Source organism: Streptomyces europaeiscabiei, from assembly GCF_036346855.1.
Taxonomy (GTDB): domain Bacteria; phylum Actinomycetota; class Actinomycetes; order Streptomycetales; family Streptomycetaceae; genus Streptomyces; species Streptomyces europaeiscabiei.
Genome location: NZ_CP107841.1, coordinates 4,249,416 through 4,364,758 on the forward strand (window position 1 = coordinate 4,249,416; position 115,343 = coordinate 4,364,758).

General features: G+C 70.0%; 92 protein-coding genes, 2 tRNA genes, 2 pseudogenes and 1 riboswitch (1 of these 97 only partly in view). Of the genes and pseudogenes, 36 read left to right on the top strand and 60 right to left on the bottom strand.

Annotation, left to right across the window (positions count from 1 at the left end; translation table 11 throughout):
• Positions 1 to 150 precede the first annotated feature (150 nt).
• Positions 151 to 1,545 carry a cystathionine beta-synthase gene (locus OG858_RS18315; RefSeq protein ID WP_037692954.1) on the bottom strand — a complete coding sequence of 465 codons (1,395 nt, stop codon included), beginning with the start codon at positions 1,543 to 1,545 and terminating at the stop codon, positions 151 to 153.
• Positions 1,546 to 1,701: 156 nt separating this feature from the next.
• Between OG858_RS18315 and OG858_RS18320 the strand changes: the two genes are divergently transcribed.
• From OG858_RS18320 to OG858_RS18330, 3 genes are all read left to right on the top strand, one after another.
• Positions 1,702 to 2,793 carry an SGNH/GDSL hydrolase family protein gene (locus OG858_RS18320; protein WP_179201371.1) on the top strand — a complete coding sequence of 364 codons (1,092 nt, stop codon included), beginning with the start codon at positions 1,702 to 1,704 and terminating at the stop codon, positions 2,791 to 2,793.
• Positions 2,794 to 3,376: 583 nt separating this feature from the next.
• Positions 3,377 to 4,594, top strand: a complete 1,218-nt coding sequence (locus OG858_RS18325; RefSeq protein ID WP_319067906.1) for an acetyl-CoA C-acetyltransferase — start codon at positions 3,377 to 3,379, stop codon at positions 4,592 to 4,594.
• Positions 4,595 to 4,889: 295 nt separating this feature from the next.
• Entirely contained in the window at positions 4,890 to 5,672 is a 783-nt protein-coding gene (locus OG858_RS18330; RefSeq protein WP_328545322.1) for a hypothetical protein, read from the top strand.
• A 186-nt stretch (positions 5,673 to 5,858) separates the two neighbouring features.
• Here the strand turns inward: OG858_RS18330 and OG858_RS18335 are convergent, their stop codons facing one another.
• Positions 5,859 to 6,170 carry a hypothetical protein gene (locus OG858_RS18335; RefSeq protein WP_179201418.1) on the bottom strand — a complete coding sequence of 104 codons (312 nt, stop codon included), beginning with the start codon at positions 6,168 to 6,170 and terminating at the stop codon, positions 5,859 to 5,861.
• A gap of 103 nt (positions 6,171 to 6,273) precedes the next feature.
• Between OG858_RS18335 and OG858_RS18340 the strand changes: the two genes are divergently transcribed.
• Positions 6,274 to 6,504, top strand: a complete 231-nt coding sequence (locus OG858_RS18340; protein ID WP_033524870.1) for a DUF4287 domain-containing protein — start codon at positions 6,274 to 6,276, stop codon at positions 6,502 to 6,504.
• 81 nt (positions 6,505 to 6,585) lie between these two features.
• Here OG858_RS18340 and OG858_RS18345 read toward each other — a convergent pair whose 3' ends face one another.
• From OG858_RS18345 to OG858_RS18355, 3 genes are all read right to left on the bottom strand, one after another.
• Positions 6,586 to 7,467 carry a Bax inhibitor-1/YccA family protein gene (locus OG858_RS18345; RefSeq protein WP_086753213.1) on the bottom strand — a complete coding sequence of 294 codons (882 nt, stop codon included), beginning with the start codon at positions 7,465 to 7,467 and terminating at the stop codon, positions 6,586 to 6,588.
• 209 nt (positions 7,468 to 7,676) lie between these two features.
• Positions 7,677 to 8,201 (bottom strand): hypothetical protein, encoded by a 525-nt coding sequence (locus tag OG858_RS18350; RefSeq protein WP_143677518.1) that lies wholly within the window; start codon positions 8,199 to 8,201, stop codon positions 7,677 to 7,679.
• Between the two features lie 131 nt (positions 8,202 to 8,332).
• Positions 8,333 to 8,415, bottom strand: a tRNA-Leu gene (locus OG858_RS18355).
• Between the two features lie 522 nt (positions 8,416 to 8,937).
• On the opposite strand from OG858_RS18355, the gene OG858_RS18360 reads away from it, so the two are divergent.
• Positions 8,938 to 9,708, top strand: a complete 771-nt coding sequence (locus OG858_RS18360) for an ABC transporter ATP-binding protein (protein WP_037692942.1) — start codon at positions 8,938 to 8,940, stop codon at positions 9,706 to 9,708.
• Between the two features lie 93 nt (positions 9,709 to 9,801).
• Positions 9,802 to 12,342 (top strand): ABC transporter permease, encoded by a 2,541-nt coding sequence (locus OG858_RS18365; RefSeq protein ID WP_086750738.1) that lies wholly within the window; start codon positions 9,802 to 9,804, stop codon positions 12,340 to 12,342.
• 103 nt (positions 12,343 to 12,445) lie between these two features.
• Here the strand turns inward: OG858_RS18365 and OG858_RS18370 are convergent, their stop codons facing one another.
• The 16 genes from OG858_RS18370 to OG858_RS18445 all read right to left on the bottom strand — a co-directional run bounded on the left by OG858_RS18370 (position 12,446) and on the right by OG858_RS18445 (position 31,735).
• Positions 12,446 to 13,747, bottom strand: coding sequence for a cyclopropane-fatty-acyl-phospholipid synthase family protein (locus OG858_RS18370; protein WP_328544715.1), 1,302 nt, complete (start codon positions 13,745 to 13,747; stop codon positions 12,446 to 12,448).
• Between the two features lie 328 nt (positions 13,748 to 14,075).
• Entirely contained in the window at positions 14,076 to 15,461 is a 1,386-nt protein-coding gene (locus tag OG858_RS18375) for an NAD(P)/FAD-dependent oxidoreductase (RefSeq protein WP_328544714.1), read from the bottom strand.
• Positions 15,462 to 15,955: 494 nt separating this feature from the next.
• Positions 15,956 to 16,897 (bottom strand): Ppx/GppA phosphatase family protein, encoded by a 942-nt coding sequence (locus tag OG858_RS18380; protein ID WP_319321381.1) that lies wholly within the window; start codon positions 16,895 to 16,897, stop codon positions 15,956 to 15,958.
• A complete protein-coding gene (locus tag OG858_RS18385) occupies positions 16,894 to 17,436 on the bottom strand; it encodes a DUF501 domain-containing protein (RefSeq protein ID WP_060891383.1) in 543 nt (180 codons plus the stop codon). The genes OG858_RS18380 and OG858_RS18385 overlap by 4 nt, the downstream gene beginning before the upstream one ends.
• 57 nt (positions 17,437 to 17,493) lie before the next feature.
• Entirely contained in the window at positions 17,494 to 17,976 is a 483-nt protein-coding gene (locus OG858_RS18390; protein ID WP_037692931.1) for an FtsB family cell division protein, read from the bottom strand.
• A gap of 111 nt (positions 17,977 to 18,087) precedes the next feature.
• Positions 18,088 to 19,368 (bottom strand): phosphopyruvate hydratase, encoded by a 1,281-nt coding sequence (gene eno, locus OG858_RS18395; protein ID WP_086750425.1) that lies wholly within the window; start codon positions 19,366 to 19,368, stop codon positions 18,088 to 18,090.
• A 461-nt stretch (positions 19,369 to 19,829) separates the two neighbouring features.
• Positions 19,830 to 20,525: a LysM peptidoglycan-binding domain-containing protein gene (locus OG858_RS18400; protein ID WP_086750420.1), complete on the bottom strand. Its 696-nt coding sequence runs from the start codon at positions 20,523 to 20,525 to the stop codon at positions 19,830 to 19,832.
• A 4-nt stretch (positions 20,526 to 20,529) separates the two neighbouring features.
• Positions 20,530 to 20,729, bottom strand: a riboswitch (cyclic di-AMP (ydaO/yuaA leader).
• 181 nt (positions 20,730 to 20,910) lie between these two features.
• Complete coding sequence (locus OG858_RS18405) at positions 20,911 to 21,957, bottom strand: LysM peptidoglycan-binding domain-containing protein (RefSeq protein ID WP_328544713.1); 1,047 nt, start codon at positions 21,955 to 21,957, stop codon at positions 20,911 to 20,913.
• A gap of 194 nt (positions 21,958 to 22,151) precedes the next feature.
• Positions 22,152 to 23,459 carry a cytochrome P450 family protein gene (locus tag OG858_RS18410; RefSeq protein ID WP_328544712.1) on the bottom strand — a complete coding sequence of 436 codons (1,308 nt, stop codon included), beginning with the start codon at positions 23,457 to 23,459 and terminating at the stop codon, positions 22,152 to 22,154.
• Positions 23,456 to 23,932, bottom strand: coding sequence for a hypothetical protein (locus OG858_RS18415; RefSeq protein ID WP_319320906.1), 477 nt, complete (start codon positions 23,930 to 23,932; stop codon positions 23,456 to 23,458). Before OG858_RS18415 ends, OG858_RS18410 begins: the two co-directional genes overlap by 4 nt.
• 118 nt (positions 23,933 to 24,050) lie before the next feature.
• Positions 24,051 to 25,196 carry a nucleoside triphosphate pyrophosphohydrolase gene (locus tag OG858_RS18420; protein WP_327748811.1) on the bottom strand — a complete coding sequence of 382 codons (1,146 nt, stop codon included), beginning with the start codon at positions 25,194 to 25,196 and terminating at the stop codon, positions 24,051 to 24,053.
• 197 nt (positions 25,197 to 25,393) lie between these two features.
• Positions 25,394 to 26,065, bottom strand: coding sequence for a SurA N-terminal domain-containing protein (locus OG858_RS18425; RefSeq protein WP_086750415.1), 672 nt, complete (start codon positions 26,063 to 26,065; stop codon positions 25,394 to 25,396).
• Positions 26,066 to 26,285: 220 nt separating this feature from the next.
• Positions 26,286 to 27,176 carry a glycoside hydrolase domain-containing protein gene (locus OG858_RS18430; RefSeq protein ID WP_328544711.1) on the bottom strand — a complete coding sequence of 297 codons (891 nt, stop codon included), beginning with the start codon at positions 27,174 to 27,176 and terminating at the stop codon, positions 26,286 to 26,288.
• 131 nt (positions 27,177 to 27,307) lie between these two features.
• Positions 27,308 to 28,801, bottom strand: a complete 1,494-nt coding sequence (locus tag OG858_RS18435; RefSeq protein ID WP_319067958.1) for a serine/threonine-protein kinase — start codon at positions 28,799 to 28,801, stop codon at positions 27,308 to 27,310.
• A gap of 44 nt (positions 28,802 to 28,845) precedes the next feature.
• Complete coding sequence (locus OG858_RS18440) at positions 28,846 to 29,448, bottom strand: hypothetical protein (RefSeq protein WP_319262417.1); 603 nt, start codon at positions 29,446 to 29,448, stop codon at positions 28,846 to 28,848.
• 259 nt (positions 29,449 to 29,707) lie between these two features.
• The gene (locus OG858_RS18445; RefSeq protein ID WP_328544710.1) at positions 29,708 to 31,735 is read right to left on the bottom strand and encodes an N-6 DNA methylase; all 2,028 of its coding nucleotides are present in this window, start codon (positions 31,733 to 31,735) and stop codon (positions 29,708 to 29,710) included.
• Between the two features lie 210 nt (positions 31,736 to 31,945).
• On the opposite strand from OG858_RS18445, the gene OG858_RS18450 reads away from it, so the two are divergent.
• Positions 31,946 to 32,329: a hypothetical protein gene (locus OG858_RS18450; protein WP_327748809.1), complete on the top strand. Its 384-nt coding sequence runs from the start codon at positions 31,946 to 31,948 to the stop codon at positions 32,327 to 32,329.
• A 105-nt stretch (positions 32,330 to 32,434) separates the two neighbouring features.
• A complete protein-coding gene (locus tag OG858_RS18455; protein WP_319320134.1) occupies positions 32,435 to 33,172 on the top strand; it encodes a hypothetical protein in 738 nt (245 codons plus the stop codon).
• A 33-nt stretch (positions 33,173 to 33,205) separates the two neighbouring features.
• Here the strand turns inward: OG858_RS18455 and OG858_RS18460 are convergent.
• Positions 33,206 to 33,691 (bottom strand): annotated as a pseudogene (locus OG858_RS18460) (HNH endonuclease family protein); the annotation flags it as partial.
• 123 nt (positions 33,692 to 33,814) lie between these two features.
• On the opposite strand from OG858_RS18460, the gene OG858_RS18465 reads away from it, so the two are divergent.
• The 4 genes from OG858_RS18465 (at position 33,815) to OG858_RS18480 (ending at position 38,413) form a co-directional block, all read left to right on the top strand.
• Complete coding sequence (locus OG858_RS18465; protein ID WP_086746341.1) at positions 33,815 to 34,936, top strand: tyrosine-type recombinase/integrase; 1,122 nt, start codon at positions 33,815 to 33,817, stop codon at positions 34,934 to 34,936.
• 68 nt (positions 34,937 to 35,004) lie between these two features.
• On the top strand, positions 35,005 to 37,131 hold the full coding sequence (locus tag OG858_RS18470; protein WP_218779559.1) for a tyrosine-type recombinase/integrase: 2,127 nt from the start codon (positions 35,005 to 35,007) through the stop codon (positions 37,129 to 37,131).
• Positions 37,128 to 37,727, top strand: a complete 600-nt coding sequence (locus OG858_RS18475; RefSeq protein WP_086746339.1) for a DUF6262 family protein — start codon at positions 37,128 to 37,130, stop codon at positions 37,725 to 37,727. The genes OG858_RS18470 and OG858_RS18475 overlap by 4 nt, the downstream gene beginning before the upstream one ends.
• A gap of 59 nt (positions 37,728 to 37,786) precedes the next feature.
• Positions 37,787 to 38,413: a nucleotidyltransferase family protein gene (locus OG858_RS18480; protein ID WP_086746338.1), complete on the top strand. Its 627-nt coding sequence runs from the start codon at positions 37,787 to 37,789 to the stop codon at positions 38,411 to 38,413.
• 21 nt (positions 38,414 to 38,434) lie between these two features.
• On the opposite strand, the gene OG858_RS18485 is transcribed toward OG858_RS18480, so the two are convergent.
• From OG858_RS18485 to OG858_RS18495, 3 genes and pseudogenes are all read right to left on the bottom strand, one after another.
• Positions 38,435 to 39,211, bottom strand: coding sequence for an HNH endonuclease family protein (locus OG858_RS18485; RefSeq protein ID WP_086746337.1), 777 nt, complete (start codon positions 39,209 to 39,211; stop codon positions 38,435 to 38,437).
• Positions 39,212 to 39,293: 82 nt separating this feature from the next.
• Positions 39,294 to 39,536: pseudogene (locus OG858_RS18490) on the bottom strand (hypothetical protein); the annotation flags it as partial.
• Between the two features lie 226 nt (positions 39,537 to 39,762).
• The gene (locus OG858_RS18495) at positions 39,763 to 40,599 is read right to left on the bottom strand and encodes an SCO6745 family protein (protein ID WP_408059479.1); all 837 of its coding nucleotides are present in this window, start codon (positions 40,597 to 40,599) and stop codon (positions 39,763 to 39,765) included.
• Between the two features lie 229 nt (positions 40,600 to 40,828).
• On the opposite strand from OG858_RS18495, the gene OG858_RS18500 reads away from it, so the two are divergent.
• The gene (locus OG858_RS18500; protein WP_327748808.1) at positions 40,829 to 41,491 is read left to right on the top strand and encodes a TetR/AcrR family transcriptional regulator; all 663 of its coding nucleotides are present in this window, start codon (positions 40,829 to 40,831) and stop codon (positions 41,489 to 41,491) included.
• Positions 41,492 to 41,551: 60 nt separating this feature from the next.
• Here the strand turns inward: OG858_RS18500 and mfd are convergent, their stop codons facing one another.
• A complete protein-coding gene (gene mfd / locus OG858_RS18505; RefSeq protein ID WP_328544709.1) occupies positions 41,552 to 45,109 on the bottom strand; it encodes a transcription-repair coupling factor in 3,558 nt (1,185 codons plus the stop codon).
• Between the two features lie 431 nt (positions 45,110 to 45,540).
• On the opposite strand from mfd, the gene OG858_RS18510 reads away from it, so the two are divergent.
• Entirely contained in the window at positions 45,541 to 47,010 is a 1,470-nt protein-coding gene (locus OG858_RS18510; protein WP_319262403.1) for a DUF2079 domain-containing protein, read from the top strand.
• A 126-nt stretch (positions 47,011 to 47,136) separates the two neighbouring features.
• On the opposite strand, the gene OG858_RS18515 is transcribed toward OG858_RS18510, so the two are convergent.
• Together OG858_RS18515 and OG858_RS18520 are read right to left on the bottom strand one after the other, a co-directional pair.
• Positions 47,137 to 49,716, bottom strand: a complete 2,580-nt coding sequence (locus OG858_RS18515; protein WP_328544708.1) for an ABC transporter permease — start codon at positions 49,714 to 49,716, stop codon at positions 47,137 to 47,139.
• Positions 49,713 to 50,501: an ABC transporter ATP-binding protein gene (locus OG858_RS18520; RefSeq protein ID WP_319067884.1), complete on the bottom strand. Its 789-nt coding sequence runs from the start codon at positions 50,499 to 50,501 to the stop codon at positions 49,713 to 49,715. The genes OG858_RS18515 and OG858_RS18520 overlap by 4 nt, the downstream gene beginning before the upstream one ends.
• Positions 50,502 to 51,000: 499 nt before the next feature.
• On the opposite strand from OG858_RS18520, the gene OG858_RS18525 reads away from it, so the two are divergent.
• From OG858_RS18525 to OG858_RS18535, 3 genes are all read left to right on the top strand, one after another.
• Positions 51,001 to 52,524: an MFS transporter gene (locus OG858_RS18525; protein ID WP_327726036.1), complete on the top strand. Its 1,524-nt coding sequence runs from the start codon at positions 51,001 to 51,003 to the stop codon at positions 52,522 to 52,524.
• A 170-nt stretch (positions 52,525 to 52,694) separates the two neighbouring features.
• Entirely contained in the window at positions 52,695 to 53,216 is a 522-nt protein-coding gene (locus tag OG858_RS18530; RefSeq protein ID WP_319067883.1) for a DUF485 domain-containing protein, read from the top strand.
• Positions 53,213 to 54,871 (top strand): sodium/solute symporter, encoded by a 1,659-nt coding sequence (locus OG858_RS18535; protein ID WP_319262401.1) that lies wholly within the window; start codon positions 53,213 to 53,215, stop codon positions 54,869 to 54,871. The genes OG858_RS18530 and OG858_RS18535 overlap by 4 nt, the downstream gene beginning before the upstream one ends.
• Positions 54,872 to 55,094: 223 nt before the next feature.
• Here OG858_RS18535 and OG858_RS18540 read toward each other — a convergent pair whose 3' ends face one another.
• From OG858_RS18540 to OG858_RS18550, 3 genes are all read right to left on the bottom strand, one after another.
• A complete protein-coding gene (locus tag OG858_RS18540) occupies positions 55,095 to 55,970 on the bottom strand; it encodes a cellulose-binding protein (RefSeq protein ID WP_086753449.1) in 876 nt (291 codons plus the stop codon).
• Between the two features lie 229 nt (positions 55,971 to 56,199).
• Complete coding sequence (locus OG858_RS18545) at positions 56,200 to 59,073, bottom strand: SUKH-4 family immunity protein (protein ID WP_328544707.1); 2,874 nt, start codon at positions 59,071 to 59,073, stop codon at positions 56,200 to 56,202.
• A gap of 7 nt (positions 59,074 to 59,080) precedes the next feature.
• Complete coding sequence (locus OG858_RS18550) at positions 59,081 to 60,091, bottom strand: SMI1/KNR4 family protein (RefSeq protein ID WP_086750821.1); 1,011 nt, start codon at positions 60,089 to 60,091, stop codon at positions 59,081 to 59,083.
• 324 nt (positions 60,092 to 60,415) lie between these two features.
• Between OG858_RS18550 and OG858_RS18555 the strand changes: the two genes are divergently transcribed.
• Positions 60,416 to 60,916 (top strand): YwqJ-related putative deaminase, encoded by a 501-nt coding sequence (locus tag OG858_RS18555; RefSeq protein ID WP_086750822.1) that lies wholly within the window; start codon positions 60,416 to 60,418, stop codon positions 60,914 to 60,916.
• Between the two features lie 193 nt (positions 60,917 to 61,109).
• Entirely contained in the window at positions 61,110 to 61,604 is a 495-nt protein-coding gene (locus OG858_RS18560) for an SUKH-3 domain-containing protein (RefSeq protein ID WP_086750823.1), read from the top strand.
• Between the two features lie 253 nt (positions 61,605 to 61,857).
• Here the strand turns inward: OG858_RS18560 and OG858_RS18565 are convergent, their stop codons facing one another.
• Positions 61,858 to 63,201: a sensor histidine kinase gene (locus tag OG858_RS18565; protein ID WP_327724191.1), complete on the bottom strand. Its 1,344-nt coding sequence runs from the start codon at positions 63,199 to 63,201 to the stop codon at positions 61,858 to 61,860.
• Positions 63,202 to 63,452: 251 nt separating this feature from the next.
• Between OG858_RS18565 and OG858_RS18570 the strand changes: the two genes are divergently transcribed.
• The 6 genes from OG858_RS18570 to OG858_RS18595 all read left to right on the top strand — a co-directional run bounded on the left by OG858_RS18570 (position 63,453) and on the right by OG858_RS18595 (position 68,284).
• Positions 63,453 to 63,524: transfer RNA gene (locus tag OG858_RS18570), tRNA-Gln, on the top strand.
• A 123-nt stretch (positions 63,525 to 63,647) separates the two neighbouring features.
• Complete coding sequence (glmU, locus tag OG858_RS18575; protein ID WP_327724192.1) at positions 63,648 to 65,096, top strand: bifunctional UDP-N-acetylglucosamine diphosphorylase/glucosamine-1-phosphate N-acetyltransferase GlmU; 1,449 nt, start codon at positions 63,648 to 63,650, stop codon at positions 65,094 to 65,096.
• 110 nt (positions 65,097 to 65,206) lie between these two features.
• Positions 65,207 to 66,181 carry a ribose-phosphate diphosphokinase gene (locus OG858_RS18580; RefSeq protein WP_037705614.1) on the top strand — a complete coding sequence of 325 codons (975 nt, stop codon included), beginning with the start codon at positions 65,207 to 65,209 and terminating at the stop codon, positions 66,179 to 66,181.
• A gap of 225 nt (positions 66,182 to 66,406) precedes the next feature.
• The gene (locus OG858_RS18585) at positions 66,407 to 66,997 is read left to right on the top strand and encodes a 50S ribosomal protein L25/general stress protein Ctc (protein WP_086751593.1); all 591 of its coding nucleotides are present in this window, start codon (positions 66,407 to 66,409) and stop codon (positions 66,995 to 66,997) included.
• 73 nt (positions 66,998 to 67,070) lie between these two features.
• Positions 67,071 to 67,673 carry an aminoacyl-tRNA hydrolase gene (gene pth / locus OG858_RS18590; protein ID WP_086751595.1) on the top strand — a complete coding sequence of 201 codons (603 nt, stop codon included), beginning with the start codon at positions 67,071 to 67,073 and terminating at the stop codon, positions 67,671 to 67,673.
• A gap of 89 nt (positions 67,674 to 67,762) precedes the next feature.
• A complete protein-coding gene (locus tag OG858_RS18595) occupies positions 67,763 to 68,284 on the top strand; it encodes a hypothetical protein (protein ID WP_319067872.1) in 522 nt (173 codons plus the stop codon).
• A 199-nt stretch (positions 68,285 to 68,483) separates the two neighbouring features.
• Here the strand turns inward: OG858_RS18595 and ppc are convergent, their stop codons facing one another.
• Positions 68,484 to 71,216 (bottom strand): phosphoenolpyruvate carboxylase, encoded by a 2,733-nt coding sequence (gene ppc, locus OG858_RS18600; protein WP_319067870.1) that lies wholly within the window; start codon positions 71,214 to 71,216, stop codon positions 68,484 to 68,486.
• 384 nt (positions 71,217 to 71,600) lie between these two features.
• Here ppc and OG858_RS18605 point away from each other — a divergent pair, with 384 nt between their 5' ends.
• Both OG858_RS18605 and OG858_RS18610 read left to right on the top strand, forming a co-directional pair.
• Positions 71,601 to 72,635 carry an acyl-CoA desaturase gene (locus OG858_RS18605; protein WP_319262391.1) on the top strand — a complete coding sequence of 345 codons (1,035 nt, stop codon included), beginning with the start codon at positions 71,601 to 71,603 and terminating at the stop codon, positions 72,633 to 72,635.
• The gene (locus OG858_RS18610) at positions 72,632 to 73,309 is read left to right on the top strand and encodes a TetR/AcrR family transcriptional regulator (protein ID WP_037705608.1); all 678 of its coding nucleotides are present in this window, start codon (positions 72,632 to 72,634) and stop codon (positions 73,307 to 73,309) included. Before OG858_RS18605 ends, OG858_RS18610 begins: the two co-directional genes overlap by 4 nt.
• Positions 73,310 to 73,680: 371 nt before the next feature.
• On the opposite strand, the gene OG858_RS18615 is transcribed toward OG858_RS18610, so the two are convergent.
• The 5 genes from OG858_RS18615 to OG858_RS18635 all read right to left on the bottom strand — a co-directional run bounded on the left by OG858_RS18615 (position 73,681) and on the right by OG858_RS18635 (position 80,337).
• On the bottom strand, positions 73,681 to 75,753 hold the full coding sequence (locus OG858_RS18615; protein WP_319067866.1) for a glycosyltransferase family 4 protein: 2,073 nt from the start codon (positions 75,751 to 75,753) through the stop codon (positions 73,681 to 73,683).
• Positions 75,754 to 76,238: 485 nt separating this feature from the next.
• A complete protein-coding gene (locus OG858_RS18620) occupies positions 76,239 to 77,105 on the bottom strand; it encodes a PaaX family transcriptional regulator (RefSeq protein ID WP_319067863.1) in 867 nt (288 codons plus the stop codon).
• 472 nt (positions 77,106 to 77,577) lie between these two features.
• Positions 77,578 to 78,939, bottom strand: a complete 1,362-nt coding sequence (locus OG858_RS18625; RefSeq protein WP_086754487.1) for an MFS transporter — start codon at positions 78,937 to 78,939, stop codon at positions 77,578 to 77,580.
• 223 nt (positions 78,940 to 79,162) lie between these two features.
• Positions 79,163 to 79,522, bottom strand: a complete 360-nt coding sequence (locus OG858_RS18630) for a VOC family protein (protein WP_319067862.1) — start codon at positions 79,520 to 79,522, stop codon at positions 79,163 to 79,165.
• Positions 79,519 to 80,337 (bottom strand): trans-aconitate 2-methyltransferase, encoded by an 819-nt coding sequence (locus tag OG858_RS18635; RefSeq protein WP_319262388.1) that lies wholly within the window; start codon positions 80,335 to 80,337, stop codon positions 79,519 to 79,521. Before OG858_RS18635 ends, OG858_RS18630 begins: the two co-directional genes overlap by 4 nt.
• Positions 80,338 to 80,512: 175 nt before the next feature.
• On the opposite strand from OG858_RS18635, the gene OG858_RS18640 reads away from it, so the two are divergent.
• Positions 80,513 to 81,010: a MarR family winged helix-turn-helix transcriptional regulator gene (locus OG858_RS18640; RefSeq protein ID WP_037705601.1), complete on the top strand. Its 498-nt coding sequence runs from the start codon at positions 80,513 to 80,515 to the stop codon at positions 81,008 to 81,010.
• Between the two features lie 53 nt (positions 81,011 to 81,063).
• On the opposite strand, the gene OG858_RS18645 is transcribed toward OG858_RS18640, so the two are convergent.
• Positions 81,064 to 81,852, bottom strand: a complete 789-nt coding sequence (locus OG858_RS18645) for a response regulator transcription factor (protein WP_319262386.1) — start codon at positions 81,850 to 81,852, stop codon at positions 81,064 to 81,066.
• A gap of 261 nt (positions 81,853 to 82,113) precedes the next feature.
• Between OG858_RS18645 and OG858_RS18650 the strand changes: the two genes are divergently transcribed.
• Positions 82,114 to 82,557, top strand: coding sequence for a GNAT family N-acetyltransferase (locus tag OG858_RS18650; RefSeq protein WP_256960526.1), 444 nt, complete (start codon positions 82,114 to 82,116; stop codon positions 82,555 to 82,557).
• 34 nt (positions 82,558 to 82,591) lie between these two features.
• On the opposite strand, the gene OG858_RS18655 is transcribed toward OG858_RS18650, so the two are convergent.
• A complete protein-coding gene (locus tag OG858_RS18655; RefSeq protein WP_086749101.1) occupies positions 82,592 to 82,840 on the bottom strand; it encodes a type II toxin-antitoxin system RelE family toxin in 249 nt (82 codons plus the stop codon).
• On the bottom strand, positions 82,837 to 83,088 hold the full coding sequence (locus OG858_RS18660) for a type II toxin-antitoxin system Phd/YefM family antitoxin (RefSeq protein ID WP_086749100.1): 252 nt from the start codon (positions 83,086 to 83,088) through the stop codon (positions 82,837 to 82,839). Before OG858_RS18660 ends, OG858_RS18655 begins: the two co-directional genes overlap by 4 nt.
• A 375-nt stretch (positions 83,089 to 83,463) precedes the next feature.
• Between OG858_RS18660 and OG858_RS48170 the strand changes: the two genes are divergently transcribed.
• A complete protein-coding gene (locus tag OG858_RS48170) occupies positions 83,464 to 83,658 on the top strand; it encodes a DUF397 domain-containing protein (RefSeq protein ID WP_086749099.1) in 195 nt (64 codons plus the stop codon).
• A 92-nt stretch (positions 83,659 to 83,750) separates the two neighbouring features.
• Here the strand turns inward: OG858_RS48170 and OG858_RS18665 are convergent, their stop codons facing one another.
• The 9 genes from OG858_RS18665 to galT all read right to left on the bottom strand — a co-directional run bounded on the left by OG858_RS18665 (position 83,751) and on the right by galT (position 94,325).
• Complete coding sequence (locus OG858_RS18665) at positions 83,751 to 84,389, bottom strand: hypothetical protein (RefSeq protein ID WP_143677239.1); 639 nt, start codon at positions 84,387 to 84,389, stop codon at positions 83,751 to 83,753.
• Positions 84,386 to 86,674 carry a hypothetical protein gene (locus OG858_RS18670; RefSeq protein ID WP_328544706.1) on the bottom strand — a complete coding sequence of 763 codons (2,289 nt, stop codon included), beginning with the start codon at positions 86,672 to 86,674 and terminating at the stop codon, positions 84,386 to 84,388. Before OG858_RS18670 ends, OG858_RS18665 begins: the two co-directional genes overlap by 4 nt.
• 9 nt (positions 86,675 to 86,683) lie before the next feature.
• Entirely contained in the window at positions 86,684 to 87,154 is a 471-nt protein-coding gene (locus tag OG858_RS18675) for a hypothetical protein (protein ID WP_086753445.1), read from the bottom strand.
• Between the two features lie 174 nt (positions 87,155 to 87,328).
• Positions 87,329 to 88,699: a type VII secretion-associated serine protease mycosin gene (gene mycP, locus OG858_RS18680; RefSeq protein WP_328544705.1), complete on the bottom strand. Its 1,371-nt coding sequence runs from the start codon at positions 88,697 to 88,699 to the stop codon at positions 87,329 to 87,331.
• 31 nt (positions 88,700 to 88,730) lie between these two features.
• Positions 88,731 to 90,260: a WXG100 family type VII secretion target gene (locus OG858_RS18685; protein WP_328544704.1), complete on the bottom strand. Its 1,530-nt coding sequence runs from the start codon at positions 90,258 to 90,260 to the stop codon at positions 88,731 to 88,733.
• Complete coding sequence (locus OG858_RS18690; protein ID WP_086751616.1) at positions 90,260 to 90,814, bottom strand: hypothetical protein; 555 nt, start codon at positions 90,812 to 90,814, stop codon at positions 90,260 to 90,262. Before OG858_RS18690 ends, OG858_RS18685 begins: the two co-directional genes overlap by 1 nt.
• Before the next feature lie 203 nt (positions 90,815 to 91,017).
• The gene (galK, locus tag OG858_RS18695; RefSeq protein WP_319316660.1) at positions 91,018 to 92,178 is read right to left on the bottom strand and encodes a galactokinase; all 1,161 of its coding nucleotides are present in this window, start codon (positions 92,176 to 92,178) and stop codon (positions 91,018 to 91,020) included.
• A 126-nt stretch (positions 92,179 to 92,304) separates the two neighbouring features.
• Positions 92,305 to 93,267, bottom strand: a complete 963-nt coding sequence (gene galE / locus OG858_RS18700; RefSeq protein WP_328544703.1) for a UDP-glucose 4-epimerase GalE — start codon at positions 93,265 to 93,267, stop codon at positions 92,305 to 92,307.
• Positions 93,264 to 94,325, bottom strand: a complete 1,062-nt coding sequence (gene galT / locus OG858_RS18705) for a galactose-1-phosphate uridylyltransferase (RefSeq protein ID WP_086751611.1) — start codon at positions 94,323 to 94,325, stop codon at positions 93,264 to 93,266. Before galT ends, galE begins: the two co-directional genes overlap by 4 nt.
• 475 nt (positions 94,326 to 94,800) lie before the next feature.
• Between galT and OG858_RS18710 the strand changes: the two genes are divergently transcribed.
• On the top strand, positions 94,801 to 95,697 hold the full coding sequence (locus tag OG858_RS18710; protein WP_086751609.1) for a universal stress protein: 897 nt from the start codon (positions 94,801 to 94,803) through the stop codon (positions 95,695 to 95,697).
• Positions 95,698 to 95,759: 62 nt separating this feature from the next.
• Here OG858_RS18710 and OG858_RS18715 read toward each other — a convergent pair whose 3' ends face one another.
• Positions 95,760 to 96,173, bottom strand: a complete 414-nt coding sequence (locus tag OG858_RS18715; protein ID WP_319316654.1) for an ATP-binding protein — start codon at positions 96,171 to 96,173, stop codon at positions 95,760 to 95,762.
• A 225-nt stretch (positions 96,174 to 96,398) separates the two neighbouring features.
• Here OG858_RS18715 and OG858_RS18720 point away from each other — a divergent pair, with 225 nt between their 5' ends.
• The 4 genes from OG858_RS18720 (at position 96,399) to OG858_RS18735 (ending at position 100,058) form a co-directional block, all read left to right on the top strand.
• Entirely contained in the window at positions 96,399 to 97,250 is an 852-nt protein-coding gene (locus OG858_RS18720; RefSeq protein WP_328544702.1) for a helix-turn-helix domain-containing protein, read from the top strand.
• A gap of 8 nt (positions 97,251 to 97,258) precedes the next feature.
• A complete protein-coding gene (locus tag OG858_RS18725; RefSeq protein ID WP_328544701.1) occupies positions 97,259 to 97,462 on the top strand; it encodes a DUF397 domain-containing protein in 204 nt (67 codons plus the stop codon).
• Between the two features lie 71 nt (positions 97,463 to 97,533).
• Positions 97,534 to 98,739 carry a serine hydrolase domain-containing protein gene (locus OG858_RS18730; protein ID WP_328544700.1) on the top strand — a complete coding sequence of 402 codons (1,206 nt, stop codon included), beginning with the start codon at positions 97,534 to 97,536 and terminating at the stop codon, positions 98,737 to 98,739.
• 344 nt (positions 98,740 to 99,083) lie between these two features.
• Complete coding sequence (locus OG858_RS18735) at positions 99,084 to 100,058, top strand: SGNH/GDSL hydrolase family protein (protein WP_179201321.1); 975 nt, start codon at positions 99,084 to 99,086, stop codon at positions 100,056 to 100,058.
• Between the two features lie 98 nt (positions 100,059 to 100,156).
• Here the strand turns inward: OG858_RS18735 and OG858_RS18740 are convergent, their stop codons facing one another.
• From OG858_RS18740 to OG858_RS18755, 4 genes are all read right to left on the bottom strand, one after another.
• Positions 100,157 to 100,846: a helix-turn-helix transcriptional regulator gene (locus OG858_RS18740; RefSeq protein WP_086751599.1), complete on the bottom strand. Its 690-nt coding sequence runs from the start codon at positions 100,844 to 100,846 to the stop codon at positions 100,157 to 100,159.
• 273 nt (positions 100,847 to 101,119) lie between these two features.
• Complete coding sequence (locus tag OG858_RS18745; protein ID WP_319273249.1) at positions 101,120 to 103,195, bottom strand: outer membrane protein assembly factor BamB family protein; 2,076 nt, start codon at positions 103,193 to 103,195, stop codon at positions 101,120 to 101,122.
• Between the two features lie 247 nt (positions 103,196 to 103,442).
• The gene (locus tag OG858_RS18750) at positions 103,443 to 105,236 is read right to left on the bottom strand and encodes an outer membrane protein assembly factor BamB family protein (protein ID WP_327724200.1); all 1,794 of its coding nucleotides are present in this window, start codon (positions 105,234 to 105,236) and stop codon (positions 103,443 to 103,445) included.
• 384 nt (positions 105,237 to 105,620) lie between these two features.
• The gene (locus tag OG858_RS18755) at positions 105,621 to 107,429 is read right to left on the bottom strand and encodes an ABC-F family ATP-binding cassette domain-containing protein (protein ID WP_086750611.1); all 1,809 of its coding nucleotides are present in this window, start codon (positions 107,427 to 107,429) and stop codon (positions 105,621 to 105,623) included.
• 347 nt (positions 107,430 to 107,776) lie between these two features.
• Here OG858_RS18755 and OG858_RS18760 point away from each other — a divergent pair, with 347 nt between their 5' ends.
• Positions 107,777 to 109,399 (top strand): S8 family peptidase, encoded by a 1,623-nt coding sequence (locus OG858_RS18760; protein ID WP_319069098.1) that lies wholly within the window; start codon positions 107,777 to 107,779, stop codon positions 109,397 to 109,399.
• A 96-nt stretch (positions 109,400 to 109,495) separates the two neighbouring features.
• Here the strand turns inward: OG858_RS18760 and OG858_RS18765 are convergent, their stop codons facing one another.
• The 5 genes from OG858_RS18765 to rsmA all read right to left on the bottom strand — a co-directional run.
• Positions 109,496 to 111,499: a sensor histidine kinase gene (locus tag OG858_RS18765; protein ID WP_319069100.1), complete on the bottom strand. Its 2,004-nt coding sequence runs from the start codon at positions 111,497 to 111,499 to the stop codon at positions 109,496 to 109,498.
• 112 nt (positions 111,500 to 111,611) lie between these two features.
• Positions 111,612 to 112,391 carry an MHYT domain-containing protein gene (locus OG858_RS18770; RefSeq protein ID WP_086753897.1) on the bottom strand — a complete coding sequence of 260 codons (780 nt, stop codon included), beginning with the start codon at positions 112,389 to 112,391 and terminating at the stop codon, positions 111,612 to 111,614.
• 231 nt (positions 112,392 to 112,622) lie between these two features.
• A complete protein-coding gene (locus OG858_RS18775) occupies positions 112,623 to 114,035 on the bottom strand; it encodes an acyltransferase family protein (protein ID WP_328544699.1) in 1,413 nt (470 codons plus the stop codon).
• A 67-nt stretch (positions 114,036 to 114,102) separates the two neighbouring features.
• Positions 114,103 to 115,017 (bottom strand): 4-(cytidine 5'-diphospho)-2-C-methyl-D-erythritol kinase, encoded by a 915-nt coding sequence (locus tag OG858_RS18780; RefSeq protein ID WP_327724201.1) that lies wholly within the window; start codon positions 115,015 to 115,017, stop codon positions 114,103 to 114,105.
• Positions 115,014 to 115,343, bottom strand: partial view of a 16S rRNA (adenine(1518)-N(6)/adenine(1519)-N(6))-dimethyltransferase RsmA gene (gene rsmA / locus OG858_RS18785; protein WP_327724202.1) — the 3' end only. Its footprint extends 675 nt past the window's final position; only the last 330 of its 1,005 coding nucleotides appear in the window; its start codon lies off the right edge, out of view — the gene reads right to left on this strand; it ends in the stop codon at positions 115,014 to 115,016. The genes OG858_RS18780 and rsmA overlap by 4 nt, the downstream gene beginning before the upstream one ends.

The following is a 115,343-nucleotide window of genomic DNA, read 5'->3' on the forward strand; positions in this document are numbered from 1 at the left end:
GTGCTGCGAGGACGTGACGCGCTCGTACCACTTTTGCGAAGTCAAACGCGCGCCCCAGGCAAACTTTCGACGCGGAGAGCCCTTTGCAGGTATTTCGTCCCCCTGACCGGCGCTCCTGCCGCATCCGGTGCTCCTACCGCATCCGGTCCTCTACTGCTTCACCCCGCCCTTGGCGAGGAACGCGAGCAGGTCCTGCCGGCTGACGACACCCTTCGGTTTGCCCTCGACCAGCACGATCGCCGCGTCCGCCGTACCGAGCACGGACATCAGGTCGCCGACGGGCTCACCGGAGCCGACCTGCGGCAGCGGCGACGACATGTGCTTCTCCAGCGGATCGTCGAGCGAGGCTCGCTGGGTGAACAGGGCGTCCAGCAGCTCCCGTTCGACGACGGACCCGACCACCTCGGCGGCCATGACGTCCGGGTGCCCGGCGCCCGGCTTCACGATCGGCATCTGCGAGACGCCGTACTCCCGCAGCACCTCGATCGCCTGACCGACCGTCTCGTCCGGGTGCATGTGGACGAGGGAGGGGATGGCGCCGTGCTCCTTGTCGTTGAGGACGTCGGCGACGCGCGCGCTCGGCCCCTCGTCCTCCAGGAAGCCGTAGTCGGCCATCCACTCGTCGTTGAAGATCTTGCTGAGGTAGCCGCGCCCGCTGTCGGGCAGCAGGACGACGACCACGTCGTCCGGGCCGAGCCGCTCGGCGACCCTCAGCGCGGCGACGACGGCCATGCCGCAGGAGCCGCCCACGAGCAGGCCCTCCTCCTTGGCGAGGCGCCGGGTCATCTGGAAGGAGTCCTTGTCGGACACGGCGACGATCTCGTCGGCGACGGTCCGGTCGTAGGCGGTCGGCCAGAAGTCCTCACCGACGCCCTCGACAAGGTACGGCCGCCCGGAGCCGCCGGAGTACACGGACCCCTCGGGGTCGGCGCCGACGACCTGGACCCGGCCGTCACTGGCGTCCTTCAGGTAGCGGCCGGTGCCGGAAATGGTCCCGCCGGTCCCCACGCCCGCCACGAAGTGCGTGATCCGCCCGTCCGTCTGCTCCCACAGCTCAGGGCCGGTCGAGTGGTAGTGGGAGAGCGGGTTGTGGGGGTTGGAGTACTGGTCGGGCTTCCAGGCACCGGGCGTCTCGCGGACCAGCCGGTCGGAGACGTTGTAGTACGAGTCGGGGTGCTCGGGGTCGACGGCGGTCGGGCAGACGACGACCTCGGCCCCGTAGGCCCGGAGCACGTTGATCTTGTCGGTGCTCACCTTGTCGGGGCACACGAAGATGCACTTGTACCCCTTCTGCTGGGCCACGATGGCGAGCCCCACCCCCGTGTTTCCACTGGTGGGCTCGACGATCGTGCCGCCGGGCTGCAGTTCACCGCTCTTCTCCGCCGCCTCGATCATGCGCAGCGCGATGCGGTCCTTCACGGAACCGCCGGGATTGAAGTACTCGACCTTGGCAAGGACGGTCGCCCGAATGCCCTCGGTCACGCTGTTGAGCCTCAGCAGCGGGGTGTTGCCGACGAGGCTGATCATCGAGTCGTGGAATTGCACCGTTGTCTCCGGAGCTGCAAAAAGGGATGTCGTATTGTTCCGCCAGCCTAAGCCCCGCTCTCACTCTTCTCCTCCCTGTTCACCCGTCGTCGGGATTGGCCGAGGGCAGGTACGGGGCAAGGAGTGGGTACGGGAACGAGGAGGTGGCGGCGACGTATGACGAGCATGTCGAGAGCACGGGTGGCCCGCCGCATCGCGGCGGGCGCGGCGTACGGCGGGGGCGGCATCGGGCTGCTGGGCGCCGCTGCCGTGGGTGTGCTGCTGGCCGAGGTACGGATGGCCAAGCGGGTCGTGGGCAACGGGCACAGCCCGCACCCGCCGAGCGCGGAGGGTGTGTACGGTCACACGCACGGCAGCCGGTACGGCCGCGCGTACGGCTACGGCTCGTACGGCAGTTCGTACGACGCCCCTGACGATCCCCCGCTCCGCCTCATCATGCTCGGCGACTCCACCGCCGCCGGCCAGGGCGTCCACCGGTCCCGGCAGACCCCGGGCGCGCTGATCGCCTCGGGGCTGGCGGCCGTCGCGGAGCGCCCGGTGCTGCTGCGCAACGTCGCGCTGCCGGGCGCCCAGTCGGACGACCTCGACCGGCAGGTCGCGCTGGTCCTGGAGGATCCGGACCAGGTCCCCGACGTGTGCGTGATCATGATCGGGGCGAACGACGTGACGCACCGGATGCCCCCGACCCGCTCGGTCCGTCACCTCTCGGCGGCCGTGCGGCGGCTGCGGACCGCAGGGGCCGAGGTGGTGGTGGGCACCTGCCCCGACCTCGGCACCATCGAGCTGGTGCAGCAACCGTTGCGCTGGCTCGCCCGCCGCGCCTCCCGTCAACTGGCGGCCGCCCAGACGATCGGAACCGTCGAACAGGGCGGCCGCACCGTGTCGCTGGGCGACCTCCTCGGCCCCGAGTTCGAACAGAACCCCCGCGAGCTGTTCGGCCCTGACAACTACCACCCCTCCGCGGAGGGATACGCGACCGCGGCGATGGCGCTCCTGCCGACGGTCTGCGCTGCGCTCGGCCTCTGGCCGGAGGAGGAGCGGCCGGATGTCAGCCGCCGCGAGGGTTTCCTGCCGGTGGCCCGTGCGGCCGCCGAGGCCGCGTCCGAGGCCGGCACCGAGGTGACGGCCGCGATGCCTACGGGGCCGCGTGGGCCCTGGGCCCTGCTCAAGCGGCGGCGCAGGCGGCGGGTGCCCGTGTCGGACCCGGCCCCGAACGCCGCGGCGGAGGCACAGCCGGGCGCCCAGTAGCTCGGGGTGCCTGTGCGTTGGCGAGTGCGGCTCCGGTGGGGCTTCTCGCGCAGTTCCCCGCGCCCCAAAAAAGACCAGGCCCTGCGGGCCTGGAAGACGACGGACCGGTGTACCCGAAAGACGACGGACCGATGGGCTTGAAAAGCGACGGACCGGTAGACCTGAAAGACCACAGGCCCGTGTACCCGGAAGACGACGGACCGGTGGACCTGGAAGACGACGGACCGATGGGCTTGAAAAGCGACGGACCGGTAGACCTGAAAGACCACAGGCCCGTGTGCCTGGAAGGCGACAGACCAGCGGGCCGACCGGCCGAGAAGGCGACAGACCGGCGGGCCGACCGGCCGAGAAGGAAGGGGCGCAGTCCCTGCTTTCAGGGGCGCGGGGAACTGCGCGACAAGCCCCCACCCACCCGCACCCGCCCTATCACAGCGCGCCCCGAACCACTGGGCGCCCCAAACCAAAAAGCAAGCGCTTAGAAAAGTGCGGTCGGAGTCACACCCGTCCAGCCGTGACCGAGCCCATACGTACGGGTAACTTCCCCCACAGCCCTGCTTTCCGTTCGCATGCCAATGGAGCCGTGATGCCCGAAGCCGTGATCGTCTCAGCCGCCCGCTCCCCCATCGGCCGCGCTTTCAAGGGCTCGCTGAAGGACCTGCGCCCCGACGACCTGACCGCCACGATCGTCGCGGCCGCCCTCGCGAAGGTCCCGGAGCTGGACCCGAAGGACATCGACGACCTGATGCTCGGCTGTGGCCTGCCCGGCGGCGAGCAGGGCCACAACCTGGGCCGTATCGTCGCCGTACAGCTGGGCATGGACCACCTGCCGGGCTGCACGGTCACCCGTTACTGTTCCTCCTCGCTCCAGACGTCCCGCATGGCTCTGCACGCCATCAAGGCCGGCGAGGGCGACGTCTTCATCTCGGCGGGCGTGGAGGTCGTCAGCAGCACCGCGCGCGGCACGAGCGACATCCCCACCGCCCGCAACCCCCTGTTCGCCGAGGCCCAGGCCCGCACGGAAACCGTCTCCAAGTCGGTGGGCGCCTCCTGGCACGACCCGCGCGAGGACGGCCTGCTCCCCGACCCGTACATCGCGATGGGGCAGACCGCCGAGAACCTGGCCCGCCAGTGGGGCGTGACCCGCGAGGACATGGACGAGTTCGGCGTCCGCTCGCAGAACCTCGCCGAGGAAGCCATCAAGAAGGGCTTCTGGGAGCGCGAGATCACCCCGGTGACCCTGCCCGACGGCACGGTCGTCAGCAAGGACGACGGCCCGCGCGCGGGTGTCACCCTGGAGGCCGTGCAGGGCCTGAAGCCGGTCTTCCGCGAGGACGGCCTGGTCACCGCCGGCAACTGCTGCCCGCTCAACGACGGCGCCGCCGCCCTCGTGATCATGTCGGACACGAAGGCCCGCGAACTGGGTCTGACCCCGCTCGCCCGGATCGTCTCGACGGGTGTCTCCGGACTCTCCCCCGAGATCATGGGCTACGGCCCGGTGGAGGCGTCGAAGCAGGCCCTGTCCCGCGCCGGTCTCACCGTCGACGACATCGACCTGTTCGAGATCAACGAGGCCTTCGCCGCCCAGGTGATCCCCTCCTACCGCGACCTGGACATCCCGCTGGACAAGCTGAACGTGAACGGCGGCGCGATCGCCGTCGGACACCCCTTCGGTATGACCGGCGCCCGCATCACCGGCACGCTCATCAATTCCCTCCAGTTCCACGACAAGCAGTTCGGTCTGGAGACGATGTGCGTCGGCGGCGGCCAGGGCATGGCGATGGTCATCGAGCGCCTCAGCTGAGCGACCGCACACGCGCGGAGCCGTAACCGTTCGGATGCGCACCGCGATGCTGTGGCCCGGAGTCCCCCTTCCTGGGGGACTCCGGGCCATTTTGTGATCCAATCTCCCCCAGGATGTGACCTATCTCCCTCCGGAGAGGGATTTACGCAGGTCAGAGTCGTTTCACCACCAAACATCGGGACCAGATTCCTGCCCGTTTCGTGACGTTACGCACTGACAGCTGGTTAGTCCGCCCTTCAAGCTGATGTAGGAAGTCGGGGGTCGACTTTGAACCGGGAGTACGTCAGTGAGCGCTATGCCGATCGCCTTGCTGCTCACCACGGCCGCCACCGCCGCCGTGGGCGTCGCCGTCCTGCGCACCCTCACGGGGCTGCGCCGAGAGGTAGCTGCCTTGCGCACCGAGCTGGCCGCGAGCCGGGCCACCGGGGTGCGCGCCCCGGTACCGGCGGCGCGTCCGGCCGCCGACACGGAGGAGATACGCGCCGCCGTCGCCGAGGCGCTCGCCGAGGAGCGGGAGCGCGAGCTGGCCGAGGCGCGGGCGTTCTGGGCCGCCCAGGAGTCCCGTGACGTCTCCGACGCGCCCTCCCTGCTGGGTCTGCCCGACGGTGACCTGTTCCTGCCCCGGCAGTCCGATTTCGCGGGTCTGGAGCACCTGGAGCCGGTGATCGAGCCGAGCCTCGAGGGCGACGACTACGTCGGGGAGTCCGCCGAGCTGGCCGCGGCCCGCCGTCGGCACCCCTCGCACCCCGATTTCGTGCCGGTGCAGTCTCCTGTCACCAACGACCACGAGCGCACGGTCGCCTGCCTGGAGGACCTCGCCGCGTCCCGCACCGAGCTGGCCGACGTCCGACCGGGGCCCCTCGGCACCCTCGACGTCTACGTCTTCGCCGACGGCACCACGCTCTGCATGACCCCCGGCCACCGCGAAACCGCCGAACGCCTCGCCGTGGCCCTCCAGGCCGGTGACACCCCTGTCCTGCTGGGCGGCTCGGGCATCTCGGGCGCGTACGCCCTCACGTTCGAGTGCGGTGACGACATGGTCTACATCCTGGCGGACCGGGTGATCGCGTCGCTGTGAGGGCGATGCCGATGCCGCAGGGTCGCTTCAGGACGCCATAGCAGTACTTCCGGCGGGCGCCTTCTCGCCGCCGAGAGCGGCCGCGCCCTTCAGAGGCGCGGGAAGGCGCGACCAGCCCCCGTACACCCGCAGCCGCCCGCCCACCAGCTCCTCCGGGCTCCTGGGCGCTGCCGCCAGGCGCTCACCTCACACCCCGGCCCGCCGCTGAGCCTCCTCCACCAGCCCCACGGCCTCCGCCAGCGCCCCCTCGTCACCCAGAACCAGCGCGAGATCGTTCCCGGCGACCATGACCTGATCGGCCGCCGCGAACATCCCCACATCCGGCATCTCGCGAAGAGGCCCCTCGGGTGCCTCCAACCGCTGGGCTCGCAGTGCCATCTCCCTGGCCAGCCCCAGCGCCTCCGCGGCGGCGCCCCGCTGCAGCCGGCTCTGCGGTGCGGCCCGCAACCGGTCGGCGAAATGTTCCACGGCACGGGTCAGCGGCGTCGTATCAAGCACGCCGCGAGAGTACGCGCCCCGACCGGACTGTTGCCAACAGGCCGCCACTCAGGCAACGTGACCTGAAGGACCGGCTTACATTCCCTTTCGTCCGGAGGCGCCGATGTCCCAAGTCTTCTCTGAGGAGACCCATCGCAACCTGCTCGCCCGCATCCCCCATTGCACCGGTCGTGAAGTCTCCGACTGGATCCGCAAAGTCGACGAAGGCCCCGCTCTCTTCAATTTCGAGGAGAAGGTCAGCTGGCTCCGGCACGAGTACGACCTCGCGTACGGCCACGCCAAAGCGATCATTCACGAGTACGACCTGAGGAGGGCCGCGCGGAAGCTCCGCTGAAGCCGCCGAGAACCTACGAAGGGCCCCCGAACCTCACGGTTCGGGGGCCCTTCACAGCGGTACGGGGTCAGCCCCGTGTTCCTAGTCGTCGCCGCTGAAGATGGCGACCAGACGGAGCATCTCGACGTAGATCCACACGAGGGTCATGGTCAGGCCGAACGCGGCCAGCCATGCCTCGTCGCGCGGGGCGCCGTAGGCGATGCCGTCCTCGATCTGCTTGAAGTCGAGGGTCAGGAAGAACGCGCCGAGGAGGATCGCGAGGATCCCGACGATCGCGCCGAGCGGGCCCATGCTGCGCAGTCCGCCGTCCGGGGCGAGCCCGAAGACGACGAGGAGCAGGTTGACCGCCATGACGAGGATGAAGGCGATCGCGATGGTCATACCGATGCGGGCGTACCGCGCGGTGACCCGGATCCAGCCCGCCTTGTAGACCAGGAGGGTGGCACCGGAGACAGCCATGGTGCCGAGCACCGCCTGGAAGGGCGCGCCGCTCCACTGCGAGTTGAACATCTCGCTGAGCACGCCGAGGAAGACACCCTCGAAGGCTGCGTACGTCAGGATCAGCGCGGGCGAGGCCTTGCGCTTGAAGGACTGCACCATCGCCAGGACGAACGCGATGAGCGCGGCACCGATGGCCAGGCCGTAGCTCGTGGGCGACACCGGCAGGAGGGCCCAGGCGAGGATCGCGCCGACGACGACCGTGCCGAGCGTCATGGCCGAGCGCATGACGACGTCGTCCATGGTCATGGCGCCCGTGCGGGCCGGGGCCTGCGGCGGGACACCGTGCTGTACGTCCTGCTGGGCGTACGGGTTCGTCGCGTACGGGTTGCCGGCCTGCTGGGCGTAGGGGCTGCCCTGGGTGCCGACAGCTGCTCCCCCGGCCTGCGGCGCGGTGTTGAAGCCCGCGTGGCCGTTGTCGCGGCTGAACCCCCGTCGCGAGAAGACCGGGTTGCTGCTCCTCATTTCACTCCTCCATGGCCACCCTGCGTGGCCTTGGCTCAAGAGTAATAGGTAGGCAAAGGATTGACTCTACTGCTTGGGGAGGATCTTTCCCTTGCCTTGTCATCGAACACGCTACGCGTCTCCGTGATTCCCCGTCCCACACCCCCCAACCCATGACCAACCCGGTACAAGCCCGCGATCGTCCAGAGATCAACCACCACCCCGCCCCGTCAGCCGACCCGTTTCCACGGCTTGCACCCACTGGTACCGAAGGCCCTGTCACCCTCTTCGACGGTGACGGTGTCCTGCCCCGAGCCGCCATTGGCGGCGATGATGTCCTCCGCGTCCCGCCCGGTGCCGCTCAGCCGCTGCCAGGAGCAGTGGGTGACAACCCCGCCCTGCGGTCCGTCGCTCCGGTACGTACCGGGCTCGATGTCCTCACCGACGATGAACGTGCCGTCTCCGGGGATCTCGTCGGCCGTGGGCTTCTTCGCGGCCCCGGCAGGCGTTCCGCTCGGAGTCGCCGCCGCCTCGGGCATGGCCGTGGCCGTCTCCGTCGCGGTGATCGTCGCCGCGGGCCGGGTGGTGTCGCCGCCCTTCGAGTCGTCTCCGGCTGCGAGAGCGATCCCGCCGCCGATCGCGAGGCCGAGCAGGACCGCGACTCCGTGAGTCAGAAGGCTGCGCCAAGGCGACACGGACCGGATGGGCGGCGTGGTGGGCGAGGAAGTCCGCTGCGGCCCTCGGGAGTCACTCAAGGGACCTCCCGGGGGACCCGAAGGAGTGCCTGGGGTCATGGAGACAGCGTGCGCCCGGGGAGTGCGGGGCGCACGCCGCCCCGGGGCGGTACGTGAGGGTGTGGGAGGAAATGTTCAGGTTTGGTCGGAGGTGCCCGGAACCGGACTTGAACCGGTACGCCCGCGAGGGGCAGCGAGGTTTAAGCTCGCCGTGTCTGCATTCCACCATCCGGGCAGGCCATGGGCTCCGCGCTGAGCTTCCGCGCCTATCGGGACGCTTCCCCCGAACAGTCGGCGAGCGGACCGATGTTGTCTTATTTTATTGACGTCTGAGGGTGCATCAGCCCACGGAACACGCCATCCGCACTTGCCAACAGCCTTGTGGACGGCACGACCGGGCGTATGCGGAATGACGGAATTTCACCGCCCGAACGAGCGCTCCGCCGAGAACACACGCGGTGACGCGCCGACTCGCGTCGGTCATGGCGGCCCGGCGCGTCGGTCATGGCGGCCCGCACCCCCGGTCGGAGCCCGCCGTCATCCCCAGGTATGACGCGCCGCCCTTCCGTCCGTCAGAAGTCTGCCCCCGGAACCAGGACAACGGCTGACTACACGGCGCCCCTCGGTCGGGACGATGGAGACCTCCACGAAACGAACGGCCACCGGCCTGCCCGCGGCACGCCGCGGTACGCCCCGGCGCGCCCCTGCCGTTTCCCGAACACCCCAATCGCCGTCGCCCCGCAAGGAGTTCCCACCCGTGACCACCACTCCTCTCGCCGACCGGGCCACCACCGTGGCCGCCCGCGCCACGGAACTGTCGAAGGTCTACGGACAGGGCGAGACCCGGGTGGTCGCGCTGGACCAGGTCTCCATCGACTTCCGGCAGGCCCAGTTCACCGCGATCATGGGCCCCTCGGGTTCCGGCAAGTCCACGCTCATGCACTGCGTGGCGGGACTGGACACCTTCTCGGCCGGCTCCGTCCGGATCGGCGAGACCGAGCTGGGCTCGCTGAAGGACAAGCAGCTCACCAAGCTCCGCCGGGACAAGATCGGCTTCATCTTCCAGGCGTTCAACCTGCTGCCGACGCTCACGGCACTGGAGAACATCACCCTCCCGATGGACATCGCGGGCCGCAAGCCGGACAAGCAGTGGCTGGACACCGTGATCCGGATGGTGGGCCTCGCCGACCGGTTGAGTCACCGGCCCGCCCAGCTCTCCGGCGGCCAGCAGCAGCGCGTGGCCGTGGCGCGGGCGCTCGCCTCCCGGCCGGACATCATCTTCGGTGACGAGCCGACCGGAAACCTCGACTCCCGGGCCGGCGCCGAGGTGCTGGGCTTCCTGCGCAACTCCGTACGGGAGTTGGGGCAGACCGTGGTGATGGTGACGCACGACCCGGTGGCCGCGGCGTACGCGGACCGGGTCGTCTTCCTCGCCGACGGACGCCTCGTGGACGAGATCCACGAGCCGACGGCGGACTCCGTCCTGGACCGCATGAAGAGGTTCGACACCAAGGGCCGTACGAGCTAGGGGGGTTCGGGGAATCGGCCCGGCAGACAGCGCCCGGCGCCCCACCACCAGCCACCACCGCCACCCCTCCGACCCCTGACAGGGACCCCACTCATGTTCCGTACCGCCCTGCGCAACGTGCTCTCGCACAAGGCCAGGCTTCTCATGACCGTGCTTGCGGTGATGCTCGGCGTCGCCTTCGTGTCGGGCACGCTGGTCTTCACGAACACCATCTCGGAAGCGCTCCAGAAGAGTTCGGCCAAAGGCTTCGACCACGTGGACGTCTCGATCGGGGCGGGGTACCGCCCGGACGAGGGCGACAGCCTCGCGGAGCAACCGAAGCTGACGCCGGAGCTGCTGAAGAAGGTCGAGCGGGCGCCCGGCGCCGAGTCGGCGATCGGTGTGGTGAGCGGGTTCACCGCCCTCGCCGACAAGGACGGCAAGCTGATCGGCGGCGGCTTCCAGTCGCAGGGCGGGAACCTCTGGGGGACGGACGACCCCCGGTATCCGATCCGGGACGGCGGCCGCGCGCCCAAGGGCGGGAACGAGGTCGCCATCGACTCGCAGACCGCGAAGCGCGCCGGGTACGAGGTGGGCGACACGATCCGCCTGTCCGTCGACGGGCCGGTCCTGAAGCCCACCGTCACCGGGATCTTCACGACGGACGACGGCAATGTCGCGGCCGGCGGCAGCCTCGCCCTGTTCGACACGGCGACCGCGCAGAAGCTCTTCCACATGAAGGGCGAGTACGACGAGATCGCCGTGACGGCGGCGGCCGGCACCAGCCAGGCCCAGCTCAAGGCGGCCATCGACAAGATGCTCCCCGAGGACTCCGCCTACACCACCACGGGCAAGCAGCTCGCCGACGACCAGGCCACACAGATCGCCGCCGACATGAGCGGCCTGAAGAACGCGCTGCTGGTCTTCGCCGGGATCGCCCTGTTCGTGGGCACGTTCATCATCGCCAACACCTTCACGATGCTCGTCGCCCAGCGCACCAAGGAGCTGGCGCTGCTGCGGGCGGTGGGCGCCTCCCGCCGCCAGGTGACGCGGTCCGTGCTGATCGAGGCGTTCGTGGTGGGCACGGTCGCCGCGGTCACCGGTCTCGCCGCCGGTGTCGGCATCGGAGCGGGGATGCGGGCCCTGATCGGCTCCCTCGGCGAGACCGTCCCGGACGGCCCGCTGGTGGTCTCCCCCGGCACGGTCGCCACCGCCCTGCTCGTGGGCGTGCTGATCACGATGACGGCCGCCTGGCTGCCGGGCCGCCGCGCGGCGAAGATTCCGCCGGTCGCCGCGATGAGCAGCGTCCACGCACAGGCCACGACCAAGTCGCTCGTCGTGCGGAACACGATCGGCGCGCTGCTCGCGGGCGCGGGCGTGGCCACCGTCCTGTACGCCACCACCATGGACGGCTCGGACGGTCAGGCTCCGATGGGCGTCGGCGCGGTTCTCCTGATCATCGGTGTGTTCGTCCTCACGCCCCTCCTCTCCCGCCCCCTGATCGCGGCCGGGGCGCCCCTCATGCGGGTCTTCGGTATCTCCGGCAAGCTCGCCCGGCAGAACTCCGTGCGCAATCCGCGCCGCACCGCCGCGACCGCCTCGGCGCTGATGATCGGCCTGACGCTGATCACCGGTATGACGGTGATGGCGGGCAGCCTGCAGCAGTCCATCGCCAGGATGGCCGCCGACGCGATCAAGGCGGACTACGTCGTCTCGATGGCCAACGGCAGCTTCCTCTCCCCCGAAGTGGAGAAGGAGCTCTCCGCCACCGAGGGCGTCACGGCCTCCTCGTCGCTGCGCAACGCGGAGTCCCGCATCGGGGGCGAGACCGAGTACCTCACCGGGGTCAACGGCTCGGACATCGGCAAGCTCACCGACCTCCCCGTCGACGACGGGACGTTCAAGGTGGGCGGCGCGGACGTGGTCGTGGACGCGGACACCGCCGAGCGGCGCGGCTGGAAGGCCGGTTCGGAGTTCACCGCGGGCTTCCAGGGCGGCGAGAAGCAGAAGCTGACGGTCGCCGGGGTCTACGAGAGCAACGAACTGATCCGGGGCATCCTCCTGGACAACGCGACGCTGACCGGGCGTCTGCCGGCATCCGCCGACCCGGCCGACATGATGGTCATGGTCAAGACCTCGGCCGGTGCCTCCGACACCACCAAGGACCGGCTGGAGAAGGCCCTCGGCGAGAACCCGGCGATCAAGGTCCAGAGCGGGCAGGACCTCTCCGACGACATCGCGAAGATGTTCACGCTGATGCTGAACATGCTGTACGGCCTGCTGGCCATGGCCGTGATCGTCGCCGTCCTCGGGGTCATCAACACCCTCGCCATGTCGGTCTTCGAGCGTTCCCAGGAGATCGGCATGCTCCGCGCGATCGGTCTCGACCGACGGGGCATCAAGCGGATGGTCCGTCTGGAGTCCCTCGTCATCTCCCTCTTCGGCGGTGTCCTCGGCATCGGCCTCGGCGTCTTCTTCGGCTGGGCCGCCGGCGAACTCATCGCCAGCTCGATGCCGACGTACGAACTGGTCCTCCCCTGGGCCCGGATGGCCCTGTTCCTCCTCCTCGCCGCTACGGTCGGCATCCTGGCCGCGCTGTGGCCGGCCCGCCGCGCGGCGAAGCTCAACATGCTGTCGGCGATCAAGTCGGAGTAGCCGCGCGGGAGACATGACGGCAGCGCGAGTGGGCCCCCGTTCCGGTGCGGAACGGGGGCCCGCTCGCGCGCCGTACATGGCCGCTGACGCCCTCGTACGGACGTCAGGCCCCCCAGGTCCGGGCCCTGAGCGGGAGCCCCGACGCACCCCCTTCCGGGGGCCGTACGGCCAACACCTGGTTGACGCCGAGGCGGTTGCGTTCGAAGCCGAGGGCGGAGGCGGCCATGTAGAGGCGCCAGACGCGGGCGCGGCCGGGGCCGACGAGGGCGGTCGCCTGCGCCCAGCGGGCTTCGAGGTTGGTGACCCAGGCGCGCAGGGTGAGGGCGTAGTGCTCGCGGAGGGATTCCACGTCACGGACCTCGAACCCGGCTCGTTCGAGTCGGCCGACGGTGGTGCCGACGGGGGCGAGTTCGCCGTCCGGGAAGACGTAGGCGTCGATGAAGCCGTCGACGGAGTAGGTGCTCTCGTCGCGCTGCGGCCGCCGTGAGATCTGGTGGTTGAGCAGCCGTCCGCCGGGGGCGAGAAGCCGGTACAGGTCCTCGGCGTACGCCAGGTACCTGTCGGCGCCGACGTGTTCGGCCATGCCGACGGACGAGATCGCGTCGTAGGGCCCGTCGGTGACGTCGCGGTAGTCCTGCACTCGGATCTCGACCCGGTCGGTCAGGCCCTCGTCGGCGACGCGTTTACGGGCGTACGCGGCCTGCTCCTGGGAGAGGGTGACGCCGATGACGTGCACGCCGTACTCGCGGGCCGCGTGCACGGCCATGGAGCCCCAGCCGCAGCCGACGTCGAGGAGCCGTGTGCCCGGGGTCAGGCCGAGTTTGCGGCAGATGAGGTCGAGCTTGTCGTGCTGGGCGGCTTCGAGGGTGGTGGTGCCGTCGGAGGCCGCCCAGTACGCGCAGGAGTACACCATCGACCGGCCGAGGACGATCTCGTAGAAGTCGTTGCCCACGTCGTAGTGGTGGCTGACGGCTCGTCTGTCGGTGCTCCTGGTGTGCCGGTGGCGGGCGCGGACCTCCTCGCGGGGCGGTTCGGGCGGCAGGAGGACGGCGGGGCCGGCCAGCTTCAGCAGGCCCTTGACGGCCGCCCGGAACTCCGGGTCGCGCAGGGCTTCGGTGAGGCTCCGGGCGTCCTCGTCCCGCTCCCACACATGTCCGGCCACCAGGTCCAGTACGGCGTACAGGTCCCCGTCGACGCCGAGGTCACCGGCGACCCAGGCGCGGGCCAGGCCCAGTTCGCCCGGCTTCCACAGCAGCCGGCGCAGGGCCCTGCGGTTCCGTACCACGACCACGGGGGCCTCCGGCGGGCCTGCCGTCGATCCGTCCCAGGCCCGCAGCCGGACCGGGAGCGGAACCCCGGACACCTGCTCGAACAGGGTCTTCAGCCGCGACGCGGCGTCCTGCATGGCGCACACCTCCGTGACAAGAGATCCCGGAATGTCCAGTGCCACGGTAAACACGGGCGGGGCTTCGCTGTAGTCCCTGGTGAGGTGTGTTGTTCGGGTGCGGGTGGGCGGGGGTTGTCCGCGCTCCCGAGGACGACGGCCCTGCGGGCCGAAACGCACGGGCGCATCCCCTGCTTCTCAGGGGCGCGGGAACCCGCGTGACAGGCACCCACCCACCCGCACCCGCCGACGCACCGGACCCCCGAGCTCTCCCGCGAACGCCGAAGGACCTCCCGCACCACGGATGGCGGGAGGTCCTTCGGGTCGGTCGAAAGGGGGACCGGGAGGGTCAGGAGGCCTTGGCCTTCTCCTCGGTCTTGGCCGGGGCCGCGGAGACCGGCGCCGGCTTGGCCGCCTCGTAGAACTCCTCGCGGGGAGTCTCGATGGCGCCCAGGGAGACGACCTCGCGCTTGAGGAACATCGCGAGGGTCCAGTCTGCGAAGACGCGGATCTTGCGGTTCCAGGTCGGCATCGCGAGGCCGTGGTAGCCACGGTGCATGTACCAGGCGAGACGGCCCTTGAGCTTGATCTTCATCTTGCCCATGACGATCATCGCGACACCCTTGTGGAGGCCGAGGCCCGCCACCGCACCCTTGTTGGAGTGCGCGTACTCCTTCTGCGGGAAGCCCCGCATACCGGAGACCACGTTGTCGCCGAGGACCTTCGCCTGACGCAGCGCGTGCTGCGCGTTCGGCGGGCACCAGGCGTTCTCGACACCGGCCTTGCGGGCGGCGACGTCCGGGACCTGGGCGTTGTCGCCCGCGGTCCAGATGTAGTCGGTGCCGGTGACCTGGAGGGTCGGCTGGGCGTCCACGTGACCGCGGGGGCCGAGCGGCAGGCCGTAGCGCGAGAGGACCGGGTTCGGCTTGACGCCGGCGGTCCAGACGATCGTGTTGGAGTCGACCTCGAGTCCGTTCTTCAGCACCACGTGGCCGTCGACGCAGGAGTCCATGGAGGTGTTGAGGTAGACCTCGACCCCACGGCCCTCCAGGTGCTCCTTGCCGTAACTGCCGAGCTTCGGGCCGACCTCGGGGAGGATCTTGTCGGCGGCGTCGACGAGCACGAAGCGCATGTCCTCGCGGGACACGTTCTTGTAGTATTTCGCGGCGTCGCGGGCCATGTCCTCGACCTCGCCGATGGTCTCCGCGCCGGCGAAGCCACCGCCCACGAAGACGAAGGTCAACGCCTTGCGGCGGACGTCCTCGTCGGTCGTGGAGTCGGCCTTGTCGAGCTGCTCGAGGACGTGGTTGCGCAGGCCGATGGCCTCCTCGATGCCCTTCATACCGATGCCCTGTTCGGCCAGGCCGGGGATCGGGAAGGTGCGGGAGACCGCGCCGAGCGCGATCACCAGGTAGTCGAAGGGCAGCTCGTACGCCTCGCCGACCAGCGGGGCGATCGTGGCGACCTTGCGGTCCTGGTCGATGGTGGTGACCCGACCGGTGAGGACCTCCGCCTTCGGCAGCACGCGTCGCAGCGGGACGACGACGTGCCGGGGGGAGATGCTGCCGGCGGCGGCTTCGGGGAGGAAGGGCTGGTAGGTCATGTACGACCGGGGGTCGACGACCGTGACGGTCGCCTCGCCGTAGCGCATCTTCTTGAGGATGCGCCGAGCTGCGTACAGGCCTACGTACCCACCGCCTACTACGAGGATCCTGGGACGCTCCGTGGTGCTCATGCCATCGAGTATGTACCCGCCATCCGGGGGTCGCTCGTGCGCCCCTTCACAAGCTTCTTCACACCCTCTGCTACACTGCGCGGCCCTCATGTCGCAGGTCATGGTGGACCAGGGGAACCGACCTGCGTGAATGACCGATGTCAAGGCCGCGTGAACTGCCGTTCCGGGCCCGCGAACCCTCTGAACCACCCTCTGGTTTCACACGGACGAGACCCCCGGGAAGACCCTTCGGGGAAGCCCCGTTGACCCCCCGGAGCCCTCGAAGGCTCTGCGGAGCCTCAAAACATCGCTCAACAGGGCTGATTCTCTTGTGAAGAACTTCACGAAGTTTCTCGACGGCTGTTCGGCGAGGGGTGCCGAGACACCCCTCGGGTGCGCTCATACGTTATCCGAACAGCTCAAGCGAGACTACCGGCGAGTAGTAAACACTCGCTCACAAGCGCCGCCGGGCGACGGGGAGAGCCCCGGAACCCACCCGGAATCCCACGCCTCGCTCAAGCCACGGACCAGGCGATTCCATCCAGAATGTCGTGTTCGCTCACCACGACCTCCGCCGCGCCGATCCGTTCCATGATCGAGACGAGGACGAGGGCGCCCGCCGCGATCACGTCCACGCGCCCGGGGTGCATCGACGGCACCGCCCCCCGCTCGGCGTGCGTCGACCGCACCAGCCACTCGGTGATCTCCCGGACGCGGTCGCAGGAGACCCGGGAGTGGTGGATGGCCACCGAGTCGTACGCGGGCAGATCCTGGGCGATCGCGGACAGGGTGGTCACCGAACCGGCGAGCCCGACCAGGGTGTGCGCCTCCCGCAGGGGGACGTCCCGCTCGGCGAGGTCCAGCGCGGCTTCGATGTCGGCGCGGATCGCGGCGATCTGCTCCGGCCGCGGCGGATCGGACACGACCCCGTCCCGGACGAGGTGCCGCTCGGTCAGCCGTACGCAGCCGATGTCCACGGAGCGGGCGCCGCGCACGTGGTCGTCGCCGACGACGAACTCGGTGGAGCCGCCGCCGATGTCCACGACCAGGTACGGCCTGGCGAGGTCGGCACGCCCCTTCAGCTCCTTGGTCGCTCCGGTGAAGGAGAACTCGGCCTCCTGGTCACCGGAGATCACCTCGGGCTCGACACCGAGGATGTCGAACACCCCGCGGACGAACTCGTCCCGGTTCTCGGCGTCACGGGAGGCGGAGGTGGCCACGAAGCGGACCCGCTCGGCGCCGAGTTCCTTGATGGCCGCCGCGTACTCCCGGCAGGCCGCGAAGGTCCGCTCCAGCGCCTCGGGGGCCAGCCGGCCCGTACGGTCGACGCCCTGGCCGAGCCGGACGATGGTCATGCGACGGTCCAGCTCGACGAGTTCGCCGGTGGCCGGGTCGGCGTCGGCGACGAGGAGCCGGATGGAGTTCGTACCGCAGTCGACGGCGGCGACCCGGGTCACTGGTCGTCCTCCTTCGCGGGCTCGGTCGCGGACACCACGCACGGGCCCTTCGCCCACCACTCCGGCAGCATCGCGATCGCCTCGTCGCCCAGCGGGTTGACGCCGGGACCGGCGGCCAGCGAGTGCCCGACGAGGACGTGCAGGCACTTCACGCGGTCCGGCATGCCACCCGCGCTCGGGAAGCCCTCCAGGACCTCGATCTCGTCCCGGCGGGCGATGTAGTCCTCGTGCGCGGCCCGGTACGCGGCGGCCAGCTCGGGGTCCGTCGCCAACCGCTGCGTCATCTCCTTCATCACGCCGTTCGCCTCCAGCGTGCCGATCGCGGAGGCCGCGCGCGGGCACGTCAGGTAGTACGTCGTGGGGAAGGGCGTTCCGTCCGGCAGGCGCGGCGCCGTCTCGACGACGTCCGGCTGCCCGCACGGGCAGCGGTGCGCGATCGCGCGCAGCCCACGCGGCGGGCGCCCGAGCTGCTGCTGGAAGGCCTCGACGTCGGCGTCGGTCGGCTCGGTGCGCGGGGTGGTCGGCGGAGGGGTCTGCATAACCTGCTACTCAAGTCCTCGGTGTGGCTCATCGGTTCACGGTCACGGGGCGGCCGTTCAGCTGTCGGCGGCGTCGGCCTTGTCGACCCCGTCCCAGACATTGGTGTACCAGGGGCGGTCGGCCGCCCCCTGCGTCGTACGGGACTGCTTCGCGGCGTCCGGGTCGATCATGGTGTAGCCGGTCTCGCCCGGCATCACATAGTGCAGCCGCTCCCGGATGCGTTGCTCGGCGTACGCGTCGTCCTGCCAGCGCGCCTTGAGGTCGCGCAACTCCTCGACCCGCTCGCGCGCCTCCTGGCGCTGCCGCTGCATGTCGGCGATGTCGGCGCGCTGGGAGACGTACTGCCTTATGGGATAGGCGAGCGCCACGATCATCGAGCAGAGGACGAGGGCGAGCAGCGCGGCCCGGCCGGTCAGCCGGGAGCGGCGGGCCTGACGCTTGGTCTGGGAGCGGTAGACCCGGGCCGCCGTCTGCTCACCGAGCACCTTCAGCCGGGTCGCGGTGGAGAAACGGTCCCGGTCCCGGTCCTTCACGGCCATGTCCCGTTTCCCCTTCTTCTCCTGCGTGCACGTGCGTACGTCCCCGCACACGGTACGGGACCGAGTACGGGGACGTACGTACGACGCTTCCTACTTGCCGTCCTGCTGCTGTCAGCCCTTGAAGCGGGGGAAGGCGGAGCGGCCGGCGTACACCGCGGCGTCGTCGAGGATCTCCTCGATGCGCAGCAGCTGGTTGTACTTCGCGACACGGTCCGAGCGGGCCGGGGCGCCGGTCTTGATCTGACCGCAGTTCACGGCGACGGCGAGGTCGGCGATCGTGACGTCCTCGGTCTCGCCGGAGCGGTGGGACATCATGCACTTGAAGCCGTTGCGCTGGGCCATCTCGACGGCGTCCAGGGTCTCGGTCAGCGAGCCGATCTGGTTGACCTTGACGAGCAGGGCGTTGGCGGAGCCCTCCTCGATGCCGCGGGCGAGGCGCTCCGGGTTGGTGACGAAGAGGTCGTCGCCGACGATCTGGACCTTGTCGCCCAGCTTGGCGGTGATGGTGTTCCAGCCGGCCCAGTCGTCCTCGAACAGCGGGTCCTCGATGGAGACGAGCGGGTACGACGCGACGAGGTCGGCGTAGTACTCCGTCATCTCGGCGGCGGAGCGCTCCTTGCCCTCGAAGGTGTAGACGCCGTCCTTGTAGAACTCGGAGGCGGCGACGTCCAGCGCGAGGGCGATCTGCTCGCCGGGGGTGTAACCGGCCTCCTTGATGGCCTCGAGGATGAGGTCGAGGGCGGCGCGGTTGGACTCCAGGTTCGGGGCGAAGCCGCCCTCGTCGCCGAGACCGGTGGACAGACCCTTGGTCTTCAGCACCTTCTTGAGGGTGTGGTAGACCTCGGCGCCCCAGCGCAGGGCCTCGGAGAAGGACTCCGCGCCGATGGGGGCGATCATGAACTCCTGGATGTCCACGTTGGAGTCGGCGTGCGAGCCGCCGTTCAGGATGTTCATCATCGGAACGGGCAGCAGGTGCGCGTTCGGGCCGCCCAGGTAACGGAAGAGCGGCAGGTCGCTGGCCTCGGAGGCGGCGTGGGCGACGGCGAGGGAGACGCCGAGGATGGCGTTGGCGCCGAGCGAGGCCTTGTTGTCGGTGGCGTCCAGGTCGAACATCGCCTGGTCGATCAGGCGCTGCTCGGTGGCGTCGTAGCCGACGAGCTCCGGGCCGATCTGCTCGATCACGGCGAGGACGGCCTTCTCGACGCCCTTGCCGAGGTAGCGGTTGGGGTCGCCGTCACGGAGCTCGATGGCTTCGAAGGCACCGGTGGAGGCGCCGGACGGAACGGCGGCACGACCCGTGCTGCCGTCGTCGAGGCCGACCTCGACCTCGACGGTGGGGTTGCCTCGCGAGTCGAGGATTTCCCGGGCTACGACGACGTCGATGGACGGCACGAGCATCTCCTTCATGGGATGTGACGCTGGTTGTGCGGGGCCGCTTGGGCCTTGCGACTAGAGCCTAACCGCCCCCGGGCCGTCGGCAGCCGACCGACCGTCCCGTGGACAGACAGACCGTACCCATTGTTTCAGCTCGGAACAAAGGGGGGTGGGCGAGAAAGTGAACAGAAGGAGGGAGTGGCCCGGGCGGACGCGCAGGGCGGCGACTCGGGGACGCGCACGAAAAAGCCCCGCCCCGGTGCGTACGGGGGAATGCGCACCGGGGCGGGGAGCCCGTGGGGACGGGGGGACGGCCCTCACGAGGTCTTCACTATGGAGGACACGGATGTGAGTGGGCTGTGGTTCAGCCGGGGAGCGGCCTTGTTCATTTCGGCCCGGCTGAACCCGCCCCGCCTGCCCGGCCGTTGGGGCGGCCGTGGGGATGGCAGACGTCGAGCGGCCGTCGCGGCAGCCGGGGGTCAGCTCAGGTGGAGCTGCTGGCCCGGGTAGATGAAGTCGGCGTCGTCGATGATGTCCTTGTTCAGCTCGAAGAGCTTCTCCCAGCCACCCTTGACGTTCTTCTTCTCGGCGATACCGCTGAGGGTGTCGCCGCTGACGACCTTGTACTCGCCGTCGCCCTTCTTGACCTTCTTGCCGGTCGGGGTCTCGACGGTGGAGCGCTCGGAGGAGCGGGAGGCGCGGGTGTCCTCGGTGCTCTTCTTGGTGCTCTCCTGGGTGCTCTCCTGCGAGGAGGAGCCGGAGTTCGAGGTGCCACCGGAGGCGGCGGCACCGTCGTACGCGGCGCCGGACAGGCCGACGCCGCAGACCGGCCAGGCACCCTTGCCCTGGCCCGCAAGGACCTTCTCGGCGATCGCGATCTGCTGGGCCTTGCTCGCCTGGTTGGCGGTGGAGGCGTACTGCGTACCGCCGTAGGCGGCCCAGGTGGAGGCCGCGAACTGCAGACCGCCGTAGTAGCCGTTGCCGGTGTTGATGGACCAGTTCCCGCCGGACTCGCACTGGGCGACGGCGTCCCACTCGGAGGCGGTGGCGGCGGAGGCGCTGCCGGCGACCATCAGCGGGGCGGCGATGGCGGCGGCGCCGGTGACACCGGCGACGGCGATGGCGCGAGCGGCCTTGGACGGGCGACGGTGCTTGCCCTTGCTGGAAAACAGCATGGAGAGATCCCCTCACCGACGCCTACGAGGTGAGCTGTCGGGTTCGGGCCGGTTGAGTTGCCCGGCCGCGCACGCTCGCCTCTCGGCTCACGTCGCACGGCTTCACCCCAAGCCGGTTCCGGACGTACGACCCCGAAGGGCCGTAACTGCCGGACCCGGCACTTACCTTGGGTCCCCCGCTCCTGCCTACGGCGCTTGCGCGACGACTGTTCCTCGCGGTCGCTGGCAGGATTCGGCGTGCCGACCGGAAGGGCCCGCTGTGGCGAGCGGTCACGACCGTAAACAGGTGATTGCCCGAATTTCAAAGACGATCAGGGGGTCTGTGATTCATCTCCCACCTAGATCAAAACGGGCATTCAGTGTCGAACCGTGACCTGAACTGTCGCTACTTTTCGCCCGTTTCGACACCGACTTCGAGGGTCTGACCGGGAAGGATAAGGTCCGGGTCAGTTCCGACCGTGCCCTCGTTCTCGGCGTACAGGTCCCGCCACCCGCCACCCAGGCCGAGCGAGTTCACGATGCCCGTCAGACTGTCGCCCACCTGGACGGTGTACGCGCCGTCCGCGACCTCACGCGCCGCGTCGCCGCCACGGGAGGCGTGACGGCCGGAGGAGGCGGAGTCGGTGCGGGAGTCGTCGGTCGCGCCCGCATCGGCGTCGGCGTCCGAGTCGGCGCCCTCGTCGGCGCTGGCGCCGCGGTGACGGCCGGCGCCGCTGTCGCTGTCATCGGCAGCCGAAGAGCCGTCACTCCGGCTTGAATCGTCCGGGTCTTCACCGCCGGAGGCCGTGGAGTCGCCCGAGCCGGTGCCGGTGCCGGTTTCCGCCTTGGTGGAACCTTCGGGGGCATTCACGGACGAGTCCGACGAGTCCGACGATTTGCCCGATCCGTCGGCCCGGCCCGAGTCGGTCGAGTCGACGGAGTCGCCCGCCTTGGCCGAGTCGGTCGAGTCGGTTGACTTGGATGAATCCGACAAACCGGACGAGTCAAGGGAGTCGGAGGAACTGTCGGAGCTCGCCGAGTCGCCCGCGACACCCGTGTCCACGTCGGCGGAACCGGAGTCGCCGCCGAGGTTGTGGAGCAGTCCGCAGGTGGACCAGACGCCGACGCCCTGGTCGGCGAGCACCTTCTCGGCGACCGCTATCTGCTGCGAACGGCTGGCCTGGTCGGCGGTCGTCGCGTAGTCGAGGCCGCCGTACTTCTCCCAGTTCGCCTGGGTCAGCTGGAGGCCGCCGTAGCGCTCGTTCCCGGTGTCCGCGCTCCAGGAGCCACCGCTCTCGCACTCCGCCACCTGGTCCCAGGTGGTTCCGCTGGCCGCACTCGCGCCGGTGGCGCCGAGGAGTGGGATCGCGATGGCCGATCCGGTCACTCCGGCCGCGACGAGGAGAGCAGGAGCCTGACGGGGGCGACGGTGACGACCGTTCCCGGAGAGCATGCGGTTGCCTTTCACACGACAGCAGTGGCCCGTGCGACGGGCACGGTGCCCCCTTCGCACTGACGTGTGAACGTATCGGCAGTCGATCAGTTGTCACAAGTTAATGCAGCGCAGATCACGTGAAGATCACAGAGTTGAGGGAGCGTCATCTTCTGGCGCGGAATGGGGTACTGCTACGGGCCGCCCGGATACCGCTACGTACCGCTCACAGGCGGCTTCTGCGGGGTGAATTCCACCGGAAGCGTGCGCAACCCCCGCATGATGAGACCTCCTCGCCACCTCAAATCGGCTGAATCCCCTGCGAGTCGCAGGTCTGGGAGGCGAGTGAGGAGCGTCGCCAGCGCGGTCTGGCCTTCGAGGCGGGCGAGTGGGGCGCCCAGGCAGTAGTGGATGCCGTGGCCGTACCCGAGGTGCTGGTTGTCACGGCGGGAGAGGTCGAGGGTGTCGGGGTCCTCGAAGCGGGCCGGGTCGCGGTCGGCCGCCGCGAGTACGACGAGGACGGGGTCGCCGGGGGCGATGTCCTGCCCGCCGATCGTCAGGGGCTGGGCCGCGAAGCGCCAGGTGGCCAGTTCGACGGGGCCGTCGTAGCGGAGGAGTTCCTCGACGCCGGTTTCGAGCAGCGCGGTTTCCCGGGCGGCGAGGGAGGCCTGGAGGCGGGCGCGCTGTTCGGGGTGGGTGAGGAGGGCGTACGTGCCGTTGCCGATCAGGTTGACGGTCGTCTCGAACCCGGCGAACAGCAGGATGAACGCCATCGCCGCGGCCTCGTTCTCGGTGAGGTGCTCACCGTGGTCGGAGGCGCGGATGAGCGCGGAGATGAGGTCCTCGCCGGGCGCGGGGTGCTCGGTGAGAGCTTCCCGCTTGCGGTGGATGAGGTCGGCGAGATAGCCGCGCATCTTCTTCACCGACCGCGCGACGCCGCCACGCGGGCCACCGCCGTGCCGGATCATCATCCCCGCCCAGTCCCGGAAGTCGTCCTGGTCCTCCCGGGGGACGCCGAGCATGTCGCAGATCGCGTAGATGGGGAGGGGGAAGGCGAACTCGTGGATGAGGTCGGCCTCGCCCTTGTCCACGAACCGGTCGATGAGCTGATCGGTCAGTTCCTGGACCCGGGGCGCGAACTCGGCGACCCGGCGGGGCGTGAACGCCTTGGAGACGAGACGGCGGAGTCGGGTGTGATCCGGCGGATCGATGTTCAGCAGATGCGTCATCAACTCTGCCTTGCGCTCACCGGGGATACCCGTCTTCCCCTTGGCGTGCGCCGGCTCGTCGTGATGTGCCGGGTTCTTCGACAGGCGCCCGTCGGCGAGCGCCTGCTTCGCGTCGCTGTGGCGGGTGACCAGCCAGGCCTCCACACCACTGGGGAGGCGCGTCCTGTGCACGGGGGCATGCTCTCGGAGCCAGGCGTACGCCGGGTAGGGGTTGGTGGCGAACTCCCAGGTGAAGAGATCGGGCGCGCCGGTTCCCGTGGGGGTGGCGGAGGTGGATGCGGGCTGGTTGGTCACTCGCCGACGGTATCGGGCCTTTCGGGGGCGCCCGGCCCTGTCCCCGGTACCCGGTCGGGCAGGAGCACGACGCGGGCGCTCACGGGGTCGAAGCCCAGTACCGCACAGTCGTCGGCGCCCTCCGGGCACATCAGGACCGGCTTGCCGAGGCGCCGGCCGAGGGAGCGCAGGAAGCCGCAGAACGCGTCGAGCCGGTCCTGGCCCTGGATCTCCCTCAGATCCACGTCGAAGTCGATCACCTCTTCGGAGTGGAAGCGGAAGATCGCCAGCATGTCCGCCACCGGCCAGACCCTCAGCTGGGAGCATTCGGCACCGAGTGGTCGCGCCAGTACGCGCGCGGCGCTCGGCAGCGCCGACGTCGTGGTGCCTTCGATGTACTCGTGCTTCCAGCCGCTCTCCGCGACGAGATCGCCAAGCGCCTGCCAGTCCTCCGCCGAGGCGTCCGGGACGTGCAGGTCCGGCAATGAACCCATCAGCTCCGGGTCGAAGATCTCCTTCACCTCGTCCCACAGCAGGTCTGGCTGCAGGTCTGGCTGCAGCTTTGGCAGCGGGCCCGGCAGCGGATCCGGGGGCGCGTCGTTCGTGGGCATGTCAGCGAGTGAGGTCTCCGGTCCCGTCGCTCTCCTCTCCGCTCCTGTCGCTCTCTTCCTCGGTCTCCTCGGCCTCCTCGGCCGTCTTGTCCTTCGTCCCCGCGCCGACGCCTTCGGCGACGCGGATCGCCTCCCGGTACGCGCGGGCCGCTGCCCGTAGGGCCGCCTCGGGGTCGATGCCCTGGGACTCCGCCTGGGCGGCGAGGGTGAGGAGTTCGTAGCCGATGTCGCCGTCGGGGGGTATCGGGACGGCGAGGCCTGCGGTGCGGGCGCGGGAGGAGAGCTTGGCGGCGAGGGCGAGGCCGGGCTGACCGAGGGGTACGCCGTCGGTGACCGACTCGCGCTGCTTCTCCACGGCCTTGGTGCGGAGCCAGTGCGCCTTGACCTCCTCCGGGGTCGTGGCCGTGGCGTCGCCGAAGACGTGCGGGTGGCGGTGGATGAGCTTGGTGACGATGCCGGCGGCCACGTCGTCGATGGAGAAGGGGGTGTCGGGGTCGTCCTCGGCGATGCGTGCGTGGAAGACGACCTGAAGGAGGACGTCACCCAGTTCCTCGCGGAGTTCGTCGCGGTCGCCCTCCTCGATGGCCTCGACGAGTTCGTACGCTTCCTCGATGCCGTACTTGGCGAGGCCCTTGTGGGTCTGCTGGGAGGACCAGGGGCATTCGGCGCGGATCCGGTCCATCACCTGGATGAGGTCGAGGAGGCGGGCGCCGGGAAGGTCGTAGGAGGCGGGGAGGAGTTCCAGGGACGGCATCTGGACGCGGCCTGAGCCGGCGAGACGGGCCAGGCCGTCGGTGAGGCGGGGTTCGCCCTCGGCCGTGGCCACCACGACCACCGTGCGGTCGCCGGCGCAGATGTCGACCAGTTCGTCCGCCGCCGGGGTCGCCTGCTCCACCGTTATGCCGGCCTCGCGGAGATAGGGGAGCTGGGGGTGCGCCTCGTCCGCGCAGAGGACGCGATCCGCCCCGTGGAGCGCCTGCCAGGCCGGCCAGGAGAGCAGGCCTGGCGCGACACGGTGGCTGGTGGTGAGCAGGACGACTCGGCCGGGGCCAGGGGTGGAGCCCGTGGTCTCGGGGGCCGTGCTCTCGGGGGCCGTGGTGGCGGATGCCGTGGTGGCGGAGGCGCCGTCGGGGCGGTTTGCGTTCACCCCACGAACGTAACCCACGTCACGGACGACCCCCGAAGTTATTCACAGGGCTGGGGGACGGGTTCATCCTCGCCCCCCTGCCGTGTCATGTGGGCCGGTGTCCCGGGCGCCCGCCGAGTCATCCGTCCTGGGCGCCGGTGGCAAGCACCGGCCCCAGGCACGGGCCGTAGGCACCAGCCGTGGCCACCGGCCCGTCGCTACGCCGACTCCCTCGTCCCCGTCCCGGTGACTTCCTTCAGCCACGGTGTCTTGGCTTCCAGCAGGCCGACCCGGCCGGACGTCGGATCGACGCCCCAGCTGCCGTAGCGGGGGTTGAGGTCCACGTCGAGCTTCTTCGAGGCCTCGGAGAGGGCCTTCCAGAAGACGGCGCCGCCCTCCTGGGTGTTGAGGTCGGCACCGACGGAGGCAGCGAGTTTCTGAACCTCGACGTCGCTGCGGAGGCTCTCCTCGAGCTGCTCCGGGGCGACGCTGTAGCGCTGCAGGTAGGCCGTTTCCAGGGCCTCGGCCCCGCCGGCCTCCGTTTCCAGGTCGGAACGGTACTTCTGGACCTCCTTGCGGGTGACGGTCACGTCGGCGTCCGCGAGCGCCCGGTCGAGGACCTTCTCCAGGACCATGCCGTTCAGGGTGTTGCGGGTGAGGGCGCTGGTCTGGGCGACGACCTGCTGGTACTGGTTCTGGTCCGTGCTGGCGGCGCGCTGGGCGGTGCGCACCTCGTTCACCCGGTTCTCCAGCTGCGCGACCGTGATCCGGTCGTCGCCCACGACGGCCGCCGCGCCGGGATGCGCATCGCTTCCGCAGGCGGTGAGGAGCGGGGACGCGGCGGCGATCGCTGCGGAGAAGAGGAGCGCGGTGCGACGGCGGCGGTGCAAGTGGGCCTCCCGAGGAGATTGTGCGGCGGTGCACAAAGTCTTGCGGTGATCGATGTTAGGCAGTGGCCCTGCTCTCGGCCAGCCATTCGACCAACGATTCACGCCGACTTCGGGCACCGTCGCCCCGGGACCGTGCCACCACCGGCCCTCGGGCGCGGCCGCTCCGGCTGCGGCGCGGCCCAGGTACCCGCCCGGCGTCGGACGGCGGTCGTCCCCCGATTCACCCCACGATCGCCACCGGGGCGTCCCACGCGCTGCGGTCGACGGTGATCGTGTGGCCGCCGCGGCTCTCCTTGCTGTTGACCATGTACTGGTGGGCGCGGTGGTGCCCGGTGTACAGCTTCGGGTCGAACGGCCAGTCGGTGGTCGTCGTGTTGACCTTGTCCCACTTGGCGTACCAGAGGTTGCCCGGCAGGTTCGTACGGTCGGTGGCGGTGGCGACGGCCTTGGCGCTGGAGCTGCTGAAGCCGTAGAAGCCGGAGCGGTACTGCTTGGCGCCGAGTGCCTTGTGCCAGGCACGGACGTAGGTGAGCACGGCGTTGTCGCAGGCCGTGTTCGTGGTGTCGTACGCCTCCATGTCGAGGTAGAGCGCGCTGCCCGGCTTCATACCGAGGGCGGCGGCCTTGGCGACGGCGTCCGCTCCGTCGGCGGCGCCCTGCGAGGTGGCGGTCGACGCGGTGATCTTCTCGGGGCTCGAACCGGTCTGGCAGGGCGGCTGGGCGCCGACGTAGAGCGGGACGAGCTTCCAGCCCAGGGTGTTGACGGACTTCACCCAGGAGGCGGTGAGTTCGGGCTGGGCGCAGCCGCGGTTCCTGCCGCCGACGTAGACCGCCGCCGCGCCGTAGAAGCCGGTCTTCCAGGCCTTCATCGCGGACAGGGAGGGAGCCGTGCAGGTGTCGAAGGCGCGGCCCGTGTAGACCTTGGCGGCGGGCCAGGTGGTGGTCGTGGCCTGGGAGCTCTGCGCGGCGAGCCCGGCTCCGGCGAGGACGGCGGCGCCTGCGGCGGTCCAGGCGATGTATCTGCGCTTCCGGGACTGCCGGTGGCCGGGACGGCCCGGGTGCCGTCGGCTCGACCCGTCGGATCGACGGTGGCTGTACTGGTTGTCGGACATGTGTGGCCCCACCCCTTGATCGCTGTGTGCGTCCAGCCAAGCGGTGCCGTCTCCGTGTTCGGGAAACCCCGGCTCTCGACCAAGGCAAGCTTCGGCCAAGGTGGCGCAAAACATGCGGAACGCCGTCCGCGTCAGCCGCGTACCTGCCCCAGCCATTGCAGTGTGCGCCGGACCTCGCCCGCCAGCGGATGGCCCGGCCCGCGCAGCCGCTCCACGTCCAGCAGCAGGCGGCCCAGGGTCTCGTGGGCGGCGCCGCGGTCGCCGAGGGCGAGGAGCAGGTGGCCTATGCGGCGGCGGACATCGAGGGAGAGTTCGGGGTCGCCGCCGACGTACTGGTTCTCGTAGTACGGCAGCAGGGAGCGGTACTCGGCGAGGGCCGCGGCCGGTTCGCCGAGCTGTTCGAGGCACTGGGCGGAGTCGTAGCGGAAGCGCAGTGCCTGGGGGTCGGCCTGGCCGGCCTCGGCGGCGCGCTCGTCGCCGAGGCGGCGCAGCTCGGGCAGGGCCCGGCGGTACTGGCCGTCGTCCATGAGGGTGGCCGCGTACTGCTTGCGCAGGGTGCGGACCACGGGCGAGTGCTCGCCGTGCTGGGCGGCGGCGGCCGGGAGGATCGCGCCGAGGATGTCGACGGCCTGGGTGATGCGGCCCTCGCCGAGGAGCCGCTTGACCTCGTCGACGGCGCCCGCCACGTCGGGTTTGTCGGCCGCGGGCGCCTGGTCGGGCGCGGCCGACGGCTGCGGCGCGGGGATGCGGGCGCGGTCCGGCCAGGGGGCGTGGGGGCGCAGGAAGGGGCGCGTGGGGTCGAGCGGGGAGCCGGTGGGCATACCGCGCGCGGGCAGCAGCGGGAGGAGTTGTTCGTACGTCTCCTGCGCGGAGGAGGGGCGGTGCTGCGGGTCCTTGGAGAGCAGCCGGAGGACCAGGGCCTCCAGGTTCTCCGGCACCTCGGGGCGCAGGCGGCGGACGGGGACCGGCGGCTCGTAGAGGTGGCGGTGCAGGACGCCGAGGGCCGTGGAGCCCGTGAACGGGACGTTCCCGCTGAGCAGTTCGTGTATCAGCACACCGAGGGCGTACAGGTCGGTGTACGGGCCGACCGCGCCGCCCATGGCCTGTTCGGGGGCCATGTAGGCAGGGCTGCCGATGGGCGAACCGGTGTGGGTCAGGCGGGTGGTGTCGGTGTCCATGACGGAGGCGACGCCGAGGTCGAGGACGGTGACCGTGCCGTCCTGCTTGACCATGACGTTCCGCGGCTTGAGGTCGCGGTGGATGATCGGCACCGCGTGCACGGCGGACAGCACCGCGCACAGCTGGGCGGCGACCGAGACGGCCCACTGCCACGGGTACGGGTCGTGCTCGGCGAGATGGTCGGCGAGGTCGGCCCCGTCGACGTACTGCATGACGAGGAACAGCTCCTCGTCCTCGCTGCCCGCGTCGTGCACGGTCACCAGGCCGGGGTGGTCGACCTGGGCCGTGACACGGCACTCACGCACGAAGCGGCGCCTCAGCTCGTCGGCCTCCTGGCCCGCGACCTTGTCCGGGCGCAGCAGTTTCACCGCCACGCGCCGGTCGAGGCGCTGGTCGTACGCCGTCCACACCTGGCCCATGCCGCCCTGTCCGATGAGCGTGGACAGTTCGTAGCGGCCGGTTATCAGGCGTCCCGTCCCCCGCCCCTGTGTCACCGGTCTCCTTCGTGATTGCGGAGATAGTCACTGAGCTCGTCGAGCTCGGCGCGCACCTGGTCTATCCGTGCGGGCCCGGGACGCTGCGGCTCCGGGCCGGGCTGGGGCTGCTGCGGGGGCTGCGGCTGGACGGGCGGCTGCTGGACCGGCGGGGCGGGGGTGTAGGGCTGTGGGACCTGGACCGGCGGGTAGCTGTACCCGGTCTGCTGCGAGTACATCGTGGTCTGGGCGTACGGCGACGACGGGACCGGCCGAGGGCGGCTGAAGTGACGTATGTCCGCGTACAGGTAGTACGCGACGATGGCCGCGAGTCCGCCGAATAGCAGCCCCATGCCGACGTCGCCGCGCCAGGTGGTGAACTCTTCCTCGCCCGGGTCGGTGCCGATGATGTACAGGGTCGCGACGATGTGGACAATCGCCAGGCCGAACAGCCACCAGTCGCGGGGCCTGCGGGTCACCGAGGCGAGCCGTAGCAGACATGCCCAGGCGAGCAGGCCACAGCTCATGACCGCGACCACCACGAAGATCACACGGAGTGTGACCTGGCCCCCCTGGTCGGGGCCGGGGGGCGGTGTCGGCGCATAGCCGTGGCCTTGCATGGCTGCTCCTGATGCCTGGTGAGAGCGGACTTTCGATGTCGTCCCGAGGGTATCGGTCGACCACGACATGAGGTCCAGGGTTGTGGACAACCGTTGTAGTACCGCAGTGCTGGTCACGCCGCCCGAGGCGGAGTGGTTCCGTCCGGTAGGCGTGATCGTAGGGGGAGTTCGCGGTGTCGGGCCGCCGCGACCGCCCGTCCGCGACCGCCCGTCCGCGATCGCCCCGTCCGAGGGCTCCCCGACCGCCCCGTCCGCGTGCTCAGTCCGGGACGACCGTGCCGTCCGTCAGTCCGTCGTACATGCCGCGCACGAGGCGTTCGCCGAGGCGGCCGGCCTGGCGGAGCGCGTCCTCGAAGGCGGCCAGCGCGCGGAACCGTTCGCCGTAGCGGCGCTGCTGGTCCAGGGGGAGCCGGGGCAGTTGGAGGCGGCGTACGTCGAGGCGGGTCGCGGTGGAGGCATAGCTGCTGGCCTGGCGGCTGTTGGCGGTGCCGCGCAGGAAACCGGCGACGAACCACGCGTCGAGCGCGGCCCGGTCGGGGCGCAGCAGCGTGAGGTTGCGGCCGAGGGCGGCGCCCGCGGTCTCCTCGTCGATCACCCGCGCGACCCCGCCGCCGCCGAGGACGGGGACGACGACGTCGCCGGGCTCCACGAGCACGGGGTCCTCACCCGTCTCGGGCAGGGTTCCCGAGGGTGCCGTACCGGCCAGGACGTCGTGATCGGTGAGCACGCGCGGGTGGGGGCCGCTTCCGCCCGTGCGCAGCACCAGGGCTCCCCCGCGCGCGAGTTCGCCGACCGTGGTGAGCGGCCAGCGGGTGGGCTGCGCGTCCCCGGCGAGCGGGGGCGTGAGGTCGGCGGCCAGGCGGAGGGTGTCGCCCAGGCGTTCACGCACGGCGGTCAGTTGCTCGGCGCCGCCGCCCGCGGCCGGGGGCGGCAGATGCCGGGCGGGGGCCAGGTCCACGTCGTCGTCCAGCAGGTCGATGACCGGCACAGGACGGCTGAGTCCCGGCCGCTCCGCCCCTCCGCCCGCCCGCTCGAAGGGCCGCCAGGCGTCGAGCACGACGGCACGCACCGCCGTCCAGTCGAACCCGCTGCGCCCCTCGTGGACGAGCCGCCCGGTGTCGACGAGCAGCAACTCGGGCGGCACGGGCGCCTTGCCGGGCCTGCGCAGCACCCACAGGTGCAGCGGGATGTTGTACGGGGGTGCCGCACCGACCGGGAGGGCGATCACGGCACGCAGGGCGCCCCGGCGCAGCAGGTCGGCGCGGATACGGCGCCCCGAGCGGCGGCTCGCGGCGGCCGGCGGCATCAGCAGGACGGCGGTGCCGCCGTCCTCCAGGCGAGCCAGCGCGTGCTGCACCCAGGCGAGTTCGGATTCCGTACGGGCCGGGAAGCCGTACTCCCAGCGCGGGTCGTAGGCGAGTTCGTCGTGGCCCCAGTTGCGCTCGTTGAACGGCGGGTGACACAGGACGGCCTCGGCCCTGAGGTGCTCGTGGGCGTCCGCGCGGAGGCTGTCCCCCGTGGCGGTGCGGACGGTGCTCTTGGTGCGCAACGCGAGGCGGAGCGCGGTGAGGGCGGCCAGTTCGCGGGAGCTGTCCTGGCCGTACAGCTCCTGGCCGGGGCGGGCGGCGACGGCGCGCAGGAGGGCGCCGGTGCCGCAGGCCGGGTCGAGCACCGAGCGGGCGGGCCCGGCGAGTTCGGCCATCAGCTCGGCGAGCTCGCCCGGAGTGAGCGTGTACTGGCGCGGGTTGGCGTCGAGGTGCCGGGCGAGCAGGAACTCGAAGGTCTGCCGCGCTCCCAGGTCTGCCGCGAGTTCGGTGGCGCCGCGCAGCAGCGGGATCGAGGGCAGCATCTCGGCGGGTGTCGGCTGGAGTACGGCGGGCTCCCCGGCCGGGCTGAAGCGCGGAGCGAGGACGTCCCGGAGCGGCTCGGGGAGGATCCGGGCCAGCTGCTCGTCGTCGGGGCACGCGCTCAACTCGAGCCAGGCCAGGGGCCGGTCGTGGAGATACAGCAGGGCGCAGCCCGCGTGCACGAGGGCGGTGACGGGGCCCTCCGGGTGGCCGGTGACCTGCTGCCAGACGCGCTCCTTCAGGGGCACCTCGGCGAGCTTGCCCTGATCGCGCAGCCACTCCTCGACCTCGCCGAGCGCGAAGGCCGGGCTGGTCTCTGTGCCACCGACCGGTTTGGGGAAGTCGGCGTGCCGTCGGCGCCAGTTGCTGACGGCGGCGCGACCCACGCCGGCGAGCCGCGCGATGTCCGCGGCGGTGACCTCTGTCCCGTTCCCCTGCACGCGCCCGGCTCCCCTCGTACCTGGTGTGTGACGTCGAGCATACCGACGCACGCAAGATCTACCCATACACGCCGTGTACACACTCGACTTTGTGAACCGTGTTGACTCGGTTCACAAGCTCTGCTGTGATTGACCCATCGAACGACGGGCCGCCCGATCCGGGTGGTCACACGTCGGCTGCACTGTCACACACCGGGGAGGAGCACAGCCATGGGGATGAAATCCCAGCTCGCACTGAACGCGACGGTCGGTCTCCTGCTCATCGGTGTGGTCACGACGAACGCCGGTAGCGGTGACACCACCGTGAACGGCCATGATTCAGCCGACCACTTCAAAGCCTTTGTGAACACTCACGGCACCTCCGCCGAGAGAGCCGCAGTCTCACATGTCACCGAGGTTCACAGGCCCGCCCCACCGGCGGGCGACACCGACGCCACCGACGTCCACACCGACTTCGCCGACGGACCACCGGGGGGCGGCACCGGCCCCGCCCGGCTCATCTCCGCGGCGTTCGCCGGCTGGAAGCACGACGAGCGAGGCCGCGTCACGGTCTACGACTCCGCGGACGAAGTGCTCGACACCCGCACGTACTGACGCCACCGCTCGGCACCCGCACGTACTGGTGCCACCGCTCGACGAACAGCGCGACACCACCGCTCGTTTCACGCACCTCACACCGATTCCCAGGGGGGAACTCCCATGCGTCGCACCGCACTCGCCGCTCTCTGCATCACCGCCGTGGCCACCTTCTCGCTCACCGGCTGCCTGTCCGGCGAGGACAAGGCCGACGGCCCGTTCGCCGGGCTGACCGGTGGCGAGATCGCCGACAAGGCCGTGAAGGCCACCTCGGAGGCCGACTCCCTCCGGATGAAGGGCGAGATCCAGGACGAGTCGGCCGGCGGCACGGTCCAGATGGACATGGCCATGAACAAGAAGGGCGACTGCGCCGGCACGATGAGCATGGGCGGCGACGGCGAGGCCGAGCTGATCAAGGTCGGCGACACCCTCTACATGAAGTACGACGAGGCGTTCCTGCGCGCCCAGTCGAAGGACTCCTCCAAGGAGGAGGCCGACATGGTCGTCGACATGCTCGCCGGCAAGTGGACCAAGACGTCAGCGGCCGCCGAGGACTCCAAGGACATCGCGAGCTTCTGCGACCTCGACACGGTCCTCGCCGACTTCGAGGACGTCAACTCCGACGCCACACGCGGCAAGACCGCCGAGGTCGAAGGCACCCCCGCGATCGTCCTCAGCGAGAAGGACGGCAAGGACAGTTACACCCTGTACGTCGCCACCAAGGGCGAGCCGTACCTCCTGCGGGTCGTCAGCAAGTCCGCCAAGGAGCCCGGCGACCTCGTCTTCACCGACTACGACAAGCCGGTGCCGGCCAAGGCACCCAAGGGCAAGGTCATCGACCTGGACAAGGACTTCGGCTGACACCCCTCCCCTCGCGGCGGCACCGCGACGGCCTCAGTCCGCGTGAAAGCGGGCCGGGGCCTTCGTCGGGTTGCCGCCGGTGGGGAGCTTCTGCTCCGGGCAACTGCTCAGGACGCGCTCCATGGCGGCCTGTTCGGCGGAGGTGACCCAGAGGCCGTACTTCGTCTTCACCGCGACCTGCGCGGCCACATAGGTGCAGCGGTACGCCTTGTTGGGCGGGAGCCAGGTGGCCGTGTCACCGTCGCCCTTGCCGCGGTTGGTGCCGGAGTCGACCGCGAGGAGGTTGAGCGGGTCGTTGGCCAGGGCTATGCGCTTGCTGTCGTCCCATTGCTGGGCGCCCTTCTGCCAGGCGTCGGAGAGGGCCACTATGTGGTCCACGTCGATCTTGCTACGGCCCCGGACGTACGGCACGTCCTCGCCGGTGTACGGGTCCGGGTCGAGCACACCGGAGACCACCGTGCAGTCGCCGTCCCGGAACTTCACGTCGTCCAGGTCGCGCTTGAGTATGTCGTCACGGGTTATCTGCATGCCCTTCTTCCCCGCGAGAGACATGAGTGACAGCCGTGTCCTCTCTCTGTCTCTCTCCGTTATCTGCCATACCGAGAGGCACATGGGTGACATACCTGAGAGAGGGATGAATCAATGGGATTACATACGGAGAAGGCTGTCTCACCCACCACAGGAGAGGTCACCTGGCTACTCGTGGACGAGGCGACCTACTGCCCTCATCCCGAGGCACGGGAGTTCTCGCTCTACTTGCGAGGTGCGGGACGCTCACCGCAGACGCAACGCGCCTACATCCCTCGTATCGGGCGCTTCCTCAATTGGTGCGCGGGACGGGACACGGACTGGAGGGCCGTCGGACTCGGCGACATGACCCGGTTCAAGTTCCACGTCGAGCGGACACCGACCCGGCATGGACGATTCCCATCGGCAAAGACCGTCAACGCCGTCCTCACCGCCGTCTGTGAGTTCCTCCGTTTCTGCGCTGTACAGGGTCATGTTGCCCAAGAGGTCGCCGCACGGCTGAGTGAGCCGCGCTTCCTGACCTCGCCGCCAAGCGGCTTCGACCCGGGAGAAGGCGGCCGGCACCTCATGATCAAGGCTCGCGTCCTGAAGGCGCCCGAGATCGAAACAGCACCCGCGATTCTCACCCCGCCCCAGGTCAGGGAGGTGCTGGAGGCAGCCCGTTCGGCCCGGGACCGGCTGCTCCTGACGGTGCTCGTAGAAGGGGGCCTGCGGATCGGCGAGGCTCTCGGACTGCGGCGGGAGGACATGCACCTGCTGCCCGACTCAACGCATCTGGGCTGCTGTACACGCGGCGCCCATCTGCATGTCCGCCCCAGGCAGGACAATGTGAACGGCGCGCGGGTGAAGGCAGGCCGCCATCGGATGGTTCCGCTGACCACGGGAGCGGTGCACCGGTACCGCGACCATCTTTCAGAGCGGGAGAACGTGCCCGAAGCCACCAGTTGCGACTACGTGTTCGTGAACCTCATCGGAGCGTATGCGGGCAGGCCGATGACGTACTCCAACTCCAAGCAGATCGTCGAGAGGATCGGTGAGCGCTGTGGCTTCCGCGCCCGTCCGCACATGATGCGGCACACCGCAGCAACGCAGTGGATTCGCAGCGGCGTCTCACCGGACGTCGTCCAGACGCTGCTGGGCCATGTCTCATCGGCGAGCACCGCTGTCTATCTGCACGCCCAGGACGAGGAGCTCCGAGCCGCTGTCGAGCGTGTCTCGCCGGAGGTCGTCCGATGACGCGAGGTACCGGCTTCGCTATAGCCGCACTGCCTCGTCCGGAGGACCCCGCTTGGGCTACCTGGCTCGTGGAACGTCTCCTCCCCGGCTGGCGCTCGGCCGAGTGGGACGAGAACGCGCTGTTCTTCACCGCGGTTCCAGGGAATCCAGCAACCAGCGTGTTCGTCTGCAAGGTGAACGCATGCTCCACTCACGTGGCCCACAACGGCGGCCGCTGCAGCGCCTGCAGAAGGACCCGGTCGGCTCGTGGCAACCCATCAAACTTCGACGAGACCTACGTACCTGACTCGGCACGTCGCCGACCCAATGTCTCGGACGGGCCCCTGCCTGGAGTTTCCCAGTTCTCGCTCAGCGGTGTCTCCTTGGCCGTGCGGCGGGAAATCCTGTACGGAATTCAGCAGCGCGATGCCGCCGGTATCAACCTCGTGCCCCAGCATGTCCGTCGTGTTGTCGCCGGGTTACCGCCTGGCTTGTCATCTCTCTTGGACCTGGACGAGAGCTTTACCCGTGGCCTCCCTGCCGACGCCGCCGGCTTCTTGAACGGCGTTCTTCTTCATGTCCAGCGCGCTCGCCTGCAGTTCAACGGTGGTGACGCCACATCAGGGGACGTCTGGCAAAGCTCTTTGGTGGGGCTCACCGCCGGGCGGGGGCGCAAGTACGCCGCCGTTCACGGCATCATCGACTTCCGGCCCATTCGGCAACAGTGGCTACGGGAGCTGGTCAAGGAGTACGGACGCACTGTTCGTCCCAACGTGCTGGATCTGAGGCAGACACTGTATGCAGCCTCGATCGCGTCCACGGCCCTGGCCGACCGCCCTCAGAGCGACAAGCCGGAGAACCTGTCGATGTCCGATATGAGTGCAGTAGTGGACGCGTTCCGTGTGGCGAAGCGCTCCGACGGTCGCGACTACTCAACGAGCCACCGCCGGTCACTTCTCCGTCTGTGGCGGACGTTCCTGGAGTACGCACGCCAAGCCGGGATGATGGACCACGTGCCGGGCGGGTTCGCGCTCAATCCCAGATACCACAGCATCGCCGCGGTTGAGGCTTCCGAGGACGACATCGGCCGGGCCATCCCTGAGCATGTCATTGCCCAGCTCAACGCCCATATCTCCCTGCTCGGCACCTCGACCACGTACGAAAGCGGAGGCTGGACAGCTGCTGACTTCACACAGATGTACCAGGTCGTCTACAGGGTGCTCCGGGACACCGGACGACGCCCGGGCGAGGTCACCAGCCTGCACCGCGACTGCCTGGAGTGGATCGACGGCAAGCCGACCTTGATCTACGACAACCACAAGCGGCGCCGTCATGGCCGACGGCTTCCCATCAGCGAGGCGACGGCCCAGGAGATCGAGGCGTGGAAGAAGGAACTGGACCGGCTGCCGCCCGTACCTGCGTGTGAAGAGTGGCTGTTCCCCTCACCGGGACAGCGCAACCGGCCTCGGCGAGGTCATCTGACCTCCGCGCAGTTCTGCAACCGGATCTTCCGAGACTGGGTCGACGAACTGATCTCGGACCTCGTGGACGAACGCCTGGACGAAAGCGGCGCCCCGCTCGCCTACGACCGCACCCAGATCGTCCCGTACGGCTTCCGGCACGCCTACGCCCAGCGGCACGCTGACGCCGGGACTCGACCGGATGTCCTCAAGGAACTCATGGACCACCGATCACTCGACGTCACCATGGGCTACTACAAGGTTTCCCTCAGCCGCAAGCAGGAGGCCGTCAGGACAGTGGCGAAACTCGCCGTCGACCGGCACGGCACCCCACAGGGCTTCGGCGACCCACTGGCCTACGAGGTCGAAAGCGTCGCAGTCCCCTACGGCGGCTGCACCGAACCCAGCAACGTCAAGGCGGGCGGCGGGCACTGCCGCATCCGTTTCCAGTGCGCCGGCTGCGACTTCTACCGTCCCGACCCCTCTTACCTTCCTGCCCTGGAGCAGCAGGTGGCGGAGCTGCGTGCCGACAAAGAAGCCGCGCTGGCCATGGACGCCGCCGACTGGGTCGTACGCAACTTCGACGACCAGATCCGGGCGTACGCGCAGTCGGCCGACGAGATGCGACGCCGACTCGAAGAGTTACCGGAGGACGAGCGGGCGGCGGTCGAGGCCGCCTCCCGTGCACTGCGCAAGGCCCGCTCGGCCGCAGCGTTCATCCCCGTGCAGTCCTTGACCACCCGGAGTGCCCTGTGAGCCCTACCACCAGTTCCGACGCTGCGAGCCTGGATGCGCGAGTCCGGCGGCTGTCTGCCGCCCGCGCCCAAGACAGCGAGGCCAAGACAGCCCGCTCCCTGGACGTCGTGCGCGATCTCCTCGGCTCCGGTCAGCGGGTCACGTTCGCCGGTGTGGCCCGCGAGGCGTCGGTGTCCACGTGGTTCGTCTACAACCAGGCCCAAGTACGAGATGCGGTGCAGGCCGCCATGGACGAGCAACGGAAGCACGGTCGCCACACCTCTCAAGTTTCAGGTGCTCAGCGCGTGAACCCGGCCGGGCTGCACACCGAACTCGCCCTTGCACGGGAGGAGATCAAGGATCTCAAGAAGGAGCGTGACCGGCTCCGAGGGCGTGTGAGGCTTTCCCTGGGCGTGGAGCTGGACGATGTGGACCGCAGCAAGCTGGTCGAACGGCTAGAGCAGTTGGAACGTGAGAAGGTCGAGTTGCAGCATGAGCTCGCGAACACCCGAGACCGACTGATTTCTCTGGAGGGACGCCTGCAGGAGTCGGAGGACGATCTCACCGCTGCCAGAGCCAGCCTCCGCCGGGCGATGCGGGCGGTGCCTTCGCAGTGACCGAACGATGGAGCAAGATTTAGGGCCTGGCGCTGAGCGAGTTGTGGTAGGCAGGGTCGGTGATCGGCCGACTCCCTCTCGACCAGCAACTTGAGCGCCTGCGCGCGACGCTGTCCCGTAACGATGTGTTGATGGAAGTACTGGCGCGGTCTGCGGCATTGGATCTGCCTGGGTGGTATGTCACGGCCGGGTGCCTGTTCCAGACCGTTTGGAACGTCGTCACGGGCAGACCGCCGACCAGCGGCATCAAGGACTACGACGTCTTCTACTTCGACGCCGGCGATCTGTCCTGGGAGGCGGAGGATGCTGTGATCAAGGCCGGGCGGGAGGTCTTTGCGGACTTGCCTGCAGAGGTTGAGATCCGGAACGAGGCACGAGTTCACCTCTGGTACGAGGACAAGTTCGGAGTGCCCTGTCCGCCGTATGAGTCCACCGAGGCGGCGATCGACAGGTTCGCCGCGACAACGTGCTGTCTGGGAGTGCGGATTGCGGCGGACGGCCGCTGGCGGGTATATGCGCCGCATGGGCTGTCGGACATGTTCAACCTCGTCGTCCGCCCGAACCCGGTGCTCGCCCCGCAGTCGGTCTACGAGGCCAAGGCAGCCCGGTGGCGGGAGCAATGGCCCGAGCTGACCGTCCTGGACTGGCCCTCCACGAGCATCACGGCCCCCTCGTCCCGCAGCTGACGCCGGCTACCTCTGCCGACATCATCCGCCGCACTGCTTCAGCATCATCTGCTTGTCGGGCGCCGTAACCGGCATCTCGTACTTGAGGGCGACCTGAGCGAAGCGGACCACATAGGCGCACCTGATCGGCTTGTTGGGCGGAAGCCACGAGGCGGGTCCGGAATCTCCCTTGGCCGAGTTGGCACGCCCTTCGACCGGGATCAGATTGAGCACATCGTTCGCAAACTGCTTGCGCTTGCTCTCCGGCCACCGCGACGAGCCCATCTGCCAGCTGTACGACAGCGGCACCACATGGTCTATCTGCACCTCGGAAGCCGCTTGCTTGCGCCACTCGATGGTCCTGCCGGTGTACGGATCGTGCAACGTCATGGCGACGACCACACAGTCGGAACCACTGCGGAAGCGGAGATCCTGACCATCGCGCTCGATGAGATCGTTTCGGGTGTCACACCCGTTTCTCGCCAACGGCACCCCATCAGCCGTGTCCATCCAGGCATAGCCGAATTCGTCCCGGGCATAGCCGGTTTTCGGGCCCCTCCCCTTCGTCGACAGCTCCTCTATGAGTTTTCGGGCCGTCTCCTCGTCCGCGTCCGCTGTCACGGGCGCCAGCCCCGGCTTCGTACCGGCAGGGTTCTTCAGCGGACTGACCGCCCGTCCATCCGGCGAGGTCGGTCCGGCTCCCGTCGAAGAGTCACCTTCCTCAAGGCCTTCGCATCCCGAGACGAGAACCGCAGCGGTTACCCACACGGCTACGGCCCGGAGGAAACGCGTGCCGGTCCCCGCACTCCCGTGCCCCATGTGCCTCTCAGTAAGCACAGGCCACCCCACCCCGTATGAGCTGGCCGAACGCCTCAGCTATCCGTCGCAGGATAGAGATAACACGGGTGTCGCAGCTGTTGGAGTCCGTGTCGGCCCAGGCGCTGCCGAACTCACCGCGGTCGTAATCGGTCTTCGGCGCCCGCCCCTTGACGGTCAGTGCCTCCGCGGCGGCGAACGCGGCGCCGCCGCCCCCGCCGGGGTTCTCCTGCGGTCCGGCCGAGCCGCCCGTGTCGTCCAGTTCGCAGCCGGTCGCGGCGACCAGCACCAGAGCGACGACAGCGACCCCACCCCTCAAACGCACCACGCGACACCCCTTTCCTCTGCCTGTGCTCTCACGCGGTCCCGCATGGGGTTCCCCGTCCTGCCTGCTCGACACCGTAGCGGCAGCCGGGCACGGCCATACCGGCACCCGGTGGTCATCGACAGTCAGCAGGTGCACGCCGGGCGTATGCCCGGTGGTGAGGGGCCAACACCCCAAGGAGGCGTCAGCGCGTCCGGCCGCCCGGTCAGCCCGGTCCGTCAGGAGGCGTTCACACCTTGCCGATCCCCAGGGTCGTCTCCGACGGAAGCAGGCCCGAGCCGATCACGGCGACCCAGAACTCGCCCAGCAGGTCGGCGAGTCGGGCGGTGTCGGTGGGACCGAGGAACTGCCAGGGGACGGCGGCCAGTCGGTCGGTGTGCAGCTCGACCTGCCGGCGCAGACTCCGGCCGGCCTCCGTGGCCGTACCGTCCGGATGCACCAGCCCGCGTGCCGTGAGGCGGGCGTGGGCGGCGCTCCATTCCTCCTTGCTCCAGCCGCGGCTCTCGAAGCGCTCCACCGAGGCGGCGCCTGTCGCGGCGAAGGAGACGAGGGACTCGGCGGGATCGAGGTCCGCGGTCAGCAGGGCCGCGAGGTGGCCGTCACCACGGTGTTCGCGCAGGATCGTGGCCGCCCGCCAGAGTGCAAGGTGCGCGGGCTCGGGCCAGGGCAGCTCGGCGTTGGCCGCCGCGAGGGGGCGCCCCGCGGTGTTCGCGAACTCCGCGGCGCGGCGGGCCAGGCGGGCGGCCTCGGTGAGTTCGGCGCTGTGCACGCGGTCCGCGAATATGGCTCGGTACGCCCGGTCGATCGCCCGGTCCCGGGCCTCCAGCACGGCTGCCGGTGGCGCGGTCTTCCAGGCCTGTTCGATGTGCTCCGCGACCATGCGGGGGCTGAAGCTGTAGAAGGCGGAGGCCGTCCGCTCGACTCCGACGGAGCCCAGGGGCGCAGCCCGGAACGGGAAGTAGCTGGGCCACCTCTCCCGCACGTCGTACCCCAGCGCGGCCGCTTCCTCGAAGGCCTCCGGCGCGTAGTAGAGGACGGCGTGCAAGGGCTCCAGCAGGTGCCACATACGGCGCACCTCACCCAGGCCCACGGTGCCGCCTTCGGCTTCGCGATGTTCGGCCTCGCCTCGCGCCGCAGTACCGCTCCCGTTGACGTGCTCGGACATGACGCATCCCCCTGCCACTCCCCCGACCGCAGTGACGACCGGATCCGAACTTGACATTGACCAGATTGCCGAATCGCGCCGAACTTGTCAACGACTAGATTGAATGCTCCGAGGGGCCTACGCTGTGCCCATGCCTCGCAACACCACGGCCGACCAGCCCAAACAGCCCGCGCAGCCCGGACCGTCCGCGCAGCCCAAGCAGCCCGGACAGTCAACGCAGCCCGAACGCCCCTACCACCACGGCGACCTCCGCCGTGCGATCCTCCACGCCGCGCTCGACGTCATCGCCGCCGACGGCCCGTCGGCGCTGAGCCTGCGGGATCTGGCCCGGCGCGCGGGTGTCTCGCACGCGGCGCCGGCCCATCACTTCAAGGACCGCACGGGTCTGCTCACGGCGATCGCGGCGGACGGGCACGGGCTGTTGGCGGCCACGCTCGCGGAGGCCGGGGACCTGCGGGACGCGGGCGGGCGGTACGTCCGTTTCGCGCGCGAGCACCCCGCGCACTTCCAGGTGATGTTCCGGCCGGAACTGCTTCGCGAGGACGACCTCGAACTCACCACCGCCCGCGCACTGTCACGCGAGCAGCTGCGCGCTGCCGTCACCGGCGCACGCCCCGAGACCCCCGACGCCGACCCCCGGCTGGCCGGCATCGCCGCCTGGTCCCTCTCCCACGGCTTCGCCACACTGCTGCTCAGCGGCAACCTCGCCGCGGTCGTGGGCGACCAGGACCCCGAGGAGGTCTTCCGCACCGCCACGGAACTGCTGTTCCCGACCGCGTCGCCCTCCCCGTGACCCTGACCGGCCCACACCCGCTGCACCACTCCACCGCTACGCCACTACGCCACTACGCCACTACGACCCCAGAATCGAGGCCAGGAACTCCCCGGTCCATCCCAACAGGTCCCGGCCGAGCAGCGGCTTCCCGCCCACCTTCGCCGTCTTCGGGCGGGGCACCAGCACCTGGTGGGCGGCCGGCTTGATGACCGTCCCCGGATACAGGCGCTTGAGGCGGAGCTCCTGCGACTCCCGCAGCTCCACCGGGGCGAAGCGGATGTTGGTGCCCTGGAGGACGATCTCGCCGACACCGCAGGCTCGGGCGAGCATGCGCAGACCGGCGACGAGCAGCAGGTTCTCCACCGGCTCGGGCAACTTGCCGTAACGGTCGACCAGTTCCTCGCGCACCGCGGCGATGTCGGCCTCGGTGTTGACGGAGGCGATCGCCCGGTACGCCTGCAACCTCAGCCGCTCCCCCGGCGCGTAGTCGTGCGGGACATGCGCGTCGACCGGCAGCTCGATCTTGACGTCGAGCGGCGGCTCCTCCTCGATCTCCCCGGTCTCCAGCTGACGGCGGTAGTCCGCGACGGCCTCGCCGACCATGCGGACGTACAGGTCGAAGCCCACGCCCGCGATGTGACCGGACTGCTCGCCACCCAGCAGATTGCCCGCGCCCCGGATCTCCAGGTCCTTCATCGCCACGTACATGCCCGCGCCCATCTCCGTGTGCTGGGCGATGGTCGCGAGGCGCTCGTGGGCCGTCTCCGTCAGGGGCTTCTCCGGCGGGTACAGGAAGTAGGAGTAACCGCGTTCCCGGCCTCGGCCGACCCGGCCCCTCAGCTGGTGCAGCTGCGACAGGCCGAAGGTGTCTCCCCGCTCCACGATCAGCGTGTTCGCGTTCGAGATGTCGATCCCCGACTCCACGATCGTCGTGGACACGAGGACGTCGAACTTCTTCTCCCAGAAGTCGACGACGACCTGCTCCAGGGCCTGCTCCGACATCTGGCCGTGGGCCGTCGCGATCCGTGCCTCGGGGACGATCTCGCGCAGCCGGGAAGCGGCGCGGTCGATGGACTCCACCCGGTTGTGGATGTAGAAGACCTGGCCCTCGCGGAGCAGTTCGCGGCGGATTGCCGCGCCGATCTGCTTCTCCTCGTACGGGCCGACGAAGGTGAGGACCGGGTGGCGCTCCTCCGGCGGGGTGGTGATCGTCGACATCTCGCGGATGCCGGTCACCGCCATCTCCAGCGTCCTCGGGATCGGTGTCGCGGACATCGTCAGCACGTCCACGTTCGCGCGGAGCTTCTTCAGCTGCTCCTTGTGCTCGACGCCGAACCGCTGCTCCTCGTCGACGATGACGAGGCCGAGATCCTTGAACTTGGTCTCGGAGGAGAAGAGGCGGTGGGTGCCGATGACGATGTCGACCGCGCCCTCGCGCAGGCCCTCCAGCGTGCCCTTGGCCTCGGTGTCCGTCTGGAAGCGGGACAGGGCCCGGACGTTCACCGGGAACTGCGAGTACCGCTCGCTGAACGTGCCGAAGTGCTGCTGCACCAGAAGGGTGGTCGGGACGAGCACGGCCACCTGCTTGCCGTCCTGGACGGCCTTGAAGGCGGCCCGGACCGCGATCTCCGTCTTGCCGTAGCCGACGTCGCCGCAGATCAGGCGGTCCATGGGGACCGTCTTCTCCATGTCCTCCTTGACCTCGGCGATCGTCGTCAGCTGGTCGGGCGTCTCCGCGTACGGGAAGGCGTCCTCCAGCTCACGCTGCCAGGGCGTGTCCGCAGCGAACGCGTGACCGGGCGCCGCCATCCGCGCGCTGTAGAGCTTGATGAGGTCGGCGGCGATCTCCTTGACCGCCTTCTTCGCGCGCGCCTTCGTCTTCGTCCAGTCGGCACCGCCCAGCCGGTGCAGGGTCGGGGCCTCGCCTCCGACGTACTTCGTGATCTGTTCGAGCTGGTCCGTCGGGATGTAGAGGCGGTCGCCGGGCTGGCCGCGCTTGGCGGGGGCGTACTCGACGACCAGGTACTCGCGGGTCGCGCCCTGCACGGTCCGCTGGACCATCTCGATGTAGCGGCCGACACCGTGCTGTTCGTGCACGATGTAGTCGCCCGCCTCAAGGGTCAGCGGGTCGATGGTCTTGCGGCGGCGGGCGGGCATCCGGGCGCCGTCCTTGCCGGCCGCCTTCTGGCCGGTGAGGTCGGTCTCGGTGAGGACGGCCAGCTTCAGGGCGGGGTCGACGAAGCCGTAGTCGATCGAGCCGCACGCCACATGCACGACCGACGGGGAGATCTGCCCCAGCTCTGCCTCCAGACGGGCCGCGATGCCCTCGCCGCCGAGCACCTCGACCGTGCGGGCCGCCGGGCCGTGGGCCTCGGTGACGAACACCGTGCGCCAGCCGTCGGCGAGCCAGCCCTTGGTGTCGGCGAGGGCCTTGGCCGTGTCGCCCCGGTAGGTGTCGGGGGCGTGCATGCCCAGCTTGAGGGTGTCGCCCGCCGCGTCGGCGGCATAGGTCTCCGTCAGCTCCTCGTCGACCGCGAACGGCGACACCGACCACCACATCATGTCCAGCTCACGGGCCCGCTCACGGACGTCCGCGATGGACCACAGGGAGGCCGCGCCGACGTCGATGGGCGCCTCGCCGCCCCCGGCGGTCGCCGCCCAGGACGCGTGCAGGAACTCCTGCGAGGTGGCCACCAGGTCCGCCGCGCGCGTCCGCACCCGCTCCGGGTCGCAGACGATCGTCATGGCGCCCTTCGGCAGGACGTCGATCAGCAGTTCCATGTCGTCGACGAGAACCGGAGCGAGAGATTCCATTCCCTCGACGGCGATGCCCTCGGCGATCTTGTTGAGGAGTTCGCCCAGCTCCGGGTGGCGTTCGGCGAGGGCACGCGCGCGGGCGCGTACGTCGTCGGTGAGGAGGAGTTCGCGGCAGGGCGGCGCCCACAGGCCGTGCTCGGCGACCTCCAGGGAGCGCTGGTCGGCGACCTTGAAGTACCGGATCTCCTCGACGTCGTCGCCCCAGAACTCCACTCGGAGGGGGTGTTCCTCGGTCGGCGGGAAGACATCGAGGATGCCGCCGCGTACGGCGAACTCGCCGCGCTTCTCGACGAGTTCGACGCGGGAGTACGCGGCTGCCGCCAGTGCCTCGACCGTACGGTTCAGGTCGGCCGTCTCGCCCGAGCGCAGGGCGACCGGTTCGAGGTCGCCGAGGCCCTTGACCTGGGGCTGGAGGACCGAGCGGACGGGGGCGACGACGACCGAGACCGGGCCGGTCTCCGGGTCGTCCGGGCGCGGGTGGGTCAGGCGGCGCAGCACGGCGAGGCGGCGGCCGACGGTGTCGCTGCGCGGGCTGAGCCGCTCGTGCGGGAGCGTCTCCCAGGCCGGGTACTCCACGACCCCGTCCGGGGGGAGCAGCGAGCGCAGGGCCGCCGCCAGGTCCTCGGCCTCGCGGCCCGTCGCCGTCACGGCGAGTACGGGGCGGCCGGCGTCGCGGGTGAGGGCGGCCACCGCGAAGGGGCGGGCCGCCGGGGGGCCCACCAGGTCGATGTGGGTGCGGTGGCCGTCGGATGCCGCCCTGATCGCTTCCGCGAGGGGGGCGTCCTTGACTACGGCGTCTAGCAGACCGTGGAGGCTCATTCGGGGCGTTTCCCGTCCGGGTGGGCAAGGTGTGGGGGTGCTGGCTTGGGCAAGGTGTGGGGCTGCTGGGGCAACACGAACGCCCGGACTCGTGTGACGGGCCGGGGGTGTCCAGGGTACGACGAGCGGCGTGGGGGGTGTGGACGACTTCTGTCTCGCCCCCGCCGCCCCTACCCGTCCCTCCCCCGCTCTCGGCTTCGCTCGAGCGGGAGGTGCCCCCACCAGGGGCTGCGCCCCTTCGACCCCGCTCCCCTGTCCGTTTTTGCGTGCGGGAGCGTCGTGGTTGATCGCGCAGTTCCCCGCGCCCCTGAAAAGCAGTTCCCCGCGCCCCTGAAAGCAAGGGGCTTCGCCCCTCGCCTCGCACGCCGCCTAATCTCTTAAGGCACCCCTTGACGCCCTGACCTCCTGCCCCCGGCCGAACGTGAGCATCCATGGCACCGACCGCCCCGTCCACGAACCCGTCGGAGCAGTCGCTCATACCGGGGCCGGTCGCGGCCTCGGCCCCGCCCCGTGACCGGCGTTTTTCCCTGGCGGGCCGCGAGCCGTACGTGCTGGCCGTCGTGCTGTTCGTCGCGTACGCAGCGGTGTCGGTCGGGCGGTACCGGCGGATGGCGACCCGCTCGTACGACCTGGGGATCTTCGAGCAGACGGTGCGGGCGTACGCGCACTTCCAGGCGCCCATCGTCGAGCTGAAGGGGCCGGGGTACAGCGTGCTCGGGGATCACTTCAGCCCGGTCACCATGCTGCTCGCGCCGTTCTACCGGGTGTTTCCCTCGTCCGTGACGCTGTTGGTCGCGCAGGCGGCGCTGTTCGCGCTGTCGGCGGTGCCGGTGACGCGGGCGGCGACGCGGATGCTGGGGCGGGCGCGGGGGCTCGCACTGGGGGTGGCGTACGGGCTGTCGTGGGGGCTGCAGAACGCCGTGGACTTCGATTTCCACGAGATCTGTTTCGCGGTTCCGCTGATCGCGTTCTCCCTGGAGGCGCTGCTCCGGCGGCGGTGGCGCGCGGCGCTGCTCTGGGGACTGCCCTTGGTGCTGGTCAAGGAGGACCAGGGGCTGACGCTGGCGGTCATCGCGCTCGTCGTCGCGCTGCGGGCCCGGCGGCACGGTTCGACCCGGGTGGTGCCGTACGCCCTGGCGGTCGCGGCGTTCGGCGCGGTCGCCACGCTGATCACCTTCACCATGATCATCCCGGCCTTCAACACCGCCGGCACCTCCGACTACCTGTCCAAGGTCGGCGACTCCGGCCCCCTCGACGGCGTGGACACCAAGATCCGCACCGTCCTCTGGCTGCTGATCCCGACCAGCGGACTGCTCGCCCTGCGCTCCCCCATCGTCCTCGCCGTCCTCCCCACCCTGGGCTGGCGGTTCGTCTCCTCCGACCACCACTACTGGGGCACGGACTGGCACTACAGCGCCGTACTGATGCCGATCATCACCCTCGCGCTCGTCGACGCACTGCCCGGCGCACGCCACGACTCCCGCCCGTGGCTGCGGTCGTACGCGCTCCATCTGCCCGCCGCCGTCCTCGCGGCCTCGCTCGCACTGACGACCATGCTGCCGCTGGGCACTCTGACCAAGGCCGACGCCTATCGTGTCCCGGCCGAGGTCCGGGCTGTGGAGAAGCTGCTGCGCACCATCCCCGACGGGGCCACCGTCGAGTCCAACATCGGGCCCATCACCCGGCTGACCTCCCGCTGCCGCGTCTTCTGGATCGGCCGGACCAAGGGCCTCGCCCCGGACTTCATCGCCTTCAACAACTCCTCGCGCTGGGTGAAGGACGTCCCCGCGTTCGCCCGTCAGCTGCATCCGCGCGACACGTACGTGCTGCGGGGTGTCATCCAGGGGTACGTGCTGCTGAAACGTACGTCTCCGAGCACGTCCCCGAGCACGTCCTCCTGAGACGGGTGGAGCCCGGCGCCCGGAAGCCTCCGCTTCCCGACGCCGGGCTCTCCCCCGGTTCCCCCGTGTCCCCCGTTCGTTCCCCCGTGTCCGGCGGCCGATGGCAACTCGGTGGCTACTCGATGGCTACTCGGTGGCGATCGCGTTGAGTACGTTCATGCGGCCCGCCCGGAACGCCGGCACCAGCGCGGCGAACAGGCCCACGAAGGCCGAGCTGATAAAGACCCCGATGATCGTCGGCCACGGGATGTCGAGGACCTTCAGGCCCTCCAGGGCGAGGAGCTGCTGCGCGGTGGCGCCCCAGCCCATGCCCAGACCCAGGCCGAGGAGCGCGCCGAAGAGGGCGATGACGACCGACTCCAGGCGGATCATGCGGCGCAGCTGGCGGCGGGAGAGGCCGATGGCACGCATCAGACCGATCTCGCGCGTCCGCTCGACCACCGACAGCGCCAGCGTGTTCACGACTCCCAGGATCGCGACGATGATCGCGAGGGCGAGCAGGCCGTAGATCATGTTCAGGAGCTGGTCGATCTGGCCCTTGAGCGCTTCCTTGTAGTCGGTCTGGTCGCGGACCTCGTACTGCGGGTAGTCGTGCAGCGCGTCCTTGAGGGACTTGTACGCGGCCGTGTCCTGGCCCTCCTTCGCCGAGGCGAAGAGCATCTGGTCGAGGGGCATCTTGTCGGCGGGGACGTACTTGGCCATCGTGTCGATGGAGGTGTACATGGCCCCGGCGTCGATGACGACGTCGCTGCTGGTGATGGCACGGACGGTCAGGTCGGCCGTGGAGCCGTCCTTGAAGTCGACGGCGATCTTGGAACCGAGCTTGATGTCGTGGTCCTTGGCGAACTTCTCGTGGACGGACATCGAGTCGGGCTGGTAGGCGTCCGGCAGCTTCCCCGCGACGACCTCGGTGGCGAGGTCGGTGGCGTAGCTCGGGTCGGCGGCGGTGATCGCCGTCTCCTTGAGCGTCTTGCCGTCCGGGGTGGTGAAGTCGGCCTGGGTGTACTTGTACTCGGTGACGTTCTTGACACCCTCGGCGGACTTCGCGGCCTCGACGGCCTGCGGGGTGATCAACTGGCCGGTGTCGGACTGGATGATGAAGTCCGTGCCGACCGTCTTGTCGAGCTGATCCGTGGCCGAGGCGACCAGGGAGGAGCCGACGACCGACAGGCAGGCGACCAGGGCGAGGCCGATCATCAGGGCGGCGCCCGTGGCCCCCGTACGACGGGGGTTGCGCAGCGCGTTGCGCTCCGCCATCCGGCCCACGGGGCCGAAGGCCCGCAGGACGACCGCGCCCAGCACCCGCACCACGGCGCCGGCGAGCAGCGGGCCGATGACGACGAAGCCGATGAGGGACAGGACGACCCCGCCGCCCAGCCACATCGAGCCCTCGCTCGCCTTGGCGGCGGCGGAGGCCAGGTACAGGCAGTAGCCGCCGGCGCCGGTCAGGAGCAGGCCGATCACGGCCCGCACCACTCCGGCCTTGGCGTCCAGCGGAGCGCCGGCGTCGCGCAGGGCGGCCATCGGGGAGACCTTGCCGGCGCGCCGGGCAGGCACGTACGCGGCGAGGACGGTGACGACGATGCCGAGGAGCAGACCGACCGCCGGGGTGGTCCAGGCGATGGTGAGGTCGTCGGTGGACAGGTTCATGCCGGTGGCGCTCATCAGCTTCATCAGGCCGATGGCGAGGCCGACACCGCCGACGACACCGAGGACCGAGCCGAACACGCCCAGGAACAGCGCCTCGACGAGGACCGACCGGTTGACCTGGCCGCGGCTGGAGCCGATGGCCCGCATCAGGCCGATCTCGCGGGTCCGCTGGGCGACCAGCATCGAGAAGGTGTTGATGATCAGGAAGATGCCGACGAGGAAGGCGATCCCGGCGAAGCCGAGCATCGCGTACTTCATCACGCCCATGAACTCGCCGACGTCCTTGGCGTTGGCGTCCGCGATCTCCTTGGCGGTCTGCACCTTGTAGGCGCCGCCCAGTTCGGCGGAGACGTTCTTCTTCACCTGCGCGTCCGTGAACCCGGCGGCGGCGGTGATGTTGACGTTGGTGTACACGCCGGTCTCGCCGACCAGGGTCTTCTGGGCGGTGGCGGTGTCGAGGTAGAAGATCGCGGCGCCCGGGTTGGTCACCTGGAAGTCGGCGATGCCGGAGACCTTCGCCTCGTGCGTGCCGACGGCGTTGATCACGCCGATCACGTCGCCGAGCTTCAGGTCGTGCTTGTCGGCGGTGTCCGCGTCGACCACGATCTGGTCGGGTCCGCGCGGCGCGTTGCCGGACGAGATCTTCATGGTGCGGGCGTCGTTGGCGTTCCAGTTGCCGACGATGGTCGGGGCGCCGCTGGTGGGCGAGAGGCTGTCCTTGTCGGCGTCGACGACCGTGACCGACGTCGAGAAGACGGTCCCCTCGGCCGACTTCACGCCGTCCGCGCCGCCCACCTTGTCGACGACCGACGCGGGCATGACCGGCGGCCTGCCGTTGTCGGACTGTGTCTCACCGCTGTCCGAGGCGCCCTTGGCGCTGACCGTGACGTCGGAGGAGGTGGCCGCGAACAGCTTGTCGAACGTCGTGCCCATCGTGTCGGTGAAGACCAGGGTCCCCGTCACGAACGCCACCGACAGCATGACCGCGATGGCCGAGAGCGCCATCCGTCCCTTGTGCGCGAAGAAGTTGCGCAGGGAGGTCTTCATGACACTCATGACGTACGCCCCCGCGCGTCGAAGTCCTTCATCCGGTCCAGCACGGCGTCGGCGGTCGGCTTGAGCATCTCGTCGACGATGCGGCCGTCGGCCAGGTACAGCACCCGGTCCGCGTACGAGGCGGCCACCGGGTCGTGGGTGACCATCACGATGGTCTGACCCAGCTCGTCGACCGACCTGCGCAGGAAGCCCAGCACCTCGGCGCCGGCCCGTGAGTCCAGGTTGCCGGTCGGCTCGTCACCGAAGATGATCTCCGGCCGGGCGGCCAGCGCACGGGCCACGGCGACGCGCTGCTGCTGGCCGCCGGAGAGCTGGGCGGGCCGGTGCTTGAGCCGGTCGCTCAGGCCGACGGTGTCGACGACCCGCCCCAGCCACTCCTTGTTCGGCTTCCGCCCGGCGATGTCCATGGGCAGGGTGATGTTCTCTATCGCGTTCAGCGTGGGCAGCAGGTTGTACGCCTGGAAGATGAACCCGATCCGGTCCCGGCGCAGCTGCGTGAGCTTCTTGTCCTTGAGCCCGGTGATCTCGGTGTCGTCGAGGTAGATCTGACCCGACGTCACGGTGTCGAGCCCGGCGAGGCAGTGCATGAGGGTGGACTTGCCGGACCCCGAGGGGCCCATGATCGCGGTGAACTGTCCCCGCGCGATGTCCACATCCACCTGATCGAGGGCGACGACACGGGTCTCACCGGACCCGTACGCCTTCACGACCTGCCGCGCCCGCGCGGCAACGGCCGTAGTCCCTCCAGTACCCCCGTGCCTGGTGATGGTCACAGCCGATGTCACGGTATGTCTCCTATGTCGGGCAGCGGATGATTCCGCCGCTCAGTGGACGAGCCGTACGAACCGAGTGCCTTACGAAGCAAGTGCCCTACGAACCAAGTGCCGTACGAACCAAGTGCCGTACGAAGCGAGGCGCCGAGTCGTACGAGGTGGTGTGCTGATGAGTCTGGCCCCCGGAGGGGGTGCGGCGCCCTGGTGCCCAGCGCAGTCTTCTGCTGGGGAAAACCCCACCCCCACCGCTCCGGTGCACCGCCCCCCAGCGGCGTAAAGCCAGGTTAAGGACGAGAGGTGCCCCGTCTCGTCCTCCGCCGGTACGAACCCTCCCCGAGCCCTGGTGCGGAGATCCCCCTAGGGGATCTCGCCCTCGGGGAGGAGACGGCCTCGGGGTTCCTTCCTCCTTGCGATGCGACCAGGCTGCACCCTGCCGTGGCGTGAGGGTCAATGGCATGGTGGTCGGCGGCAGATAGATGCAAGGGGAAGGCATTCGGTGGACGACAATCCGGTGGGCGAGATACGACCGGCGATACGCGACTCGGCACAGCACACCGGATCCGGCAGACGAGGAGCCGTCACCGCCGCCCTGATGCTGGCCATGGGCCTGGCCGCGCTGGACTCCACGATCGTCTCGACCGCCGTACCGCAGATCGTCGCCGATCTCGGCGGCTTCTCCGTCTTCTCCTGGCTCTTCTCCGGCTATCTGCTCGCCGTCACCGTCACCCTGCCCGTCTACGGCAAGCTCTCCGACACCTTCGGCCGCAAGCCGGTCCTCGTCGTGGGCGCGGTCCTGTTCCTGCTGGGCTCCCTGCTCTGCGCGCTGGCCTGGAACATGGGCTCGCTGATCGCCTTCCGTATCGTCCAGGGCCTGGGCGGCGGCGCGCTCCAAGGCACGGTTCAGACCCTCGCCGCCGACCTCTACCCCCTGAAGGAGCGCCCCAAGATCCAGTCCAAGCTGTCCACGGTGTGGGCGGTGTCGGCGGTGGCCGGTCCCGGGGTGGGCGGTGTCCTGGCCACGTACGCGGACTGGCGCTGGATCTTCCTCATCAACCTGCCGCTCGGCGCGGCGGCGTTGTGGCTGCTCGTCCGTCATCTGCACGAGCCCCGGCGAACGGTGGCGGACAGACCGCGTGTCGACTGGGCGGGGGCCCTGACCGTCTTCGCCGGTGGCGGAGCCCTGCTGCTGGCGCTGGTGCAGGGCGGGGTGGCCTGGGACTGGCTCTCCCTGCCCTCGATCACCCTGCTGGGCACGGGCGTCGCCCTGATCGCCCTGCTGGTGCTGATCGAACGCCGGGCGGCCGAACCGATCATCCCCGGCTGGGTGTGGCGCCGCCGCACGATCGCGGCGGTGAACCTGGCGCTCGGCGCGCTGGGCCTGCTGATGATCGCGCCGACGGTCTTCCTCGCGACCTACGCCCAGTCGGTGCTGGGCCTGGCGCCGGTGGCCGCCGGGTTCGTGGTCTCCATCTGGACGCTGAGCTGGCCGGTGTCGGCGGCCCTCAGCCAGCACGTCTACCGCCGCATCGGCTTCCGGAACACGGCGATGATCGGCATCGCGGCGGCGGCGGCCCTCCTCTTCGCCTTCCCGCTCCTCCCCTACCCGGGCGAGGCCTGGCAGCCGATGCTGCTGATGCTCCTTCTGGGCGCCGCGCTGGGCCTCTTCCAGCTCCCCCTGATCATCGGCGTCCAGTCCAGCGTCGACTGGTCCGAACGCGGCACCGCCACGGCCTCGATCCTCTTCTGCCGCCAGACCGGCCAGACCCTGGGCGCGGCGGCGTTCGGCGCGGTCGCGAACGGCGTGCTGGCCTCCCGGCTCGGCGGCGCGGGAGACCTCGACGCCGTCACCCACTCCCTCGACGCCGGCGCGGCCACGGAACCGGTCCGCCGCGCGGTCGCGGACGCGGTCCACGCCGTCTACCTGGGCGCGGGGTGCGCGGCGACGGTGGCGTTCCTGGTTCTGCTGGTGGTGGCACCGCGGAGGTTTCCGGTGCTCGTCGACCCCAGGGCTCCTGACCCTCGTTCAAAAATCTGAGTTAATCCGGGTAACACCCGAGGTCAGCGCCAGATCCTCCAAGTAAGCGCATACCGACCGATCAGTTTGTCGAAACCCTCGCGCACCGCCGCACCCACGAGTAGCGTTCACGCCCGCCCCCCGCTCCCTGCGGTCCGCACCGGACCCGAGCCGCGCAAGGAGACAAAGGGATGACCGACGCTTTCTCGTCACCCCCGCACCAACCCCCGCACTCACCACACAGTTCATCTCCCCCGTACCCGCCGCACCGCTCGTACCCCTCCCACCCGCCGCACACCTCGTCCCCCTCGTACCAGACCTACCCCTGGGCACCGCAGGAACCGGTCGCGGTCCCGGCCCCCCGGTCCGCCCGCACCTCCCCCCTCGGCCACCACAGCGACCTGCGGGTGCTGCGGAGCGCCTACCGCTGGCAGCGGCGGGTGGCGACGCTGGCCGCGCTGGGCTACTTCGTGCTCTTCCTCGTCCTGTCGGCGTTCGCCCCGTCGTTCATGACGAGCGAGGTCAGCGGCGGACTGTCCACGGGGCTGCTCCTCGGTCTGCTCCAGGTGCCGGTGACGTGTCTGGCCATCTGGCTGTACGAGCACACCGCACGCCACCGGGTCGACCCGCTGGCCGACCGCATCCGCGAGCTGGCGGCGGTGGACGCGAAACGGGACGCACGGCAGGACAGCGGGCGGGGGACCGTCCGATGACACCCGTCGCTCCCTCGGCCACGGCCGCGGGCGGCCTCGCCGAGTTCAGCGGGTCGGCCCAGGCGATGTCGCTCGTCGGTTTCACGGCGGTCGCAACGATCACACTGCTGCTGTGCGTGATGACGGGCCCGGACCGGGACGACCTCGACGAGTTCTACACCGGCTACAGCTCGCTCTCCCCCATGCGCAACGGCCTCGCCATCGCGGGCGACTACATCTCGGCGGCGACGGTGCTGGGCACCGGCGGAGTGATCGCCCTCTTCGGCTACGACGGCGTGGTCCTCGCCCTCAGCACGGCCCTGTCCCTGATGCTGCTGATGTTCCTGCTGGCCGAACCACTGCGCAACGCGGGCCGGTTCACGATGGGCGACGCGCTGGCCCGGCGGATGCCCGGCAGGTCCGTGCGCGTCGTCGCCTGCGTCGTCACGATCGCCGCGCTGATGCCGATGATGCTGGTCCAACTGGCGGGCACCGGCGACCTGCTGGCGTTCGTCCTCGGCTTCTCCGGCGACAGCCTGAAGACCGGCGTCGTGGTGGTCGTCGGCGCGCTGATGATCGGCTACGCGGCGATCGGCGGCATGAAGGGCACCGCCCTCATCCAGATCATCAAGATCGTGCTGCTGCTCGGCTCCGGCGCACTGATCGCCGTACTGATCCTGAACAAGTTCGACTGGAACCCCGGTCTGCTGCTCGGCACGGCGGCCGACCAGAGCGGCATCGGCACCGCGTACCTCCACTCCGGGCTGCAGTTCGCGGGCGGTCCGCACCCCGAACTCGACATGATCAGTGCCCAGTTGACGGTCGTCCTCGGCGGCGCCTGCCTTCCCCACGTCACCATGCGCATGTACACGGCGAACAACGCCCGCCAGGTCCGTCGCTCGCTGTCCTGGGCGGTCCCCTCCGTCGCCCTCTTCGTCCTGATCATCACGGTGATCGGCTTCGGAGCGACGGCCCTGATCGGCCGCGAGGTGATCGCGGCGGCGGATCCGCAGGGCAACACGGCCTATCTGCTGGGCTCGATGGCGGCGTTCGGCACGGAGGTGTCCACGGCGGAGACCCTGCTCTTCACCACGGTCACGACGGCGGTCTTCCTGACCCTCCTCGCCTCCGTGGCCGGCATGATCCTCGCCTGCGCCAACTCCCTGGCCCACGACGTCTTCGCCGCCCGCGCCACGAAACCCCTCACCCCGCGCCGCGAGATGACCATCGCCAGGCTCTCGGCCTGCGCGGTCGGCGTCACCGCGATCGTCCTGGCCACGATGGTCCAGCACCGCAACCTCCAGCCGCTGGTCACCCTCTCCTTCTGCCTCGGCGCCTCAGCCATCGCCCCCGCCCTGGTCTACGGCCTCTTCTGGCGCCGCTACACCCGTACGGGCCTCATGTGCACGCTCATCGGCGGAAGCCTCTCCGTCCTCGTCCTCATGACCGGCACCAACCTCGTCTCCGGCTCCCCCTACTCCGCCTTCCCCCGCGCCGACTTCAACTGGTTCCCGTTCACCACGACCGGCCTCGTCTCCATCCCCCTGGGCTTCCTCGCGGGCTGGCTCGGCACCCGGCTCTCCGGCGACACCGAGGCAGAGGAACAGCGCAAGCAGTACGAGGCGGTGGAGGGCTGGATCCTGGCGGGAGCGACGCGAAGGGGTATCCAGAGGTGAAGGGCGCGGGTCCGTTTTCGGGTGCGGCTCCGGTGGGGCTTCTCGCGCAGTTCCCCGCGCCCCTGAAAGACCAGGCCCTGCGGGCCTGAAGAGCGACGGCCCTGCTGGCCGAGAAGCACGGGGCGCAGCCCCTGCTTCTCAGGGGCGCGGGGAACTGCGCGACCAGCCCCCACGCACCCGCACCCGTCAACGCACCCGCGCATGCCCTCAAAAACCCCGCACCCTAGTCCGTCAACGCCGACAAACTGTCCCGAATGCAGTCCATCTGCGCACGGACCTCGTCCCACCTCTCCCCATGCTCCCGCAGCACCCGCTCCGTCTCCCGGGCCACCCACTCCTCCCGCCGCCGAGCCTCCGCGAGCGCCTCGGCGGCGCGATCCTCCGCCTCGTCCTGCATCCGCGCCGCGTCGGCCTCCGCATCCGCGAGGGCCCGCTCGGCCGCAAGCAGCTCCGCCTCGGCCCGGGCAGCCCGTTCGGCCTGCCCGGCATCGAACGCGGCCTCCCGTTCGGCCACCTCCCGCTCGATGCCGGCCACCCGCTCGTCGTACTCCTTCTGGAGTTCGACGAGCATCCCCTCGGTCCGTTCCCGCACCTCCCGCAGCGCGGCCAGCGCCTCCCCCCGCCCCTCCTTCACCGCACGCCGGGCCTCGATCCGCAGATCGTCGGCCTCGGCCTGGGCGGCCAGCAACAGATGCCGGGCCCGCTCGTCGGCCTCGCCGCGCACCTCGTCGGCGTACTCCTGCGCGGCACCCCGCAGCCGCAGCCCCGTCTCCTCCGCCTCGGCGACCATCCGCCGGGCCTCGTGGCGCCCGCCCTCGCGGACGGCCGCGGCCTCCTCGACACCGAGTGCGAACAACTGGCGGGCGCCCTCGCCGAGCGCCTCGTACGTCTGCGGGGTCAGCCCGGCGACCGCCTCACGCAGCCGGTCGAGTTCCCCGCCCATCTCCCGGGCCAGCACGGTCAGCCGGGCGGCCCTCTCCCATGCGGCGTCCCGGTCCCGCGAGAGGGCCCCCGTGTGGGCGTCGACCTCGTCGGTTCGGTAGCCACGCCGTACGACGTCGAACTCGAACTCATGGGGTGCCGTCGGTGCGCTGCTCATGCTGGGCCCTCTCCGCCGGACACACACGAAATGATGATTTCGCGCACATCTTGATGTATCGGGCAGAAGTGTTCATAACGCGACACTCCGTGCGAGGGTCACGGGTGGGCGGCGGGAACGGACAGCGGGAACGGACAGCGGGCACACGGAAGGGCCCGGCCCGGTCGTACGAGACCGGGCCGGGCCCTTGTGACGTGCGGGTGACGCGGCGGCCGTCAGCCGCGACGGATCACAGCAACCCGTCCCACATCTGCTCCAGCAGCACCGACCACCAGCTCTCCGGCGAGGCGAGTGCCGCCGGGTCGAGGCCGGCGAGCTGCGCCTGGAAGTCGACGGTCCAACGGCCCGCCTGCTCCTGGTTGAGACCGAACCGCAGCCGCCACATCCGGCCGAGGAGGGCCAGGCAGCGCGCGAACTCCGGCAGGCCGGTGTTCACGAACTGCGGCGGTACGGGCGCACCGCCCGGCCCCGCCTCCACCGGCACGGCCACGATGTTCGCCGTGCCGTACTGCACGCACAGGGCCTTGCCGAAGTCGCTGCCCATCACCAGGTACGAGCCCGCGTCGGCGGCCGGCTGCACACCCCGCTCCTGCGCCAGCTCCGCCAGCGTCGGCACGGGACGGCCGGGCTGGGCCTGCGCCCAGAAGAACGGGCCCATGTCGACGGGCAGCCCGGCCACGACCAGGGTGTGCGCCACGATCGGCGGGACGCCCTGCCGCGACACCGCCTGCTGGTCGAACCGGAACACGCCCGGCCCGAACGCCGCCGCCAGTTCCTGCCCGATCGCCTCCGGCGGGACCGGCGGCGCCGGCTGCACCGGCTGGAACGGCGCCCGCACCGGCGCGAGCCGTGCCGGACCGTCCGCGACCTGGTGCAACTCGCCCTGGTGCGCGATGAGCTGGGCCATGCCCTGCTGCCGGCTCGCGTGATCCTTGCCGTAGGGGGCGATGGACGTGATGCGCGCGTTCGGCCACTGCTCACGGATCATCCGCGCGCAGTACGCCCCCGGCAGCTCGCACGACTCCAGCTCGGTGTGCAGCTCCAGCACGGCCTCCGGCGGGATGTTCAGACCGCGCAGCTCATGGAAGATCTGCCACTCCGGATGCGGCGTACCCGGCGCCGAACGCCGGATCACCTGCTGCTCGGAGCCGTCGGGCGCCCGGAACCGCAGCACGGCCTGGTAGCCGGGGCCGACGGTCGGCTGCCCGGTGGGCTGCTGCGGATAGCCGTACGCCGGCGGGGCACCCATGGGCGGACCGGGCACCGGCCCCGGCTGTCCGGGCATCCCGTGGGAGGCCCCCGGCGGCATACCGGGCGCACCGGGCCCACCGAGCGGCGGCCCGGCCAGCATCGTCTCGGCGTGGTGCACGGGACCACGGGCACCCGGCTGACCGGGAGCGCCGGGGAAACCGGGCTGGCCCGGAGCACCGGGCGCACCGGGGGCGCCAGGGCCACCCGGCTGTCCCGGAGCCCCGGGAGGACCCGGCGGCAGCGGCGCACCCGGACCGCCCACGGCGGGCCCGGCCAGCATCGTCGCCGCGTGGTGCATGCCGCCCGCGGGGGTGCCCCCGGGCGGATTCGGCACGCCGGGCGCGCCAGGGGCGCCGGGTGCGCCGGGTCCACCGGGCTGCCCCGGAGCGCCGGGGAGGCTCTCCGGCCCGTTCGGGCCGAGGGAGGAGACCAGTTGGGTCGGCACGTACCCGCCCGCCGGGGTGCCCGGGGCACCGGGACCGGACTGCGGCGGAGGCGTGGCGCCCGGACGGGCGCCGGGTGTCCCCGGGGTGCCGGGCGGAGCCGGAGGCGGCGGCGCACCCTGCCCACCACCCCGGCGCGGAGGCGGTGCCGCCTTGCTCGTGGCGGCGTCGGCGATGTCACCGGCGTGGGGCGCCAGCGGACGGCCCGGCGGCGTACCAGGGCCCTGCGGCCCACCGGACGCCTGCGGATAGCCGTACGACGACGCGCCCGGCGGCGGAGTCCCCGGCCCGTGCGGACCGCCGGGCGCCTGCGGATAGCCGTAGGACGGCGCACCGGGCGGCGGAGTGCCCGGACCCTGCGGGCCACCGGGTCCCTGCGGGTACCCGTACGACTGCCCGCCCGGCGGCGGAGTGCCCGGACCCGAAGGCGGTTGCTGTCGCGGCTGCGAAGGGGCGCCCGGCGTGCCCGAGTCGGGGCCGGGGCCGCCCATGGCCGGCGACACGGCCGTCCGGGGAAGCCGACTGCCGCCGGAGATCAGAGCGGTCTTGGCGTCCGGCAGCGCGTTGGGCGCCGGAGCGTCGTCCTCGTCGCTCACCTCGGACAGCTGGCGTGCGAACACCGTCTCCGGCAGGGGCACCGAACGGTCGTCCCCGGCGTCGGCGTTGGTGTCCGTGCCGGCCCACGGGGTCGCCCCGTCGGGCGCCCCCGGCACCGCGTCCTGCGGCTCGGTCTCCCGCGGCGGCGGCACCGCGTCCCGCACCTCGTCCGCGGCGGCGGCAGCCGGCCACGGCGTGGCGTCGGCCGGCGCGGCGGGCACCCCACGGCCGGCCGAGGGCGACTGCCCCACCGGCCCCGGCAGCGTCTCGGGCGACGAACCGCCGCCCCCGGAGACCCCGTTGGCGCCCGCGGAGCCGGAACCGGACGTACCGGCGGCGGCAGCCGGCCGGGACCCGGCGCCGTCGGACGCCCCAGCCCCAGCCCCGGTGCCGGCACCCGCACCCGCACCCGCACCCGCACCCGCACGGTGGTCCGGAATCCCCAGCCTGTCCGCCGCGTCCTGCAACCACTCCGGCGGAGTCAGCAGGAACGACGTCTGGTTCAGATCCACCCGGGCAGGAGGGGCGGGCGCGGCGGCCGGGGCCGCGTCCGTACGGCCGTACTCCTCCTCGAACCGGCGGATCACCTCGCCCACCGGCAGCGACGGCCACAGCGTGGCCTCCCCGCTGTCACGGGCGATGACCAGCCGCTGCGCGCCACCGTCGGAGCGCGGGCCGTCCGTCCGGTCCTCGGCCCACACCACGAACCCGAGCTCGAACTCCCGCACCCGCACCTCACGGTGCTGGTAGGCCGGCAGATCCCCGTTGATCCACTCCTCGGCGCGCTCCTGCGCCTGAGCGAACGTCACCATCGAAAACTCACTCCCCCACCGAAGACACGGCGGCACCCGCGGCGACCGGCACGGCACGTGCGAAGCCACCGTCCACCATCAGATTGGCCACCGTCTCCAGTTCCGGCGGATTGCCGGCCAGCCGGGACAGGAACGCGTCGAAGTCCGCACCGGCGGGGAGCAGCAACCGCTCCACCCGCTCGGCCGGCGGCCACGACGGGTCGACGTCGCGGGCGTCGTCGTACGCGCAGAACCAGACCGACCCGATCCGGTCGCCCTTCACCTTCACCGCGAGGATCCCGCCCTGCGCGAACGCGACCGCCAGGTAGTCCTTGGTGAGATGGTCCCGCAGACACTTGTTGACGTACACCAGGTCGTTGACCGCGGCCTCGTCCCGCACCGTGAAGAACGGCTGGTCGAGCAGCAGCCCCAGCTCCGCGTCCAGCGCCGCCCCGACGGGGGCACAGCCGCCCGCCGCCTTCAGGAACGACCGGTACGCGCCCGGCAGCCGGTAGCCGAGGTCCTCCTCGACCCCCTGCACCTGCGTCTCGGTCACCGCCACCGCCGACGACTTCGGCAGCCCGAAGTGCGCCGGCCGGGTCTCCTGCAACGGCCGCGTGCCCCGCTTGTGCTGGTCCACGCGCGCCGTCGCGATGCCCCCGTGATGCCGCAGCAGCGCCTTCACCTCGACCGGCACCAGCTCCAGCCGTCGGCCGCCCGGCGCGTGATGCCACGTCCAACCGTGCGGCGTCGCCACCTGCGGGATCGTGTCCCACAGCTCGTGCCCCGTCGCGGCCAGCGCCGCGTTCGCGGACACGTAGTCCGTCAACCGCAGCTCGTCCACGCCGAACCCCTCCGGAGGATCGGCGATCTCCGCCGCGGCGCGCGCATAGGGCGAGAAGTCCGGATAGCCGTGCGCGTCAACACGGACACCCCTCGGATGACGTGTGGCCCGGACCGGGTCCGGAAACTGCACGACCTGCCCGGCGTAGGCCGCGTTCGGCGGCGCAGCTTGCTGCCCGAGCCGACCTGTCGTCATGGCGGTAGCCCCCTGCGGCGTTCTGAGTGACCTGTTCTGGCTGCGTTGTCGCTCTGTCCTACCGCTCTCCGACAGCAGAGAAGGCCCCGTTACGGCCTGTTCTGTCCGCCCTCGATCGCAAGACCGAACGGATCGCGGTCGTCGACAGCCTATGCGGTACGGCGACACCGGTCACCGGGCCTCCGCTTCCGTGACCAGCCGTCACGCCACCCTCACGGAACGCCGAAGCCCGGGCGTGTCGTACGGTCCCAGCTTCCGCACGGGCCACGCCGTTTGGCAGTCTGTGTCCGCGGGCGGGGGATGCAACAGGAGGGGACCACGATCATGAGTGCGACGCAGGCGGGACCTTCGGGCGACCCTCGCATCGGCTGGAGCACCGCGGAACAGCCGCATGCTCCCGCCCTCCTCCACCGCCGCGACGGCATCCTGCCGACCGTGGCCGCCGCTCTCTCCGTGCGCGGCGAGACCCTCACCGGCACCGCCGCCCGCGGCGACCACGCACCGCCTCTGCACCCTCTGGTCCAGGAGTTCCTCGACTCCCTCGCCACCGCGCAGCGCGACCGCTTCACCGGCCGCTGCGCCGAGGCCATCCTCATCTCCCGGCACATCACCGGCGCCGACGCGGCCCGCAGCAGGCGCGCCGCCCGCAGACCCATGTCCAACGGCGAGGCCCGCAAGGTCCTCAAGCAGGCCAAGCTCACCACCCGCCACATCCGCGAGGACGGCGACCCCCTCCACGGCGCCTTCGCCACCCCCTGCCGCTCCTGCGCGGCGCTCAGCGCCCACTTCGGCGTCCGCGTCGTGGACCCGGCACAGGAGAACTGAGCCGGGGCCCGGGAAGCCGTCTCCGCTCAGGAACCCGTCTCCGCTCAGGAACCCGTCTTTCGGCTCAGGAACCCGTCTCCCGGAGATCGCGTCAGAAAACAGGAAACCTCTCCGGGAACCCGGGACCGGCTGATAGGCCAATGTCCCGGCCACAGTTCAATCCGCCGACGAACCCCCGACGAACAAAGGGCAGATGCACACCGACCGCACCTCCACCACCCGCTTCTCCGTCCCCGTCGACGCCGCCCTGCGCGCCGCCGGGTGGCAGCCGGGCCGCTGGGACATGAAGCAGGCCGAGATCTGGGCCGACGCCCTGCGCGAGCACGTCTCCCCCGCCGGCCACCGCCACGCGGTCTTCCCGGCCGCGGTCGAGGCCTGGGCCGAATTCGGCGGCCTCCACCTCACCGCCCAGGGCCCCGGCCGCCGGCTCGCCCCCGCCGACCTCCACCTCGACCCGTTGCACGGCCTCCACATGGCCCGCACCCTCGGCGACCTCGGCCGCGCCCTCGACACCGAGGTCTGCCCCCTCGGCCACGAGACCGCCACCCGCTCCCTCATCGCCATCGACACCGAGGGCCGCGCCTACGCCCTCGACCACACCGGCGACTGGTACCTCGGCCCCACCATCGACACAGCGCTCACGACTCTGCTCGCGGGCACCGACCCGACCCGCCTGACGGCGGGCTGAGCCCTTCACCACACCCTGCTGCGGACACTGTGCCGTTGGGCACACTCAAGGCCGCACACGGCTGCGGACAGTCGTGCCGCCGGGACGATGGGGGTGCTTCCCTCCCGAGCGAAGCATCCCGGGTGAAGCACCCGAGTGAAGAAGGTGGGCGCGGCGGCACCGCGCGAACGCCGGTGAGTGGGACCGGTGAGCGGGACCCACCCCCGCCCGGCCGAGCCGCCGGGCGCCCGACCGGCGACGTCCCGCCACACGGCTACGCCGCCGGAATCACCGCGGACACCCGGAAGCCCCCGGCGTCCGTGGGCCCGGACACGAAAACGCCCCCCAGCTCGGCCACCCGCTCCTTCATGCCGAGCAACCCGTTCCCCCCGCTCGGCAACCGCGCGGCCCCCGCCGCCCCCGGCTCCGGCGGCGCCCCGTTCTCCACCTGCATCGCGATCTCCGCCGCCCGATGCGCCAGCCGCACATGCGTCTTCGCCCCCGCCGCATGCTTGTGCACGTTCGTCAGCGCCTCCTGCACCACCCGGTACGCCGTCTGCTCCACCTCGGCCGCGTACACCCGCACCTCCCCCTCCACCGACAGCTCGACGACCATCCCCGCGGCCGCCGACTGCCCCACCAGCACCTCCAGCTCGGCCAGGCAGGGCCCCTCACCGACCTCGTCCTCGGCCCGCGAAGCGGCGGCCGCGGCGGCCGCCCCCACCGCCGCCAGAGGCACGGGCACCGGTGCCGGCTCCACCCGCGTCATCGACGAGAACCCCTCCCCCGAACGCAGCACCCCGAGCATCTCCCGCAACTCGGTCAGCGCCTGGCGCCCCATGTCCCCCACGAGCGCCGCGTTCCTGACGGCCTTCTCCGGATCCTTCCGCGCCACGGCCTGGAGGGCGGCCGCGTGCACGACCATCAACGACACCCGGTGCGCGACCACGTCGTGCATCTCGCGGGCGATCCGGGTCCGCTCCTCCCCCCGGGCCCACTCCGCCCGCTCCTCCGCCCGCTCGGCGAGCAGCTGCAACTCCCGCTCCAGTGAATCCGCCCGCTCCCGCAGACTCTCCATCAGCCGTCGCCGCGCCCCGACGTACATCCCCAGCAGCACGGGCGGCGCGGTCAGCCCGATCGCCATCGTCACCGCGAGGAACGGCGCGAACGCGTCCCCGCCCCCGACCGCCCCGTCCCCCTGGAGGTCGCTCTGCGTCGCCTGGACGAACCACACGATGAACACACCGGCGAACGCCATCCCCGACAACGCCCCGATGATCCGCCGCGGGGCCTCCGACGCCGCCAGCGTGTACAGCCCGACGAGCCCCATCAGATACCCCATCTGAGCGGGCGCGACAGCGATGAAGACCAGCACGACGGCAACGGGCCACATCCGCCGCACCAGCAGGACGGAACCCGCGAGCGCCCCGAACGCGACCCCCACGGCCTCCGGCAACGCGGCGTTCCGCGCGAACTCGACACCCTCCACCGCGCACTCGACCGCCGACACCAACGCCAGCCCACCGTCGAGCAACGCCCCCCGCCACCGCTCCCACCACCACGGCCCGGCCCTCTCCCCCGTCCCGGCCCCGGTGCGGTCTTCCCCCGTCGTGGTCATGACCCAAGCCTACGTTCGAGCGCCCCCGCTTTTCCGGCGAGTTTCCCGCACCGGCCCACACCGCCCCGCCCCGCCGAACGGAAGCGAAACCCCCCTCTGTCCCCGAACTGTCGGGAGGCGGAGCGCGGCTGCCACGTCATCTGCGAAGTCGGGTACGCCGACTTGTACCGTCGCATGGAAGGCGTCCGGTGCGGCATAGTAGGAGGCGCCATTCGACAGCCTGGCCAATTGTCCGGTTGAATCGAATTCAGTCCCCCGTGGTGTAATTGGCAGCACCGTGGCTTTTGGTGCCATTTGTCCGGGTTCGAGTCCTGGCGGGGGAGCCCAACAAGGACGAGTCCTCACCCAGGTGAACGGGTCAGGACCGGACTCGCATTTCCCCCTTACAGCGCCCCGGTATCCTGCGGATGTCCACACCCACCCATCCACAGCCGAAGGGCATCCCCGTGAGCGCAACCCGCCCGGCAGCCGTCGTCGTACTCGCAGCGGGTGAGGGCACCCGTATGAAGTCGGCCACACCGAAGGTTCTGCACAGCATCTGTGGCCGCTCCCTGGTGGGCCACGTCCTCGCCGCCGCAGGCGAGTTGGAACCGGAGAACCTGGTCGTCGTCGTCGGGCACGCCCGCGAGAAGGTCACCGCGCATCTCGCCGAGGTCGACCCCGGCGTACGTACGGCGGTCCAGGCGGAGCAGAACGGCACCGGGCACGCTGTACGGATGGGGCTCGAAGAGCTGGGCGGGGTCGTCGACGGGACGGTCGTGGTCGTCTGCGGCGACACCCCCCTGCTCACCGGCGCGACCCTGCGGGCCCTCGCCGCCACCCACTCCACCGACGGCAACGCCGTCACCGTGCTGACCGCCGAGGTCCCGGACGCCACCGGCTACGGCCGTATCGTCCGCGACGGCGCCTCCGGTGCCGTGACCGCCATCGTGGAGCACAAGGACGCCACCGAGTCGCAGCGCGCGATCCGTGAGATCAACTCCGGGGTCTTCGCGTTCGACGGCCAGCTCCTCGCGGACGCGCTCGGCAAGGTCAGGACCGACAACAGCCAGGGCGAGGAGTACCTCACCGACGTCCTCGGGATCCTGCGCGAGGCCGGGCACCGGGTCGGGGCCTGTGTCGCCGGCGACCACCGTGAGATCGCCGGGATCAACAACCGCGTACAGCTCTCCGAGGCCCGGCGCATCCTCAACGACCGGCTCCTCACCGACGCCATGCTCGCCGGCGTGACCGTCATCGACCCCGCCACCACCTGGATCGACGTCACCGTCACGTTCGAGCAGGACGCGCTCGTCCACCCGGGCACCCAGCTGCTCGGCGCCACCCACCTCGCCGAGGGCGCGGAGGTCGGGCCGAACACACGGCTGAAGGACACCAGGGTCGGGGCCGGCGCGCGCGTCGACAACACCGTGGCGGACGGCGCCGAGGTCGGGCCGCAGGCGAGCGTGGGGCCGTACGCGTACCTCCGTCCCGGTACCCGTCTCGGTCTCAAGTCCAAGATCGGCACGTTCGTCGAGACGAAGAACTCGAACATCGGCGAGGGGACGAAGGTCCCGCACCTGTCCTACGTCGGTGACGCCACCATCGGCGACTACTCGAACATCGGCGCGGCGAGCGTCTTCGTGAACTACGACGGGGAGAGCAAGCACCACACCACCGTCGGCTCGCACTGCAAGACGGGTTCGGACAACATGTTTGTGGCGCCTGTCACGGTCGGGGACGGCGCGTACACCGCCGCCGGGTCCGTGATCACCAAGGATGTGCCGCCCGGCTCGCTGGCCGTGGCCCGTGGCCAGCAGCGGAATATCGAGGGTTGGGTGGCTCGCAAACGTCCGGGGAGCGCGGCGGCCAAGGCGGCCGAGACGGCTTCCCGGAAGGGCGAAAGCGAAGGCTGACCGGAAACAGGTGCGCCAAGGACGTCGTACCGTGATAAGTGCACACCCGCACCCCAGCTGAGCCAGCGGCTTCCGCGTGCCCGGCTGAGAACCTCTGAGGAGACAGTGCTGTGACCGGGATCAAGACGACCGGCGAGAAGAAGATGATGTTCTTCTCCGGCCGCGCCCACCCCGAGCTTGCCGAGGAGATCGCCCAGCAGTTGGGTATCGGGGTCGTCCCGACGAAGGCCTTCGACTTCGCGAACGGCGAGATCTACGTCCGCTACGAGGAGTCGGCGCGAGGTGCGGACTGCTTCCTGATCCAGAGCCACACGGCTCCGATCAACAAGTGGGTCATGGAGCAGTTGATCATGATCGACGCGTTGAAGCGTGCGTCGGCCCGCTCGATCACCGTCATCGTGCCGTTCTACGGTTACGCGCGCCAGGACAAGAAGCACCGTGGGCGTGAACCGATCTCGGCGCGCCTGGTCGCGGATCTGATGAAGACGGCGGGTGCGGACCGAATTCTGGCCGTGGACCTGCACACGGACCAGATTCAGGGCTTCTTCGACGGTCCGGTCGACCACCTGTTCGCGCTGCCGCTGCTCGCGGACTACGTGGGCGCGAAGGTGGACCGGAACAAGCTCACGGTGGTCTCGCCGGACGCGGGCCGGGTACGGGTGGCGGACCGTTGGTGCGACCGTCTCGGCGCGCCGCTGGCGATCGTGCACAAGCGGCGTGACAAGGACGTGGCGAACCAGGTGACCGTCCACGAGGTCGTGGGTGAGGTCAAGGGCCGGGTCTGTGTCCTGGTGGACGACATGATCGACACCGGTGGGACCATCTGCGCCGCGGCCGACGCGCTGTTCGCGCACGGTGCGGAGGACGTCATCGTGACCGCGACGCACGGGGTGCTGTCGGGTCCGGCGGCGGACCGGCTGAAGAACTCGAAGGTGAGCGAGTTCGTGTTCACGGACTCGCTGCCGACGCCGGGCGAGCTGGAGCTGGACAAGATCACAGTGCTGTCGATCGCGCCGACGATCGCGAGCGCGGTGCGTGAGGTGTTCGAGGACGGTTCGGTGACGAGCCTGTTCGACGAGCACTGACGGTCCTCGTCCGGATCGACTCCTTCGAACGACTCCTCCGATCGATTTCTCTAGATCGATTTCTTGTACGGCCTCCCCGCTGCGTAAGCTGTCACAGTTGCTCGGCGAGGGAGGCCGTACACGTGTTTACGCGTGTGTACGGCGGTCCGTTATCGACGCGCTCTTCGTAGCAGGCCGATGGTTTGGCCGGGTGACCACCTTTCCCCAGTTCTACGAGGAGTGAACATGGCCGAGGTCAAGCTCGCAGCCGAGACCCGCACCGAGTTCGGCAAGGGCGCCGCCCGCCGTATCCGCCGTGACAGCAAGGTTCCCGCCGTGGTCTACGGCCACGGTGCCGACCCCGTGCACATCACGCTGCCGGGCCACGCGCTCCAGCTCGCGCTGCGCACCCCGAACGTCCTGCTCAGCCTGGACATCGAGGGCAAGACCCACCTCGCGATCCCGAAGGCCGTGCAGCGCGACGCGATCAAGGGCTTCCTGGACCACGTCGACCTCCTCCTCGTGAAGCGCGGCGAGAAGGTCAACGTCGAGGTCTACGTCCACACCGAGGGCGACCTGGCGCCGGGTGCCTACCTGCTCGAGCACGTGCTGAGCACGCTGAACGTCGAGGCCGAGGCCACGCACATCCCCGAGTCGGTCACCGTCTCCATCGAGGGCCTGGAGGCCGGCGCCGCCATCCTCGCCAAGGACATCCCGCTGCCGAAGGGCACCACGCTGGCGACCGACGAGGACGCGGTCGTCCTCCAGGTCCTGGCCGCCCAGGCGGAGGAGCCGTCGGAGGACGCCGCCGCGGGCGACGCCGCCGCCGAGGCCTGATCCTCAGCTCTGTCATCGGTTCGTCAGCCGCTGCTCCCTCCAGGGGGCGGCGGCTGGCGCGTATCAAGGAGACATGGACGTGACGACCGATCCGAGTGCGCCCTGGCTCATCGCCGGCCTCGGCAATCCCGGGCCCGAGTACGCGGCGAACCGGCACAACGTGGGGTTCATGGTGGCCGATCTGCTGGCCGAGCGGATCGGGGGGAGGTTCAAGCGGGCCGGGAAGGCGCAGGCGCAGGTCGTGGAGGGGCGGATCGGCCCCCCGGGGCCGGCGAACCGTCGGGTGATCCTCGCCAAGCCGATGTCGTTCATGAACGTCTCGGGCGGGCCGGTGACCGCCCTGCGGGACTTCTACAAGGTGCCGGTGGCGAACATCGTCGCGATCCACGACGAGCTGGACATCGACTACGGCACGCTGCGGCTGAAGTTCGGCGGCGGTGACAACGGTCACAACGGGCTGAAGTCGATGACGAAGGCGATGGGCCCGGACTACCACCGCGTGCGGTTCGGAATCGGTCGCCCCCCGGGCCGGATGCAGGTCGCCGACTTCGTGCTGAAGGACTTCTCCTCCACGGAGCGCAAGGAGTTGGACTACTTCGTGGACCGGGCGGCGGACGCGGTGGAGTGCCTGGTGATCGACGGGCTGGAGCGTGCGCAGGGGACGTACAACTCCTGAACCGATCCGGACAAGTCCCGATTCACGCGATCCCCGCGCCTGCCTGCGAGGGTTGACCGACCGCCGTGCCATGGCCAATGATCCCCGCCATGCCTGCCACCAAAGCCCCCGCTCACCGCTCACGGCGCCGTCCGCGCCCGGGCGGCGGCGGCGCGTCGGCCGCGCTGCGGTACGGACGGCTGGCGGCCATGGGCGCGATCGCGGTGCTGATCCTGGTCGCCGGGGTGTGGGGTTCCTGGGGCTGCGCCCAACACGTGATGCTGAGCAAGGGGCGCGAGCAGGGAACGCTGACGGTGTCCCGGTGCGCCGACGAGACCTGCTGGGGGCCGTACGAACCGGTGTCGACCGGGTCGCGGGCCCGGGATCGGGTGGACATCGAGCGGTCGGTGGCGGTGGAGACGGGCGCGACGTACACCGTCGTCGTGAAGCCGGGCAGCAGCGATGTCGTCCGGACGGGCCCGGCGGGCCTGTTGCACGCCTGGGTGCCGTTGGGCGGGGCGCTGTTGCTGGCGGCGGTGGTCGTGGCGGGTGGGTTGCGGATGGTGCGGTCGGCGTGGGTGCTGGGCGGGCTGGGCGTCGCGCTGATCACGGCGGCCTGGGTGGCGCTCTGAGGCAGGTTCGCGGCTGACGGTCCGGTGGGGGCTGGTCGCGCAGTTCCCCGCGCCCCTAAAAGCCCAGGCCCTTGCGGGCCTGGGAGACGACGGCCGGGCGGACCTGAAGGGCGGCGGGGCCGCGCCCCTGCTTTCAGGAGCGCGGGGAACTGCGCGAGAAGCCCCACCGGACCGTCAGCCGCGAACGAACCCTCCGGGATCAGCCCGTGTTGCGCAGCCCCGCCGCCACACCGTTGACCGTGAGAAGCAACGCACGCGCGAGCAGCGGATCAGCCGCATCCCCCGCGGCAGCGGTGTCGCGCTGACGCTTGAGGAGGGCGACCTGGAGGTAGGAGATCGGGTCGAGGTAGGCGTCGCGGATGGAGAAGGTCTGCTGGAGGACCGGGTCGGCGTCGAGCAGCTTGTCCTCGCCGGTGATGCGCAGGACCTCGCGGACGGTCAGCTCGTGCTCGGCCCGGATGGTGGCGAAGACGTGCTTGAGCTCGTCGGGGACGAGGGTGTCGACGTAGTGCTGGGCGATCCGCAGGTCCGTCTTGGCCAGCGTCATCTCGACGTTGGAGAGGAAGTTGCGGAAGAAGTGCCACTGTCCGTGCATCTCGTCGAGCACGGTGTCCAGGCCCGCTTCACGCAGCGCCTTCAGACCGGAGCCGACGCCGAACCAGCCGGGCACGATCTGCCGTGACTGGGTCCAGCCGAAGACCCACGGGATGGCCCGCAGGCCGTCGAGTCCGGCGCCCGAGTCCGGGCGGCGCGAGGGCCGGGACCCGAGGTGCAGGTCGGCGAGCTGGTCCACGGGTGTGGCGGCGAAGAAGTACGCGGGAAGGTCGGGGTCCTCGACGAGCCGGCGGTAGGCGGACTCCGCCGCGTCGCTGACCAGGTCCATGGCCGCGTCCCAGCGGGCCAGCGCCTCGACGGACTGGCGGGGTGCGGTGTGCAGGGCGGAGGCCTGGAGGGTGGCGGCGACCGTCAGTTCCAGGTTCTCCCTGGCCAGGGACGGGACGAGGTACTTGTCGGAGATGACCTCGCCCTGCTCGGTCACCTTGATCTCGCCCTCCAGCGTGCCCCACGGCTGCGCGAGGATCGCGTCGTGCGAGGGGCCGCCACCACGGCCGACCGTGCCGCCGCGGCCGTGGAAGAGCCGCAGCCGTACGCCGTACCGGTGGGCGACGTCACGCAGGCGGCGCTGCGCCCGGTGGATCTCCCACTGCGAGGTCGTGATGCCGCCGAACTTCGAGGAGTCGGAGTAACCGAGCATGACCTCCTGGACGTCACCGCGCAGGGCGACGAGCCGCCGGTAGGAGGGGTCGGCAAGCATCTCCTCAAGGATCGTGTCGGCGGCCTTCAGCTCGTCGGTCGTCTCCAGCAGCGGCACGATGCCGATCTTGGCCCAGCCGGCGTGCAGGTCGATGAGCCCGGCCTCGCGCGCCAGGACCGAGGCGGCGAAGACGTCGTCGGCACCCTGACACATGGAAATGATGTACGACTCGATGACCTCGGGGCCGAAGACGGCCAGCGCCTTCTTGACGGTCTCGAACACGCCGAGGGTCTTGGCCCCGGCGGCGTCCAGCGGCGCGGGCGTCGGGGCCAGCGGGCGCCGGGAGCGCAGTTCGCGGGCGAGGAGCTTGTGGCGGTACTCGCGGGGCATGTCCTCGTAGCGCCAGGACTCCTCGCCCAGGCGGTCGAAGAGCTGGCCGAGGGCGTGGTGGTGGGCGTCGGCGTGCTCGCGGACGTCCATCGTGGCGAGCTGGAGGCCGAAGGCGGAGAGCGTGCGGATCGTGCGGTTCATCCGGCCGTCGGCGAAGAGGCCGCCGCGGTGCTCGCGCAGCGAGGTCTGGATGAGGGTGAGGTCGCGGAGCAGTTCGGCGGTGCCGAGGTAGTCGCGGCCGTCCTCGTGCGGGATGCCCTTGGCCAGGCGCAGCTTGGTGTTCTCCAGCTTCTGCCGGATGCAGGTGGCCTTGAGGCGGTACGGCTCCTCGGCGTTGAGGCGCTTGTAGCGGGGGCTGATCTCGGGCAGGGCTTCGAGGTCGGCCTGGAGCGAGGTGAGCAGCTCCTCCGTGGCGCCGGTGTAGCGGATGGAGTTGGAGAGGAAGCCGCGCAGCTCGTCGATGAGTTCGAGGGCGTCGTTGATGCCGTGCTCGTGCTGGAGGATGAGGACGTCCCAGGTCACCTGGGGGGTGACGTTGGGGTTGCCGTCGCGGTCGCCGCCGATCCAGGTACCGAAGGTGAGGGGGCGCGTGGCGTCGGGGATCGTCACGCCGACCCGCTCCAGCTCGGCCGTCAGGTCCTCCAGGACGTCACCGACCGCGCCGGCGTGCAGCTCGTCCAGGTAGTAGATGGCGTTGCGGGCCTCGTCGGCGGGCTCGGGACGCACGACGCGCAGTTCGTCCGTCTGCCAGACGAGGTCGATGTTCTCGGCCAGCCGGGTGTCGTGGCGGCGGCGGTCGGAGTCGATGACGGGGGTTTCCAGAAGCGCGGCGATGCGCCGGAGCTTGTTGAGGACCGACCGGCGCGCGGCCTCGGTGGGGTGGGCGGTGAAGACGGGGCGGACATTGAGGTTCCCGACCGTCTCGCGCAGGTGCTCGGGGTCGGCGTCCTTCAGGCGATCGGCGGTACGGGCGAGAAGGCCGCCCTCGGCGGCACGGCGTGCCCTCAGCTCACGGCCGCGGTGCACCTGTTCGGTGACGTTGGCCAGGTGGAAGTAGGTGGAGAAGGCGCGGACGAGCTTGGCGGCGGTCTCCAGCTCGGTGCCGCGCAGCAGGTCGGCGGCGGCTTCGCCGTCCTCGCGGGTCAGGCGGCGGACGCGCTCGACGAGCTCCAGGAGTTCGGGTCCCTCCTGTCGTACGAGGGTCTCGCCCAGCAGATCGCCCAGGCGCCGGATGTCGGCGCGCAGCTCGCTGCTGACCGTGGTGGTCTGATCGTCGGCACTGCTCACAGGTGCGGCTCCTTGCAGTGTTGAAGCTCGTCCGGAGGGGAACCCGGGCGGGGACCCGGCGGCTCGGGCCGCTGTGCGGGCCCAGGCATCAGGGCAGGATTCAGAGCGGACCGCGCTGTCCGACCGAGTCCAGGATAGGCGTCCACCTGGACGCCTCTGGCGACGGGTGCCACTTTTGCGGCACTGAGTGCCACCTTTCCACCGGGCTCGCCCGTCACACCTGGACGCGCAGACAGGTGGGCTCTTGCCGCCCCGTACCGCGCTGCCATACTTACGATGCCGTAGGTTACGGAACCGTAGGGAAAGCCGACAGGTAGCCCCCGCACGCTGTCACCGCAGGCACTTCCCCCCTCTCTCGACCCTCGACCCCCCAGGGGACGCCCCATGAGCACAAGGTCCGATGTGATTGAAGAAGCCTCGAATGCGAACGGTTCCCCAGGCTCCGCCGCGACCGACTCCGCCACACCGTCGGCCACACTGGGCGGCGAACAGAAGCGTTCGATCGAGCAGATCACACTGCTCCTCTTCATCACCGTCCCGTTCCTCGCGCTCCTCGCGGCGGTGCCGCTGGCCTGGAGCTGGGGGGGCGTGAGCTGGCTGGATCTCGGCCTGCTGGTGTTCTTCTACTACCTGGGCTGCCACGGCATCACGATCGGCTTCCACCGGCACTTCACGCACGGTTCGTTCAAGGCCAAGCGCCCGCTGAAGATCGCGCTGGCGATCGCCGGCTCGATGGCCGTCGAGGGCCCGCTGGTCCGCTGGGTGGCCGACCACCGCAAGCACCACAAGTTCTCCGACGCCGAGGGCGATCCCCACTCGCCGTGGCGCTTCGGCGAGACGCTCCCCGCGCTGATGAAGGGCCTGTGGTGGGCCCACATCGGCTGGATGTTCGACGAGGAGCAGACCTCGCAGGAGAAGTACGCGCCCGACCTGATCAAGGACCCGGCGCTCCGGGCGATCTCGCGTCAGTTCATCTACTGGACCATCCTCTCCCTCGCCCTGCCGCCGCTGATCGGCGGTCTGGTGACGATGTCCTGGTGGGGCGCGTTCACCGCGTTCTTCTGGGGCTCGCTCGTCCGGGTGGCACTGCTGCACCACGTGACCTGGTCGATCAACTCGATCTGCCACGCGGTCGGCAAGCGCCCCTTCCAGTCCCGCGACCGCTCGGGCAACGTGTGGTGGCTGGCGGTCCTCTCCTGCGGCGAGTCCTGGCACAACCTGCACCACGCCGACCCCACCTCCGCCCGGCACGGTGTGGAGCGCGGTCAGCTGGACTCCTCCGCGCGGCTCATCCGCTGGTTCGAAGTGTTCGGCTGGGCGTACGACGTCCGCTGGCCGTCACGCTCGCGTATCGATTCCAGGCGTAAGACGGGTGAGGACGGCTCCAGGCAGCGGAAGGCACCCGCCGAGACGGCATGATTGACGCCGTGGCGACCGACTCCAGCAGCACCCCGAGCAACGAGAAGCCGCGGCGCGTCCGCCGCACCCGGATGACGGGGGCCGAGCGCCGTCAGCAACTGCTGGAAATCGGTCGCACCCTCTTCGCCGCGAAGGGCTTCGAGGGCACGTCGGTGGAGGAGATCGCCGCCAAGGCGGGGGTCTCCAAGCCGGTGGTGTACGAGCACTTCGGCGGCAAGGAGGGCCTCTACGCCGTCGTCGTGGACCGCGAGATGCGCCGCCTTCTGGACATGGTGACCAGCTCCCTCACGGCCGGCCACCCCCGTGAACTCTGCGAACAGGCCACCTTCGCCCTCCTCGACTACATCGAGGAGTACACGGACGGCTTCCGCATCCTGGTCCGGGACTCCCCCATCCCCCAGTCCACGGGTTCCTTCGCCTCGCTCATCTCGGACATCGCCACCCAGGTGCAGGACATCCTCGGCCGCGAGTTCAAGAGCCGCGGCTTCGACCCCAAACTGGCCCCCCTGTACGCCCAGGCCCTGGTCGGCATGGTCGCCTTGACGGGCCAGTGGTGGCTGGACGTCCGGCGCCCGAAGAAAGCCGAGGTGGCCGCGCACCTGGTCAATCTGGCCTGGCACGGCCTGGACGGCCTCAACCAGAAGCCGCGGCTGATCGGACACCGGAAGAGTTAGCGGGCCTGACGGGGCGGTGCGGTCGTCGGGTGGGCGCGAGTGGGTGGGCGCGGGTGGGTGGGCGCGGGTCGGTGGGCGCGGGTCGGTGGGGCTTCTCGCGCAGTTCCCCGCGCCCCTGAAGGACCAGGCCCTGCGGGCCTGAAGGCGACGGCCCCGCTGGCGCCTGAAAGACGACGGCCCTGCGGACGTGAAAGACGATGGCTCCGCGCCCCTGAAGGATGACGGCGCTGCGGACCTGAAGGACGATGGCTCCGCGCCCCTGAAAAGCAGAGGGCGCAGTCTTTGCTTTTCAGGGGCGCGGGGAACTGCGCGAGAAGCCCCACTCACCCGCAGTCCTCACGCACCCGAGCCCCCACGGCGAACCGGTCCCGTCAGTCGGCCGCCATATCCTTCGCGCTGAGCGCCAGCTCGTTGTTCACGGTGAAGTACGGCCGCACCCGAGTCCGCCCCCGTTCGAAGTGATCGAACACTTCCCCGGGCACCAGATCGGTCTTCCGCCGCTCCACCACGTCCCCACCGATCCGCCCCACCGGCACGGTGTCCAGCCGCAGATCCCACAGGTCGTGCTCGACACTGCGCCGGGCCATGATCTCGCCGTACGGAACGGTGAACCGGAACCCCCTCTCCCCCACGGCCCGCGCGGCCACGGAGAAGTCGTACGCGGTGTCGGTCCGGGAGACGACCCGGACCTCGGTTCCCTCCTCCACCGAAGCGGCGTCCCCGTACAGCGTCGCGGTCACGGTCATCGACCCCTCGCCCACCTCGACGGTGTCGATCTCCGCGTGCGCGGGCCGCAGCCACGTCCGCAGTGCGAGGAACCCGTCGGCGGTCGGGTACGGAATCCACGCCCCCACCCCCCGCCGGTCGACACTCGGCACCCGCCCGACCAGCGCGGCCTGCTCGACCAGTCGTGCGCTCAGCCGCACCCGCTTGTTCGTGCCGCGCTGCGCGACGTAGCAGTCCCAGCGGCCCTCGGCGAGGGTGTGCTCGGCCGGGCTGAAGGCCGCCTGCACCACGGTGTCCGGCGTGTCGGCCGTCGGCAGGACCGGTACCCGGATCTGCCGCTTGCCGGGATCGCGGCGCAGCCGGGCGACGAGGTCGAGGGGCCCGGTGGGCAGCTCAGCCTGATCGAGGCGGACGAGGAAGCCGCCGTCGGAGGTGGCGCGGGCGTGCGCCATGGGCGTGGGAGCGCTCCCCTCGGCCTCGGCGGCGGGAGCGGCCTGCGCGGAACGCGGGCGGACGGCACGGGCGGCGAGCTGTCTCAGCCGGGCGGCGCCGTCCCACCGGCGGCGCCGGGAGCGGGACAGCTCCTCGAAGAGGTTCTCGTAGCGGTGGGCGATGACGGAGGGCGCGTACGCGTCGGCCTTGCCGAGCGCCTCCTTGCCGAGCCGTTCGCGCAGCGCCTCGTCGGTGACGACTCGTTTCAGCGCGTCGGCGTAGGCGTCGACGTCCCCGTCGAGCGGGACGAGGATGCCGTCCTGGCCGTCGGTGATGATCTCGCCGGGTCCGTGCGGGCAGTCGGTGGCTACGACGGGGACCCCGCAGTGCATGGCCTCGACGATGGTCATGCCGAAGGACTCCATGTCGGAGGAGACGGCGGCGACGGCGCCCTTGGCCCACTCGGTCTCGATCGGCGAGACCGCCCCCATGAGGAAGACCCGGTCGTGCAGTCCGAGCCGGTCGATCTGCTCCCGCAGGTTCTCCTTCTGCGGGCCGCGCCCGTAGATCCGCAGGGTCCAGCCGGCGTGTTCGGCGGCCACCTTGGCGAAGGCGTTCACCAGCCGGTCGTACCGCTTGATGGGGATGAGTCGGCCGGCGGCGACGATGACCTGGGAGTCCAGGGTGGAGCGTTCGACGGCGGAAGCCCGCACGCCGTTGGGCACGCACACGATGGTGGTGCCGACGCCGGACAGGGCGGCGCGGTACTGGGCGGCGTCGGCCTCGGAGACGGTGACGTAGGCGTCGAGTCCGGCGATGGCCTCGTTCTGGTTGGTGCGCAGCGGTTCGCTGTACTGGTCGAGGCTCAGATGCTCCTGGCCGACGCGCAGATAGCGGCGGCGGCCGTCGCGGGCGAGATAGCCGTTGAGGTCCGGGCGGGTGGCGATGACCACGTCGGCCTCGGTACGGGCGAGGAAGCCGCCGATGCGTTCGTCCTGCAGCGCGGTGTAGGGCAGGTTCCCGGTCGCCCCGCTGTAGGGGAACATCGTGCCGGGCAGCTTGGTGAGCGGGTGGTCGCCCTCGAAGCCGGGGACCCCTTCCCGCAGGTCGATCAGCGAGGTCAGACGAACGCGCGGGTCGAACGGGAGCGCCGGTTCGTCGCGGGAGCGGTGGACGCTGACGACCTCGACGTCGTGCCGGTCGGCGAACGCGGCCGACAGATTCGTCGTCGAGCGGATGGTGCCACCGATGCCGAAGGCATTGTTGATCAAAAAGGCGATCTTCATATGTGTTTCCCCCTGGAAACCGCCCGAGCGCGGGCGTCATCGCGCCCGCGCCCCCCTGGCGGTCAGGTCAGAGGATGCGCGCGCACGGCTGTATACGCGATACGTGGTCGACAATCAAAAAATGAATGAATTGGCGCAGCGGAAATCGACCGACCGGGAAAATCGCAAAGGGATACGCACGGAAGCGCATCGCACGATGAAATCCCGGCCGGGCGGCCGAAAGCCTATGTGGCGCGCGTCACCAACCCCGTCCAACGCGCCGGACGGCTCAACAGATACTCACTGGCCCAGATCCCCCCTGGTCACAGCCCCGCCTCCCACTTCCCCGGTCAACACACGGGAGGCAACAAAAAAGTAAGCCGAGAATATATCCTTCAGAAAGAAAATCCAAAGAACAATATCAGCCACTCCTGCACCAAGGGCGCTCAGGAGCATCGGCGAGACGGAATGCGAAACTCCGCACGGAATAAGAAAATCCGTTTTGGCTACGGCCTTTCGAGCGAAGCGGGGTGCAGCGGAGTCGTTTCCAGAACGTCCGCCGCCATCCGTCCGGCCGGGCCCTCCGTCTGTTCGGCGATGCGCCGGAACGTGTCCTGGGCCTGCCTCGCGGGCCACTCGGCGGGCAGATGCTGCACGGGCAGACGCGGGTCGGTACGGATGATGCGCAGCCACTCGGCGACGAGCCGCAGCCGGGTGGCGATCGGGTCGGCGGCGGCGAGGTCGGCGGCGGTCCACCGTTTGTCGAAGGCGACGTAGCGCGCGGCCAGGATCTCCAGGTCCCAGCTCTCGCGGATCATCAGCCCGATGTCGGTGAACTCGTCGGCCTGCGCGTGGAACACCTTCACATGCGCGTCCAGACCCAACTCGGAGACGATCTCCCGCACGTCCACCCGCCCCGGCGCGATCCACAGCCCGCTGTACAGGGCGCCGAATCCGGACCAGGTGAGCCGGGAGCGCAGATCGTGCCGCTGGCGCTGCCAGGACTCGGGGAGGGAGAAGCCGAGGAGGGTCCAGGTACCGTCCCAGTCCTCGTTCACCGCACCGTCGCGCCAGATGCGCTGTCCGCCGTCGCGCAGGATGTCCCCCGCGTGCGGGGTAAGTCCGAAGAACATTCTCCGGCCCTCGCGTTGGCGCCGCAGCAGCCCCCGGTTCACCATCCGCGTCAGCGTCGACCGTACGGCCTGCTCCCCCGTGCCGACCCGCCCGAGCACATCGATGATGCTCCCCGAATACACCCCGAGGCCGCCCTCCCCCAGGTCCAGCACGTGATTCCCGAAGAAGGACAGCACCAACGACTGCGGCCGCAACTGCGGCGCACCGACGACATCGGCATCCAGGATCTCGTCCTCCACAGCGGTAAGGGTACGGGGGCCACGCGGTGGCGGTCAGGGGATGGGGCCGCACGATTCCGGGGCCTGGCGGGGTGGGTGGGTGCCACTTGACTCCGGGCCTGGCGGGGGGGTGGGTGCCACTTGATTCCGGGCCTGGCGGGGGGTGGGTGCCACTTGATTCCGGGCCTGGCGGGGGGTGGGTGCCACTTGACTCCGGGCCTGGCCCGGGGAGGGAGGGCCTCGTGACTCCGCGCCCGGCCGGGGATGGAGAACCTCATGGTCCATGTTTCGGCCCCTGGCCGGCGACTGAGGCCGCACTGTTCGCGAGCGTGATCAGCGGCTGGGGCCGTGCAGTCCGGGGTGCTGAATCGGGCCGCCGACCGCGCCCCGAAAGGGGCGCGGGGAACTGCGCGAGAAGCCCCACCCGGCCGCAGCCGAGCAACACCCCACCGCCCCCACCCCACCCCGAACGCGACTCACCGAACCGGCCGGCCTACGAGGCCACCCCCTCCTTCGCCGCGCCCTCCCGGAGGGACACCTCGCCCAGGGACTCCCGGTGCGTCTCCCGTACGAACCACACGGTCACGGCGGTGATCGCCGCACCCCCGCAGATCAGCAGCGAGATCGGCGTACTGGAACCCCCGTTGGCCGCCACCAGACTCCCCGCGATCATCGGCGAGAACCCGGCACCGATCAGGGTGGCGAGCTGGTACCCGAGGGACGCCCCGGTGTAGCGCACCTTGGTCCCGAACATCTCGGTGAGCAGCGCCCCCAGCGGCCCGTACATCACGGACTGGGCGAAACCGTGGCCGAGTACGACCGCGAGGATCAGCAGCCCCGGCGACTTGGAGTCCACCAGCGCGAGCACGGGGAAGGCGAGGGCCACGGAGGCGATGGCCCCGGCCAGGACGACGGGACGTCGGCCGACACGGTCGGAGAGCGCCGACGCGCACGGCAGGACGACCAGGGCGACACCGGCGGAGACCGTGAGCGCGGTCAGCACCTGCGGCCGGGGATAGCCGATGCCGGTGGCGTACGCGATGAGATAGCTGGTCAGCAGGGACTGCGCGGTGAACGCGCCGATACCGACACACGCGGCCAGCACCAGCGCACGCGGCCGGCGCAGCACGTCCACGATCGGCAGCCGGGCCTCGCCCCGGTCCTTCTTGACCTTGGCGAAGAGCGGGCTCTCGACCACCTTCAGCCGGACGAAGAGCCCGACACCGAGCAGCACGACGCTGAGCAGGAACGGCACGCGCCAGCCCCACGCGGCGAACTGGTCGCGTGGCATGGCCACCACGAACGTCACGACGACCGACGACAGCAGGGAGCCGAGCGGTGCCCCCATCTGCGTGAAGCTGGACCACAGTCCGCGCCGCTTCTCACCGGCGTGCTCGACGACCATCAGCGTGGCGCCGCCCCATTCACCGCCGATGGCGATGCCCTGCAGCACCCGCAGGGTGATGAGGAGGACGGGCGCCCAGACACCGATGGTGTCGTAGGTGGGCAGCAGCCCGATGAGGAAGCTGGCACCGCCCATCAGACCCATGGTCAGCAGCAGCATGGACTTACGGCCGAGCCGGTCGCCGAAGTGCCCGAAGATGATGCCGCCGAGGGGACGGGCGACGTATCCGGCGGCGAAGGTGCCGAAAGCGGCGATCGTGCCGACGGCCGGGTCGGCGCCCGGGAAGAACAGCTCGCCGAAGACGAGCGCGGCGACCGTTCCGTAGACGAGGAAGTCGTAGAACTCGACGGCCGTACCGAGCAGCCCGGAGAGCGCGACGCGACGCAACTGCCTTGCACGCAAGGCCTCTTCGGCCTGTTCGGCAGGGTTGGGGAGGGGGGACGGGGACATGCGGGTCTCCCTGGAGCTAAGGGGGGAACGAGGGAGGAACGAGGGAGGAACACCGCGAAGGTAGGCGCGCATCTATCTGCCGTCAATATTTTGCACAACATCGACATCGACCCCGCACCCTCGCGACAGACCCGCGCCCCCCTCTCCCCGCACCCTCGCGACAGACCCGCGCGCCCCTCCCCGCGCCTCGGACTCCCTCCGCCCAGGACTCCCTCCCCGCGCCTCAGACCGGCTCCAGGAACTCCAGTCGGTTGCCCACCGGGTCCTCGGAGTAGAACCGCCGATACCCCGGCAGGTCGTCGTCCCAGGCCACCACCGCCCCACGCCCGGCCAGACGGGCGGCGTACGCGTCGATGCCCCGAACCCGCAACCCGGGGTGAGCCTTCTTCGACGCCCGGAAACCCCACTCCGCCCCGAGGTGCAGAATCACCTCCCCCGCCCCGAACCAGCACCCTCCCCGCACCGCGAGCGCGGGCGGCTTCGGGATCTCCGTCATCCCGAGGACCCCGACGTAGTACGCCCGCAACCGGTCCTCCGCACCGGGCGGGGCGGCGAGCAGGACGTGGTCGACGGCGGCGATCACCGGCTCGCCTCCGGCTTGTGGGCTACGACGAAGATGCGGCGGAACGGGAACGGTGTGCCGTGCGCGGTGGGCGGATAGGCCTCGCGCAGCGCGTCCCGGTACTCGGCCACGAACGGCTCGGCGTCCGCGCCCAGTTCGGTGAGGACCGGGCGCAGCCCCGTCCCCGTCACCCAGTCGAGCACCGCGTCCTCGCCCTGGAGGAGATGGACGTACGTCGTCTCCCACGCGTCGACCTCGCAGCCGAGGTCGGCGAGGGCCGCGAGGTAGCCCGCGGGGGCACGGACCGCGTCGTCGTGCCGGAGCGTCTCGCCGAGCCGGTCCTTCCAGCGGGCGGAGTGGGCGAGTTCGCGCATGAGGCGGTGGCTGGGCGAGTCGAAGTTGCCGGGGACCTGGAAGGCGAAGGTGCCGCCCGGGGCGAGGGCGTCGACCCAGACGGGGAAGCGGTCGAGGTGGCCGGGCACCCACTGGAAGGTGGCGTTGCTGACGATCAGGTCGTACGGCTCCGGGGGCGCCCAGGTCCGTACGTCCGCCGCGGCGAAGCCGATACGGCCGCCGCCCGGGGTGGGCCCCTCGTGGTCGACGTGGGCCCTGTCCAGCATCTCGGGCGAGTTGTCGTACCCGGTGATGTGCGCGGTGGGCCAGCGGTCGGCGAGGAGGCGGGTGACGTTGCCTGGGCCACAGCCGAGGTCGGCGATGCGGGGTCGCGCCGCGGGTGGTTCGGGGACGTGGGCGAGCAGGTCGACGAAGGCGCGGGCGCGGTGGCCGGCGTGCCGCAGGTACTGCTGGGGGTCCCAGGTGGGGCTGGTGGCGGGCATGGGGGACTACCTCCTCGTGAATCCGCGCGTTCCTCCGGACCCCGGCGCGGGGTGTCGCCGCCCGGCTCCGGACGCCTCCACTCTCGTAGTCGAATATCTCGATGTCAAGAGACTTGATACTAATCCTCTCGACTTCAAGAGACTTCACATCGACACAACCACTACACTGATCGCCATGGAGGACGAGGTCGATCGGCTGGTCGCAGCGTGGCGCCGGGAGCGCCCCGACCTCGACGTGGAGCCGCTGGAAGTACTCAGCCGGGTGAGCAGACTTGCCCGGCACCTGGATCGCGCACGCCGGCTGGCGTTCGCCGAGCACCAGCTGGAGCCGTGGGAGTTCGACGTGCTGACGGCGCTGAGGCGTGCGGGAAACCCGTATCAGCTCTCGCCCGGTCAGCTGCTCACGCAGACGCTGGTGACGTCGGGCACGATGACGAACCGGATCGACCGGCTGACGAAGAAGGGCCTGGTCGAACGGCTGCCCGACCCCAGTGACCGCCGGGGCGTACTCGTCCGGCTGACGGACGAGGGCCGGGACCGCGCGGACCAGGCGCTCGCCGGACTCCTGGACCAGGAACGGGCGATCCTGGCCGAGTTGTCCCGCGCCCAGCGGGGCGACCTGGCGGGCCTGCTACGCCAGTTGACCGCCCCGTTCGACAACATCCCCGGCTGAGGGCCTGCCGGGCGGACGTCGCCGGAGACGCGGGGTCCGCTCACCGGCGACGGTCAGGCGCTGCTGCTCTCCTCCGGCATGATCCGCCCGGCCGGCCCCAGGTCCACGGGCCCGACCCCGGCCCGGCGCGCGAGCGCGACGGCGGCGAGGGTGGAGTGGACGCCCAGCTTTCCGAGGACGTTCTGCATGTGGGTGCGGACGGTGTGCGGCGAGAGGAACAGGCGCTCGGCCACGGCCTTGCGCCCCAGCCCCGCCACCATGCACCGAAGCACTTCCCGCTCACGCGGGGTGAGGGACTCGACGAGCCGCTCACTCTCCGTGCGGTGCTTGCGGGCGGCGGTCAACTCCCGCAGGACGCCCGTGAGAAGCGCGGGCGGCAGATGTGTCTCGTCGCGCAGCACTCCCCGGATGACGGTGAGCAGCCGGGACAGCGAGCAGTCCTTGGCGACCCACCCGCACGCGCCCGCCTGGAGGGCCAGCGCGGCCCGGCGCGGATCGTCCTTCTCGGCGAGGACGACGATCCGTACGCTCGGCTGGCCCGAACGCACGCCCGCGACGAGCGATATGCCGTCCACGAGCCCGTCCTCGCTGCCGTCCGGGACGGCTGTGGGCACGACCGCCGGACGCGCGCCGGGGGCGTGGACATGGCCCCCCAGGTCGGCGTCGACCAGAAGCACGTCGAACTTGCGCCCTTCCGCCGCCGCGCGGTCCAGACAGCGCAGCGCGGCAGGGCCACTGCCCGCCGCGGACACGTCGACGTCCGGCTCGGCGGCCAGGGCCGCGGCGAGCGACTCGGCGAAGATACGGTGGTCGTCGACGACCAGGACTCGGATGCGAACCACTGAAACCCCCACTGGTCGGGGGACGGCCGGCGCGAGTACGGCGCCCGGAGCGCTCCCCGGTTTACACCTGGGACGGGGCGTCGCAGCCGCACGGCCGCCGCCGTGCTGAACCGCTACCCCCACTCCGGGCGTCGTACCCGACTGTCTCGCCCCCTGATCAGCACCGGCCCCCACCGATGCTGTTCATCAGGGTACGGCCGGGGGGCAGGAGCGGAAGGTAATTTGCAGAACTGGTTGTCCAGCACGTTTATGGTGTGCCACATGTTTCGTATCGAGACAGAAGTCGACAGGGAACGAAGCCAATTACTACTTTCCCGACTGCGCGCCAGCAACACCGCCGCCTCGCCGATCCTCCGCGACCTGCGTGGCACCCCCGGTGAACGCGAAGCCCCGCTCCAGGTGTGGGCCCTGGACGAGGCAGGGGAGCTCGTCGGCGGCCTGGCCGGCCACACCTGGGCCACCTGGCTGCACGTCACCTACCTCTGGGTCGACGAACGCCACCGGGGCGCGGGCCTCGGCTCGCACCTGCTGTCGACGGCCGAACTCACAGCCTCCCGCGACCGCGGCTGCCACTCCGTCCGCCTGGAGACCTGGGACTTCCAGGCCCCGGAGTTCTACAAACGACTCGGCTACGAGGTGGTGTGCGTGATCCCCGACTATCCACCGGGGATCACGGAGTACACGCTGACGAAGAGGCTGGGGTGAGCAGGGGATGACGAAGCCCGGGCCGACGCTGCTTCTACGGGGTGCGCCCCAGGTTCGCGACGAGGATACGAATCAAGTCGTCGTCAATCAGATAGAGAACGCGGTAGCGGCCGACCCGGAGGCGCCGGGCGTCGGGGCCGTAGGCAGTGGAGTTCGCGGGGCGCGGCGCTTTCGCGAGGGTATCCACGGCCTCGTACACAGCGGCGAGTCCCGTGGGGTCGTCCGCGAGGAACCGCACGGCTGCGCTCGTGGCACCCGGCTCCCAGATGATGCGATAGGTCACGGACGCAGCCCCAGCATTCGCCCGACCTCCTCATGCGGGACGCCCTCTTCGAGGGTGCCCTCCGCCTTGCGCCGCTGATAGTCGGCGAGGGCCAGGGCGTCTTCAAGATCCTCTATCACCTGCGGCGAGACAAGAAGCGCGGCCACGTGACCGTGGTCGGTGAGGGCGATGGTCTCGCGGCCGTGGGCGGCGCGACGGACGAGGTCGCCGAGTTGGGAGCGGGCTACGCTGATCGCAATCTCAGTCACATGCCGATCATTCCACAAGATTAACCTTGTGGGCTATTCATGACTCCAAGCTCGCCCTTCTGCGTGACATTAAGCGGAACGCCAGTCATCGGGCAGGCCCTGGTGACGGGGTGGCGAGTTCGGCCCAGACCGTCAGGCCGTCACCCGTCCGCCGCTGTCCCCAGCCTGTGGCGAGAGCCCTGGTGATCAACCGACCGCGTCCGTGCTCCTGTTCGGATTTCGGCGGCCGGGGCGGCACCACGGCCCGGCCCGTACCCGCGTCGGTCACGCTCACGGTGGCCGCTGCGGCGGTGAGCGCCACGGAGACCACGACGACGCGGCTGACGCTGTGCTCCAGAGCATTGGCCGCGCCAGCTCACCGATGATGGTTTCCAGATCGTCCACGGCGTCCGGGGCCGGCCCCCACCACCGAGCCGTGTCGCGCACGTACCGCCGTGCGACACCTGCGGAGGCGTAAGTCCGCTCCAAACCGGGGTCCTCGTGCGGGACTCCAAAGTCCCCCATGGAGAGATCCTCACCGTATCGGCGGACACGTTCGTAGCGTTTCTGGACGGTCTGGGACACGATTGAGTGCCGATGTGTGGTGTAGTCGATCACAGATCGGGGTGACCGGGCACCCCTGCAACGTTCCCTGGACGGCGAGCCAAGCGAACGGGGCCGCCTCACTCGCCGAGCTGCAAGTCATCGGGAATATGCGGCTCGTTGGCGCATGCGAGCTCGTCCGCCAGCGTGCGAGCCAGCTTGACGGCCAACTGCTGGTGGAACCCCTCCGAGACTCCTGGGGAATCCGGCGGGTTGACCCTGGCTTCGAGAAGCACCTGCGCCTGTTGCCCGACCGCGCCCTTGATCTCACAGCGGAAAACGAGGTCGACATCCCCGCCCACGCCGGAGGTGTCGGCTACGTAGACGTCCGCGGCGGCTCGATGCCAGCGCTCCGTGTAGGTCTGCACGTCCTTCAGGGAGTCTGCGGCCCACCCCACCATCGCAGAAAAGCGGCCGTTCCCCGAGAGTCCACAGGCGTCGTAACCCTCAAAACCCTTAATTTCATCGTAGGGCTCGGTCGCTTCTTGCGTCAGGCCCCTCTTGAGCCGGTCGACGGAAAGAGCGTCATTGGAGAACTTGAGGTCATCGGAATCAAGGATGTCCCGCAGAGACTCCATGTTCTTGGCACCGAACAGTGCGTTGCAGGTCTTCCATTGCGTTGGGTACTTCTCACCCAGAGACCGCTCGCCCGAACAACCAGTCGACACTGCCAGCGCTGCTATCGCCCCGCACCAGGCAATCCGGATCGCAGACCTCACGAAGATACCTTTTCATTGTTCGAGATGACCGTTTTGCCAGCCAGGTAGGACTGTTCGACCTCATTGATGAGATCGATGACCTCCTTGTTGCTCATACCGACGGTCTGCGCGTAGTTCAAAATGGGCTGGGTGACAGCCCGCTCGCCGATCTTCTCAACGTCCTGCACGGCAGCAAGTGCCGCTGGGTCGTTCGTGTATTCGTGGTCCTTCAAATACTCCAGTGTATGGTTTCCGTATGCAGTACTTACCGCGGACCCGGCGGACTCCATGACCAGCGGAACGGCGGTGGCGGCCACGACACCCGCCGCCGGGCCAAGCAGCATCGCGGCTCCCGCCGTCACTCCCACCGTAACTCCTCCACTGACAAGCGACTTGCGCCACTCTCCGTTCTGCTCGTGCCGCATCTGCTGAGCCTCTTCCGCACCCTTGAATTCCTCACGGATTCCATGCGATCGTGATTCATCGAGAATTCCGTGCACTTTCGCGGCATTCTGAGCAAACGCAATGCCGTGATCCTTATCGTTCTCAAAAGCCGCGAGGCCACTCGCCATATAGAGCTGCTGGGCCGAGGTCAGTGTCTTGTATCCGTCCTCGTCGCCGGCCATTAGCATCATAAAGTTCCGCGCCTTCTGTTCTTCGAAGGGCGTTCGTGCCGAGCCGTCGCTACTGTGGGCGAAGATCTGGTCACGGCCAAGTTCATCCCCCGAGCCGCCGAAGTCCTTGATGGAGTAGTTGAGGTCGTCGATGTATGCCGCCCCCATCCGGGCCAGGCTGTCCTTCATAGCTTCGGCGGGAGCGTCTTCGGAGGTGACGTTGTAGCGCTCGATGACCTTTTTCATGACCTCGGCGGTGTCCTCGTCGCGGTGCAGTTCCGGAGGGTTCGCGCCATATGGATGGCCTGTTGTCGCCGACTCGAGGGCGTGGCCGAGGGCGTCCGGGCCGAGACTGCGGGCCTTCTCGGCCTCGTCGCTGCCGGGGTGGGAAAGGGTGTCGGCCGGCCACTCGAAGTCTTTGTCCGTCAGCTCATCGAAGTAGTTGTAGTCGAGGGTCGCTTTCTTGTTGACCGTCCCGTCGTCGTTGTAGACCGTGGGTACCTCGTCGTTGAAGAACTTGGTCGAAGCTTGGGGGCTGTGGCCCAGGGCTTCCAGGACACCGGTCAGTGGGTCGTAGCCGGCTCCCGACCGGCCTGACGGGTTGAAACCCAGGTCGAGGTCTCCCGTGTGCGGCTTGTTCGAGACGAACCGGTAGGGGTCCTTGTGGTGCAACTGCACGATGTGCTCTGCGATGGGGTTGATGAATCTGTGGTCGTAGTTGCCGGATCGAAGGAGCCCGCTCAGGATCTGGTAGCCGTAGGGAGGCTGAGGTGCGCCCGGCTGGAGTTGGATCGGCTGAGTCCCCAGGCGGCGGAACTCTGTTGCCCAACTCGACGGCAGGTGCGGCTTGTTGTCGGGGTCCGTTGCCGAGGCCAGTGCCATGCCCATGTTGTGCTGGAACTGTTTGGTGAGATCGAGTCTGGTCTTGTGTTCCCCCGCTGTGCCGTCCAGCGACATGCGGCCGTAGAAGTCCAGAGCTTCCTTCGGACCTCCGAGGGACTTGTAGAAGGGTGTTGAGAAGTCGGGGTCCTTCGCGTTGTGCTTCATGATGGAGTTCAGTTCGGTGAACTGTTTGTCCGTCATCTCCGGACCGAGCTTCGCGAGTTCCGCTGCCCGCTCGGCCTGGGCTTCGTCCAGAGAATCGTACGAGCTGTGGCCTGCGTTGTGTGGGTCGTTGCCGTGGCTCTTGCGCAGAGCGCGGGCAACCGACGCGTCGATCTCCGACGCCCGGGCGATAAGCCGGTTGATCCGGTCCTCCAACTGCTGCTTGGCGTCGAGCTGTTCCTGGGTACGCTCGTCGGTGTCGCCCCGGATGTGCACGAAGAAGCAGCGGACCTGACCGTCGCCGATGTCGTCGACGCGGATGCCGAGGTTCGAGGCATCCACCTGGACCGCCGTCTTGATCTTCTTCTGGAGTGAGTCCAGTTCCGTGTGGGCGTCGTCAAGGACGTGGTAGATGCTGTTCGCCTCCGTACGGAGGTCAGCGATCTCCTTCGTCGTCTTGGAGACGAATCCGCGCGTCACCGTGGCGTTCAGTCCGGCCCAGCGAGCCGCGTCCGACTTGGCCTGCATTCCCTTGCGGGCTTTCTCCGAGAGCGTCTTCAGGCCGTCGACTGTGTTCTTCCAGTCGGAGACAGCCGTGCCGAGCTTTCCCAGATCGACTTCGAGGAGGTCCGTGTAGGTGAGGGACATCGGGCGCTCCTACTTGAAGTACTCGTTGAGTTGTGACACCGGAACGGTCAATCCGTCATAGGACTGGAGGACGGAGGAGATCTTCTCGTCGTCGTTGGCGTGCAACTTCTTGCTGTAGTCGAGATGATTGGAGATGTGCGCACAGGCCTGAAGGACCGACTTCACCTGAGACGTCCAGATCTCGACCGTCGTCTCCAAAGCGCCGCCCATCTCGAAATTGTGGGACTTCAGCGCGGCGGCCGACTGAGCGGTGGATCCGACACCGGTCTTTTCGGAACCGGCGCCCGCGATGTCCGCCTCTTTGTGAAGCTGGTCGTAGAGGATGAACGCCTCATGCCCTACGGCGCCCAAGTCGTCCTGGTGCACCACCAGATCGCCGCCGCTGGCGCTCCCCTGGTCGGCGGCCTGGTTGAGCCGCATGTGCGTTCCAGGTGTCCCGGCCACGTTGGCCTTCGACTGCTCCCACTCGTCCCAGGCCATGCGCCCGCTTCCCCCCGAAGTCCCGTATGCACCAGGCTCGCGCTCACAACTGCTCGCGGCGCTTCTTACCGCCGCTTCAACTTACCAATGCAGCCCTTGACGTGAATCGCCTGCACGGCGTCTCACATGAAGGTTTCACATACGTCCGGGCCGGCAGGGACCTGATGCCTGGCCTCAGGTGGAGCCCGTCCCCCGGTCGGTGGGAGCGTTGTGGCCCGAGGTATTGGGAGGTGAGTACGGAGAAGGCGGATAGTGCGGTGCGGGGTGCTGGAGTTGGCCCAGGGGGTACGTGGTTACCGGGCTTAGCACAGCTTTCAGGGCACGGTGTTTGCGGACGACTACGAAGGCTGTGATCGTCCCGCCGAGAAGTGCTGCGGCGATGCCGCCCAAAACGATCCACACCATGGTGTTGTCCTTGGACGCGGAGGCTGCCTTCTCGGTGCCCTTCTCCTGGGCGGAGGAACCGGCGGCATCGGTTGCCGACGGCCCGGGAGACGGCGACGCGGAGGCCGCCGCTGCGAGGTCCGGGAGCGGGTATTCGTCGGCGGGGCCCGGGTCGCCGGGGTTCTGCAGGGCGATGCGGGGGCGGACGATGCCGTAGCCGATGGAGTCGTTGCGCTTGGCGCCGTCGGTGGGGGCGCCGATGGTGTTGAGCATGACGCGGAGGACCTGGTTGTTGGTCCAGGTGGGGTGCTTGGACCAGATGAGGGCGGCGCTGGCGGAGGCGAGGGCGGTGGCGTCGCTGGTGCCGTGGCTCTTACACAGGCCGGTCTCGGTACCACAGGCGTGCACCATATCCTCACCTGGCGCTGCCATATCCACCTGCGGACCATGCTGGGACTCTTCGGTCCTGTGGAGGTCTCTACCGACGGCGGCCATCGCCACTACACCCGGCGTGGCTGCTGGATACATGACTTCGTTGGCTTTGTCTCCGTCGTTACCCGCGCCGGCGAAGATCAATGAGCCTTTGTCCAAGGCGTACTTCACCGCTGCCGTAAGTTGCGGCGAGCCCTCCGTGGTCGCGAGGGAGATATTGATGACTTGGGCACCCTCGTCCGCTGCGTAACGGATCGCTTTCGGGACAACCTCGTTGAACCGCCTGTTCCCTTCGGCTTTGTTGGCCGCGGTCCCGTCCTTAGGCATCCGGATGGGGAGAATCTTGGCACCGGGGGCCAACCCGAAAGCACCTTGCCCACCGTTCCACGCGCCGGTTCCTGCGATCAGCCCAGCCATGCCCGTACCGTGGTCCCCGTAGTCGGTGCGCTCGTCTCCCGGCTGATCGGGGGCGAGGTCCTTGCCCGGCAGGACGCGGCCCTTCAGATCGGGGTTGGCCGCATTCACCCCCGAATCGATCACGGCGACCGTGATTCCCTCACCAGTGCTGGTCTGCCACATCTGCTCGGCCTTCATGGCGTCGAGGAACCACTGCTGCTCTCGGATCGACTCGGCATAGGCCGGTGCTCCCGCAGAGCCCACCAGCAGCAGGCCGAGTATCGCCGAGGCCATGGCACGGTGGCGTCCGTGTCGAGGGCTGGTGGTGTGCATGCGGTTCGTTCTCTCCGTTCCGGGATAGGCGTCAGTCGGCGGCCGGTGGTGCGGTGCGGCTGTTGCCCTGCCGTCGGGGCTCCTCGTTGCTGGCAGGGCGGCGTGGCCGAACGTTCCTGTTGTCCGTGCGCGTTGAGGAGTTCTGCCCGGATACGCGAGCGGTGCCTGTTCCTCTGTTCTCGCCAGGGCGAATTCCGCTGGGTGCACCGCCTACGATGCCGCCACGCGTCGTACCACCACCGGAGGTCGTACCGGTTCCTGCTGTCCCACCCGAGCCACCAGAGCTGCGCACCGCACGGCCCGTCTGTTGCGGAGCGCCTCCGATGACGCCGCCGTTCGGCGAGGGGAGACGGCGACCGGGCGTCGGTCCCTGCTGACCGGCCGCTCGTCCTGTGGGAGTCGCCGTACCGGTGGTGGGGCCCATCGGGGGGCGACCGGTCGAGCCCGGTGGTGCCCCCACCACTGTTCCACGATGAGGCGTCCCCGCCTGCCCGCCCAAGGGCGGCGTGACTGGACGACCGCCGACGATGCCGGTACCACCACCCGGCGTACGCGGGGCATTCGGAGAGTGAACGGCCTGACCAGCAGGAAACTGAGGCATACGTCCAGTCCCCGCCGCCCGCCCCTGCGCCGGAGGGCCACCAACGGGCAGACCCTGTCTGCCCGTCACCGGGGGAACCCAATTCGAGTGCGGAGGACTTCCAGGCCCCTCCAACCGTCCGGCACCGGGCGGACCGCTTGGCGGACCCGTCGCTGTCCGCTTGTCCTGCGGCAGCGTCTCCACGGAATCGATACCCATCCGGGTCGGAGGCTCGTCCACCGACGGCGCGGAGCGCTCAGGCAGCGTCCTCCCGTGGGTTGAGGGCTCCGACCCATCGGGGTCACCCACCGCACCGGCCCTTTGGGACACCGAAGTCGAGCCGGTCCCTGCCGAGACATCTTCCTGACCTGCAGCGCCTGATCGGGTCAGTGACTCCCGGTCATAGACTTGCATCGGGTCGTCCGGCACGATCGCCGTCGGCGGCGGCGCGAACTTGGGCCTCTCCAGCGCGTTCAGCTGCACCGCCGAGAACTCGTAAGCCTGGCCCAGCTTCACCATCTCCGCGGCGGCCTCCTGCCGCACCTTCTCCTTGCCGGCCGCCAGTGCCGCAAGCTCGCCCGCCGACTTGGCGCTCACCGTGCCCGCGTCGGGGTCGTTGTGCGCCACCGTCGTCGCGTCGAGGTTCACCTGAGCCCCCTCCGCCGTGCGTGGGATCGCGGCCTGGGCGCGGGCGATGGCGTCGGAGGCCTGGGCCAGCCACTTCGCGGAGCTCTCGCTGAAGTCGCCCAGGCGCAAGGTGGAGTTGGCGAGGTCGGCGGTCCAGGCGCGGAAGGCGTCGGCGCCCTCGCCCTTCCACTCGACCCACTGGGGGCGGATCTTGAGCTCGTCGGCGATCTTGTGGATCTCCTCGGCCACTGTTGCCAGCCGGTCGGCAGCGGACTGGACTGTGCCGCTGTTGGCCTGGTCGAGCCACTGGAGCATGCGCTCGTGGCTCATGCCGTCGAAGATGCCGCCTGCCATCAGATCGTGCCTCCCGAGTCGCCGCCGTCCGCCGGTGTCCGGGTCTGGTCCGGCGGTGTCGCGGCGCGACCGGCGCCGTCGCCCTGCTTCGGCAGACCCGGGTCGTACGCCCCGCCGTAGTGTTCTGTCGTCTCCGCGCTGATCGCCGCCATACGGTCACGGATGTCGAGGTCGATGTTCTGGTAACCCTTGTGGGCTGCGAGGACGGCGATGCCCATGCCCTCCATCGAGTCGGACAACAGCTTCGAGAGGTTCTCCAGTTCGGTGATCACCGTCTCGTATGCGGTGAACAGGCCCGCGGCCTCCGCCCACTCGCCGTTGCCGCCGCCGAACTGGGTGCGTACGAGCTGTTCCCGGCCGACCTTGCCGGGGCCGGCGTCGGAGTCCTTGAGGTCGCTGATCAGCTGGTCGACGCGCTTCTGGAAGGCCGTGATCGACGACAGTTCGGTGACCAGGTCGGTGGCCGCGTCCCGCGCGGCGTCGAATGCGGAGTCGAGCAGGCCGGACGCCCACGAACCACCCGAGGATCCATCCGCCCCGCCACCGTTCGACATCGTTGCCCTCCCCCTAGCCCGAATACCTCACCGACAACTCTAACTACCTGCTGTGACAGTGTCGTGGGCGAGTTCCGTGAACACATGAGTGCCCGTACTCAGATGTGGCCCTGGAGTGCGGGGAGTTGGCGGTGTTCATGGTTGTGGGGCGGGACCGTCCTCCGGCCCCGCCCCACCTCACACCTCAAGTCATGACCCTCAGGTCACGAAACCCGTCGCGCGCCCGCCGAGGGTACCGCCACGAAGACGCGCGGGGGCGTGTAGTCGGCCGTGGCGAAGGCCTCCTCGACCGCCTTGGTGACCGTGCCCACGTCGGTAGCCTCGACCAGGACGATCGCGGAGCCACCGAAACCGCCGCCGGTCATCCGGGCCCCGAGGGCGCCCGAGGACAGGGCCGTGTCGACGACGAGGTCCAGTTCGGGGCAGGAGATGCGGAAGTCGTCGCGCAACGACGTATGTCCGTCGGTGAGGATCGGGCCGATCGCCCGGGTCTCGCCCGATTCCAGGAGGGAGACCACCCTCTCCACCCGCTGGTCCTCCGTCACCACGTGGCGGACCAGGCGGCGGACCTCCTCCTCGTCGCCGAGGCGGTCGAGGGCGGCGTCCAGCTCGTCGTACGCGACGTCCCGCAGCGCGTCGACGCCGAGCAGGGCCGCGCCCTTCTCGCAGCCGGCGCGGCGCTTGCCGTACTCGCCCTCGCTGTGGGAGTGCTTGACCTGGGTGTCGACGACGAGGAGCTGCATGCCCTCGGCGGCCAGGTCGAAGGGGATCTGGCGCTGGGAGAGGTCGCGGGTGTCGAGGAACAGGGCATGGCCGGTCTCGCAGCACGCGGAGGCCGTCTGGTCCATGATCCCGGTCGGGGCGCCGACGTAGACGTTCTCGGCGCGCTGGCACAGGCGGGCCAGCTGCCAGCCCTTGAGGCCTAGGGAGAAGAGGTCGTTGAGGGCGAGGGCGACGACCACTTCCAGGGCGGCCGAGGAGGACAGGCCGGCGCCGGTCGGGACCGTCGACGTGAGGTGGATGTCGGCGCCGGTGACGGCCGTGTGGCCGGCCTCACGCAGGGCCCAGACGACGCCGGACGGGTACGCCGTCCAGGAGCGGTCGACCTCCGGGGTCAGCCCGTCGAGGGACAGCTCGACCACGCCGCCCTCGACGTCGTCGGAGTGCAGGCGCAGACGGCCGTCCGTGCGCCGGGACACCGCCGCGATCGTGGTGTGCGGGAGGGCGAAGGGCATGACGAAGCCGTCGTTGTAGTCGGTGTGCTCGCCGATGAGGTTCACCCGGCCCGGCGCAGCCCACACTCCCTCCGGCTCCGCCCCGTACAGCTCCTCGAACCGCTCGGCGACGACGACAGCCTCGCTCATCCCCTGACCCTGACCTTTCCGTACTCAACCGAAGAACTGGCCCGGCCTCATGAACTGGCCGAGCCGGCACACTACTTGGCGCCCGCGGGCGCGAACCCCGTCCTGCTCGGCGTGCGCCTGTGCGAGCTACTGCGTCCGCGTCTGCGCGAACTGCCACGCGTCCGCGACGATCTCCGCGAGGTCCGCCCGGGACGGGTTCCAGCCGAGGCGTTCGCGGGCCGTGGCGGCGGAGGCGACCAGGGTCGCCGGGTCGCCGGCTCGGCGCGGGGCGACGACCTCGGGGATCGGGTGGCCGGTGACCTGGCGGACGGTCTCGATCACTTCCCGCACCGAGAAGCCGTTGCCGTTGCCGAGGTTGCAGATGAGGTGTTCGCCGGGCCGCGCGGCGTCGAGCGCCAGCAGGTGGGCGTCGGCGAGGTCGGCGACGTGGATGTAGTCGCGGATGCAGGTGCCGTCGGGGGTCGGGTAGTCGTCGCCGAAGACGGAGATCGCGTCCCTCTTTCCCTGCGCGACCTGGAGGACCAGCGGGATGAGGTGCGACTCGGGGTCGTGGCGCTCACCGCAGGAGCCGTACGCGCCGGCCACGTTGAAGTAGCGCAGCGAGACGGCGCCCAGGCCGTGGGCGGCGGCCTCTCCGGTGATCATGTGGTCGACGGCGAGCTTGGAGGCGCCGTACGGGTTCGTCGGCTTCGTCGGCGCGGACTCGACGATCGGGGTCGTCTCCGGCTCGCCGTACGTGGCTGCCGTGGAGGAGAACACCAGCTTGCGGACGCCCGCCTCGCGCATCGCGCCGAGCAGGGCCATGGTGCCGCCGACGTTGTTGTCCCAGTACTTCTCCGGCTTCACGACGGACTCGCCGACCTGCGAGAACGCGGCGAAGTGGAGGACGGCGTCGAAGGAGGAGTCCAGCCATTTGGCGGCGTCCCGGATGTCGCCCTCGATGAAGGACGCGCCCGTGGGCACGCCCTCGCGGAAGCCCGTGGAGAGGTTGTCGAGGACGACGACCTCGTGGCCCGCCTCCAGCAGATGCTGGGCGACCACGCTGCCGACATAGCCCGCGCCACCGGTGACCAGGTACTTACCGCTCATGAACTCGCTACCTCTCGCAGTCGCTCGGCCGCGCGCTCCGGCGGCACGTCGTTGATGAACACGTTCATGCCGGATTCGGAACCCGCGAGGAATTTCAGCTTGCCGGAGGTGCGGCGGATGGTGAAAAGCTCGAGGTGGAGCGCGAAGTCCTCACGCTGGACACCCTCGAACTCCTCCAGCGTGCCGAACGGCGCCTGGTGCCAGGCCGCTATGTACGGCGTCGGAGGCTCACCCTCACCGAAGATCCGGTCGAAGCGCCTCAAGAGTTCCAGATAGACCTTGGGGAATTCTGAGCGCGCGTCCTCGTCGAGGGCGAGGAGGTCCGGCACCCGGCGCGTCGGGTACAGGTGGATCTCGTACGGCCAGTGCGCCGCGTACGGCACGAAGGCGACCCAGTGCTCGGTCCGGAGCACGATCCGCTCGTCGGCGAGCTCGCGCTCCAGGACGGCGTCGAAGAGGTTCTCGCCACCGGTGGCGTCCTTGTGTGCCGCGATGGAGCGCAGCATCAGAGCGGTGCGGGGTGTGGTGAAGGGGTACGCGTAGATCTGCCCGTGCGGGTGCCCCAGGGTCACGCCGATCTCGGCGCCGCGGTTCTCGAAGCAGAACACCTGCTCGACGGAGGGCAGGTGCGACAGCTCCGCGGTGCGGTCGGTCCACGCGTCCAGGACGAGGCGTGCCTGCTCGTCGGTCAGGTCGGCGAAGGACGCGTTGTGGTCCGAGGTGAAGCAGACGACCTCGCAGCGGCCGGAGTCACCGGCGAGGGAGGGAAAGCGGTTCTCGAAGACGACGGCGTCGTACGAGGAGTCCGGGATCTCGCTGAGCCGGTCGCCCTCGGAGGGGCAGAGCGGACATTCGTTCGCCGGGGGGTGGTAGATGCGGCCCTGCCGGTGCGAGGCGATCGCGACCGAGTCGCCGAGCAGCGGGTCCCGGCGCACCTCCGAAGTGGTGACGGTGCGATCCAGGGGCCGCTTGTCCACCGCGTCGCGCACGGTGTCGTCGCGCAGGTCGTAATAGATCAGCTCACGACCGTCGGCCAGTCGGGTCGAGGTCTTCTTCACGCCGGACTCCCCATCCCACCCATCAAACAGAACCGAACACATCAAAGCACAAGTTCCGACGTTCGTCACCATCACAAACAAACAAAGATCACCAGATCCCAACTATCGACTTCGCCGACCCGGTCGAGGTCCGCGAGCGGCGTGCGAGTGGTGTCGTGTCCGGCCGGCTCGGCGCGCGCCTGGCCACGGCCGACAGGGTTCGAGGTCAATTACCGTGCGTGATCGCCGGAAAACACGGCGAGGGTGACATCCCGCGCCGGCTCTCGTCGGGCGGGGCCGCGCGGATCTCCCGTCTCCGTTTTCGCTGGTCCGCCGGGTCCACATGCGCCGTGGAGGGGAATGGGGTACTCCTCGAAGGAGACAACGCATCTCGCTCGGCACGTCGGCGACGTCCGGACCTCCACCTGTCGGACTCGCTCACCGTCATCCACATGCACCGTCATTGCCTGCTTCGTACGAGACGGAGGCCGCCGCCATGCAACCAGTTGTCACCGTGGGCCTGGACGGCTCACCCGAGAGCCATGCCGCCGCCCGCTGGGCCGCCGATGAGGCCGAGAAGCGCAAGCTGACCCTGCGTCTTCTGCATGCGTGGCCGCTGCTGGCGCCTGAACCGACCGGCACTGGCACTCCCCCGGAGGTCGACCAGAACTACTGGGCGAAGCGTCTCGTCCACACCGCGCGAGCAGAGCTCCAGACCCGCCACCCGGGACTGCTGGTCGTCGGGAGCCTGGTACCCGACGACGCCCAGAGTGCCCTGATCCAGGCTGCTTCGGAGTCGGAGATGACCGTGCTCGGCTCACGGAGGCTGGAGTCGGTGGAAAGCTACTTCCTGGGGGACATCAGCCTGCCCGTCGTCGCACGGGCCCAGCGGCCGGTCGTCCTCGTCCGGGCCGATGCCCAGGAGCGGGCCGGGGAGGAAGCGCCCCATTCGCCCCATGAGGCAACCGCGAGCCGCGTGGTCGTGGCCCTGAAACTGCACGACTCCTCCGACGAACTGCTGGACTTCGCCTTCCACTCCGCCGCCGCCAGAGGCGTTCCGCTCCTGGCCGTCCACGGGCGGAGTGTGCCGCTCCACGCACGCGTGCCCTGGGGTGTGGACCACGATGCCACCGAGGAACTGACCGGGGACGCACGAAAGCTGCTGGACAAGGCGCTGCGCCCCTGGCGCGAGAAGTATCCGCAGGTGGACGTGGCCGACAGTGTGCGTCTGACCGGCCACGCCAAGGCCGTCATGCACGCCGCCGAGGGTGCCTCACTGCTGGTGGTGGGCCGCAGTGCGCACCGCCACGGGCTGGGATCCCACCTGGGCCACGTGGTACAGGCAGCGCTCCATCACGTGCGCTGCCCGGTGGCCGTCGTCCCCCACGGTTGAGGGCGACTCCTTTTCTGTTCGGTGTGCGCAACGAGCTACTTCTGTTCGGCGTGCGCAACGAGCTACGCGGCCATCACTTCGCACCACACGTATTTGCCGGGGTGCCCGAAGCGGGATGACGGCTGCCAGCCCCATACGTCCGTGCAGGCGCGTACGAGGGCGAGGCCTCGGCCGGCCTCCGCGTCGGGTCGTTGCGCCGACCGCCCCGGCGGCTCGGGGGGTTCGGGGTCGGCGTCCCACGCCCCGATCCACAGGGTGTTCCCCGACCAGCGCACGCGGAGGGCGGCGGGGCCCTTGGTGTGGAGTACGGCGTTGGCGATCAGCTCGGTGGCGAGAAGTTCGGCGGGGTCCAGCAGGGCGGTCAGGCCGTGCATCGTGAGGATCAGACGGAGGGTGCGGCGGGAGACGGTGACGGCCCGGGGGTCGTGGGGGATGTGGAGGACGTACTCCCAGGGTTCGGCTGCCGCTTCGGGCATGGGTGAACTCCGTTCGTATGGTGGGGAGTTGGCGAGGGCGCGCGGTGGCATTGCCTCAGCCGTCGTGGCGTGACGGAGTGGTGCGCTTCCGGGGCCCGGTCATACCGCAGAGTGCGCGGTACATGACTGACGGTATTTCCTAAATTTAGGATTGCGCAACCTGCTGCCGTATTCTGACCCCCGAACGAGTTACGCGCACAGGGCAGTTGGGACAAGGAGGCACCCGTGCCGCCAAAGAGGCATCTCACGGCGCGCAGAGTGCGACTGGGTTCTGAGCTGCGCAAACTGCGCGAGGCGACGGGCATGAAAGCTCGGGAGGCCGCAACGCTCCTAGGGGCCGACTCGGTCCAGATGAGCCAGATCGAGTCCGGGGTCGCGGGCGTGAGCGCCGCTCGCGTACGTCGCCTCGCCGCTCACTACGTCTGTACGGACGAGGGGTTGATCGAGGCCTTGGCCGCGATGGCGACCGATCGCACGCAGGGCTGGTGGGAGGAGTACCGGAACGTACTGCCTTCGGTGAACCTGGACTTGGCCGAGGCTGAGCACCATGCGGCGTTCCTGCGCGAGGTCGTCATCACTTACGTTCCGGGACTCCTCCAGACCCCGGATTACGCCCGAGCAGTCTTCGGGTACATGCGCCCGGAGCTCCCCGACGGCGAGTTGACACCCCGGGTGGAACACCGCATGAGACGCCGCACTGTCATCGAAGGCGACGCCCCCACCCCGTACGAGGCGATCGTCCATGAGTTCGCCCTGCGTATCCGCGTGGCCGACCGGCACGTCTCCCGCGCCCAACTTCGGCAGATCCTGGATCAGACCGACCAGGGGCACGTCTCCGTGCGCGTCATCCCGATCGACCAGGACGGCTTCGGCGGGGCCGGCGCCTCGATGATGTACATGGGAGGCCCGGTCCCCCAACTCGACACCGGACTCCGAGAAGCCGCCACGGGTACCGCGTTCATCGATTCGGAACCCCAACTGAGAACGCTTCGAACACTTTTCCGTAAAGTGGAGGAGGCGACGCTGGACCCCACCGCGTCCCGGGACTTCATCCACCGCTTGTCGAAGGAACTGTGAGGCGCCCCATGGCTCAGTCCCTGAACTGGCAGAAGTCCACCTTCTCCGGTGGCGCCGAGGGCAACGCGTGCGTCGAACTCGCCGCAGCGCCCGGCAACATCAGCCTCCGCGAATCCGACACCCCCACCACCCACCTCAGCACCACCCCCACCCCCCTCGCCGCCCTCCTCCACCACATAAAAACCGGTGGCCCCGGGACGACGGCGAACTGAGGCAAACCCCCGCCGACACGCGGGGGTTCACCGGCTGGCATGTCCGGAATGCCCACTCCTACGGTGATCCCATGCCCATCCGCCGAACAGCCACGACCTCAGCCGTCGCCCTCACTCTCACCCTCCTCACCACCCTCGCCCCGGCCCACGCACAAGCCGCGGCGAACCCCCTGCAACGCGATGCGGACGCCCTGCGCAACACCGGTGTGACCGGGGTATCCGTACGGCTGGAGACACCTCACGGCACCCGCACCGCCCGCAGCGGCGTGGGCGACCTCGCCACCGGCGCACCCGTGCCCCGCGACGAGTACATCCGTCTCGGCAGCACCACGAAGACGTACGTCGCGACTGTCGTCCTCCAACTCGTCGGCGAGGGCCGGCTGTCGCTGGAGGACAGCGTGGAGCACTGGCTGCCGGGCGTGGTCCGGGGCAAGGGGAACGACGGCCGCCGGGTCACCGTCCGTCAGCTTCTCCAACACACCAGCGGCCTGCCGGACTACATCGCGGACGTCGTCCCCGACCTGAGTGAGGCCGGTTATCTCAAGCACCGCTCGACGACCTACACCTCGCGGCAGCGCGTCGCGTTCGCCATGACGCATCCGCCGGTGTTCGAACCGGGGGCCCGCTGGGAGTACTCCAACACCAACTACATCCTGGCCGGAATGGTGATCGAGGCGGTCACCGGCCGGACCTGGGACCAAGAGGTGCGGGACAGGATCCTGCGCCCGCTGCGGCTCACGCGCACCTACGCTCCGGGGAACGACCCGCGCCTGCCCCGCCCCCACGCCCGTAACTACCAGCAGTTCGAGCAGTCCGCAGACGGATCGGGGGGCGGTCCCCTGACGGACACCACCCTCGCCTACCTCCCCTTCGACGGTGACGCCGACGGCTCGCTGATCGGCACCGCCGCCGACACCAACCGCTTCTTCTCCGCACTCCTGAGCGGCAAGCTCCTCGCCCCCGGGCAGCTCGCCGAGATGCGGCGCACGGTCGCCGTGCCGGACAGCCCCGACGGGGTACCGGGGTCGGGCTACGGACTGGGGCTGGAGTGGACGCCGTTGACCTGCGGCGGCGGCTACTGGGGACACAGCGGCAGCGGCTTCGGCTATCTGGCGTGGCCCGCGACGACGTCCGGCGGTCGCGTCGCAGTCACCGTCGCCGCACACAGCCGGCCCGCCGTCGAGGAGACCGCCGCACGCCAGATCCGGGGCATCACGGACCTGATCGACCACGCCGTGTGCACCCAGCCCGGGACGGTCGGGGTTCCGCATCGATGAACGCGGTGCCGTGGAGGGGGAGGTTCACCTCACCCTCCACGGTTGAGCACCGTCCGCGTCGACCGGTGGTCGTGAACAGGACAGCCGACGCAGGCCGCTCGGCGGGCCGGGATCCGAGGGACTGCCCGGGAAAGTCGTCGCGGCGATCAAACGCCGCGCCGCATCCGTCGACAGAGGGGCTCACCTGGCCCGTAAGTCGGCCTCGTCCGTTCAGAACGCGTCAGCCGTGACCGGGGTGATCCCAGAGACCTGACAGCAAGTCACTGTCCGTATCGGATCTAGTGCGCTGAGTAACAATCCTCGTACGGTCATAGCGCCGCCAAAACCGTATCTCTGGAGGATTCGTGGCAAACTTGCGCACTCGACTGGCCGTGCTGGGCTCCGCCGTGGCTCTCGCCGCAGGTGCCCTCGTCCCCGCACAACTCGCCGGCGCCACCCCGGCGGCCGCGGCGGCCTACGAGTGGGTCGCCCTGGGCGACTCCTACACCGCCGGGGTCATCCCGGCGGCGGGTGAGGTCTTCGAAGTCCCGCGTGACGGCTGTGAGCGCACCGACCTGTCGTACCCGCAGGTCATCGACCGCGACCTCGGCTCACTGGTCGAACTCACCAATGTCAGCTGCGGTGCCGCCACCATCGAGGACATCACCTTCAACGCCCAGCAGCCGATCGGCCGCCACCTGCCGCCGTTCTCCGAGGACCCCGACTACCCGTTCCCCCCGGTACCTCCCCAGTCCGAGGCGGTGAGCCCCGGCACCGACGTGATCACCGTCGGCGCGGGCGGCAACACCCTCGGGTTCGCCGAGATCCTCTTCACCTGCCTGCAACTGGGCGAGGGCAGCGGCGGCGTGGGCACGCCGTGCCGGGACGACCTGGCCGACAACATTCCCGGCCGGCTCACCAAGGTGAGCCAGGACTACGACGACATGCTCGCCACCCTCCACGAGCGCGCCCCGCACGCCAAGGTCGTGACCGTCGGCTACCCCACCGTCATCCCCGAGGACACGTCCAAGTGCCGGTACAACGACTTCGAGCAGTTCGCCTCGATCACCCCGGGGGACCTGGACTGGCTGCGCGACGACGTCCTGAACCCGCTCAACGCCACCATCGAGAAGGCCGCCGGTGAGCACGAGGACACCTTCGTCGGCCTCTCCGACTCCACCCGGAACCACAGCGTCTGTGACGCGGGCAGGTGGGTCGAGGGCCTCCTCACCAGCCTCGACCCGTTCCAGGTGGCCTTCGTCCACCCCAACGCCAAGGGCCACAAGAACGCCGCTGACCAGGTCTCCGTGGCGGTCTTGAACGCTCTTGGCGTGAACTGACCCGCATCCGGCATCCCCGGGGAGCCGCATCGGGCCGTCGGCCCGATGCGGCTCCGTCATGCCCTCGCGGCCCCGGACCCAGCCGACCGGGAGCCGCCCTACGCCCCCGGCGACGGGTGCGGCACCGGACCCGCCCGGTCCAGCAACCCCGTGCGCGCGGCCAGCGCCGCCGCCTCCAGCCTCGACCCCACGCCCAGCTTCATCAACACCCGCTGGACATGCGTGCGAGCGGTCGACGGGGCGATGTTCATGCCCGCCGCGATCAGGCGGGTGTCCTCACCGTCCGCGACGCGGACCAGGACCTCGACCTCGCGCGGGGTCAGCATCTGCAGGAGCCGCTGGCCCTCGTCGTCCGGCTGGGCGGCGGGGTTCAGCAGCTCGCTGAAGGCGCTCTGCAAGAGCTGCGGCGCCACCGCCGCCTCTCCCGCACGGGCCTTCATGATGGCCCGCTCGACCCCCTCGATGCGCTCGTCGTGGCGGACGTAGCCCGAGGCGCCCGCGGCGAACGCCGCCGCGATGCCTCGGGGATTGGGCACCGGGCCGAGGACCAGAACCGCCACCTGCGGGCGTTCACGCTTGATTCTGACCACCGGGTCGAATATGCCCGGTTCGGCCGGTGACGCCGTGCCGAGCAGGCACACCTCGGGCGCCCTTGTGATCACCAGTTCCGCCGCGCCCGCGGCGGGCGCCGCCGCGGCGAGCACGCGGTGCCCCCGCAGCTTCAACGCCGAGGCCAGCGCCTCGGCCAGCAGTCGGTGATCGTCGACCACCATGAGCCGGACTCCCATCGAGCCACCCCACCCCCCAGTCCCCCAGATGGTTGCCAACTATGGCTGCCCACTGGTCCTCACGGACAGAAGCCCCCCGACTTCCCCGTCGGCTCCCCGCTCTTCATGACCCCGGAAGCTACACGCTTGTTCGACGTTGCGCTCCCCCTACCGGAGAGAAGTGCCCCGGATTACCGAAATTCCCTCCTATTCGAGCGTGATGAGGGATACGTGCACGGCCCCGCCCCTGAGCTGGGGCGGGGCCGTTGAACGAGGCCGAGGGGGCGCGTGGGGTTACTTCGCCCCGAAGCCGAGCGCCGTGTACTCCTTCTCGTCGTCCGAGTACGGCTTGCTGACGAGTTCCGAGCCGATGAACCACCGTCCGTCGGTGTAGAGCATCTCGCTCAGCGTCGGCGTCATGCCGCTGATCGCGCGGAGCACCGACTCCGAGGACGGGGTCTCCAGGAGCTTGGTCTGCTTCAGCGTCTTGCCGTCGACGGAGACGATCTGGGCGCCCTTGTTGTACGGGCCGTCCTTGAAGGCGATGATGTTCGGCCCGTCCATCCGGATCGGGAACAGCTCGTAGTCGTCGCCCGCGTCGACCCGGTCGCCGGTGGACTTCCCCGTGGCCAGCGAGAAGGAGACGATCTCGTTGGTGGAGCTGTAGGAGCCGGTGCCGTCGTGGTTCTTGGTCGGCATGTACACCTTGTCGTTGCCGACGTAGATGCCCCTGCAGGCCCAGACACCGCGGACGGGACAGTCGTAGTCGTACTTGTCGTCCGGGATGGAGATCTTGGCGCGCAGCTTGCCGCTGTCGTCGAGCGAGAAGATGTCGTTCGTGCCGGTCAGCGGGACGTCGCTGCCCGTCACCACACCGAAGACCACCGGATTCGTGGAGATGATCTTGACGCGCTGGATGCCGGAGGGCACCTTGTAGGTCCACTTGACGCTGCCCGACTTCGGGTCGAGCAGCTGGATCTGGAAGGTCTCGCTGCCGTAGTCACCGCACTTGCGGACCGCGATCAGCTGGGCGCCGCCCGCATAGCCGTCGTCGGTGCACTCGCCGACCTTCGGCGACCACAGCACGTTGCCGGAGTTGACGTCGAACGCGGCACCGCCTTCGTAGCCGCCGGCCGCGGCGACCGTCGTACCGGAGATGGTGACCTCGCCGAACGGCACCTTCTCGCCGCTCGTCTCGGCGCTCTTGGTCCACACCTCCTTGCCGGTCTCGACATTGAACGCGGTGACCTCGGTGCAGGGGTGGCGGTCGTCGTTGTTCTTGCGCTTGCCCGACTCGGTCACCACGACGGCGATGCCCTCGGTGGTGATCTCACGGGAGCCCGCGCAGGTCTGGCCGGCCAGGTCCAGCGTCCATTTGGACTTCCCGCTGTCCGGGTCATAGCCGACGATCTTGTTCAGGGCCGACTTGGCGTACGTGGTCTTCGTCAGCCAGGAGCCCTTGACGCTGTCGATCGTCAGCTTTTCCTTGACCTCGTGCGCGGGCACCTGGAAGAGGATCTTCGCGCTGGTGCTGGAGGGTGTCTTCTCCTGCGCCTCGGTCGGGACCTCCACGCCACCGGACGACGAGCCGCCCGACGACGACGAACCGCCGTCGTCACCCTTGGTGTCGTCCTTGCCGCCGGTCGTGCCCTCCGAACTGGCGGTGTCCTTCTTGCCGTTGTCGTCGTCCCCGGCGGAGGTGGCGACGTAGACGCCGCCGCCGACGATGAGCGCGATGGCCGCGACCGCCGCGGTGATGATGATCGCCGTGGAGTTGACCTTCTTCTTGCCGCCCGGGGGCTGCCCCATCTGGTGCATCGGCGTGGTCTGCGGCTGGTAGCCGTACGGGCCGGGCGGCTGCTGCCCGTAGGGACCGGGCTGCGGCTGCTGGCCGTACGGGCCGGGCTGCGGCTGCTGGCCGTACGGGCCGGGCTGCGGCTGGCCGTAGGGACCCGGCTGGCCGGGGTGACCGGGCTGGCCCGGGTAGCCGTAGCCGGGCTGCGGCGGGGGCGTCTGCGGGTAGCCGTAACCGGGGCCCTGCGCGGGCGGGGGCCCCTGCGGGGGCTGGGCCGGCGGCGGGGTCTGCTGCGCCGGGGGTGCCTGGGGGTAACCGTAGCCCGGGCCCGGCGCGGGCGGGCCCTGCGGCGGTGGCGTCGGGGCGCCGAAACCGCCGGGCGGCGGGGGCGTGGGCGCGCCGAAGCCGCCCTGCGGCGGTGTGGCGGCCTGCGGCGGAGTCGCGTCCTGCGGGGGCTGCGCGGGCGGCTGGCCCTGTTCCGGTCCCTGGCTCTGTCCCTGGGCCGGGGGCTGGGCGGGCGGCTGGTTCGGGGGCGGGCCCGGGGGCTGGTTCGGCGGGGGCGGCGGCTGCGTCATGACGTGGATACCTCGAAGCAAATCTCGGAGGACGGGTGAGGGACGGATGGGGAGGCCGACCGGGTCACGGAGGGGCCGCGCGGCGGTGGCGTCGTCGCCGGAAGGCCGGTGTCCGCGGCCCGCGGCGACGGCTCGGACACGGTCACGGACGTCGCCGCGGCCTGTGATGACGGCTCGGACGACCGGTCCGCCGGTCGTGGCGAGGGCGCGGACCAGGTCGGCCCGCGGCCCGCGGCGGTCGCGTGCGTCACTTGCCGTAGGCCAGCATCAACTTCTCCTTCGCGTCGTCGACACCGGTCAACAGGGTCGTGGAGATGTAGAAGCGCCCGTCCACGTAGTCGACGGCCTTCGAGTAGAAGGAGCCCTCGATCTCCGCGGCGCTCGCCGGCATCTGGAGGAGCTTGGTCGCCTTGGGGCCACTGCCGGTGGTCGGAACGGACACCATCTGGCCGCCCGCGTCACGCGTGGGCTCCACGTACGCGAGGAGCTTCGCCCCCTCGACCTTGACCGGGAAGATCTCCGCGTCGGCGGAGGGGGACTTCAGGCGCCACTTCTCCTTGCCGGTCGCGAGGTTCAGGGCGACGATCTCGTTCGTGCCGTCCTTCTCCTCGGTCGGCAGGTAGAGGGTGTTCGCGTCGGCCGCTACGGCCGTGCAGCCCTGCATGTCCCGGGTGAGGATCCCGCCGTCGCAGTCGGGCGCGAACGAGTCGTCGGAGTCGACCTGCGAACGGGTCGAGCCGTCGGCCTTCAGGGTGGAGATGTTCCAGGTGTTCTCGTCCTCGTTGGTGAGGTAGAGGACGACCGGGTCCACGGAGTACGCGTGTTCGACCTTCCAGCCCTTGGGGATCTTCCGCGTCCACTTGGCCTTGCCGGTCTTCGGGTCCAGCTCCTGGACCTCGTCGTGCTCCTTGTCGGTGGTCACCGCGCAGGAGGAGACGGAGAGCAGACGCGTGCCGCCGGCGAATCCGGCCGGGTAGCAGGACTGGCCGTAACTCTTCTTGTCGAACAGCTTCTTGCCCGTGTTGATGTCGTACGCGACCCCGGACTGCGAGCGGCCCACCATGAGCGTGTCGCCGCTGACGGACAGCCCGACGCTGATGGCGCTGTCGAACAGTTCGCCCTTCTCCACCTCCGCCGACCAGCCCTTGTCGCCGGTGTTCAGGTCGATCTGCTGGAGCTGGTCGCACTCGGCGTTGCTGCCGGTGCCGCTCTGGTACGAGACCACGATCCGGTCGGCGGACGTCGCCTTCGGGGTGACCGCGCAGATCTTCCCCTCGAACCCGATCGGGTCCCAGGCGGGGTTTCCGTCACCGACGTTGTACGCGAAGAGCTGCTTGTACGCCGCCTTCACCGCGACCTTGTCGGTGACCCACAGCCCGGGGGCGCTCGCGCCGGAGCCGGGGGCATCCGGGGCGCTCTTGTACCAGAGCACCTTCGCCTCACCGGCCTTGCGGTCCGCGTTGAGGTCGGAGATGTCGAAGTCCTCGCCACCGTCGCCGCTGCCGTCGCCCTCGTTGACGGGCGCGGAGGGCGCGTCCGAGGGCTTGTCGTCCTCGCTCGGGCTCGCGCTCTCCTTGGCGACCGGCTTCTTCTCGCCGTCGTCCCCGAGGCTCGTCACCGCGAACACCGTGCCGCCGACCACGAGCAGCGCGGCCACGGTGGCCCCGATGATCATCGCGGGCTTGCCCTTGAAGGGGTTCCTGGAACCACCGCCACCGACCGGCGGCGGGGTGGGCGCGCCCGGGTACTGCGACTGCGGGTAGCCGTAACCGGCCTGCGATGCCGGGTTGTACGGGCCGGGCTGGGTGTAGGGGCCGGGCTGTGCGTAAGGGCCGGGCCGGCTGTACGGACCCGGCTGCGCGGGCTGCTGCGGGGGGTAGCCGTAGCCGGGGGCCGGCGCGGGCGGGCCCTGCGGCGGCGGGGTCTGCGGGTAGCCGTACGGCTGTTGCGGCGGTTGCGGCGGTTGCGGCTGTGACTGCGGTGGCGGATTGTGTGGTGCTCCGTAGCCGCCCTGCGGTGGCTGATCGGGTGGCTGAACCATCAGCGCTTTCCCCCTGTTCGCTGCTTTCGAGCCACCCGTCGTCACGCGTGGTGTCGCTTCTCAGACTGTTCTCAGACGGCTCTTTCTATCACTGCGACGGACCCATGCACGGGGCCGGTCGCTCCCCTGTTCCCAAGGGACAACCGGCCCGTGATGCCCTCGTTACGCTCCTTCACGCCCCCTTCACGAGACGTGCGCGCCGCGCGCGATACGCCTTTTGAGGGCGGGGTGACTGATGAGCGCCGCCCGTCGGCAGCGCCCTGAAGGGGCGCGGGGCTGTGTCCATGTGCGGCTCCGCCGCGTGGGCACGAGCAACCACGAACAACGCGGCACCCGGCATCGGACATCAGCCCTGACGGCGCTCCCCCGGCCCCGGCGGAGCGCTCACGCGTCCTCGGCGAGTTCCAGCCACCGCATCTCCAGCTCCTCCTTCTCCCCGCCGAGCGCCCTCAACTCCGCGTCCAGCTCCCCCACCTTCGCGAAGTCCGTCGCGTTCTCGGCAATCCGCGCGTGCAACTTCGCCTCCTTCTCGGAGACCTTGTCCAACTGCCGCTCGATCTTCTGCAGTTCCTTCTTCGCGGCACGGGAGTCGGCGGCGGAGACGGCCTTCTCCGCGGCGGCCTTCACGGCGACGGGCGAGGCCGCGGCGGCGGCCTCCTCCATCTTGTGACGCCGCTCGATGTACTCGTCGATCCCCCGCGGCAGCATCCGCAGCGCCGCGTCGCCGAGCAGCGCGAACACCTTGTCGGTCGTGCGCTCGACGAAGAACCGGTCGTGGGAGATCACGATCATCGATCCGGGCCAGCCGTCGAGCAGGTCCTCCAGCTGCGTGAGGGTCTCGATGTCGAGGTCGTTCGTCGGCTCGTCGAGGAAGAGGACGTTGGGCTCGTCCATCAGCAGCCGCAGAATCTGGAGCCGCCGCCGCTCACCACCGCTGAGGTCGCCCACCGGCGTCCACTGCTTCTCCTTGTTGAAGCCGAAGGTCTCGCAGAGCTGCCCCGCCGTCATCTCGCGGCCCTTGCCGAGGTCGACGCGGTCGCGGATCTGCTGCACGGCCTGGAGCACCCGCAGGTTCGGGTCCAGCTCGGCGACCTCCTGGGAGAGGTACGCGAGCTTGACGGTCTTGCCGGTGACGACCCGGCCGACGGCCGGCTGCTTCTCCCCCTCGCTGCGCGCGGCATCGGCCATGGCCCGCAGCAGGGAGGTCTTGCCGGCGCCGTTGACGCCGACGAGGCCGACGCGGTCGCCCGGCCCGAGCTGCCACGTCAGATGCTTCAGCAGCACCTTCGGCCCGGCCTGCACGGTGACGTCCTTCAGGTCGAACACGGTCCTGCCGAGCCGGGACGAGGCGAACTTCATCAGTTCGCTCGTGTCACGCGGCGGCGGCACGTCCGCGATCAGCTCGTTCGCCGCCTCGACCCGGAACCGCGGCTTCGACGTACGGGCCGGGGCACCGCGCCGCAGCCACGCCAGCTCCTTGCGGACCAGGTTCTGCCGCTTGGTCTCCTCGGTGGCGGCGATGCGCTCGCGCTCGGCGCGCGCGAACACGTAGTCGGAGTACCCGCCCTCGTACTCGAAGACCGAGCCCTTCTGCACGTCCCACATCCGCGTGCACACCTGGTCCAGGAACCACCGGTCGTGGGTGACGCAGACGAGTGCGGACCGCCGCTCCCGCAGGTGGCCCGCGAGCCAGGAGATGCCTTCGACGTCCAGGTGGTTGGTGGGCTCGTCGAGGACGATCAGGTCCTGCTCCTCGATGAGCAGCTTGGCGAGCGCGATGCGCCGCCGCTCGCCGCCGGAGAGGGGGGCGATGACGGTGTCGAGCCCCTGCGGGAAGCCGGGCAGGTCGAGGCCGCCGAAGAGTCCGGTGAGCACGTCCCGGATCTTGGCGTTGCCCGCCCACTCGTGGTCCGCCATGTCCCGGATGACCTCGTGCCGGACGGTGGCGGCCGGGTCGAGGGAGTCGTGCTGGGTGAGCACGCCGGCGTGGAGGCCGCCGGAGTGGGTGACCCGGCCCGTGTCGGCCTCCTCCAGCTTGGCGAGCATCCGGATCAGGGTCGTCTTGCCGTCCCCGTTCCGCCCCACGACGCCGATCCGGTCCCCTTCGGAGACGCCGAGCGAGACCCCGTCGAGCAGGGCGCGGGTGCCGTACACCTTGCTGACGTTCTCGACATTGACCAGGTTGACGGCCATTACTCTCCTGCCACGGGGACGATCGACCCTCCAGGGTAGTCCGCGGGGCGCAGGGGTGTGACGGGCGGCGGGGGCTGGGGCGAGCAGGGGCTGCGCCCATGCTTTTCGCCGAAGAGCCGCAGCCCCTTCAGGGACGCGGGGGCTGCGCAAGAAACCACGGGCCACCCGCACCCGCCGAACCACCTGAGCCCCCGAGCTGCTGGGCGCACCCGCACACACCCCCTACCCGGACGTAGGGATTCCCCTTATTGACGTGCCCTCGTCAAATCCATCACTGTATGTCACCAGGACGCCACCCCCCACGACGGCCAGTCCGCGCAAGTCTTCACGAGAGGGGAACAGCCCCCATGTTCGTGCAGCACTCCCCCGCCCCCCACACCCCCGGACGCCGCAGACGCGGTGCCCTCGTCGCCATGATGTCCGCCGCGGCCCTGTTCACCGTCGGTGCCGCGACCGCCGCACCCGCCGTCGCAGCGCCCGCGGAGGGCCAGATCGTCGGTGCGAACGCCGAGAACGCCATCAAGGGCAGCTACATCGTCACCCTCAAGGAGAGCCTCCCCTTCAAGGCGGCCTCCAGCAAGGGCAAGGCGGTCGCGACCCGGTACGGCGCCGTGGTGGAACAGACGTACAAGAAGGCGCTGAACGGCTACGCCACCGAGATGACCGAGGCGGAGGCGAAGCAGCTCGCCGCCGACCCGGCCGTCGCCGGCGTCGCCACCAACAAGACCGTCCACATGAGCGACACCCAGACCGGCGCGACCTGGGGCCTGGACCGCATCGACCAGGCCGACCTGCCGCTGGACTCGTCGTACACCTACCCGTCCAGCGCGGGCAGCGGCGTCACCGCCTACATCATCGACACCGGCGTACGGATCACCCACACCGACTTCGGCGGACGGGCCTCGTACGGCTACGACGCCGTCGACGACGACTCCTCCGCCGACGACGGCAACGGGCACGGCACGCACGTCGCCGGCACCGTCGCGGGCACCACCTACGGCGTCGCCAAGGCCGCCGACATCGTCGCCGTCCGCGTCCTCGACGACGAGGGCTCCGGCACGACCGCCGGTGTCGTCGCCGGTATCGACTGGGTGACCGACAACGCCCAGTTCCCGGCCGTCGCCAACATGTCGCTGGGCGGCAGCGCGGACTCCACCCTCGACACGGCCGTCGCCAACTCCATCGCGGCAGGCATCACCTACGCCGTCGCGGCAGGCAACGACGGCGCCAACGCGTCGAGCTACTCGCCGGCCCGTGTCGCCTCCGCGATCACCGTGGGCGCCTCCACCAGCGCCGACGCCCGGGCCTCGTATTCCAACTACGGCTCCGCGCTGGACATCTTCGCGCCGGGGTCGAGCATCACCTCGACGTACAACACCTCCAACTCGGCCACCGCGTCCCTCTCCGGTACGTCGATGGCGTCCCCCCACGTCGCCGGCGCGGCGGCGGTGTACCTGGGCGAGAACCCCAGCGCCACACCCTCCGCGGTCACCACGGCCCTGACCTCGGCAGCCTCCGCCTCCACCCTCACCGGCGTCGGCACCGGCAGCCCCAACCTGCTGCTCCAGGTCACGCCCAGCGGCGACGGTGACGACGGCGGGGACGACGGTGGCGACACCGGAACGGCCTTCGAGTCGACCACCGACGTCTCCGTCCCGGACGCCGGCTCCGCCGTCTACTCGCCCATCACCGTCAGCGGCCTCACCGGTAGCGCGCCCAGCGACCTGTCCGTGTACGTCAACATCGTCCACACCTACCGCGGTGACCTGGTCATCGACCTCGTCGCCCCGGACGGCTCGACGTACCGTCTGAAGAGCAGCAGCTCCTCCGACTCCACGGACAACGTCGACGCCACGTACACGGTCGACGCGTCCAGCGAGACGACCGTCAACGGCAGTTGGCAGCTGAAAGTCCAGGACGTCTACAGCGCGGACACCGGCTACATCAACAGCTGGAAGCTGACCTTCTAGGCCGGTCCAGCAGCGTAGAGACACAGAAAGGCCTGGAAAACGCCGTGCGCCCCGGGGGCATCACCACCCGAGGCGCACGGCGGTCCTGCGAGGCCCTTACCGGCGCTGCTGCTGGATCAGTGCCGAGGCCGGGGCCAGTGAGCGGCCGTCGGCGGCCGGCTCCTGGTGGGCGGGCATGTCGTCGCGGATCAGGTTCTCGGGGATGAAGACGGCCGCGGCGACGCCTCCGGCGGCCGACTGGCGCAACTCGACGCGCAGCCCCTGGCGGCCGGCGAGGCGGTTGACCACGATGAGACCGATCTGCTTGGCGTCGAGGAGGTCGACCTTCTCCGACTGGATCTTGCGGTTGGCGTCGGCCATCGCCTCCTCGTTCATGCCGAAGCCGCTGTCCTCGACCTCGATGAGGATGCCGTCGCGCAGCCGGGCGGCGCGCAGCTGCACCTTGGTGGAGGGCGGGGAGAACGCGGCGGCGTTCTCGACGAGTTCGGCGAGCAGGTGGATGACGTCGGCGACGGAACCGCCGTGCAGCGACACCCTCGGGGCGGCCCAGATCTGGATCCGGGTCGCGTCCTCGATCTCGGCGACGGCGGCCCGCAGGATGTCCGACAGCGCGATCGGGTCGCGCCAGCCACGGCCGGGGGCGATCCCGGACAGGATGAGCAGCGACTCGGAGTGGCGCCGCATCCGGGTGGCGAGGTAGTCGATGCGGTAGAGGTCGTACAGCTCGACGTGGTCCTGCTGTTCCTGCTGCCGCTGCTCCATGACGCTGAGCAGGTCGAGCTGGCGGTGCAGCAGCACCTGACTGCGGCGGGCAAGGCTGACGTACACCCCGGAGATGCCGCTGAGGAGTTCGGCGCGCTCGGAGGCCGCCTTGAGCGCGGCCCGCTGGACGGCGGTCAACGCGGTGCCCACCTGGGCGAGTTCGTCGCCGACGAGGCGCCGCATCGGGGCCTCGGCGTCGATGTCGACACCCTGCCCGGCGTGCAGCTTCCGCATGGCCTGCGGCAGGCGCCGGCCCGCGACTTCGAGGGCGGAGTTGCGCAGGTCGAGGAGTTCGACGATGAGGCCTCGCCCGACGCTCACGGAGACGAGGAGCGACAGGAGCACGCCGACCAGGCCGAGGACGACGGCGACGCCGGACGCGCCGAGCGTGTCCCAGCCGAAGACGTCCGCCTTGGCTGCGGCACCCGTTCCCGCGTCCTCCTCCGCTTCGGCAAGGCCCTCCAGCACAGCCGTCGAGGAGGCGTCCCAGTCCTTCAGCACGGCCGCCGACACCGGCCCCGCCCCGGCGTCCGTGACCCCGTCCTCGACCTTGACGAGGGAGGCGTAACCGTCGCCGTCCAGCAGCACGTCGTAGGCGGGCCGGTGTTCGGCCTTGAGGTCGGCGACGGCCGGCTTCAGCAGTTCGCGCTGGGTGGCGACGGCGCCGACGAACCGCGCGTACTGCTCCTTGGTCAGTGTCCCGGACGCGGTGGCGGCGGCCAGCAGGGCCTGTTCGCGGGCCACCGCGTCACGGGCACGGGAGAGTTCGAGGACCACACGCGCCTCGGAGGTCGCGTCGGTGCCCTTCTCGCTGGTGAGCGCGCCGGTCACGGCGAAGGCGTGGTCGATGACCGCCGAGTAGGTGTTGTACGCCTTCGAGGCCGCGTCCTTCGCGCCGGGCCCGGTGGTGTCCGCGCGCAGGGCGGCGAGGTCGCTGAAGTCGGATTCGAGGGTGCCCAGGCGGGCGGGCAGACCGGTGTCGATGAGGGCCGCGTCCGAGCTGGAGGAGTTGAGACCCGCGCGAAGCGCCGTCACCGCCTTGTCGGTGGCCTGCTGGTCGGCCCTCAGGTCGTCGAGACCCGTCTCGGTGCGCTTGGCCGCGTACCGCATGGCGGCGGTCCGCTCGGACTGCAACGCGGTGACGAACTCGGCGACCGGCGCGAGCAGTTCACTGTTGACGTCCTTGGCGCGCTCGGTGTCGCCGATGGCGGCCACGGTCGTCACGGCGGCATAGCTCCACAACGCCATCAGCGACACGATGGGCAGCATCAGAAGAGCGACGATCTTCGCCCGCACGGACCTTGGGCGCAGCCGGGCGGTCATACGGAAGACTTTCATGGGGACCTCTTCGGGACAGGGGCTACCGCACCCCGAAGGGGCGCGGGGAACTGCGCGACCAGCCCCCACCGGCCCGCAGGTGACAACGGCGCTCCGAGCGGAGCGCCGACGCTCACGCGGTCGAAAGCTCGACCTCACGCAGCAGTTCATCGGCGAAAGACGACTCCGCCCGCTTCCCCGTCGGGGACAGCGCCACATACGCCGAGGTCAGAAAGAGGAACGACCCCAGCAACACGGCCAGCGGGAACAGGAACTCCGTGGCCGTGGCCCCCGCCAACTGCGCCGTACTGGGCGCGAGGTCGATGGTGACGGCGTACATCGCGGTGTAGTGCATGCTGCTGACCGCGAGCCCCATGACGAGCGCGGCGATCGCGGCGAGCACCCCGCCCCGCACGATCAGCGTGAGCGTCAACGCGGCGGTCGCGGCGACCACGGCGATCACCACGGAGGCGATGACGAGGGACGGGTTGTAGCCGATCTCGCCGTGGAGGTTGAGCGCGGCCATGCCGGTGTAGTGCATCGCTGCCACGCCGAACCCGGTGCCGAGGCCGCCGAAGGCCACCGCGCGGACCCGGGAGCGGCCGTAACCGGCGGTGAAGACACCGGCGCTGACGACGGCGATCGCCATGACCAGGCTGAGCACGGTCATCGGAACGTCGTAGCGGATGGGCGTCCCCTCCACCCCGAAGCCCATCATCGCGACGAAGTGCATGGTCCAGATGCCCGAGCCGATCGCGAACGAGGCCAGCGTCAGCCAGTTCCGCTTCGAGGCGCCCTCGGCCTCAAGTGCCCTGACGGTGCAGCGCAGTCCGAGCGCGGAGCCGACGCAGGCCATGACGTAGGAGAGGACGGGGGTGACCCATCCGGCGCTGAAGTGGTCCATGTGTCCCATGAGGAACCCCTCTCGCCCGCCGCGGGGACGACACCACGCGCACGGGAAGTACCGCCGGTAACGAGACACCGGGGATCGAGATCATGCCACCCGAACACGACGGGCAGACCCCACCAAAAGGGGCCAGAGGGGATTTCACCGAACATTAAATTCCTGTGGCGTGGATTACAAACTGAGGGGTACGTCAAACCAATGCCTGACCTGCACATTTCCTCCACCGGACCACCTCGGTCAGGCACTTGACCGTTCGCCACGACCAATGAGTTCCACCAGTCCCCACCCGGCGAGCGTCATCGCCACCGCCGTCGGCGCGGTCACCTGGACGGCGATCAGCAGGGCCGAGCGTCCTTCGAAGAGCCCGCCGAACCCGACCATGGAGAGCCCCAGCACACCGAAGAGACACAGGGTCGCCCCCAGGGCGGCGGCAGGGCCGGAATACGCACCCGACCTGCGCGAACCACTCACTCGGGACGGCCGAACGGCGGGCCCTGCGGCAGGGCGTTCGAAGCTCCGGAAGGCGGCGACCAGGACCGCGGTGAGGACGGTCGCGGCGGCGATGCGCAGGGGCAGTTGGGCCCACCAGGCACCCGACGCGGGCGCGGGCAGGTCGACACCGAGGGCGAGCAGCACGCCGTACACCCCGAGCATGGCCGAAAGATGCCACAGGAACGCCGTCATCGAGATGCCGTTGGCCGCCACGACCGCCCGCCACACCTTCGGCCGCCGCAGCCATCGCCCGACCGGCCCGCGCAGCCACTCCACCGCGCCGACCAGCCACAGCCCGTGGCACAGCAGCGCGAAGGTCGGCGGCGCCATGTTCGACACCTTCTCGCCCGGCATCCCGACCATCGACAGCGGATACGGCCCGTACGCCACCAGCAGCGCGGCCCCCGCGAGCCCGGCCCCGGCGAGCAGGTACGGCCGCGTCAACCGCCCGTCGGCGCGCAGGAATCCGAGCTGGTGGATCGCGAGCCACACGAAGGCGAAGTTGAGGAACTCGACGAACGGCACGTCGAACGCGAAGCGCAGTACGTCGACAGCCCCGGCGGCCGCGACCAGCGCCCCGAACGCGCCCCACCCGAACCGCTCGTGCAGCTTGAGCAGCGGCGGGGTGAAGGCGACCATCGCGAGATAGATCCCGATGAACCACAGCGGCTGCGCGACCAGCCGCAGTGCCACGTCGAGCAGTCCGCCGTCCAGGCCCGCGAGTTGGAGGAGGACGGCGGCGGCGCCCCACACCCCTATGAACACCATGGTGGGCCGCAGCAGCCGCTGGAGGCGGGCCCGGAGGAAGGCCGGGTAGACGGAAGCCCCCTCGCCGGTACTCCTTCGGCTGAGCGAGCGGTAGGAGAGGGCGTGCGAGAAACCGCCGACGAAGAAGAACACCGGCATGATCTGCAGGGCCCAGGTGAGGATCTGCAGCCGGGGCTCGACGGCGAGGAGGTTGCCCACCTCGACCTGGCCGTTCCCCCCGCCGCCGTTGCCTCCGCCGCCGTTGCCTCCGCCGCCGGTCGTGACCGCCGCCATCAGCCAGTGGCCGAGGACGACCGTGCCGAGGGAGGCGACGCGGAGCAGGTCGACGTACCGGTCACGGGTGGACGGGGTGGTGGCGGCGAGCTCGCTCGCACTCACGCTTGCGCTCATGGGAGTACGGTCGCGCCGGCGCCCGGGTGGGCGTCAGCGCTCACGTACTCAACTCACGTCTGAGTACCTAGGCTTGGGCTTGTCGGACGACGGTCGCCCCCGGCGCGGGTGAGACGGCCTCCCTCGCCGCCCCGCACGTGCCGGAGGCGAGCAGCCCCTCGGCGATGGTGCGGGCCGCGTCGGCGTCCCGGGCGAGGAAGGCCGTGGTCGGGCCGGAGCCGGAGACGAGCGCGGCGAGCGCGCCGGCCGCGAGGCCCTCGGCGAGGGTGCCGGCCAGCTTCGGGAAGAGCGAGAGGGCGGCGGGCTGGAGGCCGTTGGAGCCCGGCAGGAAGGCCGCGAGCGCGTCCACGTCCCCCTTGGCGAGCGCGTCCAGCAGCACCTGGGAGGCCACGGGCTCGGGGACGGTGTCGTGGGCGTGGAGCCGGTCGAACTCACGGTAGACGGCGGGGGTGGAGAGGCCGCCGTCGGCGACGGCGAACACCCAGTGGAACGAGCCGCCCACGTCGAGGGGCTGGAGCTGTTCGCCCCGCCCCGTCCCCAGAGCCGCCCCACCCACCAGACCGAACGGCACGTCACTGCCCAACTCCGCGCAGATGTCAAGGAGTTCCTCGCGCGAGGCGTTCGTACCCCACAGCGTGTCGCAGGCCAGGAGGGCGCCTGCCGCGTCCGCGCTGCCACCGGCCATACCGCCCGCGACGGGGATGTCCTTGGCGATGTGCAGGTGCACGGCGGCCTCGATGCCGTGGCGTTCCGCCAGCGCGAGCGCGGCCCGCGCGGCGAGGTTCGTACGGTCCAGGGGGACCTGGTCGGCGCCGGGGCCCTCGCAGGTGACGGTCAGTTCGTCGGCGGGGGTGGCGGTGACCTCGTCGTACAGCCCGACGGCGAGGAAGACGTTGGCCAGGTCGTGGAAGCCGTCGGGCCGGGCACCGCCGACCGCGAGCTGCACATTGACCTTGGCGGGGACGCGAACGGTGACGCTCACGACTGACGGGGCTCCTCGTTGTGGGTCTTGTGGCCGGTTTTGTTGTCGGTCTTGCTGTCGGTCTTGCTGTCGGTCTTGCTGTCGGTCCTGTGGTCGGTCTTGCTGTCGGTCCTGTGGTCGGTCTTGCTGTCCGTGGCGTCCTCGGTGACGCGGTTCTCGGCGATGGCGGCGAACTCCTCGACCGTCAGGGACTCCCCGCGGGCCTGCGGGGAGACTCCGGCGGCGACGAGGGCGGCCTCGGCGGCGGCCGCGGATCCGGCCCACCCGGCGAGGGCGGCCCGCAGCGTCTTCCGCCGCTGGGCGAAGGCCGCGTCGACGACCGCGAA

What these genes read in the sequence shown, in the direction of transcription:
- OG858_RS18510 (WP_319262403.1), top strand. Translation starts at nt 45,541, where the DNA reads ATGGCACCGACCGCCCCGTCCACGAACCCGTCGGAGCAGTCGCTCATA.
- OG858_RS18405 (WP_328544713.1), bottom strand. Translation starts at nt 21,957, where the DNA reads ATGCTCTCCGGGAACGGTCGTCACCGTCGCCCCCGTCAGGCTCCTGCT.
- OG858_RS18640 (WP_037705601.1), top strand. Translation starts at nt 80,513, where the DNA reads ATGGAGGACGAGGTCGATCGGCTGGTCGCAGCGTGGCGCCGGGAGCGC.
- OG858_RS18400 (WP_086750420.1), bottom strand. Translation starts at nt 20,525, where the DNA reads ATGCTGTTTTCCAGCAAGGGCAAGCACCGTCGCCCGTCCAAGGCCGCT.
- OG858_RS18770 (WP_086753897.1), bottom strand. Translation starts at nt 112,391, where the DNA reads ATGGGACACATGGACCACTTCAGCGCCGGATGGGTCACCCCCGTCCTC.
- OG858_RS18390 (WP_037692931.1), bottom strand. Translation starts at nt 17,976, where the DNA reads ATGGCCGTGAAGGACCGGGACCGGGACCGTTTCTCCACCGCGACCCGG.
- OG858_RS18340 (WP_033524870.1), top strand. Translation starts at nt 6,274, where the DNA reads ATGTCCCAAGTCTTCTCTGAGGAGACCCATCGCAACCTGCTCGCCCGC.
- OG858_RS18530 (WP_319067883.1), top strand. Translation starts at nt 52,695, where the DNA reads ATGACCGACGCTTTCTCGTCACCCCCGCACCAACCCCCGCACTCACCA.
- OG858_RS18755 (WP_086750611.1), bottom strand. Translation starts at nt 107,429, where the DNA reads ATGGCCGTCAACCTGGTCAATGTCGAGAACGTCAGCAAGGTGTACGGC.
- OG858_RS18775 (WP_328544699.1), bottom strand. Translation starts at nt 114,035, where the DNA reads ATGAGCGCAAGCGTGAGTGCGAGCGAGCTCGCCGCCACCACCCCGTCC.
- OG858_RS18375 (WP_328544714.1), bottom strand. Translation starts at nt 15,461, where the DNA reads ATGAGCACCACGGAGCGTCCCAGGATCCTCGTAGTAGGCGGTGGGTAC.
- OG858_RS18750 (WP_327724200.1), bottom strand. Translation starts at nt 105,236, where the DNA reads ATGGTTCAGCCACCCGATCAGCCACCGCAGGGCGGCTACGGAGCACCA.
- galE (WP_328544703.1), bottom strand. Translation starts at nt 93,267, where the DNA reads ATGAGCGGTAAGTACCTGGTCACCGGTGGCGCGGGCTATGTCGGCAGC.
- OG858_RS18635 (WP_319262388.1), bottom strand. Translation starts at nt 80,337, where the DNA reads ATGCCCGCCACCAGCCCCACCTGGGACCCCCAGCAGTACCTGCGGCAC.
- OG858_RS18325 (WP_319067906.1), top strand. Translation starts at nt 3,377, where the DNA reads ATGCCCGAAGCCGTGATCGTCTCAGCCGCCCGCTCCCCCATCGGCCGC.
- OG858_RS18415 (WP_319320906.1), bottom strand. Translation starts at nt 23,932, where the DNA reads ATGGGTTCATTGCCGGACCTGCACGTCCCGGACGCCTCGGCGGAGGAC.
- OG858_RS18710 (WP_086751609.1), top strand. Translation starts at nt 94,801, where the DNA reads ATGCAACCAGTTGTCACCGTGGGCCTGGACGGCTCACCCGAGAGCCAT.
- OG858_RS18545 (WP_328544707.1), bottom strand. Translation starts at nt 59,073, where the DNA reads ATGGTGACGTTCGCTCAGGCGCAGGAGCGCGCCGAGGAGTGGATCAAC.
- OG858_RS18515 (WP_328544708.1), bottom strand. Translation starts at nt 49,716, where the DNA reads ATGAGTGTCATGAAGACCTCCCTGCGCAACTTCTTCGCGCACAAGGGA.
- pth (WP_086751595.1), top strand. Translation starts at nt 67,071, where the DNA reads ATGGACGTGACGACCGATCCGAGTGCGCCCTGGCTCATCGCCGGCCTC.
- OG858_RS18760 (WP_319069098.1), top strand. Translation starts at nt 107,777, where the DNA reads ATGTTCGTGCAGCACTCCCCCGCCCCCCACACCCCCGGACGCCGCAGA.
- galK (WP_319316660.1), bottom strand. Translation starts at nt 92,178, where the DNA reads ATGAGCGAGGCTGTCGTCGTCGCCGAGCGGTTCGAGGAGCTGTACGGG.
- mycP (WP_328544705.1), bottom strand. Translation starts at nt 88,699, where the DNA reads ATGCACACCACCAGCCCTCGACACGGACGCCACCGTGCCATGGCCTCG.
- OG858_RS18385 (WP_060891383.1), bottom strand. Translation starts at nt 17,436, where the DNA reads ATGCAGACCCCTCCGCCGACCACCCCGCGCACCGAGCCGACCGACGCC.
- OG858_RS18595 (WP_319067872.1), top strand. Translation starts at nt 67,763, where the DNA reads ATGCCTGCCACCAAAGCCCCCGCTCACCGCTCACGGCGCCGTCCGCGC.
- OG858_RS18465 (WP_086746341.1), top strand. Translation starts at nt 33,815, where the DNA reads ATGGGATTACATACGGAGAAGGCTGTCTCACCCACCACAGGAGAGGTC.
- OG858_RS18450 (WP_327748809.1), top strand. Translation starts at nt 31,946, where the DNA reads ATGGGGATGAAATCCCAGCTCGCACTGAACGCGACGGTCGGTCTCCTG.
- OG858_RS18430 (WP_328544711.1), bottom strand. Translation starts at nt 27,176, where the DNA reads ATGTCCGACAACCAGTACAGCCACCGTCGATCCGACGGGTCGAGCCGA.
- OG858_RS18650 (WP_256960526.1), top strand. Translation starts at nt 82,114, where the DNA reads ATGTTTCGTATCGAGACAGAAGTCGACAGGGAACGAAGCCAATTACTA.
- OG858_RS18585 (WP_086751593.1), top strand. Translation starts at nt 66,407, where the DNA reads ATGGCCGAGGTCAAGCTCGCAGCCGAGACCCGCACCGAGTTCGGCAAG.
- OG858_RS18610 (WP_037705608.1), top strand. Translation starts at nt 72,632, where the DNA reads ATGATTGACGCCGTGGCGACCGACTCCAGCAGCACCCCGAGCAACGAG.
- OG858_RS18330 (WP_328545322.1), top strand. Translation starts at nt 4,890, where the DNA reads ATGCCGATCGCCTTGCTGCTCACCACGGCCGCCACCGCCGCCGTGGGC.
- OG858_RS18615 (WP_319067866.1), bottom strand. Translation starts at nt 75,753, where the DNA reads ATGAAGATCGCCTTTTTGATCAACAATGCCTTCGGCATCGGTGGCACC.
- OG858_RS18690 (WP_086751616.1), bottom strand. Translation starts at nt 90,814, where the DNA reads ATGTCGAACGGTGGCGGGGCGGATGGATCCTCGGGTGGTTCGTGGGCG.
- OG858_RS18540 (WP_086753449.1), bottom strand. Translation starts at nt 55,970, where the DNA reads ATGAGCAGCGCACCGACGGCACCCCATGAGTTCGAGTTCGACGTCGTA.
- OG858_RS18495 (WP_408059479.1), bottom strand. Translation starts at nt 40,599, where the DNA reads ATGTGGCACCTGCTGGAGCCCTTGCACGCCGTCCTCTACTACGCGCCG.
- OG858_RS18550 (WP_086750821.1), bottom strand. Translation starts at nt 60,091, where the DNA reads ATGACGACAGGTCGGCTCGGGCAGCAAGCTGCGCCGCCGAACGCGGCC.
- OG858_RS18500 (WP_327748808.1), top strand. Translation starts at nt 40,829, where the DNA reads ATGCCTCGCAACACCACGGCCGACCAGCCCAAACAGCCCGCGCAGCCC.
- OG858_RS18320 (WP_179201371.1), top strand. Translation starts at nt 1,702, where the DNA reads ATGACGAGCATGTCGAGAGCACGGGTGGCCCGCCGCATCGCGGCGGGC.
- OG858_RS18485 (WP_086746337.1), bottom strand. Translation starts at nt 39,211, where the DNA reads ATGGGGCACGGGAGTGCGGGGACCGGCACGCGTTTCCTCCGGGCCGTA.
- OG858_RS18625 (WP_086754487.1), bottom strand. Translation starts at nt 78,939, where the DNA reads ATGTCCCCGTCCCCCCTCCCCAACCCTGCCGAACAGGCCGAAGAGGCC.
- OG858_RS18725 (WP_328544701.1), top strand. Translation starts at nt 97,259, where the DNA reads ATGGCTCAGTCCCTGAACTGGCAGAAGTCCACCTTCTCCGGTGGCGCC.
- OG858_RS18730 (WP_328544700.1), top strand. Translation starts at nt 97,534, where the DNA reads ATGCCCATCCGCCGAACAGCCACGACCTCAGCCGTCGCCCTCACTCTC.
- OG858_RS18560 (WP_086750823.1), top strand. Translation starts at nt 61,110, where the DNA reads ATGCACACCGACCGCACCTCCACCACCCGCTTCTCCGTCCCCGTCGAC.
- OG858_RS18740 (WP_086751599.1), bottom strand. Translation starts at nt 100,846, where the DNA reads ATGGGAGTCCGGCTCATGGTGGTCGACGATCACCGACTGCTGGCCGAG.
- OG858_RS18565 (WP_327724191.1), bottom strand. Translation starts at nt 63,201, where the DNA reads ATGACCACGACGGGGGAAGACCGCACCGGGGCCGGGACGGGGGAGAGG.
- OG858_RS18455 (WP_319320134.1), top strand. Translation starts at nt 32,435, where the DNA reads ATGCGTCGCACCGCACTCGCCGCTCTCTGCATCACCGCCGTGGCCACC.
- OG858_RS18745 (WP_319273249.1), bottom strand. Translation starts at nt 103,195, where the DNA reads ATGACGCAGCCGCCGCCCCCGCCGAACCAGCCCCCGGGCCCGCCCCCG.
- OG858_RS18670 (WP_328544706.1), bottom strand. Translation starts at nt 86,674, where the DNA reads ATGTCCCTCACCTACACGGACCTCCTCGAAGTCGATCTGGGAAAGCTC.
- OG858_RS18605 (WP_319262391.1), top strand. Translation starts at nt 71,601, where the DNA reads ATGAGCACAAGGTCCGATGTGATTGAAGAAGCCTCGAATGCGAACGGT.
- OG858_RS18440 (WP_319262417.1), bottom strand. Translation starts at nt 29,448, where the DNA reads ATGCAAGGCCACGGCTATGCGCCGACACCGCCCCCCGGCCCCGACCAG.
- mfd (WP_328544709.1), bottom strand. Translation starts at nt 45,109, where the DNA reads ATGAGCCTCCACGGTCTGCTAGACGCCGTAGTCAAGGACGCCCCCCTC.
- OG858_RS18370 (WP_328544715.1), bottom strand. Translation starts at nt 13,747, where the DNA reads ATGCAGGACGCCGCGTCGCGGCTGAAGACCCTGTTCGAGCAGGTGTCC.
- OG858_RS18765 (WP_319069100.1), bottom strand. Translation starts at nt 111,499, where the DNA reads ATGAAAGTCTTCCGTATGACCGCCCGGCTGCGCCCAAGGTCCGTGCGG.
- OG858_RS18365 (WP_086750738.1), top strand. Translation starts at nt 9,802, where the DNA reads ATGTTCCGTACCGCCCTGCGCAACGTGCTCTCGCACAAGGCCAGGCTT.
- OG858_RS18535 (WP_319262401.1), top strand. Translation starts at nt 53,213, where the DNA reads ATGACACCCGTCGCTCCCTCGGCCACGGCCGCGGGCGGCCTCGCCGAG.
- OG858_RS18685 (WP_328544704.1), bottom strand. Translation starts at nt 90,260, where the DNA reads ATGGCAGGCGGCATCTTCGACGGCATGAGCCACGAGCGCATGCTCCAG.
- OG858_RS18555 (WP_086750822.1), top strand. Translation starts at nt 60,416, where the DNA reads ATGAGTGCGACGCAGGCGGGACCTTCGGGCGACCCTCGCATCGGCTGG.
- OG858_RS18715 (WP_319316654.1), bottom strand. Translation starts at nt 96,173, where the DNA reads ATGCCCGAAGCGGCAGCCGAACCCTGGGAGTACGTCCTCCACATCCCC.
- OG858_RS18675 (WP_086753445.1), bottom strand. Translation starts at nt 87,154, where the DNA reads ATGGCCTGGGACGAGTGGGAGCAGTCGAAGGCCAACGTGGCCGGGACA.
- OG858_RS18345 (WP_086753213.1), bottom strand. Translation starts at nt 7,467, where the DNA reads ATGAGGAGCAGCAACCCGGTCTTCTCGCGACGGGGGTTCAGCCGCGAC.